Annotated in this window: 117 protein-coding genes and 1 tRNA gene (2 of these 118 cut by a window edge); 65 read left to right on the top strand and 53 right to left on the bottom strand. The window is 55.5% G+C overall.

What is annotated here, in order from left to right; all coding sequences use genetic code 11:
- A protein-coding gene (locus VIN96_RS13485) for a hypothetical protein (protein ID WP_331896773.1) crosses the window boundary here: on the top strand, positions 1–36 show its end. It extends 174 nt beyond the left edge of the window; 36 of the gene's 210 nt are visible here — the last part of the coding sequence; the start codon falls outside the window, past its left edge; its stop codon occupies positions 34–36.
- A gap of 15 nt (positions 37–51) precedes the next feature.
- Here the strand turns inward: VIN96_RS13485 and VIN96_RS13480 are convergent, their stop codons facing one another.
- On the bottom strand, positions 52–723 hold the full coding sequence (locus VIN96_RS13480) for an RlmE family RNA methyltransferase (RefSeq protein WP_331896982.1): 672 nt from the start codon (positions 721–723) through the stop codon (positions 52–54).
- Positions 724–782: 59 nt separating this feature from the next.
- Positions 783–1,826, bottom strand: coding sequence for a Ppx/GppA phosphatase family protein (locus VIN96_RS13475; protein WP_331896772.1), 1,044 nt, complete (start codon positions 1,824–1,826; stop codon positions 783–785).
- A gap of 215 nt (positions 1,827–2,041) precedes the next feature.
- Between VIN96_RS13475 and VIN96_RS13470 the strand changes: the two genes are divergently transcribed.
- Both VIN96_RS13470 and VIN96_RS13465 read left to right on the top strand, forming a co-directional pair.
- Positions 2,042–2,115, top strand: a tRNA-Gln gene (locus tag VIN96_RS13470).
- A gap of 110 nt (positions 2,116–2,225) precedes the next feature.
- Positions 2,226–2,696, top strand: coding sequence for an NUDIX domain-containing protein (locus VIN96_RS13465; RefSeq protein ID WP_331896771.1), 471 nt, complete (start codon positions 2,226–2,228; stop codon positions 2,694–2,696).
- Positions 2,697–2,701: 5 nt separating this feature from the next.
- On the opposite strand, the gene VIN96_RS13460 is transcribed toward VIN96_RS13465, so the two are convergent.
- The 5 genes from VIN96_RS13460 to VIN96_RS13440 all read right to left on the bottom strand — a co-directional run bounded on the left by VIN96_RS13460 (position 2,702) and on the right by VIN96_RS13440 (position 8,289).
- Positions 2,702–4,156, bottom strand: a complete 1,455-nt coding sequence (locus VIN96_RS13460; RefSeq protein WP_331896770.1) for a sulfatase-like hydrolase/transferase — start codon at positions 4,154–4,156, stop codon at positions 2,702–2,704.
- Positions 4,153–5,442 (bottom strand): SGNH/GDSL hydrolase family protein, encoded by a 1,290-nt coding sequence (locus VIN96_RS13455; RefSeq protein ID WP_331896769.1) that lies wholly within the window; start codon positions 5,440–5,442, stop codon positions 4,153–4,155. Before VIN96_RS13455 ends, VIN96_RS13460 begins: the two co-directional genes overlap by 4 nt.
- Positions 5,443–5,481: 39 nt before the next feature.
- The gene (locus VIN96_RS13450; RefSeq protein WP_331896767.1) at positions 5,482–6,552 is read right to left on the bottom strand and encodes an alpha-ketoacid dehydrogenase subunit beta; all 1,071 of its coding nucleotides are present in this window, start codon (positions 6,550–6,552) and stop codon (positions 5,482–5,484) included.
- 10 nt (positions 6,553–6,562) lie between these two features.
- Positions 6,563–7,531 (bottom strand): thiamine pyrophosphate-dependent dehydrogenase E1 component subunit alpha, encoded by a 969-nt coding sequence (locus tag VIN96_RS13445; RefSeq protein ID WP_331896765.1) that lies wholly within the window; start codon positions 7,529–7,531, stop codon positions 6,563–6,565.
- A 155-nt stretch (positions 7,532–7,686) separates the two neighbouring features.
- Complete coding sequence (locus tag VIN96_RS13440) at positions 7,687–8,289, bottom strand: dTDP-4-dehydrorhamnose 3,5-epimerase family protein (protein ID WP_331896763.1); 603 nt, start codon at positions 8,287–8,289, stop codon at positions 7,687–7,689.
- A gap of 129 nt (positions 8,290–8,418) precedes the next feature.
- Here VIN96_RS13440 and VIN96_RS13435 point away from each other — a divergent pair, with 129 nt between their 5' ends.
- The 4 genes from VIN96_RS13435 to VIN96_RS13420 all read left to right on the top strand — a co-directional run bounded on the left by VIN96_RS13435 (position 8,419) and on the right by VIN96_RS13420 (position 11,857).
- Complete coding sequence (locus VIN96_RS13435) at positions 8,419–9,279, top strand: NUDIX hydrolase (RefSeq protein WP_331896761.1); 861 nt, start codon at positions 8,419–8,421, stop codon at positions 9,277–9,279.
- Positions 9,280–9,406: 127 nt separating this feature from the next.
- The gene (locus VIN96_RS13430) at positions 9,407–9,841 is read left to right on the top strand and encodes an SxtJ family membrane protein (protein ID WP_331896759.1); all 435 of its coding nucleotides are present in this window, start codon (positions 9,407–9,409) and stop codon (positions 9,839–9,841) included.
- Between the two features lie 9 nt (positions 9,842–9,850).
- Positions 9,851–10,000, top strand: a complete 150-nt coding sequence (locus VIN96_RS13425) for a DUF5989 family protein (protein ID WP_331896757.1) — start codon at positions 9,851–9,853, stop codon at positions 9,998–10,000.
- A gap of 12 nt (positions 10,001–10,012) precedes the next feature.
- A complete protein-coding gene (locus VIN96_RS13420; protein ID WP_331896756.1) occupies positions 10,013–11,857 on the top strand; it encodes a carbamoyltransferase in 1,845 nt (614 codons plus the stop codon).
- 41 nt (positions 11,858–11,898) lie between these two features.
- Here VIN96_RS13420 and VIN96_RS13415 read toward each other — a convergent pair whose 3' ends face one another.
- The 5 genes from VIN96_RS13415 to VIN96_RS13395 all read right to left on the bottom strand — a co-directional run bounded on the left by VIN96_RS13415 (position 11,899) and on the right by VIN96_RS13395 (position 17,301).
- Complete coding sequence (locus VIN96_RS13415; RefSeq protein ID WP_331896755.1) at positions 11,899–13,017, bottom strand: SGNH/GDSL hydrolase family protein; 1,119 nt, start codon at positions 13,015–13,017, stop codon at positions 11,899–11,901.
- A 9-nt stretch (positions 13,018–13,026) separates the two neighbouring features.
- On the bottom strand, positions 13,027–14,154 hold the full coding sequence (locus VIN96_RS13410; RefSeq protein ID WP_331896754.1) for a hypothetical protein: 1,128 nt from the start codon (positions 14,152–14,154) through the stop codon (positions 13,027–13,029).
- Between the two features lie 90 nt (positions 14,155–14,244).
- Positions 14,245–15,393 (bottom strand): radical SAM protein, encoded by a 1,149-nt coding sequence (locus VIN96_RS13405; RefSeq protein ID WP_331896752.1) that lies wholly within the window; start codon positions 15,391–15,393, stop codon positions 14,245–14,247.
- 70 nt (positions 15,394–15,463) lie between these two features.
- Positions 15,464–16,744, bottom strand: a complete 1,281-nt coding sequence (locus VIN96_RS13400; RefSeq protein ID WP_331896750.1) for an SGNH/GDSL hydrolase family protein — start codon at positions 16,742–16,744, stop codon at positions 15,464–15,466.
- Between the two features lie 116 nt (positions 16,745–16,860).
- Positions 16,861–17,301, bottom strand: a complete 441-nt coding sequence (locus VIN96_RS13395; protein ID WP_331896749.1) for a hypothetical protein — start codon at positions 17,299–17,301, stop codon at positions 16,861–16,863.
- Between the two features lie 426 nt (positions 17,302–17,727).
- Here VIN96_RS13395 and VIN96_RS13390 point away from each other — a divergent pair, with 426 nt between their 5' ends.
- From VIN96_RS13390 to VIN96_RS13305, 18 genes are all read left to right on the top strand, one after another.
- On the top strand, positions 17,728–19,017 hold the full coding sequence (locus tag VIN96_RS13390) for a sulfotransferase domain-containing protein (RefSeq protein ID WP_331896747.1): 1,290 nt from the start codon (positions 17,728–17,730) through the stop codon (positions 19,015–19,017).
- 343 nt (positions 19,018–19,360) lie between these two features.
- Positions 19,361–20,068, top strand: a complete 708-nt coding sequence (locus VIN96_RS13385; RefSeq protein WP_331896980.1) for a transaldolase — start codon at positions 19,361–19,363, stop codon at positions 20,066–20,068.
- Between the two features lie 72 nt (positions 20,069–20,140).
- Positions 20,141–21,142 (top strand): SDR family oxidoreductase, encoded by a 1,002-nt coding sequence (locus tag VIN96_RS13380; RefSeq protein ID WP_331896745.1) that lies wholly within the window; start codon positions 20,141–20,143, stop codon positions 21,140–21,142.
- Positions 21,139–22,149 (top strand): NAD-dependent epimerase/dehydratase family protein, encoded by a 1,011-nt coding sequence (locus tag VIN96_RS13375; RefSeq protein WP_331896744.1) that lies wholly within the window; start codon positions 21,139–21,141, stop codon positions 22,147–22,149. Before VIN96_RS13380 ends, VIN96_RS13375 begins: the two co-directional genes overlap by 4 nt.
- A 10-nt stretch (positions 22,150–22,159) precedes the next feature.
- Positions 22,160–23,731 carry a PfkB family carbohydrate kinase gene (locus tag VIN96_RS13370; protein ID WP_331896743.1) on the top strand — a complete coding sequence of 524 codons (1,572 nt, stop codon included), beginning with the start codon at positions 22,160–22,162 and terminating at the stop codon, positions 23,729–23,731.
- 38 nt (positions 23,732–23,769) lie between these two features.
- The gene (locus tag VIN96_RS13365) at positions 23,770–24,684 is read left to right on the top strand and encodes a Gfo/Idh/MocA family oxidoreductase (RefSeq protein WP_331896742.1); all 915 of its coding nucleotides are present in this window, start codon (positions 23,770–23,772) and stop codon (positions 24,682–24,684) included.
- Positions 24,681–25,955, top strand: coding sequence for a nucleotide sugar dehydrogenase (locus tag VIN96_RS13360; protein ID WP_331896741.1), 1,275 nt, complete (start codon positions 24,681–24,683; stop codon positions 25,953–25,955). The genes VIN96_RS13365 and VIN96_RS13360 overlap by 4 nt, the downstream gene beginning before the upstream one ends.
- A gap of 23 nt (positions 25,956–25,978) precedes the next feature.
- Entirely contained in the window at positions 25,979–26,866 is an 888-nt protein-coding gene (locus VIN96_RS13355) for an NAD-dependent epimerase/dehydratase family protein (protein ID WP_331896740.1), read from the top strand.
- The gene (locus VIN96_RS13350) at positions 26,859–27,539 is read left to right on the top strand and encodes a class I SAM-dependent methyltransferase (protein WP_331896739.1); all 681 of its coding nucleotides are present in this window, start codon (positions 26,859–26,861) and stop codon (positions 27,537–27,539) included. Before VIN96_RS13355 ends, VIN96_RS13350 begins: the two co-directional genes overlap by 8 nt.
- Positions 27,540–27,565: 26 nt before the next feature.
- A complete protein-coding gene (locus tag VIN96_RS13345) occupies positions 27,566–28,561 on the top strand; it encodes an NAD-dependent epimerase/dehydratase family protein (protein ID WP_331896738.1) in 996 nt (331 codons plus the stop codon).
- Positions 28,562–28,827: 266 nt separating this feature from the next.
- Complete coding sequence (locus VIN96_RS13340) at positions 28,828–29,616, top strand: ABC transporter permease (protein WP_331896737.1); 789 nt, start codon at positions 28,828–28,830, stop codon at positions 29,614–29,616.
- Positions 29,617–29,689: 73 nt separating this feature from the next.
- A complete protein-coding gene (locus tag VIN96_RS13335) occupies positions 29,690–32,674 on the top strand; it encodes an ATP-binding cassette domain-containing protein (RefSeq protein WP_331896736.1) in 2,985 nt (994 codons plus the stop codon).
- A gap of 55 nt (positions 32,675–32,729) precedes the next feature.
- Positions 32,730–33,986, top strand: a complete 1,257-nt coding sequence (locus VIN96_RS13330; RefSeq protein ID WP_331896735.1) for a TIGR00180 family glycosyltransferase — start codon at positions 32,730–32,732, stop codon at positions 33,984–33,986.
- 19 nt (positions 33,987–34,005) lie between these two features.
- Complete coding sequence (locus VIN96_RS13325; protein WP_331896734.1) at positions 34,006–35,256, top strand: SGNH/GDSL hydrolase family protein; 1,251 nt, start codon at positions 34,006–34,008, stop codon at positions 35,254–35,256.
- Between the two features lie 30 nt (positions 35,257–35,286).
- Positions 35,287–36,537: an SGNH/GDSL hydrolase family protein gene (locus tag VIN96_RS13320; protein ID WP_331896733.1), complete on the top strand. Its 1,251-nt coding sequence runs from the start codon at positions 35,287–35,289 to the stop codon at positions 36,535–36,537.
- Between the two features lie 26 nt (positions 36,538–36,563).
- On the top strand, positions 36,564–37,202 hold the full coding sequence (locus VIN96_RS13315) for a hypothetical protein (RefSeq protein WP_331896732.1): 639 nt from the start codon (positions 36,564–36,566) through the stop codon (positions 37,200–37,202).
- Between the two features lie 64 nt (positions 37,203–37,266).
- On the top strand, positions 37,267–38,151 hold the full coding sequence (locus VIN96_RS13310) for an NAD(P)-dependent oxidoreductase (protein ID WP_331896731.1): 885 nt from the start codon (positions 37,267–37,269) through the stop codon (positions 38,149–38,151).
- 7 nt (positions 38,152–38,158) lie between these two features.
- Complete coding sequence (locus tag VIN96_RS13305; RefSeq protein WP_331896730.1) at positions 38,159–39,007, top strand: DMT family transporter; 849 nt, start codon at positions 38,159–38,161, stop codon at positions 39,005–39,007.
- A gap of 37 nt (positions 39,008–39,044) precedes the next feature.
- On the opposite strand, the gene VIN96_RS13300 is transcribed toward VIN96_RS13305, so the two are convergent.
- From VIN96_RS13300 to VIN96_RS13280, 5 genes are all read right to left on the bottom strand, one after another.
- The gene (locus VIN96_RS13300; RefSeq protein WP_331896729.1) at positions 39,045–40,007 is read right to left on the bottom strand and encodes a glycosyltransferase family 2 protein; all 963 of its coding nucleotides are present in this window, start codon (positions 40,005–40,007) and stop codon (positions 39,045–39,047) included.
- A gap of 20 nt (positions 40,008–40,027) precedes the next feature.
- Positions 40,028–41,335 (bottom strand): hypothetical protein, encoded by a 1,308-nt coding sequence (locus VIN96_RS13295; protein ID WP_331896728.1) that lies wholly within the window; start codon positions 41,333–41,335, stop codon positions 40,028–40,030.
- A 9-nt stretch (positions 41,336–41,344) separates the two neighbouring features.
- Positions 41,345–42,283, bottom strand: a complete 939-nt coding sequence (locus VIN96_RS13290) for a hypothetical protein (protein ID WP_331896727.1) — start codon at positions 42,281–42,283, stop codon at positions 41,345–41,347.
- A gap of 355 nt (positions 42,284–42,638) precedes the next feature.
- Positions 42,639–43,190, bottom strand: coding sequence for an HAD-IIIA family hydrolase (locus VIN96_RS13285; protein ID WP_331896726.1), 552 nt, complete (start codon positions 43,188–43,190; stop codon positions 42,639–42,641).
- 3 nt (positions 43,191–43,193) lie between these two features.
- Positions 43,194–43,793, bottom strand: coding sequence for an SIS domain-containing protein (locus VIN96_RS13280; RefSeq protein WP_331896725.1), 600 nt, complete (start codon positions 43,791–43,793; stop codon positions 43,194–43,196).
- Between the two features lie 294 nt (positions 43,794–44,087).
- Between VIN96_RS13280 and VIN96_RS13275 the strand changes: the two genes are divergently transcribed.
- The 14 genes from VIN96_RS13275 (at position 44,088) to rfbD (ending at position 59,079) form a co-directional block, all read left to right on the top strand.
- Complete coding sequence (locus VIN96_RS13275) at positions 44,088–45,071, top strand: glycosyltransferase family 2 protein (RefSeq protein ID WP_331896724.1); 984 nt, start codon at positions 44,088–44,090, stop codon at positions 45,069–45,071.
- 41 nt (positions 45,072–45,112) lie between these two features.
- A complete protein-coding gene (locus VIN96_RS13270; protein ID WP_331896723.1) occupies positions 45,113–45,913 on the top strand; it encodes a VanZ family protein in 801 nt (266 codons plus the stop codon).
- Entirely contained in the window at positions 45,882–47,534 is a 1,653-nt protein-coding gene (locus VIN96_RS13265) for a sulfatase-like hydrolase/transferase (protein ID WP_331896721.1), read from the top strand. Before VIN96_RS13270 ends, VIN96_RS13265 begins: the two co-directional genes overlap by 32 nt.
- 142 nt (positions 47,535–47,676) lie before the next feature.
- Positions 47,677–47,898 (top strand): hypothetical protein, encoded by a 222-nt coding sequence (locus VIN96_RS13260; protein WP_331896719.1) that lies wholly within the window; start codon positions 47,677–47,679, stop codon positions 47,896–47,898.
- Between the two features lie 218 nt (positions 47,899–48,116).
- The gene (locus VIN96_RS13255; RefSeq protein ID WP_331896717.1) at positions 48,117–49,238 is read left to right on the top strand and encodes an autotransporter outer membrane beta-barrel domain-containing protein; all 1,122 of its coding nucleotides are present in this window, start codon (positions 48,117–48,119) and stop codon (positions 49,236–49,238) included.
- A gap of 244 nt (positions 49,239–49,482) precedes the next feature.
- A complete protein-coding gene (locus tag VIN96_RS13250) occupies positions 49,483–50,127 on the top strand; it encodes an alpha/beta hydrolase (protein ID WP_331896715.1) in 645 nt (214 codons plus the stop codon).
- 132 nt (positions 50,128–50,259) lie between these two features.
- Positions 50,260–52,308: a hypothetical protein gene (locus VIN96_RS13245; protein WP_331896713.1), complete on the top strand. Its 2,049-nt coding sequence runs from the start codon at positions 50,260–50,262 to the stop codon at positions 52,306–52,308.
- The gene (locus VIN96_RS13240; RefSeq protein WP_331896711.1) at positions 52,308–53,225 is read left to right on the top strand and encodes a glycosyltransferase family 2 protein; all 918 of its coding nucleotides are present in this window, start codon (positions 52,308–52,310) and stop codon (positions 53,223–53,225) included. Before VIN96_RS13245 ends, VIN96_RS13240 begins: the two co-directional genes overlap by 1 nt.
- Before the next feature lie 136 nt (positions 53,226–53,361).
- A complete protein-coding gene (locus VIN96_RS13235) occupies positions 53,362–54,531 on the top strand; it encodes a hypothetical protein (RefSeq protein WP_331896709.1) in 1,170 nt (389 codons plus the stop codon).
- Positions 54,528–55,400, top strand: coding sequence for a glucose-1-phosphate thymidylyltransferase RfbA (gene rfbA, locus VIN96_RS13230; protein ID WP_331896707.1), 873 nt, complete (start codon positions 54,528–54,530; stop codon positions 55,398–55,400). The genes VIN96_RS13235 and rfbA overlap by 4 nt, the downstream gene beginning before the upstream one ends.
- A gap of 34 nt (positions 55,401–55,434) precedes the next feature.
- Complete coding sequence (locus VIN96_RS13225; protein WP_331896705.1) at positions 55,435–56,415, top strand: glycosyltransferase family 2 protein; 981 nt, start codon at positions 55,435–55,437, stop codon at positions 56,413–56,415.
- Between the two features lie 88 nt (positions 56,416–56,503).
- Complete coding sequence (gene rfbC / locus VIN96_RS13220; protein ID WP_414675610.1) at positions 56,504–57,100, top strand: dTDP-4-dehydrorhamnose 3,5-epimerase; 597 nt, start codon at positions 56,504–56,506, stop codon at positions 57,098–57,100.
- Positions 57,097–58,149, top strand: a complete 1,053-nt coding sequence (gene rfbB / locus VIN96_RS13215; protein WP_331896703.1) for a dTDP-glucose 4,6-dehydratase — start codon at positions 57,097–57,099, stop codon at positions 58,147–58,149. Before rfbC ends, rfbB begins: the two co-directional genes overlap by 4 nt.
- A 30-nt stretch (positions 58,150–58,179) precedes the next feature.
- On the top strand, positions 58,180–59,079 hold the full coding sequence (rfbD, locus tag VIN96_RS13210; RefSeq protein ID WP_331896702.1) for a dTDP-4-dehydrorhamnose reductase: 900 nt from the start codon (positions 58,180–58,182) through the stop codon (positions 59,077–59,079).
- A 14-nt stretch (positions 59,080–59,093) separates the two neighbouring features.
- Here rfbD and VIN96_RS13205 read toward each other — a convergent pair whose 3' ends face one another.
- From VIN96_RS13205 to VIN96_RS13195, 3 genes are all read right to left on the bottom strand, one after another.
- On the bottom strand, positions 59,094–59,381 hold the full coding sequence (locus tag VIN96_RS13205; RefSeq protein WP_331896701.1) for a hypothetical protein: 288 nt from the start codon (positions 59,379–59,381) through the stop codon (positions 59,094–59,096).
- A 56-nt stretch (positions 59,382–59,437) separates the two neighbouring features.
- Positions 59,438–60,394, bottom strand: coding sequence for a UDP-glucuronic acid decarboxylase family protein (locus tag VIN96_RS13200; protein WP_331896700.1), 957 nt, complete (start codon positions 60,392–60,394; stop codon positions 59,438–59,440).
- A gap of 112 nt (positions 60,395–60,506) precedes the next feature.
- Positions 60,507–61,082, bottom strand: a complete 576-nt coding sequence (locus tag VIN96_RS13195) for an SIS domain-containing protein (RefSeq protein WP_331896699.1) — start codon at positions 61,080–61,082, stop codon at positions 60,507–60,509.
- Between the two features lie 345 nt (positions 61,083–61,427).
- Between VIN96_RS13195 and VIN96_RS13190 the strand changes: the two genes are divergently transcribed.
- The 12 genes from VIN96_RS13190 to VIN96_RS13135 all read left to right on the top strand — a co-directional run bounded on the left by VIN96_RS13190 (position 61,428) and on the right by VIN96_RS13135 (position 68,023).
- The gene (locus VIN96_RS13190) at positions 61,428–62,282 is read left to right on the top strand and encodes an OmpA family protein (protein ID WP_331896698.1); all 855 of its coding nucleotides are present in this window, start codon (positions 61,428–61,430) and stop codon (positions 62,280–62,282) included.
- A 158-nt stretch (positions 62,283–62,440) separates the two neighbouring features.
- On the top strand, positions 62,441–62,767 hold the full coding sequence (locus tag VIN96_RS13185) for a RebB family R body protein (RefSeq protein WP_331896696.1): 327 nt from the start codon (positions 62,441–62,443) through the stop codon (positions 62,765–62,767).
- Between the two features lie 193 nt (positions 62,768–62,960).
- On the top strand, positions 62,961–63,287 hold the full coding sequence (locus tag VIN96_RS13180) for a RebB family R body protein (RefSeq protein WP_331896695.1): 327 nt from the start codon (positions 62,961–62,963) through the stop codon (positions 63,285–63,287).
- Between the two features lie 197 nt (positions 63,288–63,484).
- Entirely contained in the window at positions 63,485–63,808 is a 324-nt protein-coding gene (locus tag VIN96_RS13175; protein ID WP_331896694.1) for a RebB family R body protein, read from the top strand.
- A 199-nt stretch (positions 63,809–64,007) separates the two neighbouring features.
- Entirely contained in the window at positions 64,008–64,340 is a 333-nt protein-coding gene (locus VIN96_RS13170) for a RebB family R body protein (RefSeq protein ID WP_331896693.1), read from the top strand.
- Between the two features lie 222 nt (positions 64,341–64,562).
- Entirely contained in the window at positions 64,563–64,895 is a 333-nt protein-coding gene (locus VIN96_RS13165; RefSeq protein WP_331896692.1) for a RebB family R body protein, read from the top strand.
- 224 nt (positions 64,896–65,119) lie between these two features.
- Positions 65,120–65,857: a RebB family R body protein gene (locus tag VIN96_RS13160; RefSeq protein ID WP_331896691.1), complete on the top strand. Its 738-nt coding sequence runs from the start codon at positions 65,120–65,122 to the stop codon at positions 65,855–65,857.
- Between the two features lie 31 nt (positions 65,858–65,888).
- On the top strand, positions 65,889–66,395 hold the full coding sequence (locus VIN96_RS13155) for a hypothetical protein (RefSeq protein ID WP_331896690.1): 507 nt from the start codon (positions 65,889–65,891) through the stop codon (positions 66,393–66,395).
- A gap of 43 nt (positions 66,396–66,438) precedes the next feature.
- A complete protein-coding gene (locus VIN96_RS13150) occupies positions 66,439–66,666 on the top strand; it encodes a RebB family R body protein (protein WP_331896689.1) in 228 nt (75 codons plus the stop codon).
- Between the two features lie 112 nt (positions 66,667–66,778).
- Positions 66,779–67,102: a RebB family R body protein gene (locus VIN96_RS13145; protein ID WP_331896688.1), complete on the top strand. Its 324-nt coding sequence runs from the start codon at positions 66,779–66,781 to the stop codon at positions 67,100–67,102.
- A 71-nt stretch (positions 67,103–67,173) separates the two neighbouring features.
- A complete protein-coding gene (locus VIN96_RS13140) occupies positions 67,174–67,416 on the top strand; it encodes a RebB family R body protein (protein WP_331896687.1) in 243 nt (80 codons plus the stop codon).
- Positions 67,417–67,576: 160 nt separating this feature from the next.
- A complete protein-coding gene (locus VIN96_RS13135; protein WP_331896686.1) occupies positions 67,577–68,023 on the top strand; it encodes a hypothetical protein in 447 nt (148 codons plus the stop codon).
- 230 nt (positions 68,024–68,253) lie between these two features.
- Here VIN96_RS13135 and VIN96_RS13130 read toward each other — a convergent pair whose 3' ends face one another.
- The 6 genes from VIN96_RS13130 to VIN96_RS13105 all read right to left on the bottom strand — a co-directional run bounded on the left by VIN96_RS13130 (position 68,254) and on the right by VIN96_RS13105 (position 73,387).
- Positions 68,254–68,742 carry an RNA polymerase sigma factor gene (locus VIN96_RS13130; protein ID WP_331896685.1) on the bottom strand — a complete coding sequence of 163 codons (489 nt, stop codon included), beginning with the start codon at positions 68,740–68,742 and terminating at the stop codon, positions 68,254–68,256.
- An 862-nt stretch (positions 68,743–69,604) separates the two neighbouring features.
- Positions 69,605–70,369 carry a hypothetical protein gene (locus VIN96_RS13125; protein WP_331896684.1) on the bottom strand — a complete coding sequence of 255 codons (765 nt, stop codon included), beginning with the start codon at positions 70,367–70,369 and terminating at the stop codon, positions 69,605–69,607.
- Positions 70,370–70,388: 19 nt separating this feature from the next.
- Positions 70,389–70,670 (bottom strand): hypothetical protein, encoded by a 282-nt coding sequence (locus VIN96_RS13120; protein ID WP_331896683.1) that lies wholly within the window; start codon positions 70,668–70,670, stop codon positions 70,389–70,391.
- A 3-nt stretch (positions 70,671–70,673) separates the two neighbouring features.
- Positions 70,674–71,036, bottom strand: coding sequence for a hypothetical protein (locus tag VIN96_RS13115; protein ID WP_331896682.1), 363 nt, complete (start codon positions 71,034–71,036; stop codon positions 70,674–70,676).
- 142 nt (positions 71,037–71,178) lie between these two features.
- Complete coding sequence (locus tag VIN96_RS13110; protein WP_331896681.1) at positions 71,179–72,342, bottom strand: glycosyltransferase family 4 protein; 1,164 nt, start codon at positions 72,340–72,342, stop codon at positions 71,179–71,181.
- A 37-nt stretch (positions 72,343–72,379) separates the two neighbouring features.
- Complete coding sequence (locus VIN96_RS13105; RefSeq protein ID WP_331896680.1) at positions 72,380–73,387, bottom strand: NAD-dependent epimerase; 1,008 nt, start codon at positions 73,385–73,387, stop codon at positions 72,380–72,382.
- A gap of 264 nt (positions 73,388–73,651) precedes the next feature.
- On the opposite strand from VIN96_RS13105, the gene VIN96_RS13100 reads away from it, so the two are divergent.
- Positions 73,652–74,953 (top strand): O-acetylhomoserine aminocarboxypropyltransferase/cysteine synthase family protein, encoded by a 1,302-nt coding sequence (locus VIN96_RS13100; RefSeq protein ID WP_331896679.1) that lies wholly within the window; start codon positions 73,652–73,654, stop codon positions 74,951–74,953.
- A gap of 63 nt (positions 74,954–75,016) precedes the next feature.
- Here the strand turns inward: VIN96_RS13100 and VIN96_RS13095 are convergent, their stop codons facing one another.
- From VIN96_RS13095 to VIN96_RS13075, 5 genes are all read right to left on the bottom strand, one after another.
- Positions 75,017–75,727 carry a hypothetical protein gene (locus VIN96_RS13095; RefSeq protein WP_331896678.1) on the bottom strand — a complete coding sequence of 237 codons (711 nt, stop codon included), beginning with the start codon at positions 75,725–75,727 and terminating at the stop codon, positions 75,017–75,019.
- A 65-nt stretch (positions 75,728–75,792) separates the two neighbouring features.
- A complete protein-coding gene (locus VIN96_RS13090; protein WP_331896677.1) occupies positions 75,793–77,898 on the bottom strand; it encodes a putative bifunctional diguanylate cyclase/phosphodiesterase in 2,106 nt (701 codons plus the stop codon).
- Between the two features lie 36 nt (positions 77,899–77,934).
- Positions 77,935–78,306 carry a response regulator gene (locus VIN96_RS13085; RefSeq protein WP_331896676.1) on the bottom strand — a complete coding sequence of 124 codons (372 nt, stop codon included), beginning with the start codon at positions 78,304–78,306 and terminating at the stop codon, positions 77,935–77,937.
- 45 nt (positions 78,307–78,351) lie between these two features.
- Positions 78,352–80,322, bottom strand: coding sequence for a sensor histidine kinase (locus VIN96_RS13080; RefSeq protein ID WP_331896675.1), 1,971 nt, complete (start codon positions 80,320–80,322; stop codon positions 78,352–78,354).
- Positions 80,323–80,485: 163 nt separating this feature from the next.
- A complete protein-coding gene (locus VIN96_RS13075; RefSeq protein WP_331896674.1) occupies positions 80,486–80,905 on the bottom strand; it encodes an HIT family protein in 420 nt (139 codons plus the stop codon).
- A 72-nt stretch (positions 80,906–80,977) separates the two neighbouring features.
- Between VIN96_RS13075 and VIN96_RS13070 the strand changes: the two genes are divergently transcribed.
- Positions 80,978–81,328 (top strand): DUF1491 family protein, encoded by a 351-nt coding sequence (locus VIN96_RS13070; protein ID WP_331896673.1) that lies wholly within the window; start codon positions 80,978–80,980, stop codon positions 81,326–81,328.
- On the opposite strand, the gene VIN96_RS13065 is transcribed toward VIN96_RS13070, so the two are convergent.
- The gene (locus tag VIN96_RS13065) at positions 81,325–81,759 is read right to left on the bottom strand and encodes a VOC family protein (RefSeq protein WP_331896672.1); all 435 of its coding nucleotides are present in this window, start codon (positions 81,757–81,759) and stop codon (positions 81,325–81,327) included. The genes VIN96_RS13070 and VIN96_RS13065 overlap by 4 nt on opposite strands.
- 59 nt (positions 81,760–81,818) lie before the next feature.
- On the opposite strand from VIN96_RS13065, the gene VIN96_RS13060 reads away from it, so the two are divergent.
- The 4 genes from VIN96_RS13060 (at position 81,819) to VIN96_RS13045 (ending at position 87,462) form a co-directional block, all read left to right on the top strand.
- Positions 81,819–82,385: a hypothetical protein gene (locus tag VIN96_RS13060; protein WP_331896671.1), complete on the top strand. Its 567-nt coding sequence runs from the start codon at positions 81,819–81,821 to the stop codon at positions 82,383–82,385.
- 86 nt (positions 82,386–82,471) lie between these two features.
- Positions 82,472–83,080 carry a PadR family transcriptional regulator gene (locus VIN96_RS13055; protein WP_331896670.1) on the top strand — a complete coding sequence of 203 codons (609 nt, stop codon included), beginning with the start codon at positions 82,472–82,474 and terminating at the stop codon, positions 83,078–83,080.
- Complete coding sequence (locus VIN96_RS13050; RefSeq protein WP_331896669.1) at positions 83,077–84,303, top strand: efflux RND transporter periplasmic adaptor subunit; 1,227 nt, start codon at positions 83,077–83,079, stop codon at positions 84,301–84,303. Before VIN96_RS13055 ends, VIN96_RS13050 begins: the two co-directional genes overlap by 4 nt.
- A gap of 3 nt (positions 84,304–84,306) precedes the next feature.
- Positions 84,307–87,462 carry an efflux RND transporter permease subunit gene (locus VIN96_RS13045; protein ID WP_331896668.1) on the top strand — a complete coding sequence of 1,052 codons (3,156 nt, stop codon included), beginning with the start codon at positions 84,307–84,309 and terminating at the stop codon, positions 87,460–87,462.
- A gap of 5 nt (positions 87,463–87,467) precedes the next feature.
- On the opposite strand, the gene VIN96_RS13040 is transcribed toward VIN96_RS13045, so the two are convergent.
- Positions 87,468–89,024 (bottom strand): PAS domain S-box protein, encoded by a 1,557-nt coding sequence (locus tag VIN96_RS13040; protein WP_331896667.1) that lies wholly within the window; start codon positions 89,022–89,024, stop codon positions 87,468–87,470.
- A 242-nt stretch (positions 89,025–89,266) separates the two neighbouring features.
- On the opposite strand from VIN96_RS13040, the gene VIN96_RS13035 reads away from it, so the two are divergent.
- Positions 89,267–90,406, top strand: coding sequence for a DUF2336 domain-containing protein (locus VIN96_RS13035; protein ID WP_331896666.1), 1,140 nt, complete (start codon positions 89,267–89,269; stop codon positions 90,404–90,406).
- 7 nt (positions 90,407–90,413) lie between these two features.
- On the opposite strand, the gene pssA is transcribed toward VIN96_RS13035, so the two are convergent.
- From pssA to VIN96_RS13010, 5 genes are all read right to left on the bottom strand, one after another.
- On the bottom strand, positions 90,414–91,262 hold the full coding sequence (gene pssA / locus VIN96_RS13030) for a CDP-diacylglycerol--serine O-phosphatidyltransferase (RefSeq protein WP_331896665.1): 849 nt from the start codon (positions 91,260–91,262) through the stop codon (positions 90,414–90,416).
- Complete coding sequence (locus tag VIN96_RS13025) at positions 91,262–92,002, bottom strand: phosphatidylserine decarboxylase (protein WP_331896664.1); 741 nt, start codon at positions 92,000–92,002, stop codon at positions 91,262–91,264. Before VIN96_RS13025 ends, pssA begins: the two co-directional genes overlap by 1 nt.
- An 80-nt stretch (positions 92,003–92,082) precedes the next feature.
- Positions 92,083–93,021 (bottom strand): LysM peptidoglycan-binding domain-containing protein, encoded by a 939-nt coding sequence (locus VIN96_RS13020; protein ID WP_331896663.1) that lies wholly within the window; start codon positions 93,019–93,021, stop codon positions 92,083–92,085.
- Positions 93,022–93,145: 124 nt separating this feature from the next.
- Complete coding sequence (locus VIN96_RS13015) at positions 93,146–94,066, bottom strand: c-type cytochrome (RefSeq protein ID WP_331896662.1); 921 nt, start codon at positions 94,064–94,066, stop codon at positions 93,146–93,148.
- A 6-nt stretch (positions 94,067–94,072) separates the two neighbouring features.
- A complete protein-coding gene (locus VIN96_RS13010) occupies positions 94,073–94,528 on the bottom strand; it encodes a cytochrome c (RefSeq protein ID WP_331896661.1) in 456 nt (151 codons plus the stop codon).
- A gap of 192 nt (positions 94,529–94,720) precedes the next feature.
- On the opposite strand from VIN96_RS13010, the gene VIN96_RS13005 reads away from it, so the two are divergent.
- The 4 genes from VIN96_RS13005 (at position 94,721) to rpmB (ending at position 98,057) form a co-directional block, all read left to right on the top strand.
- Positions 94,721–95,305 carry a TIGR00730 family Rossman fold protein gene (locus tag VIN96_RS13005; RefSeq protein WP_331896660.1) on the top strand — a complete coding sequence of 195 codons (585 nt, stop codon included), beginning with the start codon at positions 94,721–94,723 and terminating at the stop codon, positions 95,303–95,305.
- Between the two features lie 207 nt (positions 95,306–95,512).
- Positions 95,513–96,733, top strand: a complete 1,221-nt coding sequence (locus VIN96_RS13000) for an NADP-dependent isocitrate dehydrogenase (RefSeq protein ID WP_331896659.1) — start codon at positions 95,513–95,515, stop codon at positions 96,731–96,733.
- Between the two features lie 120 nt (positions 96,734–96,853).
- Positions 96,854–97,630, top strand: a complete 777-nt coding sequence (locus tag VIN96_RS12995) for an Hpt domain-containing protein (protein ID WP_331896658.1) — start codon at positions 96,854–96,856, stop codon at positions 97,628–97,630.
- Between the two features lie 127 nt (positions 97,631–97,757).
- Complete coding sequence (rpmB, locus tag VIN96_RS12990) at positions 97,758–98,057, top strand: 50S ribosomal protein L28 (protein ID WP_331896657.1); 300 nt, start codon at positions 97,758–97,760, stop codon at positions 98,055–98,057.
- Between the two features lie 79 nt (positions 98,058–98,136).
- On the opposite strand, the gene VIN96_RS12985 is transcribed toward rpmB, so the two are convergent.
- Genes VIN96_RS12985 through VIN96_RS12960 form a run of 6 tightly spaced genes read right to left on the bottom strand, consistent with a single transcriptional unit; the run spans position 98,137 to position 102,436 of the window.
- Positions 98,137–98,925, bottom strand: coding sequence for a DUF3050 domain-containing protein (locus VIN96_RS12985; RefSeq protein WP_331896656.1), 789 nt, complete (start codon positions 98,923–98,925; stop codon positions 98,137–98,139).
- A gap of 49 nt (positions 98,926–98,974) precedes the next feature.
- Complete coding sequence (locus VIN96_RS12980; RefSeq protein ID WP_331896655.1) at positions 98,975–99,838, bottom strand: NHL repeat-containing protein; 864 nt, start codon at positions 99,836–99,838, stop codon at positions 98,975–98,977.
- Between the two features lie 54 nt (positions 99,839–99,892).
- Positions 99,893–100,498: a TetR/AcrR family transcriptional regulator gene (locus tag VIN96_RS12975; protein WP_331896654.1), complete on the bottom strand. Its 606-nt coding sequence runs from the start codon at positions 100,496–100,498 to the stop codon at positions 99,893–99,895.
- 48 nt (positions 100,499–100,546) lie between these two features.
- Positions 100,547–101,575: an NAD-dependent epimerase/dehydratase family protein gene (locus tag VIN96_RS12970; RefSeq protein ID WP_331896653.1), complete on the bottom strand. Its 1,029-nt coding sequence runs from the start codon at positions 101,573–101,575 to the stop codon at positions 100,547–100,549.
- Positions 101,576–101,580: 5 nt separating this feature from the next.
- Positions 101,581–101,808 carry a sulfurtransferase TusA family protein gene (locus VIN96_RS12965; RefSeq protein WP_331896652.1) on the bottom strand — a complete coding sequence of 76 codons (228 nt, stop codon included), beginning with the start codon at positions 101,806–101,808 and terminating at the stop codon, positions 101,581–101,583.
- Between the two features lie 16 nt (positions 101,809–101,824).
- A complete protein-coding gene (locus VIN96_RS12960) occupies positions 101,825–102,436 on the bottom strand; it encodes a DsrE/DsrF/DrsH-like family protein (RefSeq protein ID WP_331896651.1) in 612 nt (203 codons plus the stop codon).
- 192 nt (positions 102,437–102,628) lie between these two features.
- Here VIN96_RS12960 and htpX point away from each other — a divergent pair, with 192 nt between their 5' ends.
- A complete protein-coding gene (htpX, locus tag VIN96_RS12955) occupies positions 102,629–103,582 on the top strand; it encodes a zinc metalloprotease HtpX (RefSeq protein ID WP_331896650.1) in 954 nt (317 codons plus the stop codon).
- A gap of 24 nt (positions 103,583–103,606) precedes the next feature.
- Here the strand turns inward: htpX and VIN96_RS12950 are convergent, their stop codons facing one another.
- From VIN96_RS12950 to VIN96_RS12925, 6 genes are all read right to left on the bottom strand, one after another.
- Positions 103,607–103,819: a hypothetical protein gene (locus VIN96_RS12950; protein ID WP_331896977.1), complete on the bottom strand. Its 213-nt coding sequence runs from the start codon at positions 103,817–103,819 to the stop codon at positions 103,607–103,609.
- A 96-nt stretch (positions 103,820–103,915) separates the two neighbouring features.
- Positions 103,916–104,434, bottom strand: a complete 519-nt coding sequence (locus tag VIN96_RS12945) for a copper chaperone PCu(A)C (protein ID WP_331896649.1) — start codon at positions 104,432–104,434, stop codon at positions 103,916–103,918.
- A gap of 174 nt (positions 104,435–104,608) precedes the next feature.
- Positions 104,609–105,061, bottom strand: coding sequence for a DUF2946 family protein (locus tag VIN96_RS12940; protein WP_331896648.1), 453 nt, complete (start codon positions 105,059–105,061; stop codon positions 104,609–104,611).
- Positions 105,062–105,176: 115 nt separating this feature from the next.
- Positions 105,177–107,048 (bottom strand): cobaltochelatase subunit CobT, encoded by a 1,872-nt coding sequence (gene cobT, locus VIN96_RS12935; protein ID WP_331896647.1) that lies wholly within the window; start codon positions 107,046–107,048, stop codon positions 105,177–105,179.
- Between the two features lie 9 nt (positions 107,049–107,057).
- Positions 107,058–108,074 (bottom strand): cobaltochelatase subunit CobS, encoded by a 1,017-nt coding sequence (gene cobS / locus VIN96_RS12930; protein ID WP_331896646.1) that lies wholly within the window; start codon positions 108,072–108,074, stop codon positions 107,058–107,060.
- Positions 108,075–108,145: 71 nt separating this feature from the next.
- Positions 108,146–108,790 (bottom strand): J domain-containing protein, encoded by a 645-nt coding sequence (locus VIN96_RS12925; protein WP_331896645.1) that lies wholly within the window; start codon positions 108,788–108,790, stop codon positions 108,146–108,148.
- 146 nt (positions 108,791–108,936) lie between these two features.
- Here VIN96_RS12925 and VIN96_RS12920 point away from each other — a divergent pair, with 146 nt between their 5' ends.
- Positions 108,937–109,212 carry a BolA family protein gene (locus VIN96_RS12920; RefSeq protein WP_331896644.1) on the top strand — a complete coding sequence of 92 codons (276 nt, stop codon included), beginning with the start codon at positions 108,937–108,939 and terminating at the stop codon, positions 109,210–109,212.
- A gap of 231 nt (positions 109,213–109,443) precedes the next feature.
- Complete coding sequence (locus VIN96_RS12915) at positions 109,444–109,761, top strand: ribbon-helix-helix domain-containing protein (protein ID WP_331896643.1); 318 nt, start codon at positions 109,444–109,446, stop codon at positions 109,759–109,761.
- A 30-nt stretch (positions 109,762–109,791) separates the two neighbouring features.
- On the opposite strand, the gene VIN96_RS12910 is transcribed toward VIN96_RS12915, so the two are convergent.
- The 3 genes from VIN96_RS12910 to aroB form a co-directional block, all read right to left on the bottom strand.
- The gene (locus VIN96_RS12910) at positions 109,792–110,232 is read right to left on the bottom strand and encodes a cyclic nucleotide-binding/CBS domain-containing protein (RefSeq protein WP_331896642.1); all 441 of its coding nucleotides are present in this window, start codon (positions 110,230–110,232) and stop codon (positions 109,792–109,794) included.
- Between the two features lie 83 nt (positions 110,233–110,315).
- Positions 110,316–111,599 (bottom strand): HlyC/CorC family transporter, encoded by a 1,284-nt coding sequence (locus VIN96_RS12905; protein ID WP_331896641.1) that lies wholly within the window; start codon positions 111,597–111,599, stop codon positions 110,316–110,318.
- 15 nt (positions 111,600–111,614) lie between these two features.
- Positions 111,615–112,635, bottom strand: the 3' portion of a protein-coding gene (aroB, locus tag VIN96_RS12900) for a 3-dehydroquinate synthase (protein WP_331896640.1). 131 nt of this gene lie beyond the right edge of the window; 1,021 of the gene's 1,152 nt are visible here — the last part of the coding sequence; the start codon falls outside the window, past its right edge; it ends in the stop codon at positions 111,615–111,617.

The raw sequence follows: 112,635 nt of genomic DNA, 5'->3' as shown, positions 1-112,635 counted from the left end.
AAGCCGAAGAAAAAGACCGATGAGGCGGAGGATTGATCCTCCGCCTTTTTCTTAGTCCTGTTTGCGGCCTTTGAAGCCAATCGCCACCACGTACATTTCGGCGGAATCCGCCCGCGAGGCCGGTGGCTTGGCGTGTTTGACGGTTTTGAAGTGCTTTTTCATGGTGGCGAGCATTTCGCCTTCAGTGCCGCCCTGGAGAACTTTGGCGAGGAACAAGCCGCCGGGGCTCAACACCTCGATGGCGAAGTGCAGCGCCAGATCGCACAGCCCCATGATGCGCAGGTGATCGGTTGCGGTGTGTCCGGTGGCGTGCGCGGCCATATCGCTCATCACCACATCGGCTTCGCCGCCCAAGGCGTCTTTCAGCAGATCGGGTGCTTCGGGTGCGGTGAAATCTTGATGGAGCAGCGTGACCTCGGGCAGATCTTCCATTTCCTGGATGTCCAGGCCCACCACCTTGCCAAGGTGGCCGTTTTTGCCTTTGAGAACGATGCTGGCGGCCACTTGGCACCAGCCGCCGGGGGCCGCGCCCAAGTCGACCACCCGCGCGCCGGATTTTAGGAAGTGGAACTTTTCATCCAGTTCGATCAGCTTAAACGCGGCGCGTGAGCGATAGCCCTGGCGCTTGGCGTCGATCACGTAGGGGTCGTTCAGTTGGCGTTGCAGCCACAGTTTCGACGAATATTTGCGTCCCCGTGCGGTTTTGACCTTCTCGTGCTTCATACGCAAGGTGCCGGCGCCGGATTTACGTGAACTGGGCTTGTAGCCTCTGGGCGGTTTGGTCATCGGTGCGCACCCCGGGTGCAGGTGATTTCGTGACCGTCTTCCTGCATCAGATTCAGCAAGATGCCTTCGCGGATGCCGCGGTCGGCGACCACCAGGCTGCCCACCGGCCAACGACGGCAGACAGCGTCCAAAACCGCGCAACCCGCCATAATCAGGTCGCCGCGGCGCGGTCCGATGCACGGGTGCTGTAAACGTTGGTCGTGATCCATGGTGCCGAGATAGCTGACCACGTCGCAGATGTCGTCGAAACGCAGCGACAGGCCGTCGACACGCGAGCGGTCATAACGGCGCAATTGCAAGTGCATCGCGCCCAGCGTCGTTACGGTGCCCGATGTGCCGAGCATCTGCACCTCGCCTGAGGAAACGGCCTTGCTGATGCCGTTACGGGTGTCGAATTCACCCAGGCTGCGGTCGATCAGGTCGACGATTTCTTCGTAAGATTCACCGGCATTGGTGTGGCCTTCGAAATCTTCAGTCAGCGTCACCACGCCGTGGGGCAGGGAAATGACATCGCGCGCCTTGGGCCCGCCCGGGTGGCTGGCGTCGATCCACACCACTTCGGTGCTGCCGCCGCCGATGTCGAACACCAATGCGTTGGGGCGGCGCAAATCCAACAGCGGCGCGCAGCCGGTCAACGTCAATTCGGCCTCCTCCTGGGGGCTGATGGCTTCCAGGTCCAAGCAGGCTTCTTCCTTGACGCGAGCTACGAATTCTTCACCGTTTTCCGCCCTGCGGCAGGCTTCGGTTGCGACCGAGCGGATGCGCTGCACGCCACACGCCTTCATCTTGGCGTGGCAGACTTTGAGCGCGCTGACGGTGCGTTTGATGGCGTTTTCAGACAAACGTCCCTCGGCGGCGACACCTTCGCCCAGACGCACGATGCGCGAAAAACTATCGACGACGCGAAAGCTCTCCTTGAACGGCCGCGCGACCAGCATGCGACAGTTGTTGGTGCCCAGGTCGATGGCGGCGTAAGCCGGTGCAGGCCTTGTAAACAGGTCGCTTTTTACGTCTTCACGATTTGCCTGGGGGGTCGTCATGTCTATAGTCATAACTCTCGTAGGGGTTTGCTGTAGCGCACAATAGCGCAGGCTTCGCGTTCGTGCAAAGTTTCCGACACCAGACCGGGACGTGTTTTCCATACGGTGGCGGCATAAAGGGCCGAAATCTGCCCTTGCCTTTGCGGGCCGAGACGAATATATGTGCATCGTCTTCATGAGGCTCACCGCTTACAGGGCTTCGAGGGCATCCCTGGTGGGGAATCGTTCAATGGTAGGACAGCGGTCTCTGACACCGTCAATCCTGGTTCGAGTCCAGGTTCCCCAGCCACTTAAAACCCAAGAATCGCAAGGTTCTTGGGTTTTTGTTTGCAGATTGCGACGCGATATTTCTCGAAACTCAGGAACGCCCTCGGTTGCGATGGTAATTGGAAGTACAGCATGAACTCAGAACCGTTTCCCTATACAGGCGTGCTTGCACCAGCCAATGCGGCGGCCGTGATCTTGGTGTCGGAAGATGGACGCTATCTCATGCAGCGACGTGACGATATCCGTGGCATTTTTTACCCGGGCCATTTGGGCGTTTTCGGCGGCGCGTGCGATGGCGACGAAACCTACGAACAGGCCGCAGTGCGGGAACTGGAAGAAGAGCTGTCGTTGTCCTTGGCGGGACGTTTGAAGTATTTCACCCGAATGTCGTTCAGTTTCGAGCCGTTCGGTTTCGGCACCGTCGAACGGGTATACTATACGGCCACGCTAACAGATCAGGAAATCGCCGCCATCAGACTTGGCGAAGGGCAGGGCCTGGAATTGATTGAAGCTGCACACATGCTGCGTAACGAGCGAGTTGCTCCATATGATTCCTTCGTCTTGTGGCAGCACTGCAATGTCCACAATTCAAAGGTGCGATAGATTCTCTAGCGGGTATTTCCATTCCGGCTGATTTGCGCTTCATCCCACAGGCGCGAACCCTGAAACTCATCCTGCAAGGTTTGCCATAGGTGTTCGCGTACCGGTGCGACGGATGGGTCGTCGAACCGGTCGTGCTGTTCATAGGGATCGTCGAGCAGGTTGTAGAGGAATGTCCTGCCGGCTTTGGCGTACCACGCCAGTTTCCAACGATCCGTCCGTACGCCAAGGCAGAAAAATGGATCGAGTTTGTATTCGTACGTAAAATGCGCACGCGGCGGTGTTCCCGATTGCGTTTCTCTCCCGCCTTCGAACGCTTGAAGCGCGACCCCTTCCATTTCGGGTGGCTGGTGGATACCACAGGCGGTCAAAATCGTCGGCGCCACGTCTATGTTGAGCACTGGGTGACTGCGAATTCCTTGTGCACAGCGGTCGCCACTCTCGGAATTGCGTGGGTATTTGACGATCATCGGGATGCGGATGGATTCCTCGAACATCAGCCATTTTCCGGTAAGGCCGTGTTCTCCCAACAAAAAGCCATTATCGGACAGAAACACGATCAAGGTGTTGTCAAGGTCGCCGCGTTGCTCAAGCGCGTCGAGAATCCGCCCGATTGCTCGGTCCATGCCCGTGATGAGGCGATAATAGCCTTTGGTGAAGCGTTGGTTCTTTTCCGCGTCGGTATGGCGACGTTCGAACATCGTGCGCGACCATTGCTCATCCATGAACGGAGGCAGGCCATCGGCAAAAATCGAGGAGTAATGCGGCGGCACAGGAATGTCCATGTTGCTGTAGACGTGCGCCAATTCGGCGTCGAACGGCATTTCATCCGCAGCCTGATTGCTTTGTGCGTGCGGCGCCCAAAAGCTGACGGTCAAGCAATATGGTGTCGGCTCTGCGCTTTCCTTGAGAAAACGGATCGCGGAATCCGCATGATAATCAGTCAGGTGCTGATCGCGCTTTTCCGCCGGGTAATAGTGGCCGAGGTTTTGAAAGCCATCGAAATAATCGAAACGAGCCTGCCCGGGGACATCGCCAACCCCCCACTTGCCGATGAAGCCGGTTCGGTATCCCTCCGACTTGAGGCGCTGGTGATAGGTTCGCGCCATCTGCGATGCGGTGAACGGTGTGTTGAAACCCCAGATGCCATGTGTGCTGGCTTTTTGACCCAGCATGATGCTGGCGCGACTGGTGGGACACACGGATGTCGTCACAAAGGCGTTGTTGTATAGTGTGCCGTTGACTGTCGCCAAGCGGTCGAGGTTCGGCGTTTGAATAATGCGATGACCTGCGACGCCCATCAAATCCCAACGCATGTCGTCGGCGATCAGCACAATGACGTTGGGGCGGGCGGCCGGTTTTTCTTTGCCAGCGTGGGGTCCAGGCATGACCGCACGGGTTGCTGCGGCACCAATGGCGATGCCCCCCAAACCCATCAGAAGATCGCGCCGGGTTACGGTCATTTCAAGTGATCCTTAGGCTTGAGGGGGCTTTGGGGAAATTGTGAAAAGTCAAAATATTTCATAAGCGTTTCGGCGATGACCGTGGACGCGATCTGGGAACCGGTTCCGGTCAGATGGATGGCGTCGAAGAGGTTTTCTGTATTCGGCGCAATCTCGGCCTGAAGATCGATCAGTGGTACGTTGAGATCGCGTGCGGTCTCGCGGATAACGTCGTTGAGGCGGACATACCCTGCGCGGAATTCGCCATAATCGATCCCGGTAATGGCTTTGCGCGCCATGAAGTCGCGGATCGAGGCTGGGGTATGTTCATCCAAGCGTTCGGGCCAGCGGTGCGGTTGGGTCATCAACACAGGTTCGATCTGCCAAGAACGCGCCGCACTGACGAAGGTCGTTAAAGCGCTGCGGAAATCGTGTTCGATCTGCACCATATCCAATGCTTTAGCGACGCCCCAGCGTCGCCGTTGTGCATCTTCACCGAAAACGGTAGATTGTGCAGAGCCGCCCATCAGGTTTGCAGAGACCAGATTGAGCCGCGCGGTGAGATTGGGAATCAAACTCACCATCGCCGTATCCAGAAGTTGCCGTGCGGCTTGCGAAACGGAAAGAGAAGACGGCAAAAAAGTTCCGCTATGTGGCAATTCGTAAACGAGAGAGCGTTCTGGGTGATCGTTCCAATAGGATTTTTCGTGATAGAGCACGGCGTAGTCGTTGATGTTGTGCATCAAGATTGCCACATCGGGATGGTGTTCAAGCACGGCGTTTAAAAAGATGTTCACCGAGTGCAAGGTGACGTTGCCGCTGCGTGCGGCGTTGATGGCGTTGACCGTGTGCCCTGTGCGCTGTTCGAGCAGCTGAGCCGTTCCGTAGTGAAAGCGTTGCGCGGGCTTCATGAAGAAATTTTCGGTGGTCGAGCCACCTAAAAAGGCCAGCGTCAGGTCGGCGTTTAGATGTTCCAAGCCGGGACGGATAAAGCCGAAGCCGTCCGTATCCATGACGTATTCGCCAGCCGCAAGGCTATCGGATCGATTTTTGAGGTAATCTTCGTTGGGACTGTAGACACGATGTTCAAGCGGCGGCTGCATGCGCAAGCGGATCGCGCGTTGCTTCAGGTCTTGGGCAGACGATGCATCGCCAAGCTGCGTCGTTTGGACCGGTCGCTGGCCAGGTATCCAATCACGATCCAGCGCGAACTCAACGGCCGCGATGACGCTCACGCAGCTCACCAAGGTCAGACTGGCGTTGATAAGACGATCACGCCATTTCACGCCAGCATGTTTGGTCAGCACTTAATCTCCTCAATGCAAAATTCGTCGCGGCCCTGAAGATCAGAACGGTCCCTTGAATGATGGATCGGGGATGTCGAGGAACTGATCTGGCGTAATCGTATCAAAAGGATCGCCGCTCTCAATGCCTTGGGTCCGCAATGCGGCATTCACGATGTGGTTCACCGTCGGATAGTAATAGTTCGACAATGCCCGGGTGGTCGGGGTCGGGCAATCGGGCAAGGTGATGCGGATCGGTGGAGATTTCAGATCCCCAAATGCCTTTTCCGTCACTCGGGCCATGATTTCCGCTGCGAACCCAGTCGTCATGGAACCTTGGTCGCAGACAACCAAGTGCCCCGTTTTTTTGACGGACTCAAGGATGGGCGCATCGTCGAGTGGGGTGAGTGTGCGCAAATCGATGATTTCTGCAGAGATGTTTTGCGCCTGCAAAGCCTCGCGCGCCTTGATGCACTCGATCACATTGTAGGAAGACGCGACCAACGTGACATCATCGCCCTTGCTGACGACGTTAGGTTTACCCAGCGGGATGCTGTAGTAGCCCTCGGGCACAGCGCCGACAACGTTGTGCAGCCAGCGGTGTTCGATAAAGACGACGGGATTGTCGTCTTCAATGCTGGCGATCAAAAGACCTTTTGCGTCATAGGGAGTCGACGGCATCACGACCTTGAGGCCCGGCGTGTGGGTGAACCAGGCATGCAGACTTTGTGAGTGCTGCGGCCCTTGCCCCCAGCCGCGACCGACGATCATGCGAATGGTCATGGGGATGCGCGACTGGCCGCCGAACATGTAGTGCCATTTGGCAGCCTGATTGCAAATCTGATCCATAGCGGGCATAGCGAACTCGACGCGCATGTGGCTCATCACGGGGCGCATGCCGGCAATCGCCGAGCCCAGCGCGATGCCGGTCATCGCATTTTCGGCGATAGGCATATCTTGGACGCGTTTGGGGCCATACTTATTGACCAGATCCTTGGTGGTGCCAAAGACCCCGATGGGGTCGGGCACGCCCAGGCCGATCAGATAGACTTTTGGATCTTTTTCGAGACAGACATCCTGCGCTTCATTGATCGCTTGGGCATACGTAATGTGACGTGCGGTATCGTTAGACATATCTATCCCCTCAGGATGCGTAAATATTGGCCATCAGTTGAGAACGGTCCGGGAAGGGACTGTTTTTTGCAAAATCGAAAGCAGTGTCGATTTCCGCATCGATCTCGGCTTGCATGGCGTCGATTTCTTCCTTGGTGATATGTCCTTCATTCAGCATTTTTTCTTGGTACAGCTTAACCGGGCAGCGCGATACCCAGTGGTCGAATTCGCCCTCGGGGCGGTAGTCGAGGTGAAGGTCTTGTCGCGGTCCGCAATGTTCAAGCCAGCGGTAGGTCGCCAATTCCAGTAGCACAGGGCCTTGACCCGATCGCACATGGTCGATCAATTCGCCCGCGACAGCGTATACTTTTTCAACCTCTTGGCCGTCTTCGGCCACGGCCTTGAGGCCGTGGGTTTCGGCAAGCTGGGCAATGGTGCGCTCTTGAGGTTGGCGCATTTCCAAAGGCGTGTTGACGGAATAGAGGTTGTTTTCACAGACGAAGACGACGGGCAGCTTGTGCACCGAAGCAAAGTTGAGACTCTCGTGAAACACCCCGGTTTCCGTGGCGCCGTCACCGAAGAAAACGGCTGTCAAAGCAGATTCGTCCTGAATGTAACGGCCGAACGACGCACCGACACCGATCGGAATGGTGCTGCCGACGATGGGGACGCAGCCGATGAAGTTCACGGAAAAATCAACCAGGTGCATAGATCCACCCTTGCCACCCGCGCAACCCGTTTCCTTGCCGTAAAGTTCGGCCATCATTTTGGGAAGGCTGCCGCCTTTGCACAGATAGTGGGCGTGGGAACGGTGTGCACTGATGGTGTAATCCTCTGGCCGCAGATGAGCGCAAACCCCCACAGCAGCGGCTTCCTGGCCGATGCTGAAGTGCGTGGGGCACCGCATTTCGTTCTCGCCATACTTGTCGATGATGCGATTTTCAATCGCGCGTACACGTAATAACGATCTGAATAAATCTTTGCGGAGTTCATTGTTCATCGTGTGTCGGACTCAAATTGTTGGTAGGTGGCTAACTGTGTCTCAGCGCAGTCGAGGGGCGGAGAGTAAGGCATTTCTCGTGAATCGGGTAAACTATTACATATCAATCGTCCCAAAACCAAGAAGCATTATTCTCAGGCGGGAGCCCGGATATATTAGGGATGAAGGGCCGTAACGTCATGAAATGAAGGTCGGTCAAGATCTCTTTCCAGGACAATTGCTTCGTCTTGTGAAATGGGCCAGTCGATGCCGAGTGCCGGGTCGTTCCAAGCAAGCCCCACGGCATGTTCAGGCGCGAACCCGGCGCCGAGCTTAAAGACGACATCGGTATTTTCTTCAAGCGTGCAGTAGCAGTGTGCATAGTGGCCGGGCACGAAGATTTGATCCCATTCCCCGGCTACCAGCTCGATTGCAATATGCTGACCGAACGTTGGCGAGCTTTTGCGTACGTCGACATTGACGTCAAGCATACGTCCGCGCACAACACGGATGAGCTTGGCTTGTGAATGTGGAGGCAACTGATAATGAAATCCGCGCACCGTTGCCGTGTGCGGAGACACGCAATGGTTTTCGTGAAGCACATCGAATTTGATGCCGAGGCTATCGAAGAATTCTTTATTGTAGGTCGGTGCGACGGAGCCACGAATGTCAGACCTTACCGGAGAGCGGAATGTCAGGATGTCTGGAAAGTCATGGTGACGAACCTCCAATCCCTCGACTACAGTTCCGGGTTTGGACGTGGCCGCGATCGTATTCATTGCGTAACTATCTTTCAGACCTAGCGTTTGCGTGCAAAAACGGCGAAAGCTTATGCTTAATAAGGCTTGTGCCGCAATAGTATGAATATATGGTTTTAGAGTTTGTGATTTACAGGTGAAAGTATACCCGTGACCTTATTGGATAGAGTTTTAGATTGTAACAATGCAACGCTCAATGATTTCATCCCTTTGTGCGTACGCGGTCAGACGGTGGGGTGGGTCAGCGAAGAGTTTTCGCACCGATTGCTGCAAGAGGCACCACTCATCATCCGGGAAAACGGCAGCATCGTGATTCAGGGAGGAGACCGGGATTACGACGCGCTGTCGAGCGCTGTCGACGAGGCCTTATTTCGGATTTATTCTCGCGATAACCATGGATTTGGAAAATGGTGCGGAGAGCGAACCCCGGTTGTCGCCGCGATGGGGCAGCAGCCCTTGTTCGAAGTCGAACGCGCCGCCTTGCCGACTTTGGGGATCATTTCCAACGGCGTGCATCTGAATGGGTTTGTGGGTGAAGGGGCCGATTTGTCCATGTGGGTGTCGCGTCGGGGCGCGCATTTGGCGTCACAGCCCAACTTGCTGGACCAGATCGTTGCGGGCTTTTTGCCGGTTGGGGGCTCGACGATGGACAAGCTATGTGAAGAGGCTGACGAAGAAGCCGGGATTCCTCAAGAATTGATGAGAATGGCCCAACCGACCGGGGGAGTGACGTTTTTGCAGTTGACCGATGTCGGCGTGCGCAAGGGGTTCGTTTTCACATACGATCTACGGCTGCCCTCTGATTTCGTGCCTCACAACAAAGACGGAGAAGTTGGCGAGTTCTTGTTGCTGAAGCCACGGGAGGTGTTGGACATGCTTGCCTCCGGGCCTTGTTTCAAGTTCGACAGCGCATTGGTTGCGATTGACTTTATGATGCGCAGAGGCTTTGTGCCGCCCGAGCACAATGAGTACGCCACCATCGTTACGGGGTTGCGTGGCGTGGGGGTCTAAGAGGGTTTGGGAAATACACGGTTAAGCCGTATTGTTGTTGCGGTGCATTCAGAAATCAGTATAAATCCACTAGATCATTATCAAGAGTGATCTAAAGCACAATATTCCAAGGCTTTCAGGGGTTCCTTTGTCTCACGATTCTCATAGTTTTGAAAATTTTCATAGAGATGATGATGTTAAGGTCGGATCAGAACGCAGCTTTGGTTTTGTCTTCACGGTCTTGTTTCTTATCATCGGCTTATGGCCTCTTTTCCATGATGGCGTAATCCGCTTTTGGGCCATTGGCATCGCTGGGGGCTTTGCCCTTGTCTCCTTGGCGACCCCAGCGCTGTTAAAGCCGTTGAATGTGATTTGGTTCAAGTTCGGCTTGTTGCTTCACAAAATCGTTAATCCGATAGTGATGGGGTTGATGTTTTTCCTTGTGATGACGCCGATCGCCTTGCTCATGAAGATTCTTGGGAAAGTGACCTTCTATCGCCATTTCGACGCGGATGCGCAGACATATTGGATTGAACGCGCTCCTCCCGGACCAGAACCACAATCTATGAAAAATCAATTCTAAGGATATGTAATGTCTTTCCTTGCAGAACTCTGGGCTTTTATGAGGGCTCGTAAGAAATTTTGGTTGATGCCGATCATCATTATGTTCGTCGTGTTCGGTGGTCTGCTGATTTTTGCAAAGGGCTCTGCGGTCGCTCCCTTTATTTACACCGTTTTCTAAGGAGGGGTGTAAATGCGCATTCTAGGGATCTCCGCGTTCTATCACGACAGTGCTGCGGCGCTGATCGAGGATGGGCAAATCGTTGCCGCCGCTCAAGAAGAGCGGTTTACACGCAAAAAGCACGATGCAGAGTTCCCGGAAAATGCCGTCGCGTATTGCTTGGAGGAAGCCGGCATCACGCTTGAAGACGTCGATTTTGTTGCTTTTTATGACAAGCCGTTCCTGAAATTCGAGCGTTTGCTGGAAACTTATCTGTCCTTTGCGCCTAAGGGTTTTAAGTCCTTTCAAATGGCAATGCCGGTATGGCTGAAGGAAAAGCTGTTTCAAAAGGACATGCTGCGTAAGAAGTTCCAGGCGTTTGACGCGAATTTCGACTGGATGAACAAGCTGTTGTTTGCGGAACATCATCAGTCGCATGCGGCCAGCGCCTTTTATCCGTCGCCGTTCGACGAGGCCGTGGTGTTGACCATGGATGGTGTCGGCGAATGGACCACCACCTCGGTCGCCATCGGTTCGGGCAATAAGCTCGAAATGACCAAGGAAATTCATTTCCCGCACTCGCTGGGGCTGCTTTACTCGGCGTTTACCTATTACACCGGCTTTCGGGTCAACTCCGGTGAGTATAAGGTTATGGGGTTGGCGCCTTATGGCGAACCAAAGTATGCGCAAACCATTCTCGATCACATTATCGATGTGAAGGAAGATGGTTCGTTCCGTCTCGACCAGGACTATTTCGATTACTGCACGGGCCTGACGATGACCAACGGCAAGTTTGCCGATCTCTTTGGTGGACCTGCGCGCAAAGCCGAAGAGCAATTGACACAGCGCCATATGGACCTTGCGGCTTCGGTCCAGGCCGTAACGGAAGAAATCGTCTTGCGCATGACGCGTTCTCTCGCCAAGGAAACGGGTGCGAAGAATTTGTGTTTGGCGGGCGGCGTTGCACTCAATTGCGTCGCCAATGGCAAAATTCTGCGTGACGGTGCGTTTGAAAACGTTTGGGTTCAGCCCGCAGCCGGCGACGCCGGTGGTGCGTTGGGCGCGGCGTTGGCAGCATATTACGGTTATCAAGGTCAACCGCGCACGCTCTCGACTGAAGCGGCGCCTCGCGACGCGATGAAGGGCTCCTATGTTGGGCCCTCTTTCGAGCAAGCGGATATTGAACGACGCTTAAAAGACGTCGGCGCAGTGTTCGAGGTTCTCGATGAACCGGCTATGATCGATACCGTCGCTCAAGGCCTGGCCGATGAGAAGGCCGTCGGCTGGTTCCAGGGCCGTATGGAGTTTGGCCCGCGGGCGCTGGGTGGGCGTTCCATCCTGGGCGATCCGCGTTCACCGAGCATGCAAAAGACCTTGAACCTGAAGGTGAAATATCGCGAAAGTTTTCGTCCCTTCGCGCCGTCGATCCTGCGCGAAGACGTCGGTACGTGGTTCGAACACACCACCGACAGTCCGTACATGCTGATGGTCGCGCCGGTTCTGGAAAAACACCGTCTGGCCATGACGGCGGAACAAGAAGCCTTGTTCGGCATTGAGAAGCTAAATGTGCCGCGTTCGTCCATCCCGGCCATCACGCACGTCGATTACTCGGCACGCATTCAGACGGTGCATGCGGATACCAATCCGCGCTATCACGCCTTGATTTCCAAGTTCAAGGATTTGACCGGTTGTCCCGTGGTGGTCAATACCAGTTTCAACGTCCGCGGCGAGCCGATTGTATGCACGCCCGAAGATGCCTTCCGGTGTTTCATGGGAACGGAATTGGACATGTTGGCCGTAGGCAACTGCGTGTTGCGCAAAGAAGACCAGGATGCCGGTTTGAAGCTCGATTATAAAAACGCGTTCGATCTGGATTAATGGACGCTACTGACGGACTGTAGGCGCATTGTGCACCCAGATTAGTGTGCAGAATTTTCCGCGTTAAGCAGTATGCGGATTCTCGGCCACAGCTTATTTGCCGTTGCGCGGGCGAAAATATCATGGCCTTGCCTGTTGAAATGACCGTCGTGTTGCCAGTACATGTCGGACGGGCGTAGGTCGTATTCTGATAATAAATTTTGGATTTCAGGCCTGACATCCAAGAGGGCAACCCGGGCGTCGGCAGCCGGTTGGCGCGCAACGTTGAAACTTTCAGGCAAAGGCGGCGTTTCTTGCCTGGGCGGCACGGGAATGACCACGAACTCCGCCCCCACTTTTTTTACGACCTCGTGCATTTGTGCGAACAACTTATCAATCCCGATGGGGATATCTTTAGCCACGACGGGCTTGGCCCACTCCACATTAATATTGGGTGCGAAGTGGAGATAAAAATTTAGGGCCTGAACCGTATACAGAGAGCGATAGATCTGGGTGAGAAACGTCGAAGGATATTTCTGGTCGATCGTTTCTTTGAGGCCCGCCACTTGATGATCGAATTGAAAGCCCAACACAAAGTCCTTATAGCAAGAATAGTGTATGGTCTTCCGCCAATTATCTCCGACGTCATTGAAGAAGAACGCCAACACCACCAGATCGGGTTTTAGCTTGTGTACCCATTCCTTCATCAGCTTGAGGTGGATGTCCGTGCCGGTCCCGCCAAGTCCCAAATTTATGACTTCAATAGAACGCGTTGCGGCATGCGGCATGCGCCTTGCCATAAGTTCGCGTTCCAATTTTTGGGTCCAGCCATCTTCAACGGGGACTTCAACGCCGGCGGTGAAGGAATCTCCAAATGCTAGGATGCGTATGGGGCGGGGGTAAGCATCCGTTGTTTCGAGCACCGCTTTTCGATCAAGATCGTGAAATCCGATATCGTTGATCTTGACGACGTTGTTGATTTCATGGAAACGCACGGTGCGACCGATGGCGCCAGCTTTGAAGCGATAACCCAATTGATCGTCATAGGCAAAAATGCATGGCTGGTATTGATATCCCGTGAGGGGGACCGGCTCCACCACCCTGAGCATACCTTCAAGGAATGCCAATGCTGTGAGGATATTCAGCAAGATGATCAAGGGGAGATTGAGGTGCCGCATCATACCTTGTCGTTAATCGCACCATCCAAAATGGCCGCCGACGTCACTTTTGACAATGGTTTCGGCTTTCCGCAGCTGTTGCGGAGAAAAGGCCGTTTTCCATTCGTCCGTCAGTCCGCGGCGAAAATGTTGTCCACCGTCCTTGCTGGGAATTTTGCTCCAATCGAACGCGCTCTGATCGATTTGAAAGTGCGCAAGCAGGGCTTCGATAAAGGTGTTCGGGTCAGAGACAAAATTTTCGAATGTCGTCATGAGAATATTCAGGCCATAGCTATTGCTTTGCGAGGCCTTGAGCCAACCGTCGGTCCATTCGATCAATTGTGGCAGGTGGGTCTCAATCTGGTAGTCGAGCTTGCGCGAAAAATCCCATGTGAAATAGTCGTCTGGCAATGCGGGATTGACGGATTCCAAACCCAGAACGCAATCGGGCTGGCTGTCGCGGAGGCCGTAGAACTTGTCCAGGTGATGAGTCCACGACAATGTCGCTTGACGCGGGTCGCGTACATGCACGGCCATATGAGATAATCGGTTGGCGATGAAACGTAGATTGATGTCCTTGGCAGGAACGTGTTGCTGACAAACGGCATTGCCCTTGGCCAAGACGTCCAGCTTGCTGCGGATGATCAGGTCGTCAGGGAACAGGCAGACCGCGATTTTCATTTCTGGAATCGTCAAGCCCATGCCCAGCCAACGGGAAATGTAGATGCTGCCGGATTTGGGCATGGTGTTAAGGAAGATGCCGGGCAAATGGGCTGCGCGCGGGCGCTCGCTTTGCGAGACGAGATTTAGGACGCAGGCGGCTTCCAACGTTGAACGTGTGGTCGATTGGCGGGTCAGTCTATGTGCGTCGGCAACGGCGTAAATTTCCACGTGTCCATCGTCGTATTCAAGAACATAGACACCGTCGCTGCGCAACGTGGCGATACCCCGATACGCGTGTTCATACGTGTTGCCCGTGAAATCGCGGTACACGGACGTCGCCGTGACGTGACCATTGGACGTGATGACGAACCCGCCGCCGGTTAGCAAGCGGCTGTCCGCATCGGGTAAGCTTTCGCCCTGGTCTGGATTTTGAACAACCCACGTGCCTGCTATTTCTAACGATGGAGCGGCGGAGGGCGGCGCGTCATTTGAGGGCATTGCAAGGCTCGTCGACTAAATGGATTGAAGTGCTGGATGACCGGTCTGGGGTGGCGGTCAGAACGATATCAATCGAATGTATTTTCCAGTTTACCGAAAACTCAATTTTTTCACCCAGTTTCTGAGCGTGGACACCTTTGGTTCCGCGACCGTGCTTGCTGGCTGGAGGGCGGGAGCGGGTTGGGGCGGAATGTCGGGCGTTAGAATGGGCTTGTTGTGGGCGCTGCGCCAAGCGTTTCGTACCCGCGTGCCGATCTCCTCAAAACGCGGATCCATGTGGCCGTACAACACCGGCAAGCTGGCCTTCAAACACGGTCCACATAGGTCGTGATTGTGTTTCATCTCCTGGATGTCTGCGAACGAATGTTCGAGATAGTTGCAAAGGATATTGCTGTCCTTTCCCGAGGCCGCACAACACAGCATGACGTTGCCTTTTACGTCCATCGTCATCATTTCGTCTTGTAAGGAACAAGAAGAGAGATTGTGCGATGACGACACCGATACGGCTTCTCTGGTTTCCAACGCGAGGCGGTCGAAAATACCCAGGTCGGCATCGTTAAGGGTTGTGCCGGTGAATTTCGGATCGATGTAGGCCAGCACCTTTTCGACAGGCATCATGTAGGCCCATGCAGACACGAATCTGAAGCCGAGGATTTCGGAAAACCGCTTCATCATTTCTTCGTCTTCTTGGTTGTCGACGTATTTGTGGAAGAACACTTCGATATCCGTCGTCGCACCGCACCGATCGCGGCTTTCGGCAAGCAAGACCATGTTCTGCTTAACGTCTTCGATGTCGCCACCGACATGGGCTTTGACATAGGTGTCTTGATCAAAACCGGACACGGAAACGCGCAACCAATCCGGCTTGGCGGCGAACAGTTCATCGGGTTCACGCAGGACATTCAGATTGGTGCTCAAAGCGCACCACTGATCGTAACTTTTTACGACACGGATCAAATCAGGCAGGTGCGGATTGAGGAACGGTTCGGTCCAGTTGTATAGGCCGACGCTGGTCAGCTTCATCTCCGCCAGCGCTTTTTCCAAAATGGTCGCGAGCAATTCCGGAGTCAACAAGCCTTTGGTCGAGGTGTTGTTGCCTTCGATGTTGCCGACCGCGCAAGACGGGCAGCGCAGATTACAGTGACTGAACGAGTCGATGTAAAGATTGATGCTGGGCCTGGAGCCTTCTGGCTGGAGCCAGGGAGATTGTTCAATGCGTTCTTTGAGTTCGGGTTGCACTCAAAAATCCTCTAAATAGGGTTGCCTCGAATAGGCCGCATGGGGCCTTGCGCGCAAAGACACAGTGTATTCAATTTCCATCACTTGTGCGAACGTATCCATTGCGAATAAGCACATTGGCCACGACATCGGCATAAAATTCCATTCCTGCAAGCGATGGATGGTGATCTGATGGGAAGCTGCCAGAATACCGTTCCGGATTTTTAACCGGGCGCTGTTCGACGTAATCGAGCGTATCATAGGTCCGCCCGTCGTTCAAAGCACGCAGGCTTTGTAAAAGCGCCTTGTCTTGGTCGGAGGCAATAAATTCGGCGTCGGCTTTCAATTCGGGATATATGGCAAAATGCACGGCAATCCAAGGGATGCCCAGTTGCTTCATGGTGTCGACACTTTGCTTCAACCGTTCGTCTTGGCGAAAGTCACGCATCTTGTGGCGCGGGTTTTGGGACGGTTGCGCTTGGGCAAAGTTCGTGTGGAACGCGTTGCCATGTACAAGGCGGTCAAACAGGAAAGACTGGTTCATACTGAACAAATCCGCACGCAACGAAGATCGCTCACGGCTCTCGACATAAAGCTCTTCGAGCTCCCTTACGATCGGGTCGTTGGTAGCTTTATCCGCCATTCTCGCCTGACACCATTCCTTGGTCGCCTTGGGATGCATGATGGCCGTATCCGTCGCCATCGTATAATCGGGATTGGGGTCGGCGATCATCGTCGTCATGATCCGGTCTTTGCCGTTGAGAACCGTTTTTGTACGCCAAAAGCGGTCGCGGGTTAGGTCGTCGGTGATGAAGGCGAACACCACTATGTCGGGCTTCCATTCGGCGACTTTAGCTTTGGCTTGGTCGAACATGTGCAACAGACCGGTGCCATCGCGGCCAAAATTTACGACGTGCACGGATGTGCCGAGCTGTTTTTCAAGCTTGTCTTGGAGATAGTTCGGCCACGCGACGACGGTGCCGTCTTGTTGTTTGCGCTGTTGCGCCGTCCAGGAATCGCCGAAAACAAGCACCTTCAATTTGGCGCTGTCGTAATCGCCTTTGATGCGTCCAATGTTTCCACGCTCGTTGGTGGTCCAATCCCAGCAACTGACGACACGCCCATCCGTAATGTTGCCGCCATCGAAAACGCCAGGAGGGTATGAATAGCCAAATTCGCGATCGAACAGCCAGGGGCTATCGTTGAAATACCAAACCGAAGGATGCTCACCCTTTTGCACCGGTTGGATAAATTTTTCAGGCTGCGTGGCATTGAGATAAAAGCGATAGCCAAACTCAGAAACAACAGTGCTGAAAATCAAGCTGAAGACGATCAGCAAGGTGTTTGCGATCTTGGAATCGGAATTGTTCAATGCAGTGCCTCTGTGCGCTTGGGGTGATGGTGGATGGGCGGCCACCGACAAGGGAGGCGATCCTTCCCGTTTAATGCCTATGCGACAAGTGCACCCTTAATAAGACATATGTACCGTCAATAGAAGGTACCTTTGATCACAGCGTTGCCTTGGTATTGACCATCGGCGGAATAGAAATGCATGCCGTCGACTTTAACGTTCGAGGTGCCAATGTTTTCACCGCTGGGACCGAAATAGTGGCGTCCAATGAATTTTTTGACGGTCAAATTGCCAAGATAGTTGCCTTGGTCGCCGTAAAATTCCATCCCGCCGTCTTTGAGCATCACGGATCCGGCATAATTGCGATTGTTTTTTGCATCGACGCTCATGAGGTGGATTTCTTTTTCGCGTGTGTCGCTGGATTCCAGTACCAACGTACCCTTGTCGTCGAAAACCTTCATAATAAAGTATTCGATGATGCTGTTGCCAAGATATTTGCCGTTGCCGCTATAATAGCTGGCATCGTTGACGCTTAAGGCAATGTCGAGTGCAACTTTTACAGGTAAGAAATGATCCATGGGGCGATCCTGTCATTTAAATCAAAATTTGGCGTGTATTCACCCGTATTATGGACGAATGCGTTCTTATAGCATCAGCCCACGTGTAAGATCCATATGACAAAGGGGCTAAGCGGTTGATTACACCCTTTTAGGGGGGGGCTCAAAAGTGTATCCAGGTGTTGCGGATCCGGGGAGTGGAGCAATATTTCCACCCAATGCCTATGTATGTGTTGGAAAAATGTAATACATATAAATTGACTTAAATTTTATCAATGTTGGTTGTGGTATTTTAAAAGTAAGAACAAAAAATATTAACCTAAAACACACGTATAAAGGTTATTTAAAATACACCCTATACTTCTTGATCTGCACATTCTTCATGTCATAAGGTGTTTGGGCCATTGGGTGTTTAAGTCGGCCTGAATATATTGGAAAGGTGACACGTTGAACAACGAAGATGCCATGCACATTCCCAAAGTGGTTAGGCGCTTATTTCCCAAACTCTCTGCTGATTGCGATGCGCTCGTGGCCCGTGAACAGACCTTAAACGAAAGGCTGGCGGGATTATCACAGCAATTGCAGGCACTGGATGCCCAAAACCAAACTCTGGATGCTCAAAGGCTCGCTCTGGAAGAGAAAAGCGATTCCTTAGAGGGCGAACTTGCCGCGTTGCGTGAGATCGAGCAAAAAGTACAGCAAATAGATACGCAAAATGCCGCCCTTCAAGAAAGTGTCGAGGCGGCTGACAGGATCATTTCCGAGCAACACGCCTTGAGAACAGATCTAGAGGCCAGATACGAAGCGCTTCGCGCAGAGGCTGACGCCGCGATCGAGGAACGTGACGCCGCATATCAGAAACTCGAAGAGGACTTTAAAAAGCTCCAGACTGTTTCCGGTGAGTTGGAGGCCGCGACCAAATCACTTGCGGATGTCACTCAAGAACGTGACGCCATGATCCATGCAGTTCAGATCAGCGACGCCAAATACGATGCGTTGGTGGCCCGCTGGGATGCGTACCGATTGCCGTCGGTCGTGATCACGACGATGCCGAAATCGGGGACTTATTATATATCCAACTACCTGAGCAAGGGGCTGCATTGCGAGACCCGTGTTATTTCGAACCAATATTTCCCCTACGACACCATTCGCTATTCAGAAATAAAAGAAGCCTCCCTTGGTAGTTATATTACGCAAGATCATTTTCCGGCGACGCCGCCAAACACGCATTTTATTTCTCAGTTTTTTGATCGCGTCGTTTGTCACCTGCGTGATCCGCGCCAAGCTATGTTGTCGTACGTCCACTATTTGGATCGGTTCAAGGGGGGGGATGATACGTTCAGTTTGATCTACCCGCGTCTATCGGATGATTTTTTTGAGTGGCCTATAGAGAAGCGGCTTGATTGGGGCATCGATCAATGGCTGCCGCTTTTGGTGGAATGGACAGAGCAATGGGTTGCGTTCGCCGACGGACAGAAGGATGTGAACGTCAAGTTCACGAGGTTTGAAGATCTTGTCAGCGATGAAGAGGCGTTTACTCAGGAGATTCTCGATTTTTACGGAATTCCCGCACAACGTTTCATTCCCCCAGTACTGAAAAAGGATAGCGACGTACATTTCCGCGCCGGGCTTATCGACGAGTGGCGCACGGCGTTGACCCCTGAGCAACAAGAGCGCGCAACGGCACAGATTTCACCACAAATCGCCAAGCGATTTGACTGGAGCCTGGAACTCTAGAGCTGAATTTCAACGTATTTACTCTTTGGCGCAAATGTTCTGTTACAGCAGCTTTGGCAGCGCCATGAATGGAGTTGCCCTATAGGCCACTTGCTGGTGATGGGACGTCCACCCGTTGTTGGAAAATTGGGGGAGTCCTCCGGTTTTGAGGGTGTGTCGTGCTGGGGGAGTGCGTTGCGCCATATAATCGCAAAAGGTTTGCGTCACCCACGGAGATGTTATAGACATGATGCTGTGGATGGGTCTCTAATATTACAATTAGGGAGCCGTAACCTGTTGTGAATTATACTGGGGTGCGATCAGGGTGTTAGAGGTAAGTAAAAAGGCGTTGTCGGATTTGAAGGTGAAGCTTTTTGCCGACGGAGCCGATATGGCGGGCATTCAAGAAATGTACGCAAATCCTATGATTCGCGGCTTTACCACCAATCCGACGTTGATGAATAAGGTGGGAATCACAGATTACGAGGCCTTTGGCCGTCAAGTACTTGCAGCGGTACCCGACCGACCAGTATCGTTGGAGGTGTTTGCTGATGATTTTGATGAGATGAAGGCGCAAGCTACCGAAATCGCAACCTGGGGCGATAACGTCAACATCAAGATACCTGTGACCAACACCAAGGGCGAATTTTCTGGCCCACTGATCAAGAGCTTGTCCGAAGCTGGGGTGAGCCTGAATTTGACGGCGATCATGACCTTAGATCAGGTGCGTGCCGTGACGGAAAACTTATCTGAGGATACGCCTGCGATCATTTCCGTTTTTGCGGGACGCATCGCGGATACGGGTATCGACCCAATGCCCTTTATGAGCGAATGTCTAAAAATCATCTCTGCGCGTCCCAAGGCGGAACTGCTTTGGGCCAGCCCCCGGGAATTGTTGAACATTTTCCAGGCTGACGACATCGGTTGCCACATCATCACCGCGACCAACGATGTGCTCAAGAAGCTTTCGTTGGTTGGTAAGGGGCTGTCTGAATATTCATTGGAAACCGTTCAGATGTTCTACGACGATGCCGTGGCGGCAGGTTACAAAATCAACACGAAGAAGGCATAAGCGACTAGGTCTTCAAAATCCTGAGGCCCGGCGGCCTCATTGGCACCAACTTCAGTACGAGAGACTAAATTCTTGAAAAATGTAATTGTTATTGGCGGCGCGGGATATTGCGGAAGCGTTCTCGTCCCCCAGCTTCTTGACGAAGGCTATAAAGTCACCGTTTTTGACATCATGTGGTATGGCAACGACTTTCTGCCGTTGGACAACCCCAACCTGACTGTTATTCAAGGCGATGTCCGCGATACGCCGAAGGTGGCCGAGGCTCTGAAGGGCCAAGACATCGTTTTGCACTTGGCATGCATCTCCAACGATGCCAGCTTCGATCTCGATGAAGCGTTGTCGACGACGGTCAATCTGGACTCGTTCGAGCCGATCGTTATTGCTGCAAAAGCCGCGGGCGTGAAGCGTTTCGTGTTTGCGTCTTCAAGCTCCGTTTACGGTGTATCCGATCAGCCCGACGTGACTGAGGATCATCCCTTGTTGCCGGTCTCACTGTACAACAAATTCAAGGGTATGTGCGAACCGCTGCTGTTCAAACACACTGACGACAATTTTGTCGGCGTGGTGTTCCGCCCGGCAACGGTTTGCGGTTATGGCCCGCGCCAGCGTCTTGATGTGTCGGTGAACATCCTTACCAACCATGCTATTAATAAGGGTAAGATTACGGTGTTCGGTGGGGAGCAAATGCGTCCCAACCTGCACATCCAAGATTACTGCGACGCCTGCAAACTTCTGATGACGGCTCCTGACGAAAAAGTTGCCAACGAGCGCTTCAACGTCGGCTTCCAGAACATGTCCATCATGGAAATCGCCCAGACGGTCAAGGCGGTTGTGGAAGAAATGTACCCCGATAAGGGGGAGATTCCCATCGAGGTTACGGAAAGCAACGACAAGCGTTCCTACCACATCAATTCGGATAAAATTAAAAACCAGTTGGGCTTCAAGCCTCAGCACACCGTTGAAGATGCGGTGCGGGATTTGTGCCAGGCATTCGAAGCGGGCAAGCTTCCGGATAGCTTTGAAGACAACAAATACTACAATATCCGCACCATGCAGGCGATTGGTGCAAAATGACCGATTTGCCGATTGCCGTTGTGACTGGCGGCGCGGGATTCATTGGGGGGCATATGGTCGACCTTCTGGTCGAGCGGGGCTTCCAGGTCCGGGTTATCGATTCCTTGATTGGTGGGCGGGAGCTTAATCTCGCTCACCACCAAGGTAACCCGAACGTTACTTTGGATACGCGCGATATTCGACAGATTGAACCAAACGACAGCCTGTTTGCGGGCGCGAAGTATGTGTTTCATTTCGCGGGAATCGGCGACATCGTTCCCTCGATCGAGCAGCCGATGGAATATATGTCGGCCAACGTTCTCGGCACGGTTCATGTGTTGGAAGCATCGCGCAATGCGGGCGTGGAAAAGGTCGTCTACGCGGCTTCGTCCTCGTGTTATGGCTTGGCGGATACGCCGACCCGCGAAGATCATCCGATCACACCGAAATATCCATACGCCTTGAGTAAGTACCAAGGGGAGCAGGCTTTGTTCCATTGGCACGAAGTGTATGGTCTGCCGGTGAACTCGATCCGCATTTTCAATGCTTACGGCACACGCTCTCGCACATCCGGTGCCTATGGTGCCGTATTCGGCGTGTTTTTGCGTCAAAAGCTGGCGAACAAGCCCTATACGGTCGTAGGTGACGGCGAGCAATCACGTGACTTCCTTTATGTGACCGACGTCGCCGAAGCGTTTTGGAGTGCGGCGGATACTGCCGTGACCGGCGAAGTGTTCAATCTTGGTGCCGGCAAACCACAGACCGTGAACCGTTTGGTGGAACTGTTGGGTGGGGAAAAGACCCATATCCCAAAGCGCCCGGGCGAACCGGATTGCACGTGGGCTGACATTTCGAAAATAACATCGTTATTGGACTGGAAGCCTCAGGTCTCTTTCGAGGACGGCGTTCAGCGTATTCTCGACAATATCGATTATTGGCAAGAGGCTCCCTTGTGGGATCCCGATTCAATCGCTACGGCGACCAAGACTTGGTTCCAATATATGACGCCGCATCAAGACGCAAAGTAAAGTGACGACTATGGCTTCCTCTCTGAACGACCTCTACAAACATAAAATTAAGACTGCGGAAGAACTACGGGAAATTCTGGGGCCATACCCTCGCGAGAAGAAAGTCATCATGTGTCACGGCGTTTTTGACGTCGTTCATCCAGGTCATGTCCGTCACTTTATCTATGCAAAAAGCAAGGCCGACATCCTCGTCGCCAGTCTCACCGCCGACAAGCACATCACCAAGGGCAAGTTTCGCCCCCACGTGCCAGAAGACCTGCGTGCCCTGAACTTAGCGGCGTTTGAACTGATCGATTACGTCCTCGTTGATCATGAGGATAAGCCGCTGAAAAACATGGCTTATTTGCAGCCGGATTTCTTCGCCAAAGGCTATGAGTACGTTTCGGGCGGTTTGCCGCAAAAAACCCAGGAAGAGGCAGACATTCTCAGCGAGTACGGCGGCGAAATGATTTTCACGCCGGGCGACATTGTTTACTCCTCGTCGTCTCTGATCAATTTGGCGCCTCCGTCGATTAAGACGGAAAAGCTGATGACGTTGATGGAAAAGAACGAGCTCACTTTCGACGGCTTGCGCGATGCGTTGAAGAAAATGGCCGGGCTGAAGGTTCATGTGGTCGGCGATACGATCGTGGACAGTTACACCCAGACGGCAATGATCGGCGGCCAAACGAAAACCCCGACCATGAGCGTTCATTACGAAGGGCGCACGGATTATATCGGCGGCGCCGGTGTCGTGGCCAAACACCTGCGTGCCGCAGGGGCAGACGTGACGTTCACGACGGTTTTGGGTGACGATCAATTCAAAAATTTTGTGATTGACGGTCTGACGGAATTTGGCGTCGAGTGCCACGCCGTGATCGACCGCACGCGACCGACCACCAACAAAAATGCCATCGTCGCGGGCGGTTACCGCCTGTTGAAGATCGATACTTTGGACAACAATTCCATCAATGATGAGATTTTGACCGAAATCACCGATCGCGTCGCCAAAACATCCTGCGATGCGCTTGTTTACAGTGATTTCCGCCACGGTATTTTCAACAAGCGCACAATTCCCGCGTTCTTGAAGGCCGTGCCCGAAAACGTCTTTAAAGTTGCTGATAGCCAAGTCGCGAGCCGTTGGGGCAACATCACCGAGTTTAAGGGTTTTGATCTCATTACCCCGAACGAGCGTGAGGCGCGGTTTGCGTTGGCGGATCAGGATTCGGGCATCCGCCCCCTGGCCTCGTCTTTATACGATGCGAGCCAGTGTAAAACGCTGATCTTGAAACTTGGCGACCGTGGCGTTTTGACATGCACCAACAACGAGCATGAAGATAGCGAATCGTTCTTTGTCGTCGACAGCTTTGTCGATCGGGTGGTCGATGCTGTCGGCTCCGGGGATGCCTTGCTGTCCTATGCGACGTTGTCGATGATCGCTACCGGTTCGTCCGTGATTGCGACGATTTTGGGCTCGATGGCGGCCGCCGCTGAGTGCGAAGTGGATGGCAATTTCCCAATCACACCGGAAGATGTGCTCAAGCAAATCGACCGAGCCCAGCGTTTTGTGGATTTTGATCATTCGGGGCATGGCCAAGACTAATGACAAACTCAGGAAAATTCCGGGTCGTCGTTATTGGTATGGGCGTTCAGGGCCCGAAGCGGAAAAAAGCGGCTGGTGAAGATTTCGTTGCCTCTGTCGACCCAGTCAAAGAGGGCGCGGATTATCGTTCCATCGAAGACGTGCCGTTAGATGATTATGATGCGGCGATCGCGTGCATTCCGGACGAGCCCAAAGTCGATTTGCTCAATTACCTGTTGTTGAACGGTAAACATGTCCTCGTTGAAAAGCCTTTGTGGGCGGAAAACGATGCGGACATCATGAAGCTCGATGCTATCGCGCGGGAAAATGGCGTCTACTGCATGACGGCCTACAATCACCGCTTTGAACCGCATTATGTGCGGATGCGCGATCTGATCGCATCGGGTGAATTGGGTGAAATCTATCGCTGTCGTATGTTTTACGGTAACGGGACCGCGCGCTTGGTGCGGGAATCTGAATGGCGTGATCAGGGGGATGGCGTCCTGCCTGACCTTGGCTCGCATCTGCTCGACACGGCAAAATTCTGGTTCGGCGATTTGGGGGACAATTTCCGTGCCATTTCGGCGAGTTGTTTTGAGAACAAAGCCCCCGATCACGTGGTGATCGGGTCCGATAGCTCGAAACCTAAAATCGAGCTGGAAATGACCCTGCTGCAATGGCGCAATCATTTCACCTGCGATATTTTGGCGGAAAAAGGAACCGCGCACATCCGTTCCTTGTGTAAATGGGGACCGAGCAGTTTAACCGTGCGCAAACGTATTTTGCCCTCGGGCCGCCCGCCTGAGGAAACCGTCACCCTGGTCCAGGACGATCCGACCTGGGATGCTGAGTATCAATACTTCCGGGCCCAGTGTTTGGAGGGAACGCAAACTGACCTGTCCAATGATTTGTGGCTGCAGAAAACGCTTCGCCAACTTGGTCAGGAAGCACTGAAAGAGGCCGCCAAATCATGAGCACGCCAACGATCGCCTTTTGTGGAATGACGCATCTGGGCCTCAATTCCGCTATCGCGGTTGCCGATATGGGATTTCCCGTTGTCTGTTTCGATCCCAATGCCGATTTGATCGCCACGCTGAATGATCGTGTGATGCCGGTTCAAGAGCCGGGCCTCGACGATATGCTTGCCAAGAATGCTGACCATATCCGCTTTACGGCAGATCTGGGAGATCTGGCGGGTTGCGATGTCGCTTACATTGCACCAGATGTGCCCACCGACGACAAAGGGCAAAGCGATTTGACGCCAATCCGTGCGATCATTGATCTGGTGTCGGCGAATTTGAACGATACGGCCATCTTAGTGGTGCTGTGCCAAGTGCCCCCTGGCTTCACCCGCGACTTAGCGTTCCCGAAGGACCGTCTGTATTATCAGGTCGAAACCTTGGTGTTTGGCTGCGCGATCGAACGTGCCCGTCATCCAGAGCGTTACATCGTCGGCTGTGCGCAACCTGAAACACCTTTGCCCGCGGCCTTTGCCGCAGTACTTGGCGCTGCCGACTGCCCGATTTTGCCGATGCGCTACGAAAGTGCCGAGTTGGCCAAAATTTCTATCAACATGTGTTTGGTGGCATCGGTTAGCGTCGCCAACACAATGGCTGAGCTGTGCGAAAACATCGGCGCCGATTGGTCCGAAATCGTGCCGGCATTGAAGCTCGATCGGCGCATCGGTCAATACAGCTATCTCAAGCCAGGTCTCGGTATCGCTGGCGGAAACCTTGAACGCGACTTGACCAGCGTTTGCAACATGGCCGCCGAACACGGCTCCGACGCAGGCGTGGTGCATGCGTGGATCGCCAACAGCAAGCACCGCAAAGACTGGGCGTTGCGGACCTTGCATGCGCACCTGTTTCAGGACAATCCCGATGCCGAACTCGGCGTGTTGGGGCTGACCTATAAGGAAGACACGCACTCCATTAAGAATTCACCGTCGCTGGCGATGTTGGCCAACATCGGACCTTATGCGGTAAAAGCATATGACCCGGCCATTGATTTCGACCCGGCGTGGCATCCGAACGGACAAAATGCCGAAACACCATTGGATGCATGCCGGGATGTCGACGCGATTGCGATCATGACGCCTTGGGGGGTATTCAAGGATCTTGATCCTGCTGATATTAAGAGCGCCATGCGGGGCGACTTGGTTATCGATCCCTATGCGGTTTTGGATGCAAATACGTGTGCCGCCGCTGGATTGCGACGCATCACTCTCGGCAAGCCGGCTCAGTAGAGCCGCCAACGGACGTTGGAACAATGTTGCAACACACTCACCCGCAGCCTGTAGCCCCCCAACGCGTGGTGGTGATTGGTGCGCGCGGGTTTTATGGCTCAAATTTAGTGCGGCATTTGCGGACCTTGGACATTTCCGTCCTGGCTTTGACGTCGGCAGATCTTGACCTCACGGATGCAGACGCTCATGAGAAGTTGGCGGGTATGTTGAAGCCGACGGACACGGTCGTCATGCTAGCAGCGTTGACGCCTGATAAAGGTCGCGGCATGGCTACGTTCATGGCCAACATGGCGATGTCGCGGACCGTTTGCGATGCGCTGGAACTCCAACCGGTACAGCACGTCGTCTATATCAGTTCCGACGCAGTCTACCCCATGAGCCAGAGCCGCATTACCGAGCAGACTTGCGCCCAACCCGACGATTTGTACGGCACCATGCATCGCGCTCGCGAGGTGATGTTCGAGAGTGTGGCAAATAACTTGGCCGTGCTGCGCGTGACAATGCTTTATGGCGTGGGAGATACGCACAATTCCTACGGCGCCAACCGCTTTCGGCGCATGGCGCAAAGCGGCGGTCCGATTACATTGTTCGGCGGTGGTGAGGAAAAGCGAGATCATCTCTTCATCGACGACGCCGTGGAGTTGTTGACCTTGGTGATCCGTCACGGCTCGAACGGGGTGTTGAACATTGCTACTGGAACGGCGGTGACCTTTGATGCCTTGGCGCGTCAAGTCGCGTCACTGTTCACGCCGCAGTCGGACGTGCTCCATCAAGAGCGAAACAACCCCGTCACTTATCGTCATTTCGACGTTACAGCATTGCGCAAAGCGTTCCCGCATTACCGCTTCACGCCAATGCCAGACGCTTTGCGCCAAATCCACGATCAAGAGGGAACGCACAACGATGGCTGAAATCAACCTCTTAAACCAGTACCCCAAAGCTCGGCGCAATCTTGTTGAACGCAAGAAAAGCCAAGAGGAAAATCGTGCGGCAGCTTTGCGTTTCGGTCGTGAATATTTCGACGGCACGCGGGAACAGGGCTATGGTGGTTATACGTACGATGGTCGGTGGCAGCCGATCGCGAAGGAAATCATCAGCCATTACAACCTGAAGCCAGGTGACCGGGTGCTCGATATCGGTTGCGCCAAAGGCTATCTGGTCAAAGACTTAACCGAAGCCTGTCCGGGGCTTGAGGTCATTGGCATGGACATTTCGCAATACGCCTTGGACCATGCGCCGGAAGAAACCAAGGCCCAGTTGATGCTGGGAACCGCCGATGAACTGCCGTTCGAGGATGATTCCTTTGATGCTGTGTTGTGCATCAACGTCTTGCATAACCTGGAACGTGATCGTTGCATCAAGGCGATCCAGGAAATTGAGCGCGTTGCGCCGGGACGGTCGTACATTCAGGTTGATGCGTATCGCAACGATTCCGAACGGGACTTGTTTCTCGACTGGGTCCTTACGGCGGTGACGTTTGGAAATCTTGATTTTTGGCGCGAAATGTTCGCTGAAGCCGGTTACACCGGCGATTATTATTGGACAATCATTGAAGCCGACCCCGATTGGGTCGTTACACAATAAATGAAGTGTTTTGGAGGAGTGCAGGGATGAAAAAGAAGTATGTCGTTCTTGGCGGTGGCGGGTCGTTTGGTCTGCACACGTCGAAATATCTGTTGGACCACGCTGATCCTGAAAAAGTGATCAGCATTGGCCGTAATACACCGAAGCTGGAATGTTTCACGTTGGGTGTTGGTGATGGCGACAGCCGTTATTCGTACCATGCATATCACGTCAATTATGAACTCGATCTGCTTATGGAGCTGCTCGACAAAGAGCGTCCCGACGTCATCATCAACTTCGCCGCTCAAGGTGAGGGGGCTGCGTCGTGGAAGAACTCGTGGCGCTTCTTTGAAACCAACTGCGTTGCCTTGGTAAAACTGAGCGAAGAGCTGATGAAGCGCGATTACTTGGAGCGTTTCATCCACATCGGTACGTCCGAAATGTACGGCTCTGTCGATCACGCGACCAACGAAGACGAGCCGATCAAGCCGAGCAGCCCTTACGCGGCTTCCAAGGTGGCGTTCGACATGTATCTCATGTCGGTTCACGAACATCTGAAGTTCCCGATGAACGTGATCCGTCCGTCCAACGCTTATGGTCCGGGCCAGCAATTGCACCGCGTCATCCCGAAATCGATCATCTGCGGTCTTACGGGCGAGAAACTTCCGCTTCATGGTGGTGGCCGCGCCGAAAAGTCGTTTATTCACAACCGCGACTTGGCGCGTGCCATCCTCATGGTTGCCGACAAAGCCCCGCTGGGTAAAATTTACAACGTCGGCCCCAAAGAGCCGACGTCGATCCGTCGCGTTGTTGAGATGTGCGCGGATGCCTTGGGCATGCCGTTCGAGGATCTGTGTGAAGTGACGGGAGACCGCCTGGGACAGGATGCCCGCTATTGGCTCGATAGTTCTGCCGTTAAGGCCGACATCGGCTGGGAGCCTGAAATCACCTGGGAAGAAGGTCTGGAAGAGATGGTTGAGTGGGGCAAAAAGTACATTGATGTGCTGCGCGGTCTGTCAAAAGACTTCGTGATGCGCGCCTAAGTCCCGGCCGAAACGCAGCCCGTACAATCGGAGTTTTCTTGTGAGGATTCTCTATTGTACGGGCTATGCGTTTCACGCATAGCCTTCAAACTGGATAAAGCTGTATAACACATATGGCTTTTCTGCATATGTGAAGGCTTATTCACCAGATTGGATGAAATGGGCGGTCTAGTATAATCGAGGTGACGACGCCCGAGCCCCCTTGAAACTTAAACTGGCGATGACGAAGTGCTGCAATTCCTTAGGTTATGGCTGTGAAAGTTTTTATGAGCGACATTAAATATTTTTATAATGACCTCGTAGAGGCTATTCGATCGCCTGGAATCTGGTGGCGTTTCGCATGGCTGGATATTCGACTTCAATACCGACGTACATTTCTCGGGCCTTTTTGGCTGACGCTGAGTTTCCTTTTATCAGGCATTGCACTCAGCATTGTGTATTCCCAGCTTCTGGGAATTGATGACGAAGTGTTTTTTGCGTACCTGCTGGGCGGTCTATCTATCTGGGCTTTCCTTTCCGCGATTGTAATGGAAGGCTGCACCACATTCTTCGCCAATGCCGGGATGATTTTAGAGCGGCGTCTGCCTCTGACCATTTATGCGTTACGGCTGGTGTCGCGAAATTTCATCACGTTTTGCCACAACCTGATCGCGGTTGTTCTCGTTTTTATATATTTCCATGTGGCCTTGACCCCATGGACCTTGATGGTCATCCCGGCGTTTGTTGTGTTGCAGCTCAATGCGATCTGGTTTTCCATTCTTTTTGGCATTATCTCGACGCGTTATCGTGATCTTCAGCAATTGGTCACTGTCCTGATGACTTTGACCTTCTTTGTCACGCCCATTTTTTGGCGCAAGGAAATGTTGGGCACGCGCGGTATCATTGCGGATGTCAATCCGTTCTATCATATGATCGAAATCGTCCGCTCTCCCATGTTGGGGCATGCACCGCCTTTGACGTCATGGGTAGTCGTGGCAGCGATCACTGTCGTCGGCATGCTGGTGACCTTTTTCGTCGGTTCAAAATATTTGCGGCGATTGGCGTATTGGTTATGAAGCGGAACATTTTGCACATGCGTTCGGTCGTAAACGCCAAGGCATTCGATCTTAGTCAGTTCGGGAAAGTGATATGAGCAAGGGTGTCATCAAGCTCGAACTCGACGGAGTTGATGTCGAATATCCCGTCTTGACGGCGGATGCAAAATCACTGCGTTCTCAGTTGGTGCGTTACAGTAGCGGCGGCAAGCTGCGCCAGGACGCAGGTTCCAAGGTGATCGTGAGGGCGCTGCACGATATTTCGCTCAAAATCGAAGCCGGCGACCGTATCGGGTTGATCGGGCGCAATGGTGCGGGTAAGTCGACCATGCTGCGGTTGATGGCGGGCATTTATTCCGCGACCAAAGGCTCCGTGAAGACATCGGGCACCGTGTCGGTGGTCTTGGGCGGCGGCATCGGATTGAGTGACGACGTCACGGGATTCGAGGCTATCGATTACGGCTGTCGTTTGATGGGGCTACGCGGGGCTGAAATCGAAGAGGCGCGCGAGCAGATTGTGGAGTTTTGCGAGCTGGGCGAATATCTGTCGATGCCCCTGCGCACATACTCAAGCGGTATGAAGGTGCGCTTAAGCTTTGGCATTGCGACCAGTGTACGCCAAGATATTCTGCTTTTGGATGAAGTGATCGGCGCAGGCGATGCGCACTTTATCGAAAAAGCCAAGATGCGTGCCATTGAGTTTATGGATAATTCGAGCATCGTCGTCCTGGCATCACATTCGGATGACATTATCCGCACGATCTGTACCCGTGCGGTGCTTCTTGATAGTGGCGAGATCATCGTATCCGGCGCAGTTGAGGAAGTGCTCAACATCTATCACCAAGGCCTTCTCGACAACCCTACGCAGCCCGCCCCGCCTAAGGGTGGTTCACCGTTGGCATCTGGGCAAGCGGATGGGTTCGGCTGCGAAAATGCGTTTAGTGGCGGAATCCGAACGAAGTGGATGTCTAAGGAAACGGGGCAAGCCGTGAAGGGCAAGGCTGCTATCGGTTACGACTTCGGCGAAGATCAAGAGGTTGCCGTACGCCAATTCACGTTACGTCAATGGTGCGGCGGGGAAGAGAACAATTTGGTGACCGCTGTGCAGGTTCAGTGCAGCAACGATGGCTTTCAAGACGACATTCAAACGGTGACCGAAATTCCGGTCGCGGCCGTCATTGGACGAAACAGTTACGAATTTACCTCTTCTCACAAGGCACGCTATTGGCGTCTGCTTGCCGCTTCTGGAACGGACGGCGGGCGCTGGGGGGTTGCCGAACTTGCCTTCAACCAGAACATTGAACACCTCGAGGTCGAAGACAGCCATCCGAAATGGCGCCCGATTTGCAGCGGTTATTCCGCACCCAATCGTTCCGCGCGGGCGTTTGACGGCAAGAACGATACGTTCTGGGTGTCCGCCAATGTGAACACCAACAAGGTTGGTGACTCGTGGATCGGATACGACTTCGGTCATGGCAACGAGATCCATGTGCGTCGCTTCGGTATACAGCAATGGGATTATGGGCAAAGGCCGAACACCGTTGGACGTGTGAAGGTCGAATCCAGCAACGATGGTTTCGTGCGAAACATCAATTTGGTCGATACCGTCACATTGGACCGGACCATGGACTTTCAAGCCTATGACATCGCGGCTTCTCAGCCTGCGCGCTATTGGCGGATTCGAGACGATATGGAAACCGGTGGCGGCAAGTGGGGTATTACAGCGCTGGAATTCAGCGATCATCCTGAGCCGGTTTTGCCACGCGGCGCGATCAACCGGTCCCACGCCTTTGAAGGCAGCGCGTCGATCAGTTATCATCATGTCGAGGGGTATCCACCAAGCATGGCGTTTGATGGCGACACTTCATCGCGATGGCTATCGCCGGACTCTGGCCAAGGCGTGGCAGAGGTAGCCTGGATTGGGTATGATTTCGGCGTGGGCCACGCAGTCGAGGTGAACCGCTTTGCGGTCCGTCAATGGGTGGGGGGCTTCCAATCCAATACGGTTCCGGTTGTGGCCCTTCAGTGCAGCGATGACAGCTTTCACGGTGATGTGAAAACCGTTGGTGTGTTCCATCTGTTCCACAACCGCCTCAATAACGAATTTCACGTGGCAGAAACAAGGTCCGCGCGTTATTGGCGCCTGCTCGCCCTCGAAGGCACGGAAGGCGGGCCATGGGGCGTGGTCGATCTGGCGTTTTGGGATGGCAACGTGCTGTTGGCAGGGGCGTTACCTAAAGGGCATAGATCTTTTGGTGATGGTCCTCTGCCGTTGCTGACGCCAGTCGATGATGATGTTGAAAACTCTCACGAGTGGTTGGGCGTCGACGCGGGCGAAACCAGCCTCATGGAAGTGCGCCGCTTTGGTGTGCGTCAATGGCTGGCGGGGGTGCGCACGCGTGGCGAGCTGACCTTAAGATTAGAGACCGCCTCAGATGCCGCGTTTACCGAGGATTTGAAAGAGATCGCAACGGTTCGGACGCTGCGCCAATCGGGATGGCAAACATTCAACGTCGATCAAACTCATTCCGCCAGATTTTGGAGGGTGGTCGATGCCAGTCCCTTGGAAATGGGGAGTTGGGGCGTTGTGGATATCGAGTTTAGCGACGTCGCGGGGCGTGACGATGTGCCCGACGCTATGGCCTTCATGAAGGCCTTTGTTGGTCTGGCTCCGATCAGTTACCACCATGCCGAAAATCATGGCCCCAACCTGTTTTTGGAAGCCAATCCTTTCGTGTATTGGAAATCGCCCGATACGGCGTCCGACGGTTGGGATAGTGCATGGATTGGCTATGATTTCGGCGAAGGCAATGCCGTGGAGGTGCGGGGCTTCATCCTTCGCCAAGTGGAAAATTGCGCCGATATCGCGGGGGTGATGAGAGTTGCCCTTGAATACAGCAATGATGGTTTTCTTGAGGATGTGCAAATGGTTGAATGTATCGATCTTGCGCAAGGGCGGTTGGACCACAGTTACGACGTCAAACCGTCACGTTCGGCGAGGTATTGGCGTATTCGCGCTTTGGAAGGCGTCGAAGGAAAATACTGGGGCGTTTCTCAGTTGGCTTTTTGGGGGGCATGAAACGACGCGACTGCGGTTTCATGAGGTGTTTTGATGATTGAATTTGGAGGGTCGGGTGCCGTCTCATATCAATGATGTCTATACGTTGCTGATTCCAACGTATAACAGACCGAAAAACTTCGAGCGCCTCGTCACGTATTTGTCGCGTCGCAATGTGGGGTTCCAAATTATCGTGCTTGATTCCAGTCGCGATGAAGCCGCGCTGGAAGCAAATGCAGAGGTTCTCAGCGGAACCAATCTGAACGTACGTTACGCCCGCTTCGATCCCGACATGGAGCCGTTTGTGAAGTTCGCGGAAGGTCTCAAGCTCGTCACCACGCCGTATTGTTCGTTTTGCGCGGACGACGACATTCTCTTCACCGATCGAATTCAAGATTGCGTCGATTTTCTTGAAGAAAATCCTTTCTACGTCGGCGCGCACGGATATTACGTGAATTTCATCGAGGAAGATGTCTTTAAACTGACGTACGCGATTCAAACGGGAAGCTCGATCGCCGGTGACAACGCGTTGAAACGCTTGGCGCAGCAGCTTCGTTATTACGACGTCATTTTCTACCCGGTATATCGAACCGAAGTGGCGCAACGAGCGCAGGCGACCGCCGCGCAAATGGGCATTCTCTTGTTCATGGAGTTGGTCGGTTCAAGTATGTCGCTGATCGAAGGTGGGGTCGCGCGGCTCGATAGTTTCTTCCTGGCGCGCAACACCGATCAGTCACTCGCCACCGATGGTTGGCATCCGCACGAGATGTTGCCGAAGGGGCCGGAACGTATGTTCCGGGAATATTTGACGTACCGCAAACCGATACTCGACGCGCTGGCGCGCGACACCCACCTTGCCAGTACCTATGACGAAGAAAAGCGCAAGCGCATCGTCGACCTTATGCATCTGCGTTACCTCGCCCCTATGCTGGATCAGACGATCCTCGATTTCATGATCGACGGATCAATTGCTCATGACGAACCAGCCGAGATCGTCAAGGGCGTGTGGGATCGCTGGGTTTATTCCGGACAAACGGAACGCCCTAAACACCCGCGTCGAGCCTATCCCCCATCAAGGCTGGACAACTTTCTGCGGCGGCTAAAAGTGTGGCTCAGTGAAGAGAAACTTGGGCGCCGCATGTCGGAGGGTAAACCCCCGTCCGACTGGTTGAATCCGCACACGGATCGCTACGTTGATGAAAAAACGGCAAATGGCGATCCGCGGCGTTATTTGGTTTACGATGAGCTGATCTACCAAGCGCTTCCAACCAATCGCCATATATCTCCAGAAGACGTGCGTGCCATGATTTCGCATCTCAACGATTACATTTAACCTATTGAGTGGTTCTGTGATGATGAATATCAAAGACATCTTGTTTAACACTATTCTTATGGTCGTTTCGGTCATCATTAGCTTCGTGGCTGCGGAATCTGGCTATCGTTATTATCTTTATCTGAGCAATCCTGAAAAATTTAATTACGCGTTGAACCGGGGCTTGCCGACGTTTGGTCTCTACAATTTTTCGCATTGGGAATTCGACAAAGAGTTGGGGTATGTATATCCGCCTAACCGCGAAATTCATCAGACCTTCATCAGTGCCGGTGTGGTGCGTGGCTGCACAAGTTTCAACACGATCAATGAGCGGGGCAACATCGGCCCCATTCGCGGAGACTATGCGTCCGCCGATGTCAAAATCGCTGTCTTTGGCGACTCGTTTCCGGCTTTCATCGTTGATGGCATGACATTTCCTGCAAAGCTGCAGGAAACCTTGTCTGAACGTTTGAATAAGTCGGTACACGTTGTGAATTTTGGCAGAGACGGCACCGGGGTTCTGCAAGTTTTCGACACGGCCGTGGCCAAGTTGCCAGAGTGGAAGCCCGATCTGGCGATCATCACGTTTACGACGGATGACCTGGATCGCGTTCGGATCTGGCGGACGGTGACATCGGTGAATGGGGAAAAGCGAGTCTTAACGACGATCGATCCCGAGCCAAACCCAAGCATTGATCGGTCCCAGGATACGTTTGTCATCGAAGAACGCGCAACGCCGGAGTGGTGCCAATCAGTGCTGGGAAAAGAGGATGCGCACCTTAAGGATGCGTTGTTGCAAGATTTGTTTTATCGCTATCGCCGCATGGCGCGCGAGGCGGGATACTGGTTCCCTGATCCATGGTCTTTGGAACACTCCTTCCTCTATAATCGCCTGGTCCACGGTGATCCTTTCTATAGCAGTGATCGCGAGCAATTTACGATCCCTCGGGTTCCTTTTGAAGATTACGCGCAAGACGAACAATTCGTTCAAAAGCTCGATGCACTGGAAAAAATGGGCATACCATATGTGATTGTGCATTTGCCCGTCTCTCCCGAGGTGGCTATGGGAAAGGAAGCTGACTTGTTCCCCAAAAGAGCCGCTTTGTGGAATAGTCTGGAAAGTGTCACGGGTAAAAAAATTCTTGGCGTGACCGATTACATCCCGATGCCCCTGGAAAAACCCAGCCGTATGGATGCCTCACCGGATAATTTACACCCCGGTCCCTTCGGCATGAAAATATATGCAGATGCGATCACCAAAATGGTTATCGACAATAACCTTATCAAGTAGGGCTAATAGCCACGTAGGTTGGAACAATTGATGAAAAACATTGTGAACGTTGCTCTGGTGATCTTGTCCACATTGGTTAGCTTCGTGACTGTTGAAATCGGTTATCGGTTCTATTTGAACTTTGATAACCATGAAAAATTTTTTGCGGCGCGCAATCGAGAGCATCCGACTTTTGGCTTATACGACAAGTCCCACTGGGAATACGACAAGGATTTTGGATTCGTATACCCACCGGGCCGCGAAATCACCTATACCGGTATCCGCGACGGCAAAGTGTCTCAGTGTAATCTCATTCAGACAATCAATGAACGCGGTAACATTGGTCCCATCCGCGGCTCGTATGAGAAAGCCGATTTAAAAGTCTTGGTGTTTGGTGATTCCTTTCCGGCCTTTTATGTCGCGGGCCAAACGTTTCCCATGCGCATGCAGGATATTTTGTCGGAGCGCTTGAACCTTGATGTTCATGTGGTCAATTTTGGCCGAGATGGATACGGCATTCTGCAAATGTTTGATTTGGCTGCGGCCAAAATTTCCGAGTGGAAACCCGACCTCGTGGTGTTCACGTTCATCACCGATGATCTGACGCGAATTCGAATTTGGCGAACGGTTACGGAAATCAACGGTGAGTCTCGCGTTTTGACGACGGGTGAGCCTAATCCGAATCCAAGCATCGACAGGGCTAACGATACGTTCGTCCTTAACGCGAAAGCGAATTGGGATTGGTGCCAAGAGAACCTGAAAACCCAAACGGAGAATCCGTTGATCCGCGACCTTGAATTCCAATATAGGCGTATGGCCCGTGAAGCCGGTTACGCCTTCCCTGATCCTTATTCTCTAAAGTATTCGTTCTTGTTGGCACGTGTCCTGACCGGAGATGCATACGATATGGGTGAGAAGGAAGTCTTTCGGATTCCCAAAATCGATTACAACGATTATCAAACCGATCAGCAATTCATGAAAAAGGTCCAAATTGTCAAAGACACGGGTGTGCCAATGGCAATAATTCACCTGCCGATTTATCCCGAGGTGATTGAAAACAAAGAAATGATTCCTGGCCAACATGATGAAGAACTGTGGGCCAGCCTTGAACGGGTAACCGGGCAAAATGTTTTGCCTTTGACCCAATACATGCCGATGCCCCTTAAAGATGCGGAAAAAATGAACGCATCGCCGACGAACTTTCATCCGTCGCCGTGGGGGATGGATTTATACGCCAATGCCATTGCAGATGCTTTGATGAAAAACGGTTATCTTTCGCAAGCGTCGGCCGGCCGGCCATAACGGAATTTCATGGAGCACGAAACGATATGAAAAAGATCAAATTGTTTTTCGGCGTCGCGTTGAGTGTCGCTGTTTTGCTGATGCTGGCCTTGATGCTTCAGGCTGAACAGACCAGCGAGATGAATACGCCCTGGGATTTGCAGGAAAAGTGTCCGACCAAGGTGGTGGTCAACGGCGCTGAAGTGCCCGTCGGCGAGGAAGGGGTTGCAAAATGGACTGCATTCATCAGCAACCTCAACAAAACCGCCCCGAACATTGTGCTCGATACCTCGAGTTGGACGCGCCCCGAAGGAGTGGATGCCCCTTCGTGCACCATGGAAATCACCAAGCTTCCGGGAACGCCATTGGAAGGCGTCGACTGGCGCATCGGCTTCTCTCTTCCCAATGCCGCGATCGTACGCGGCAAGACGGTGAAGGTTTCCATGAAAGTGAAAGCGGACACACCGATCAAGTTCGGTGCGGCGGCCTATTATTCAAATGACGGCAAACTGGTTCCGTATTTCGCCCTCACCGACTTAAACGAAGATTGGCGAGAATTGACCTGGGATCATAAAGTTGGAGACGACGCCGATGTGTTTGAGGTTTGGTTGCGCTTGACCATTCACGGCACCATCAGCACGACCGGAACGGTCTACCTGTCGGATGTCCGCTTGGTCGCAAACTAAGCGTGGCTGTGACGTGATCGTTTGCCATTCTGTATTGAAGCTTTGATCTTGGAGAGACGAGAGAATGTTGAAGCATAATTTCTCTACACCTAAGGCGCCTGAACGTGCCGTCATACTTGGTGGCGGTGGCTTCGTCGGCGGCGCCACAGCGCAAAAACTTCAAGCGGCGGGTGTCGATGTTCTCTCCTTGACGCGTCAAGATTTGGACCTTGAAGCGCCAAATGCTTCCGAAAAATTGGTGGACTTGTTGAGGCCGCAGGACGTGCTGATTTTCGTGTCCGCTAAGGCGCCGGTGAAGGACGTGTCCATGCTTACCGCCAACATGCGCATGCTGGAAAATGTATGCATTGCGTTGGAACAAAAGCCGGTCGCGCAAGTGATCTACGTCAGTTCCGATGCGGTGTTTAGCGATTCAGCGGATCCCTTGACCGAAGTCAGCCGGGCTCAGCCTGATTCGTTACACGGCGTTATGCATTTGGCGCGGGAAGTTGCCTTGCGCAACACCGTCAAGGGGCCGCTTGCGATCATTCGCCCGACCTTGATTTATGGCGCGAACGATCCGCATAACGGTTATGGTCCCAACCGCTTTCGCCGCTTGGTCGCTGACGGCCAGGACATTGTCTTGTTCGGTGAGGGCGAAGAACGCCGGGACCACGTTCTCGTCGACGACGTCGCCGAGTTGATCAACCTGATGGTGCTGCATCGTAGTGAGGGTGATCTCAACGCAGCGACGGGGCGGGTGGCTTCATTCCGTGAAATTGCCGAAATGGTGGTTGGCAACGCTGCGTCTCCGGTGAGCATCAAGGGTTCGCCGCGCTCCGGTCCGATGCCGCACAATGGCTATCGGCCTTTTGATCCGCGCGCGACCAAGGATGCCTTTCCTGATTTTAGCTACACCCCCTTGGAACAGGGCCTGAAGATGGTGCAGGATGCTTCCGGCGATGACTGAGTCCTAAATGGACATCACCATTGTTCTCGCCTTGATCGGCGCCGCCCTGTTCCATGCGTCGTGGCATGCGATCATCAAGGGGCGCCCCGATAAGCTATCCGGCCTTGCCGGCATGAATGTCGTCAGTACTGCAGTGGCGGCGCTGGCGTTGGCTTGGGTGCCTTTGCCCATTCCCGAAGTGTGGCCCATTATCGCCGCGTCGGTCGTGCTTCACAACGCCTACAAAATCAGTCTTGCTCGCGCCTATTTGGTTGGCGATCTTGGTCAAGCCTTCCCCGTGGCGCGCGGAACCGCGCCGATTTTCGCCACCGCAATCGCGTTTGCAGTGATTGGCGAACAGCCCGCACTCTACGAATTCTTGGCCATTGTTTTGATCTCTAGCGGGCTGTTGTTTTTTGCGTTTGAAGGCCAAGGGCCAGGGGCCAACGTAAAAATGATGGTGGGCGGGGCGCTCACCGGCTTGATGGTCGGGTTGTATTCCGTTTTGGATGGTTATGGCATTCGGATCAGTGGTCACGGTCTCAGCTTTGCCGCCTGGTTGGTTACGCTAGACGGCTTGGCATTTGTGATCGTGGTGTGGTTTTGGCGAGGGCACGGTTTGTGGACCACGTTGCGCAATGACTTTGCCATCACGCTGATGAGCGGAGTACTGGGTTTGTTCGCATTCGGCGTATTTTTATGGGCCTTGAATCAGGGTGCGATTGGCTCGGTGACGGCGTTAAGGGAAATGAGCATCTTGTTCGCCTCTTTGATCGGGGTAGTGTTTTTAGGCGAAAAAATGACGCGCGGTCGTCTGGCTGGGGCAATCATTATCATGGCGGGTGTGATGGCATATATCGCCGGCGGAAGCCTGTGACGTATCGTTACTTAGCGACCCCCTACAGCTTTGCGGGTTAGGTGATTTTCAAGGCCCGTTTGACGAAATTTTTAAACGTGGTGCCCCAAGTCAGGCCATGGCCGCGCTTGTATTCTTTGGTTTTCCAAATGAAGTACGGGATGAACAGGTCCCAGTCCAGAGGACGAGTTGCGAGGATCTTGAGCATTAAGACCCCGAACGGCGACAGGTTCGACGGGCATGCGCGGAAATAGCTGCGCGGGATGGCGAACTCCTTACGGCGCAAGATGGCCAGCATGGAAAGCAGCACCTTCTTTTGTGCTTCGCCGTCGCGCATATTGTCTGAATAACTGTCCGGGTTCGAACGAATGAGAGCCAGGGTTTCCGGTACGATACAGCAGCCGTGAATCATCGACAGCGCATAAACCATAAACCAATCCGAATGCCATTCCAGCGCTTTGGGGAAACCGCCCAGCGCGCGCAGAAACTCGACGTTGATGACCGAGCTGTTGCTGGCAATCGGCAGGTACGCGCTTTGCATGCGTTTGCGCAATGCGTCTCCTGATAAAAACTCAGGCAGGTCGGATAGATTGAAGATCCATTTTACGCTGGGATTGATGGCGAAACGGTCAATTTCCTCTGTATCGCCAAGCAGGACCGACGTTTCGGAAAATGCCAGACCCGCTTCGGGGTGACGCTCTAGCACCGCCATGCTGCGTTCCAGGAAATTGGGCAACAAGCGATCATCGGACGCAGCCCAAACTAAATAATCCGTTTCAACCAAACCCAATGTGCGGGTGATGGTTTCCTGCAGACCAAGGTTTTCGCCGTTTTCGATGACCTTGATGTGCGGGAATTGTTTTTTGAATTCGTAGATGACGTCCAGGCTATTGTCGTGCGAGCCGTCGTCCACGATGATAATCTCATCGGCCGGCCGGGTTTGATTGCAAATGTGCCATAACGAATCGGGCAAGTATTTTTCGTGATTATAGTTCGAAAGAAGAATTGTAACTGAGGCCATGTTGCTTGCCTTGAGCTCGCTCACTGTGGTTTTTGGGAGGCGTGCGGCTTCGCGCTACGAGTCGACGGCTTTGCGGTCTGTACGGCTTTCGCGGCAATGAAGTCGTCAAAGGGCAGAGGTGCAGATTCGTTCGGCAAGTGGATGGCGCTCAGAATTCTATCCAATTGGAATTTCAACGCCGGCGAGCTGGGCATGATGTCGGGCATGTAACAACGAGGCGATATTTCCTCAAACTGCACGTTGTCTGACCCTTCCGTTTCGTAGCGGTCCTGTTCAAGGGGGAGATAGACGCCGGGAACGCGAACTTGATAAGCCATCAGGCCAAAGCTATCCAAAACGCCCAGGTACATATCTGTATTTTGCGCGGCTGCAATGGACTGCATTAAGGTAAAGCCATGGCTGCGCAAGGGGCGGACAAATTCGGGCCAGACGATTTTCTCCCAGCCATCGATTCTATTGAGCAAGACGAAGACTACGTGAGGGTGGTCTTCTTTCATGCTGCGAAATAGCTTCAGCCAGGGGGCGACTTCATTAAGCGCAATGGTTCCGTCCTGACCTTCTTTAAGGCTGACGCCGATAATGACGCTGCCAGGCACCGCGCTTTTGATGTAGTCGTTGTAATGTTTACGGGTGTCCAAGGGCTTTTCGATGAGAGGCGGGGAGGCTTGCACGTCGAACGAAACTTGCGGTCTCTGACCACGGGTGTTCAGGGCAAAGGCATTGCGATGTGCTGCCCACCTGTGGCGCTCGTTGACTGACATGCTCAGAGGCAGCTGTACATCGGCAGCGGCATCGTCCCAATGAATTTCCAAATTGTTCCCGTTTTTGCAGAGCAAATACAACGAGGCCAAGTCCGTCAGGTGTGCGGTATCTCGCGCTGCATCGGCGGCGATGCGGATACTCACGTTGACCGGTTGATGGGGCGGAAGCTCAGGATTGGTGGCGAAGATATGGGTCATGAAAGAGAAGAAATTCAGGGTCGTATCCTGGTCAACGCTTCCTTCCAATTTGGCCACGTGCATGAGTTTATCCGTGCACTGTAATTCGCGATATTTCAGAATGCTGGACCCGGCCAGATTGAAAAACCTATGGCGCAAGCCAAAACGATTGGTGCCCATATTCAACAAAAATACGGCAAACCGGTGGACCTCGGAATCCATCCAGTCAATCGGTTGATAGCGTGTCAGACGGCGTTTGGCCGTTCGTGCAAGCAGCAAGAAGATATGCTTGCTCAGCAGGCCGGCTTCCATAGACATTGCGATGGCATTGTTGAAGAAGCCGCTGCCATTAAGGGCTCGGAGGTATAGTCGGGTTAAGGCGCCGCTCATGATCCCCTCCTATACATCTGCAGGCATGGCGGTCTGACCGCATTGACGAGACCGTCCGGAGTCGAGCGTTTCGTAAATTTCTTCGAACAGTTCGACCAGGCTTTCATAGGTTTCGCTTTCCCACGTCAGGATTTGATTGGCTTTCCCGAAGGGGTAATGACGATCGCCAACCGACAACCCAACCCAGTCTGCAAACATGTGCTCGATGTTGAGAATACCATAAGGGATATCCGTAAACGTGGCATAGGTTGCAAAACCGCTGGATGTGCCGATGAACATATCCGCTTTGTGCAGAAGCGCCAGCTCGTGAGCGAGGTTTTGCCCGTTGCAGCGGGGAATGAAGACGTTTTTGCACAGCAACAGCCGTTGGTCTTGTTCGGCGTATCCGCCTACAGGAACGAACATGACGTCGGGGTGTTTGATCGACATGGTGCCGAGGAATTTGATCCATGTATCGAGCTCGGCGTCGCGATAGGTCACCGTTGGGACGCTCGCCAGGGCACTTTGTCGGGGATTGATGACGACGATCTTTTTTCCGGCGAAATGCTGCTCAACAAAGCGTTCAGCCCATGTTTCATAGCCCCTGGGTGCCGCAAGCTTAGGGATGGTGCCGTGTTTTTCGTAGTACGCGTTGATATCGTGATGCCCGAGAGGATACTCCTGGTGCATCTTCAATTCGTTTTTCAAGCTGGGCCAGTAAGGAACTTTGCTGGCCACGCGCGAGGCGTACAAATAACTATAACTAAGTCGGTCACGCACCAGTCGGAGGGAACGCAAATTTGGCATACACAAAAATGCAGGAAACAGATTGTCGAGATAGGACCTGTGGTTCAGTGGAGTGATAAATCCTTGCAACTGACTAGCCGGTTTTCCGGGGTCGAGGCCAATCACGACATCCACATTATGGCATTGAGCCTCAGCCGCGCGAACGGCGGACTGAACTTCCATAGTCAGGAGGTCACCCAACGCATAGTGTTGATATCCGAAATGGTAAAAAAACGTAAAAGAATCTGGATCATGGATTTTAAGGGCACTAACAAATGCCCTATATCCTGCTAACAAACCCATCACGACCCCTATGACCGCTTATTGCAGTGCGGTCTTTCCCTCAAATTAGCACGCGCCCCAAAACGATTGCGGGGCGACCATTGTCGGTTGTTTACAGTATTTATAAAGCTATAAAAACTTGAGATGTTACTCTCTTTGCCCGTGGCGCAGAAAATAAATACTACCAAACGTAAAGTCAAACTCTAACGCGCCGGGTACAGGTCAATATTGGCCTATAAAATGGAATGTGGAGATCTTATCCATTTGTCGCATGAGCCAAGATGATTCGTGCGGCTTCCAGCAGTGAGGATGCTGTCGCATCCGGTGCTTCAGGGGGTTGTTCGCTGTACCCGCAATCTATAAATATGGAATAGCATCCGGCATTTTTGCCAGCGCCAATATCACGCCACCTATCCCCGACCATATAGCTTTTAGTCACGTCGAGGTTGTGGTCGTGTGCGGCGTCCAAAATCATACCCGGTTTGGGCTTGTAGCAGCGTGACTGAGGACTTTCCTTTTCATAGCAAACCCGGAAATCGTCGATGCCGAGCTCATTCGCCAAGGCGGCGTTCACGGTTTCAACCGTCTCGCGCGAGAGTGAGCCGTCGACGACGTCAGGCTGATTTGTGACGACGACGAGGAAAAAACCCGCAGCTTTGAGCTGCGCCGCCGCATCGTGGACGCCGGGTAGGATCTCCATATCAGACGCAGACGTAATCGCGTAAGGTCGTCCGTCGCGGATATCGCTTCTGATCAGGACGCCGTCACGGTCAAGAAATACGGCCTTACGCGCTGAAGTGTTGGGCATCGCTCAGACGGAGCTTTCCCACTTCGTTTCGTTCATCTGCAAAATGGGATTGCAGACGAGACAGTGCCATACGACAGCCTGGAACGCTTCGCTGTGCGGGGTGATGCGGCGGTTGTCCACGATTGGAACCACGACCACTGTGTCGCCCTTCTGCGCGGTGTAGCCGGTATCCTTGCCGACAATGCCGAAAACTTTCATGTTGCGCTGCTTTGCAAGGTCTATGGCGCGCACGATGTTGGGGCTAATGTTTCTTTCAGCATCGCCGCCGCCGACGGAAAAGATCAAAATCGCATCTTTTTCGTTGGCATGGCTGGTGTTCAGCCAAGCTGCAAAGACGGTGTCCCAACCTTCATCATTGGTTCGTGCCGTCAGTTCGGAAACATTGTCGACAGGGGCGTATGCCTCGATTGAGCACAGCTTGCGAAAATCATTGACCGCGTGGCTGCAGTTGCCAGCGCTACCGCCGACTCCAAGGATAAACAGGCGTCCGGCCGCTTCGCGGAGCTTTACGAGTTCTTCAGCCAGCTCATCCACAACCTTATAATCGATCGTTTTGGCAATTTCTGCCGTTTGGCTAAAGAAGTCTTGAGCGTGACTGGACATCGGTGCGTTTCCTTGTAGTTTTCGACGGATAACTTCTGATAACCCAATGCGTGCGCCCTGCAAAGCGTTTGTTTGCGTCTACTCTGTTTGGCGTAGGATCGATAAATCGTCGCTCAGCGCGAGGGGACGATACGAAGGCGGGCCGATTTGATGCCTTGAACCGTGCGGTGCAAGCGGCTTAACATCACGGCAGAATCAGCCAAATTTTCTGCTGCAATCCGTCCTTGCATGTCTGCCAATTTCTATGATGGCCCCGATGGTCTCGCAGAACAGTCGAAACAAGAGCAACTCATAATGAGCACCAATACGGACGAGGATGTCACATTATCGGTTGTCGTGTTCTTTCGAAACGAGCAAGCGGTCATTGAGACGTGCATATCGTCTGTCATGGATCAAAAAGACGCGATTGATCAGCTGATCGTTATTGATGACGGATCCAATGACGATAGCTTACAGGTCGTCCAACAATACTTGGATGCAAGCCTGCCCACGCACGTTATTCGCCACGAGCAAAGCCAGGGAATCAACCAATGCCTGAACGAGGGATTGGCGGCGGCCGAAGGCCATTGGGTGCATTTTTTGGCGGGGGACGATTTTGTCCTGCCGGGATTTTATGGCCGATCGCGTGACATGCTGGAACGCAATCCCACCTGCGGTGTGTGTTCCGCGTACGTTCAAGACGTCGATGCGGATGGCGCGCCCCAGGGCGGCATTCGCACGCCTGCTGGGTCCAGCACTGCTGGGTATATCTCTCCCGATGATGTGGTCGCACGCCTCTATAAGGTGGGTAGCTGGTTTGAAGGGGTCTCGTGCATTTTTAAGCGTGCTTCGCTTGTGCGGATCGGCGGTTTCGACCCTCAATTGCAGGGATTTGCCGATGCGTTGTGCTGTTGGACGATTGCTGCAGGTGAAGGAGCGTGTTTTATCCCTGAAATTCTCGCATCCAAACGCGATGTGTGGAAAGGGCACGGCTTTGAGTTGTACGGCGATCACGCCGCAGCAAAGCGGATTTGGTCGCGGGCGGAAGACGTCCTGCGTAGACAGCAACCTCAACGGTTTACGGATAAGGTCATCGCAAGGTTCAAGAAACGGTGGGATTTTGAACAGAAACACAACGCGATCATGAAAGCATATTTTAAAGACCGTGGTCGAAATGGGTTCATCGCAGAATTTAAGAAAACACTTTTGACAAAAATATATGAAATATATTTCAAGCCTTTCGATGTTCTTACGTCCGTGAAAACCAAAATGAGTAAGTCATTCGGGGGGCGTCCGTGACACACACGACCGAAAAGTCGGGTGCCACGTGGGGCTGGGTCTTGAAGGCGCTGCTGGCGTGGTATGGCTGTGTGGTTGTGTTTTCTTACGGCTATCTGATCCGCAATGCCTTGCTCGGGTACTTTTCACGTTCGATCGTGGATCAATTGGGCGCAGCGGTGGCTGTGGGCGCTGTCGCTCTCGCCGTGGTGTGGATGGTGCGGTTTCATCGAGTGATGCGGGCCAATCGAGTGGCTTGGGCTTGCTTCGGCCTCGCGGTCGTCGTCGCGCTTGCCGGTCTGGCGAGCGTTGATCCCGAGTTTCCTGCGAAACGTACGCATGTCGCCCAGTATTTTGTGTTGGCTTGGTTGGTGTTTTTGGCTTTTAAGTCTGAGGAGCGTCTCGTCGCGCGAGGACTGGTGGCATTGCTCATCACCACCATGCTCGGCGGTCTCGATGAGATGCTGCAAGGCGCGATGGCGGAACGCACTTTTGGCATTGCGGATATCGTCACCAATTTTTGCGGCGCCCTTGCCGGCGTTTCGGTCGCAGTGGGGGGGCAACTTCTGAGGGGGCAGCGATTGTCGTGGCGGTATACCGACACCGCCGATATCGCCGCGCCGGTTGCGGTGGCGGCGGGCTATTTTTTATCCCTGGTGGCGCTATACCCATTTCGCGGCCTGGATTTTCCTCTGTGGCTGCTTTTACCGGTCTTCGGCGGGCTGGCTTTGCTTGCCAACGAAAGCCGGAGCCGCGAACTCGACATCGCTGTAGCCAGGGCGCATCTCGCGTTCGCTGCGATTGCCGCAACCGCGGCGGGAGGAGGGGCCTATGTTCAGGTCATGGGCATCCGCTTTATATAAGGTGTTGGTGGTTGCCACGCTGGTCTTGGTCGCCCTGACGGTGCGTGACGTGATGCGCGAGCGGCCCTTCAACGTCGTCATTTTGACGATCGATAGCCTCAGGTCCTCAGATTTCACGCCGCAGACGGCGCCGACTTTCTATGCTGCCATGCAAGGGGCGTTGAGACCGCATGCGCATCGCACCGTATCGGCATGGACCGCGCCGAATATCATCGCGATTCTCTCGGGCATGTCGCCGTTCGATCAAGGCGTGCATGCACGCGGGCAGTACGTTTTGGGGGATGCGTTGACGCCTTTGGAACAACTGGCTGGCGATGGGTGGCACGTCGGCAATGTCCAGGCTTTCGCTAAAACAGAAGTGTTTCAAAATCTTGGCGTGACGGTGGATACGAGGCCGACGTGGATGCAATGGCTGGCCCATCGCCAACGCGATGGCGATAAATTCGTCTTTTGGCATCATTATCTTGACGTGCACTTGCCCTATAGTCCGGCGTCGGCGCTCGTGCAGGCAAAGCTCCCTTCGCTCACGCCCGCTCAACAGGCCCGCATCGATGTCGTGCGCACCCGCTCGGCCATTCCCATGGGAAGCGTGACCTTTGAAGACCAAGACCAACCCCTAATCCACGACTTATATATATCGGGGGTTCGCCAGTTCGATTTGTGGTTCGCGGATTTTTGGCGCTACTTCACAAAAACCGGTCTCGATCAACACACCATACTCGTGGTCACGGCCGATCATGGCGAAGAGCTGCTTGAACGCGGCCGCATCGGTCACGCATCAACCACCCACGACGCCTCGCTTCACGAGGAAATCGTCAACATCCCGATGTTTATCCTCTTGCCGCCAAGCCACCCCCTGCGACAAAAGGGATTTCAATTCGATGCGGATTTGCAGACGGATCACCTCGACATCATGCCGACGGTGCTCTCTCTGATCGGCGTCTCGCCGGTGCAGGCGTTGCCGGGGCGCAATTTGACCGTGGACCAGCACCCCCGTCCATGGTTCGCGTATTCCAGCAAGGGAGGATATGGCGAGCCGTACCCGGACAACATTTCATCGTTCGTTGCCGCAACCATAACGGATTCGTGCAAGATGATCGTGCGGGCCGTCAAAACCGAAATCACCGAGGAAGGTTTGTACGATCTTCGCACGGACGGTTGGGAGCGCATCAACCTTCTCGGACCTGATGGTCGGCAGAGCCCACAGGAGCGCTGCGAAACGGTTATGGGGGGGGCGGCCAAGGTGCATCTCGCGCAAAAGGTGTTGACGGCGCGTCAGTTCGTTTCTCCGCAAGAGCGCATGATCGCGGGCACGGGCGTTCCGGTGTTGTTGTGGCCCAAAACTGCGGCGCGACTCGGGTACGACGATTTGGCGGGACGTTTTTCCATTGAATGGAGTGGCGACCCATCCGCCAGTTACATTGTCGGTTACGAGCTTGGCGAATCACCGTTCTCGTTGTCGGGCGAAATGCGGGTCGTTGGGACACGCAAGGATTTTGGCGATGTCGATCGGCATTACTGGGACACTTGGGTGGTGCCCTACAAAAAAGCGCGCATTAAAATACGTGCCGAGGGCACGGAGGAGTGGAGCGCATGGGAAACGGTTTATTTCCAGCAATGAGCAAGCGGGCGAGATCGTGACAATCCTTAAATCAGAGCGGACGAACAAGGTCTGGGCCTGGTCCGTATACATTCTATCACTCTTAGTATTTGGCGTGGGCGTATGGCACAGCGGCATCCTGTCTGGGGCACAGCGCGCGGGCATGGCCCTGACTGCGGATTATGCGGCGCAATCCAAGGCTCAGATCGAATCCTTCGATAAAGAGCTGTGCGATTCCGCCCGCAAGTACTGGGAAACCTATCCAGACGTTGCTGAAAATGCCTTTTTTGGCCGTCAGGGCGGCGGCGGCTGTAAGGGCGCATACGAGCATTGGACTAGGCACGGCCGTCAGGAAGGGCGGATTTGGCCCGGAAATGCGTCTTAATGTTGCATGAATGCCACACCCCGGAACGGTTGTGTGTTTGGGCCATATTTCTATTGTTTACATACGTCTGGAAGTGATTTAGGAAAGTAAGCAATTGGATTTTAGTAATCTTTGTCTGTGGTGGGCTTTTTGGGGCATGCAGATAGGATTTAACCCATGGACGGTTGCGCTTTTCGTGCGTAATATGTCCGCCAGGTTAGTATTTAAGAGGGATGACCATGCGTATTAAATTTTTAGCTCTGACGGCTGCGTCGGTACTGGTTGCAGGCAACGCGTTTGCCGCGAGTGCCGTGTCTGATAGCCCGGCTTTGGCAAACCAGCTTGTGTCCGTGTCGGTGACGCCGGTGGCGTCGACCCAGACGGCGGGCATTATCGCCGGTTCGATCGGCGGTGCGTTGGGCGGTGGGATCACAGTGATTCCGCCGGCTTCACCGGGTCTGGCTCCGATTGGTGGTGGTGGTGGCACTATCGCTCCTGCTGGTGGCGTCGGTCCGCAGAGTACTCTGAGCGGCAACAAGACGGTCGCATTCTTCAACAGCCGCGCGCAGAGCGGTGTCGCCGCCGGTGGCAAGTTGAAGAAAGCAGGCGCCTGGGTCATGGGCGGTTACACGACCGTCGATGGCAAAGACGTTGGCGGTGAATTCGACGGCGACGTCAGCAACTTGGTCGCCGGCTTCGACTTCATGCCGAAAGACAACGCGGTCCTGGGTGTGTCCATCGCATACGAAAACGTCGATGTGACCACGACCTTCAACACCGGTACCTTCAAGGGTAAGGGCTACACGCTGGCTCCTTACGGCGGCATCGTTCTCAAGAACGGCGTTGCAATCGACGGTATGATCGGTGTGTCCAAAATCAACTACGACACCACCCGCACCAACCGCACCATCACCGGTTCGTTCGACGCCACCCGCTACATGGGTTCTGTGAACGTCTCCAAAGCGATCAAAACCTCCAAGCTGACCTTGACGCCGAAAGCTGGCATCATGCAGGTTCGCGAAAAGCAGGACGGTTACACCGATAGCTCCGGTGTGGCTTCCGCCAGCTCCACGATCAACCTGGGTCGCGCCAGCCTCGGCGGTACGGTTGCGGTCAATGCCGGCAAGTTCAGCCCGTATGTCCGTGCCATGGCAGAATACGACTACAAGAAAGGCAAAGCTGCCGATCTTGGTAATGGTCGCACCTCCAGCAACGACAAGTTCGGCATCAACGCCGCCGTCGGTGTGAACGCCGCGATCAACGACAAACTGTCGATCAACGTCGAAGGTTCCAGCTCCGCGAACATGCGCGACAACCTCGATGTCTACGGTGTAACGGGTCGCATCCGTTATAACTTCTGATCGAAGACTAAAATTGGTTACCCTCGGGAAAAGGGCGGATTTTATATCCGCCCTTTTTTCTTTTGCCTCCATCGCACTGGTATTGTTCCTCACCGGTTGTACGTCGCATTTTCTCGATGACCGGGAAGGGGCGGCAAATCAGCTTGCGACATCGCGCGGCTGGGTCGCGGCGAACATTCCCACGAAATCCTTTACCTTGCGAACCTATCGCCCCGTTACGGCGCCCCGCATCCCAGGCAGTACCTTGACGGTCTATATCGAAGGCGATGGCTTCGCGTGGAAAACACGGTATCAACCGTCGATGGACCCGACCCCCGACGACGCGATGTCATTAAAATTGGCTCTTTCTGACGTCACCGGCAACGCGGCGTATTTGGCCCGTCCCTGCCAATTCACCATGGAAATGGACCGTCGGCGTTGCCACACCGCGTATTGGACCACGGCGCGGTATTCCAAACCGGTCATCGATTCCATGGACGAGGCGGTGTCGGCGCTGAAACGCGCCTCGAACGCTCAATCCATCCGGCTGGTCGGATATTCCGGCGGTGGTGTCGTTGCGGCGCTGTTGGCGGCGCGCCGCCCGGATGTCGTGCAACTGGTAACCCTCGCGGCGAACCTGGATACGGCTTATTGGACCAGATTGCACGGGGTCACGCCGTTGTACGACTCGTTAAACCCCGCGACGCTTCCGTCGCTCAAAACCGTGCCGCAAATGCATTTTGTTGGCGCCGACGATCAGATCGTTCCGCAATCCGTGCTTGTTTCCTATCTGCACGCGATTGGGCGCGACCCGAAAACATCGTTGCGCAGCCTTTCCGGCGTTGACCATACCTGCTGCTGGTCCGACATGTGGCCAAAGCTGCAGCAACAATTGATTAATTCACGTTAAATCCATAATGTTCTGATCAGTTCAGTGGCGGGCGTCATGGGCGACGTCGTGTACGTTGTGGTTGTGCGTTCATGCATCCAGATGCGATCTTGGTTAGGTGGCGTTGCCCTCCTCCTTTGATTGGTTAAGCCGATGACGGATATGGCCGTATTGTTGAAGCGAATCTCTTCCGTAACCGCGGCAATCGCGGTCGTGGCGGGGATCTTGAGCCCGCTTGGCGCCTTTCCCGTTTTTCAAACCGGGTACTGGAACCTTGTCGATTCGTCTTTCGTGGTGATTTTGATGTCCGGGATCTTGGCCATTGCTTCACTGGCGATGCGCGGGCTTGTCGATCCATGGTGGCGGGATGGTATCCCGATGAGTGCGATCTTTTTGGCGGTGATCGCAGGGCTGGGGGGGCTGACGGCACTTTGGGCGGATATGCCCTGGGTGGCGCTGATCGGTACTTATCAATCGGCCTATGGTCCGGTGTGGCATCTTTTGGCGGCGTCTATGCTGGTGGTTGTTTGGACACTCAAGGATAATGCTGCGGCCATTTCGATTTTCAGTGCAGTCGCGACCGTGACCGCGTTGACCGTGTCGGGGGTTCTTTTATATAGCCAGATTACGGCAACAACCGTCTTTATACCCGGTGGCGACAGTTACGGGCTAATTGGGTTTTTGTTGCTGTTTTTTCCCGATGACGGTCGCGGCAAGGGACGCATCGCGGCACTTCAATTCTATAGCCTTCGCGCCAGCGCCGTGTTGCTGATTGTTCTGTCATCAAATTTGTCCTTGGTAGCGATTGTGTGCGCTGGGGCGCTGCTGGCAGGCGCATTCTGGGCCGTTTCCCGCCGCCGCCCCGAACTGAGCACGATGCTGGAAAGAATCCCAGCTTGGCTGGTGGCTGCGCTGGTGATTGTGTCGGCTGGTGCGGTGTTAGCCCTGATCGTTGGTGATGCGGTAGACGTCAAATCGATGCGGATGCGTGCGATCATCGCGAACATCATGGGCGGTGCCCTTCAGGATTCGAGCTTGCTGGAATGGATATTCGGGCATGGATGGGGACATACACAGGCAGCGTTTTTCCAGTATCTGCATTGGGGAAACATGGTTCTGTACACGAAGGAGTGGGATTTTCTATGGCGAGAAATGTTTCACAGCCACAACTTCCTGATTGAAACGCAATACAGCATCGGCGCGGTTGGTGTGTTCGGTATGTTGGCGTTGATCACGTCGATCTATGTCGGGGCGCCGCAACACAGGCGAACCGTCGCTTTGGCCTTTGTCGTGGGGTACGTTCTATACAGCTCCGTTTGGTTCGAGTTGTCGTTTCATATGCCTTTTTTTGCGCTGGCGTTGGCTTCGTTTGCGCCATCACGGGCACGGTCTGGGCCGCGAGAAGGCAAGGGGCAGGGGCAAGCCCCATCCTTCACGACCGGAACCGTCTGGGCGACGGGGATGAGCGTTGGCGCGATTGCCGTGCTCGGCATGCTCGCAGCGTCCTATTATTCATTTTCGATCAACGTCTATCCCTTGAAAGCGGACAAGGGGAGTATTGAAAATGAACGGTTTATGGCGAAGTACGTGCCGCCTGATCCGCGTCGCACCGATCTCGTGCGCAGAATGCTTTACGTCGAAGCCATGGGTTACATAGAAATCCACAAAGAGTTGCAAAACGCTCAAGGCTTGGCGGTTTTGAAGGACGTGCTTGAAGACGTGAACCAACGTATGGCTACGACCCAGGAGCCCGGGCTGGTTATGGTCGGCCTGAACTTGTTTGGTGATATTGCGTTGCTTCCCGAATGGGCCTGGACTGCATCCGTTGTTGATGGAAAGGCGCAATTGTGGGAAAAACTCGCTGAACGCAGTCTGGACTTGGCGCCGTATCGCAGTGACATTCTCATTTCTTACCTTACCCATCTGCTTGCCGAGAAACGCTACGATTCCCTTGAAACGGTTGTGAGCCGTATATTGTCAAAGAAACCGGACGATCCGGTCGCAATGTACTATCTTGGCGCGATGCTCACTCAGGCTCAGGATATGGACGAAAAGCGAACGGGCTTGTCATGGATCGCAAATGCTATGGACTGCGGTGTCGATCGGTTTATGGAAATTCCAGAATGGCTTGCCAACACGGTTCAGCCTTATCGCAATCTTCAGACTGGCTGCAAAAGTGCGATGAAAGTCGGTAAGAACTGATGTCACCTAAAGCAAAACGCCAAGTCTCCACCGTTATTGTCAATTACAACAGCGGTCCCTTTTTAAAAGAGGCCGTTTTGAGTGCTTTTGCCGAAGGTGGCGCCAAGACCGAGGTGATCGTCGTCGACAACGCCTCGACCGACGATAGCATCAGCCTCTTGGATGATCTCGATCTGAAACCTCAAATTATCCGCAATGATAAAAATCTCGGTTTCGCAAAAGGATGCAATATTGGCGCGGCGCAAGCGAAGGGAAATTACGTTCTGTTTCTCAATCCCGACTGCACATTGCATAAGGGTTGCATCAAAAAGCTGGTTGGCGTGTTGGAGAAAACCACCGGTGCCGCAATAGCCGGCCCGATGCTTCTGAATCCCGACGGCAGCGAACAACCCGGCGGCCGGCGCGATATTCCATCGCCGTGGAAAACCTTCTGCATGCTGCTGCATCTTGACGCGTTGATGCCGGACCATCCGCGTTTTAAGAATTTCAACCATGCCGGACGTCCTACGCCTAAGCGTGAAATCGCTGTCGATGCTGTATCCGGGGCATGTATGCTTGTGCGGAGCTCGGCGCTGGCGCGACACGGCGGCTTCGACGAGCAATATTTTCTACACTTCGAAGATTTGGAGCTTTGCATGCGCATGGGCCGCAGCAAGCAATTGGTTATGTTCGTGCCCGGCGCTAAGTGCACACATACTAAAGGACAGTGTAGCGTTTCACGGCCGATATTTGTCGAATACCATAAGCATAACTCATTCGTAAAATTCATGAATCGTGGGTTTTTAAACTATTACCCCACAATCTTTCTATTCCTTGTATCCGTGTTGGTTTACCTGCATTTTATTGGAATAAGCGTGAAGTACCTGTTTTCGAACCGTAAAAAAATTCAAATCTCGGAATTGTGGAACAGGATCTGAAATTAAAAGCTTTTTTGCGTCGCTCAGGGTATTGTTTGGGCTCGTTCGTTTCAGGTGACACGGTTATGCTAGGCATATGTGCCGCGCATGAACCGTTTATGTTACCTCTGAGTGAAGATGCAGACATTTGTGAGTTATGCTGAATATGGAAAGTATTTATCGGGTCATTATTTCAGCATGTATTTATAACGCTCGCTTCCACCTCACCCGCTTCATCCTTTCGCGTTTCGAGGCACCGCTCATCGCTTTGGCGCTGTATTCGGTGCAGGTCAATCTGCTGGGTGAATTTGCATTTGAACGATTTTTGCTGTCATGGCTTGGCGTCGTGATTTTGATGTGGACCATGAAGACCATCCTCAGGGTTAATGAAGCCTTGATTATACATGGGAAAATTTATGGTGTACTCGACTCCGCGGGGCTTCGTTCCGCGCTGGGAGGGGCGGGTATTCTGTTTGTCGACTTTCTCGTCGATATGGTGATCATCGTTGCCGTCATGGCAGTCGTTCGCGACTATGTGGATATTGCCACGATGCTGGGGTATTCGGTGCTGGTCGTGCTAACGCAGGGGACGGTGAATTTCTCGGTGAGTATCTTTCACCTAGCCGTTTCGCGATGGTTTAACGTCAAAAACATCATGGTCGTGGCGTTTGTGATTTTTGCCATCATGTCGCCGGTGCTGTTCATGTTCCATGATCTCAATCAGTTTGGGAACAAGTACTTCACTTCCATCAACCCGGCATCGCATTTCTTGGCGGCTTACTACAATATTTTTTGGTTCCAACAACCTGTCAGCATAGAGGTTCTACCGTTCTTCTTCGTTCTCGCGATTGGGTTTATTGTCGCGTATTGCGTTATCATTGAGCCCCGCGATCGCGCCAAGCGAACAGAAAGGTTCGCGCGGACGGGGGGAATCCGAAATCTGTCACTGGGGCGGTTTGAGGAGCGGAGCGCGATAACCGGATTGGAACTGTTTTTCAATTTTTACGCCTTAGGGCCGCATGCGATGAGTAACCTACGAAGTCGGGTGGAAAAACTCGCCGCGATGGAAGAATTTCAAGATCAGTTTTATCGCAGTCTCAGCACCTACAGCCGCTTGAACGACCTGCATATGGACTTGATCTTGGCGGCGTGTCTTGCAGGGCCTGAAGAGACGCACGTTTCCTTGCCCGATGATGATGTGCATCATGTTTCGGATACGGACCTGCGCATGGTCTTGGGACAGATCAATGACATCATGGGCACCAATCTGTCTCTCTCGCTAGAGGCCCTGCCTATATCGTCAAACGATGAGGGGGAGCAAGCATGAAGGGGATCATTCTGGCAGGCGGTCATGGCACCCGACTGCATCCGATAACGCGAGCCGTTTCCAAACAACTGCTGCCCGTTTACGACAAACCGATGATTTATTATCCACTGTCGACTTTGATGCTGGCGGGTATCAGGGATATCCTGGTGATATCAACCCCCCGCGACCTGTCCGGTTTTGTCGAACTGCTGGGCGATGGCACCCAGTGGGGGCTCAATATTTCTTATGGAGAACAGTCTCAACCCAAGGGAATAGCCGAGGCTTTCGTCGTTGGTCGTGATTTTATCGGTGACGATTCGGTGTGCCTGGTGTTGGGGGACAATATTTTCTTCGGACACGGCCTAACAGAAAAATTGGCGCGGGCGGCGCACACCACCGATGGGGCGACGGTTTTTGCCTATTGGGTGGATGAGCCCCAACGTTACGGCGTGCTTGAACTCGATGATAAAAATGAGATCGTTTCCATCATAGAAAAACCGTCTGTTCCTCCTTCGTCATGGGCGGTTACGGGACTTTATTTTTACGACAACCGGGTTGTTGATATTGTGGCCGGTCTTAGGCCATCAGCCCGGGGCGAATACGAAATCACCGACGTCAACAATGCTTATATTGAAGCCGGTGAGCTTTCAGCCGAATATTTGGGACGCGGCTTTGCGTGGCTGGATGCGGGAACGCATGATTCCTTGCTTGATGCCGGAAATTTCGTGCGCACCATCGAAGAGCGCCAAGGTCTGAAAATCGCCTGTGTCGAGGAAATCGCCTTTTACAAAAAATTTATCGACACTCGTCAGTTGGAACGCTTGATAGATGAGATGGGCCACAGCGAATACAGAAATTATCTAGAGAATTTTCTGAGCCGACAGCTCTGACGGTTCGGGAGGCAAGACCATGCGAAGCCCCTGGGTGAGGATCGTCATCGTCAATTACAACAGCGGTCCATGGTTGCAGAAAGTGATCGATGGTCTTGCGCTTCAGACTTTTGAGGATTTTGAAGTTGTGATCGTCGATAACGATTCGAGCGATGACAGCTTTGCGTCCTTAAGTTTGCCCGATGCGCGTTTTCACCTCGTGGCCTTGCCGAACAACACAGGTTTCGCTTTCGCCAACAACCGGGGGTTCGAGGGATCAAGCAGCGAATGGTTCTGTACGCTCAATCCCGACTGTATTCCTGAATCTGATTGGTTGACGCGCATGAGTGAGGCCAGCCGACGCTTTCCCGATATCGACATGTTCGGTTCGACCCAATTGATGGCCGATATGCCAGACCAAGTCGATGGGTATGGCGACTTCTTGTCCATTTACGGCATTCCCTGGCGGGCCTTACACGGCCATCATGTGTCAGAGTTGCCCGATGACGATATCTTCGCCTTCTCCCCATGCGCAGCGGCGGCATTCTACCGGCGCACCGCTTATGAAAAGGTAGGGGGCTTTGAGGAGGCGTTCTTCTGCTACCTCGAAGACATCGATCTGGGCTGGCGCCTGCAGCGTCAGGGTGCGCAATGCGTCCAGGTGAGACGTGCCGTCGTGCACCACAAAGGCAGCCTGATCACGATCCGAAATAGTCCGTTCAGCCTTTATCACAGTCAACGCAACCGGGTGTGGATGGTGCGTCGGAATATGCCGCCGCTGCTCGCGGGTCTTTCTCTTTTGATGGGTGCCCTTCTGTACATTCCGATACTGTTGTTTAAGTATGATGGCGCTGGCCGCAAGGCTGCGTTGCGTGGGGCTCTTGATGGGGTGCGGACGCCGACGCCTGTTGCAGGGGTGGAGCGGGCCTCGTTATGGGGAGATATGTGGGCGTTGCTGCGCAATCGTCTGATCACGATCAATCCGTATGTATTGAGCCGCAAGATGGTACCCTTGGTGCGCAAGGCTGGAAAGTAAGGTTCAACGCGCTATGCTAGGATCAGATGGCATGGAACGCTTAAGTAGATGGTGTTGAAGTGTTTCGCATGTGGAAGAGAGAGTGAGCGTGACGGACATTGGAATTGAGCAATTGTCGCTTCCGGGGCTGATGCTGTTTGAAACGCCCAGGTTCGCCGATGGTCGCGGTGCATTTTCTGAAACTTTCAATGCCAACCGCTTGAAGCAATCCGGAATTGAGGTGTCGTTCGTTCAGGACAATTTCGCCTCTTCGGATCGAGCCGGTACATTGCGGGGGCTTCATTTTCAGCGTCCCCCGCATGCTCAAGCGAAGTTGGTGCGTGTGATCCGCGGCCGCATTTGGGATGTGGCGGTGGATTTGCGACAAGGTTCTCCGACGTTCGGGAAATGGCAAGGAGTTGAGCTCAGCGCACAAAACTGGAACCAATTATATGTGCCGGTGGGGTTTGCACACGGTTATGTGACGTTGGAAGATATGACGGAGGTGTTCTACAAGGTGAGCGATTTCTATGCCCCTGAATGCGAAGGCGGTGTGGTGTGGAACGATCCGAACTTGGGGATCGCATGGCCTTTGTCTGACAGTGTGCCCTGCTTATCTGAAAAGGATGAAAGACTTCCTCAGTTAGAAGATATTCGCCCGCCTTTTGTGTATGGCGCAGCTGATGCGGCGGAGAAACGTTCATGAAAGTTTTGGTTACGGGGGGGGCTGGCTTCATCGGTTCTGCTGTGTGCCGCAACTTGGTGCTGCAAAAACATTGCACGGTTGTGAACGTCGATAAGTTGACGTATGCGGCCAACCTAGCTTCCGTGGAGATGCTGGAAGGGCGGGATGAATATACCTTCATCAAGGCCGATATTTGTGACCGCGATACAATCCGCGCAATCTTTTCTGAACATCGCCCGAATGCGGTGCTTCATCTAGCGGCGGAATCTCATGTCGACCGCTCCATCGATTCACCTGATACCTTTATACAATCGAACATCGTCGGCACATACGAGCTGTTGCAGGCGGCTTATATATACTGGCGCGACCTCACTGCCGACATGCAACGTAAGTTTCGGTTTCTTCACGTTTCCACTGACGAAGTATATGGTTCATTAGGTGAGGACGGCGCATTTAACGAGCTCTCGCCTTACCGCCCCAATTCACCTTATTCGGCTAGCAAGGCAGCTTCTGACCACCTGGCGCACGCTTGGTTCGAGACTTATGGTCTGCCCGTTATGGTCAGCACGTGCACCAACAATTACGGCCCCTATCAGTTCCCCGAAAAGCTGATTCCGCGCATGATTATAAACGCTCTAGAGGGACGCACATTGCCGGTGTACGGCCAGGGTCTCAATCGCCGTGATTGGCTGCATGTTGAAGATCACGCAGAAGCGTTATACGCCATCTTGACACAAGGGCGTGCGGGGGAAACTTATGCCATCGGCGCCAATAACGATTGCAGCAACATCGCACTGGTCAAAAAACTGTGCGTCTTGATGGATGAGTTGGCGGATGAATTGCCTGTTCAACCGACGTCGCAGTTGATCTCATTTGTCACCGATCGTCCCGGTCATGACTTCCGTTATGCCATAGATGCTCAAAAAATCACGGCCGAATTGGGGTGGATGCCGCGTCACACTTTAGACGATGGACTGCGCCAAGTCGTGCAATGGTATCTGGATAATCGCAGCTGGTGGGGTGCAATCAGCGAGCAAGTGTATGATGGCGAAAGGCTAGGCGTCCTATGACGCTGTTGGCTTGAGCGGCGAGGGGGCGGAATGCGTGTACTGGTGTTCGGTCGAAGTGGTCAGCTGTCTCACGCACTGGGGCGATGCGCTTTGCCCGCAGGTTGGGTGATGGAACGTGTCGGGCGGGAGCGGGTCGATATTGCCGATGCTGAGCAGGTCAACGCGGAAGTGATGCGTTTCAGCCCTGATGTGATCATCAATGCGGCGGCCTACACCAACGTGGATTTAGCTGAAAGCAATGAACGCCAAGCCTATGCCGTCAATTGCGATGGTGCAGCCAATGTCGCCCGGGCTGCGTCGCAGCGCGACTGCCCGGTAATACACATATCCACGGACTTCGTTTTCTCAGGGGACGCACACGAACCCTACACTGAGGCTGACGCCGTTGGACCTTTGAGCGTCTACGGCGCCAGCAAGGAAGCCGGAGAACGCGCCGTGCGCGATTTTGCGCCAGCACACATCATCGTTAGAACATCATGGCTGTACAGTGCGTCTGACGGGAATTTCGTCACGGCGATTGTCCGCCATCTGTCCAAATCCTCATCCATTTCGGTTGTCGATGACCAGACCGGATCGCCAACCTATGCATCAGACTTGGCAAGCACCTTGATCGAAATGGCTGCTCAGCTTGATCGCCGAAATGATGAGCAGTACGGGACATTTCATGTGGCGGATACAGGAAGCATATCGCGCTACGTATTCGCTCGTGAAATTCAGGCTGCCATGACACGGCGGTTGGGGCGAGAGTGGTCTGGGGCCTCCTGTGAAATTGTGCCGATTGCGTCAGCGCTACGCAAGGATCCCGCAGCACGTCCGACCTTTTCGAGTTTGAGCTGCGCCAAGCTTCAAACGGTATATGGGCTCACGTTGCCAGAGTGGCGAGAGAGTCTTGAGGTTTGCTTGGTAGAGCTTGCGGACCGCATGTCATAGCGTCCGTCATAGGTCTATTGTGGCCACTTACGATTTTCGTGCTGTCCGAAAACCTGAAAATGGCGGCGTGCGCCATATACACCGAGCGCACCAGATACCCCAAACTTACTGGAAGCGGCTACATCGGGATACATCGACCAGTATTGTTCCGCCAAACGCTGCTCAACTAGGGTGTCGGGATATGTGGCTTTCAAATCATCGACCACCCAGCTGTTTGTATAGTTGAGAATCGGTTTGATGCTTGCGAACGCCAAGGCGATGCATATTGCGAGTAAGATGAGAATTATATAACTGCGGCGCACGTGCATCACTCCATGGAAACATGAGGTTGTGAGAGGTCCTAACCGGTGCGTCCGACCTAGCAGACGATCTCGGCAAAGTAGGCGATGGTTTTGCGCAGCCCGTCCTCCAAAGATGTGCTCGGCTCCCACGCCAATTCTGTTTTGGCTTTGGTGATGTCCGGGCAGCGCTGCATCGGATCATCCATGGGCAAGGGGTGAATTTCCAAAGCGGATTTCGAGCCGGTCATTTCGATCACGACCTCCGCCAGCCCCCTGATGGTCAGTTCGGCGGGGTTGCCCATATTGATCGGTCCGGTGATGCCGCTGGGAGCATCCATCATCCGAACGAAAGCCTCGATCAAATCGTCGCAGTAACAGAACGACCGGGTCTGGCTACCGTCCCCGTAGATGGTGATGGGCTCACCCTTGAGGGCTTGAACGATGAAATTGCTTACCACGCGGCCATCGTTGGGATGCATGCGTGGTCCGTAAGTGTTGAAGATTCGCGCCACCCGGATGTCGAGGTTGTATTGACGGTTATAGTCGAAAAACAAGGTCTCTGCGCAACGCTTGCCTTCGTCATAACAGGCCCTGGGGCCGATGGGATTTACCGATCCGGTGTAGTTTTCTGTTTGCGGGTGCACTTCGGGGTCACCGTAAACTTCCGAGGTCGAGGCCTGGAAAATCTTTGCTCCCACCCGCTTGGCCAAGCCCAACATATTGATCGCGCCATGCACGGACGTCTTGGTGGTCTGGACGGGGTCGTGCTGATAGTGAAACGGACTCGCGGGGCAAGCCAGATTGTATATTTCCTCAACCTCGACGTAGAGTGGGAAGGTGATGTCGTGGCGCATCACCTCGAAATTGGGATTGTCCATCAAATGGAGGATGTTGTCTTTGGTGCCGGTGAAGAAATTATCGACGCAGATGACATCGTGACCATCGTTCAGGAGGCGTTCGCACAGGTGCGAGCCGAGAAAACCTGCGCCACCCGTTACCAGAATGCGTTTGCGGTCGAATATGCTTAATGACATCAAAGACCCTTTGTGAAAATGAAGGTATCGTGCGGTGGCGTCTTAAACTCTTTGTTCATCGCTCGGTCACGCCACACCAGTTATCTCATTTTCGAAACTCTATTCGAATAGATTATGCCTGCGCACGGATGCGTTGTTCGATCTCTGCGCAAAGATAATGATAGATACACAGGTGGACTTGCTGGATTTGCGGTGTAGAAGTCGAGGGTGCGCTCAACACGATGTCGCTGACTTCTGCCAGTTTTCCACCACCCTCGCCGGTTAATGCGATCGTGACCATATTCATCTCCCGCGCAGTCCTCAGGGCATTGACCACGCTTGGCGAATTGCCAGATGTGCTAATGCCCAAGATTACGCCGCCAGCCTTGCCGTAAGCTTCAACTTGGCGTGAAAAGACGGTGTCATAGCCGTAATCGTTGGTCCAGGCTGTCAGGGTGCCGGGGTTGGACGACAAGCAGATACAGTTCAAGGCCTTGCGTTCAATCAAAAAACGACCAACCAACTCGGCGGTGATGTGTATCGCATCCGCGGCGGACCCACCATTCCCGCACACCAACAAGGGGTTGCCGACAGAAAGAGCCGCGGTCATGGCCTCGAGAGCCTGTTCCACCCGCTCATTCGACAAAACTTCAGTCGTTTTATTGATGACCTCAGCAGATTCGCGGAGATACTCTCCAATACTTTTCATTTAGCCCTCTGGGGTCAGCTGAATTTCGAGGATCATACATGCCGCGCGTGCGATGTTGCAATTGCCTTAATCGAATATCTCGTTACTGATCATTGTGCTGTGACGTAAGGCACAAGTTGAAATTTTCGCGGTGACACATGTGGAATGGGCGGGGAATGATACGGGGAAAGATAACGGTGTGCTGCTCAGGCATGTTCCATCAAATAGAGGCTCCTAATTCAATTGTGTCATTGAATTCAATAGCGATCCTTCACATGTTTGTCCTAGACGCGTAAACTTATCGTAAAATGGGCATAATAAAAAAGTCGCGACCCTTTGTGTTTGTCGTTTCAGGAGGAGGCCCCGATGAAAACTATATTCAAAGCCAGCGCCATGCTCGGCGCCGTGGCGATGCTGTCGGCATGCGCCGCGAACTACGACGTCGCCGGTGTTTCGGCGATGGGAGATCAAGGCGACGCTTTTGCCAGCGCGCTGCACAAACGCTACATCGAACGCGCGGAATTTGAGATCAAGGAAGGCGATTGGCGTTCCGTCAGCTTCTTTAACACCCGCGCCGAAATGGCTGCCATGGGCAATGCGCCGGCGGTGCAGATGCCCAGCGATCGCAAGATTAAAGCCGATGGCGACGCCATCAACAGCGCCTACAATGCTTTGAGCGCGGCGTTGAAAACCAACGCGCCGAAAGTCGCGCCGGACGCCTGTGCATTGGCGCAAACCTGGTTCGAACATTGGATGGAACAGGCGGAAGAAGGCCATCAGACGGACCACATCGCAATGATGCGCGCGGGCTATGAGAAAGCCATTCCCGATTGCGCCGGTGATATGGCGATGCCCGCACCGATGCCCAAGGCGATGCCCGCGGCTCTACCCGAACCGTTCATCGTCTACTTCACCCACGATAGCGCGGATTTGAGCAGCGCCAACGTTGATCTCATCAAGCGTGCGGCCGAAGCGGCGAAAGCGGCCAAAGTCGCCCGTGTGGTGCTGATCGGTCACGCCGACCGTTCCGGCTCGAATGCCTACAATGAAGCCCTGTCTCGCAAGCGCGTGGAAGCGGTTAGCAAAGCGCTGATGGATGAGGGTGTCATGGGTTCCATGATGACGACCTCGTTCGCGGGCGAAACCAGCCCGCAGGTTGCGACCGAAGACGGTATGCGCGAACGTATGAACCGCCGCGTTGAGGTGGTGTTCGAGCGCTAACTTCGATCGGCAAGAAACTGAGGAAGGAGAGGGCTTCGGCCCTCTCTTTTTTTGGCCGGATCAAAAATCGCGAACAATTTCATCACATAATCGATTGCCTGGCGTCAAACAGCTGTAGGGGAGAGAAACCACTCAAACCAAGGAAATGGAGACAGCTTATGGCCATGCCGACTCCCGTGAATGGAATGATCACGGACGCCGTTACTCAGGCAAACGTTAAAGTTCTGGGCGATGCCCCCGCGATGGCAATGGGTGCGATTTACCAGTCGCTCTCGCACTCGACGGGCATCTTGTATGAAAACGCGGTTAGCTCGCAGCAAATGTTGAACATTGCCGCTCAGGCTTCCACCAACCAGGGTGTGATTCAGATCTATTCCGTACCGCCGATGTCGGCTGCGGTTGCGACTTCGAAGATCGCCAATTCCGACGTTCCGGACAATATGCTGTCGCTGTTGACGGCGCTTCGGGCGAGCACGGCGGCTTAAGTCCGCTTGTGATAAGAAAACACTGACCCGATGTCGGGGACGGGTCAGGTTTTCTTTTTTTCCCAATCCACATCTCACACAACGACAAACCCAATCGCACTTGTCGGCATCGAACATCACCAACGTGAGAGGGATGCACCGCTAGGCCGAAGGCTGAGGTGTTAAGCGATCCAACCCCATTAAGGAAAATATTATGGCATTACCGACTCCGATGAACGGCCAAATTACGGACGCCGTTACCCAATCCAACGTCCAGGTTTTGGGAAGTGCGCCCGCGATGGCCATGGGGGCGATTTTTCAGTCGCTCTCACATTCGACGGGAATTTTGTACGAGAACGCTGTGAGTTCGCAACAGCAGCTCGCAATCGCGTCTCAAGCCGCAACCAACCAAGGCGTTCTGCAGATCTATAGTGTCGACACCATGGCCGGTGCCGCCGCAACGTCGAAGATCGCCAATTCGGATGTTCCCAACAACATGCTGTCGCTGATGTCGGCGTTGCGCGCATCCACTGCGGCTTAAGTCCTATCTTCGAAAGACCGGCCCGATGTCGGGGACGGGTCAGTTTTTCGCATTCATTGGATCGCTTCTAAAAATTCTGACTTTGCAGATCACAACCGCAAGCGATTGGCGTCAAGAACCTGAGAGAGAGAAACGCACCGCACGACCCCGCAGGTTCTGAGGTGCCAAGCAGTGAAACCTAAAGTAGGAGATAGAAGATGGCTATGCCCACTCCCATGAACGGTCAGATCACGGATGCTGTCACCCAGGCCAATGTTAAAGTTCTCGGTGACGCCCCGGCGATGGCCATGGGTGCAATGTACCAATCCCTTTCGCACTCGACCGGCATTCTGTACGAAAACGCCGTCAGCTCGCAGCAGCAGTTGGGCATCGCCGCACAGGCCGCGACCAACCAGGGTGTGATCCAAATCTATAGCATCGACACCATGGCCGGTGCGGTGGCGACGTCGAAAATCGCCGGTTCCGATGTTCCGGACAACATGCTGGCGTTGCTGTCGGCGCTTCGGGCTGTCGTGGTCTAAGTCTCGCATTGGAAATTTCTGGCCCGAAGTCGGGGACGGGTCGGGCATTTCCGGCAATTTTCAAAGACCTTGAAAAAAACACACATTGATCAATCACAACTGTCCCTATCGAACGTCATTAGCGTGAGAGAGATGCACCGCAAAGCCAAACAGTATGGCCGTGGTGCCTGGCAGTCCTATACGATGAAGGAGATCGAACATGGCTCTACCCACTCCGGTTAACGGCCAGATCACGGATGCCGTCACCCAGACCAACGTGAAGGTTCTTGGTGACGCTCCTGCAATGGCGATGGGTGCGATGTACCAATCGCTTTCACACTCGACCGGCATTCTTTATGAGAACGCCGTCAGCTCGCAGCAGCAGCTGGCGATCGCGTCTCAGGCCGCGACCAACCAAGGTGTGATCCAAATCTACAGCGTCGACACCATGTCTGGTGCCGCCGCGACGTCCAAAATCGCCCAATCCGATGTGCCCAACAACATGTTGGCGCTTCTGAGCGCTTTGCGCGCATCGACCAGCGGTGTGAGCTAACCCTCAAGTCTCGCCCATGCAGCGAACCCGCCTCGGCCAATTTGGTCGGGCGGGTTCGGTGTGTCTTGATATAACTAATTGAAAATAAATAATAAAAAAAGACTTTGTGTGGGTCACAAAAGCCATCTCGAGCCGTCATTTAACTGAAAGCACGATGCAACCCCATGACGAACGGGCCCTGCATTCATCCCAAGTTATCAGGTCTACAACAGGAGAATTCAAATGGCTTTACCCACCCCCGTAAACGGTCAGATTACCGACGCCGTCACCCAGGCCAACGTCAAAGTGTTGGGCGATGCGCCCGCAATGGCAATGGGCGCGCTGTATCAGTCCATGTCCCACTCGACCGGTATCTTGTTTGAGAACGCGGTCAGCTCGCAGCAGCAGTTGGCGATCGCATCTCAGGCCGCGACCAACCAGGGTGTAATCCAGATCTACAGCGTCGATACGATGGCCGGCGCCGTGGCGACCTCCAAGATCGGCAACTCCGACGTTCCGGACAACATGCTCGCCCTGATGTCCGCCCTGCGCGCCTCCACCTCCGGCGTTAGCTAAGACCAGACTTATGCGGACTTGATGGCTTGTAAGGGCCTGAGGTCGCCGCAATCGACGAGATATCGCTCCCGATTGCGGCGGCCTGGTCCCGCATAAAAAATGAAAAAAGGCGTTTTGTGTTTCACGGAACCGATCCGGGAACGTCTAGCAGGGAGAAGAGACCGATTGGCGATCGGCGCTCATCTCATGGAAGTGTCACCTTCGCAAGGGGTAGGAGACGATTGATGGCGAACACAAAAAGTAGCACCAAGGCCGGCAGTGGAGCCAGCAAAGGGAGCGGCATCGAAGACGGCGCCGAGACCACTGCAGGACGCCCCGCCGCAAGCCGTACCGGGGCCACACCCCCGAAGCAGACGTCGAGCCCGGCGCCCACATCGACGGCCGCCAGCACCGTTCCTGACGAACCCGATGATTACGACGATTTTGACGAATTCAGCGAACTGGAAGCACTTCAGGCGAAAGCCGAAGCTGCCGCCCAGGAGGCCGAGGCTGCGGCCCAGGATGCGGAAGATGCAGCCCAGGAGGCCGAGGCCGCCGCCGAAGCGGTTATGGCGGCGCAAGCGGCTTTGTCGATGCGCCGCAGAGCCGCTCAAGCGGCGAACAATCCGCAAACCGATAGCGGTGCGAATACCCGCCCGCGACGTCGCGCGCCCAACCCCTCGACGTTTGGCAACAACGACAGTTATCTCGGCATGATGTCCAGCCTACTTGGCGATATGAGCAGCAACGACTGGGATGCGGAAAAATACGACGAGATGAGCCAGGGCGTAGGCCTGGTCCTGGGTTCCGGTCCGGCGTTTGCGACGCTGGGAACCATGCTGGCCAATTCGACGGCACAAAGCTCGGTGTTGATGAACGCGACGCAGATGCAGCGCCAGCTCGACCTCGTCGGGCTGAGCTGCACCAGCGCCTGCGTGCAACAACTGTTGAACCTAAACAACGGCACTCAAGATTCGGATTGACCAATTCGGATTGCGAATGGGGAGGTTGATCATGGCAATGAGGACAGAACGAAAGCTGATGAACGCCAATGCGAACCTGCTGGGAAGCGGCGTCGGGCTTGCGACCTTGGAGGCCATGTTCAGTTTGGTCAACACCCAGTCCCAGCTGGCGGCAAGTATGGTGCGCGATCACGAAATGTCTCATCCGATCCAGATGCAGGCGTTGGCGGGGGCATTGGCGCAAATTTTGGAAGCGAGTGAATATGCGCGTCATCATGCCCATCGCAACAACCGCAATGTCGCGATCGACATTCCCGCGCCCGCGCCCGCGTCTCAGCCGAGCCCGACAACGGGCGGCGAGGGAGACACCGAATTCGGTGCCGTCGGCGGCATCGATGCGTTGAAAAATTTGCTCAACAAAACCAACACCAGCACCAACACCACCAGCACTACGACCAACTGTCCAAATACCGATACGTTCGAGAAGGTGCTGACGGAATTGATGTTGCTGCTTCATGAGATGACTGAGAATTCCAAGCAAACCCTGGCTGTTACGTGACGGCAACTCCATAGAGAACGATTTGATGAGAAAGGTTTAAATCATGGCGGAACTTGTTCATTCGCAGATCACCGACGCCGTGACCCAGACCAATGTGAAGGTTTTGGGCGAAAGCCCGGCGGGTGCCTTGGGGGTGTCGTCGCAGGCGATGTCACACGCCATGGGCTTGGCGATGGAAAACGCCACCCAGACCCAAGGTGGCATGCAACAGATTGGAAACTCCGCCGCCGCCGCGTTAATGGCGATGATCACCAAGGCCGGCGCGTCTTAAATATGAATCGATGCGCGCGCGGTTCACAAGTTCGATCCGCTTGCGTCAAGGATAGAGAACGTTCACCCGGATGCGACCATGCGCCCGGTGGGGAGAGGAAGGAAGTACGTAAATGGCGATGCCAACACCAGTGAATGGGATGATTACCGACGCGGTTACGCAAAGTAATGTTGCCGTGCTCGGCGTCGCACCGGCCCAGGCTATGGCCAGTGTCTATCAGACCGCAGCGCATTCGCTGAGCATCATGTTCGAAAACAACACCCAGATGCAGCAGCACGGCCAGATCGCCGCTCAAGCGGCAACCAACATGGGTGTGATGCATTTGTACGGATCGGCCACGATGGCCGGAGCCACCGCCACGGCCAAGGTTGCCAGCAGCGACACACCGGATTTTATGATGGCGCTGCTGATCGCCCTGGCGGCGAGTAAAAAGTAATCGGGGAGTTAGGGGTGGTCGGAAGAAACTCGATCACTGATGTATGAACGCACAGTTTATAGGTTCCAGATATGTCTGATACCAGTGTCAATTCACAAATTACTGACGCCGTCACGCAGACGAACGTTAAGGTGGTCGCCGAAGCCCCTGCCCAGAGTATGGCCATGGTCTACCAGACCATGGCGCACTCGATTTCCTTGGCGATGGAAAACGCCATGCAAGCCCAGGGTGGGTTGCAACAGATCGGCAACGCCGTAACGTCCAGCGGCGTGCGGATGATCTTCGATGCCGCAAACGGTGGCGGTAACAAGTAACAGTCCATGCCGCCGTCGTCATCGACCTATCGCCCCTTGGTCGATGAGCTGCAAGATTGTGTAAACGGGGCAAACGCGCTTCGCATCCCAGGCGCAACACGAAACCGTAAATTGACTTTCTTAGGGGAGAGAGGGCCAAGTCAGGTCCGGAGGTGAAGAGATGACCGATAGCACTGAAAATACCGAAAACACATCGGATGCCGACGAGCCCACGCAAGACGCCGCCACGCCGACCAGCAGCACCGCGCTGACTGCGACGAGCGGCGGCGTCAATGCGCAGATCATCGATGCGGTCAATCAGACCAACGCGGCCGTGATGAGCAACGCCGCCAATCAAGGCGCGGCAACCGCATATCAGAAGGTGGCCCAGGCTGCGGCTTTTTCGGTGCAGGACGCTACGGATTATTCACGTAATATCGAAAATATCGCAATGACCGCTCAAGGTGTCATCGTGACCAAAATGCTTGAGAATGAAGCCAATATTCCGATCTACACTCCGGTGCTGGCTACCCTGCAGGAAATGGTCATTGCGGCAAGCACCAACCTGGCCACGGTCGGTGCGACGGCGACCACGATCGCGACCGAATTTCCGGCGACCAAAACCTAAACACCCCTTTCAAAAGCGCCTTCAACTTCAGGCCGCCACCTCGGCGGTCTTTTTTTGTTCGCCACCTCCCAGACGGAACAGTGTACGGCTTCTTCGTTGAAATGAGGGGGGGAGGTCAAAAAGGCTGTGTCCAGGGGAGCGTGGGCCCCTTTAGGACGCACATGAAAGAGGCGGATCCGGTATGGTTGGGACCGCCTGCAATGTGGATCGAGGTGGTGGTTTCAGGGGGCTTAGACGAACTTCGCTTCACGTAGGCGGTCGCGCGCCAGCTGGATGCGCTTGCGCACGGCACAGTTCGACAGTCCCATGCGTCCGGCGATCTCATCGTAGGATTTTTCCTCGATCACGCGCAGCAGCAGCGGCTCCAGCAACGTCACGGGTAGATCCATCAATTGGCGCTCAAGATGATCGAAGGTCTGCTGCATGTGCAGGGCCTCGTCCGGTGTGCGCACGGGTCGGGGGGTGACGTTGGGGGCTTGATCAGGGTCGTCGCCGTCGATCTCGTCGCTCAGACGCGCTTGGCGCTTGCGCGATCGGTGCTGGTCCATGCAGGCATTGTGTACAAGGCGCGTCAACCAGGCGCGTTCGTTACGAATGGCTTCGCCATCGAAGTGCTGCGAGCCTTTGAGCATTGCTTGGCTGAGCGCGTCTTCGGCGTCGGCCATGTTGCCGGCCATGAATCGCAGGCTCTGCTTGAACAGATAGTCGTGATGTTCCATCCACACGTCCCAGAAGTCCTCAAACGGCCCCAGGCCGACGTTTTGCCCCCTGCCGGTGCGTGGGCCTTGCGGCGGCGGAGTTTGACGTGGCAGGGGAAAAGGATGCGGGGCCGCCGGTGGCGGTGGCGCCGAGGGGCGCAGCTTTTGGGGATGGGGGGCAGGAGCGCCGAATGCACTTTCCAACGATCGCGCGATGATTTCCGCCGGCGATAGGTTTTGGGCGTCCGGCGCCAGGGACCTTGCAATCACCGCCGCCGGGGAGAGGCGTTTCCTACTGCGGGACTTGCGCGTGGTCCCTGGCCCCGGAACCTCGGTAATGGCGTCGTTTAAAGAGTCTGGATTTGTGCTGTGGCCGTCGCCTGTGTACGGCCGGGTGGCGCGAAAACCCGGATGTCCGGAGAATTTAAAAACTCCCATAGTCTCATTACGCGCCAGCACTTAGGCAGGTCCTGTGGACCATGTGTTTAAAGGTGCATGCGAAAACTATAATGCAACATACAAACACAGGTTGCTGTCTTGGCTGCGCGAACCTCCCTTTTTGATGCACCATAGATAGTAATTTTGTCGCATTTCGTGCCGAGGCCATCTTTGCGCCCTTGCATGCTAATGACGTATAAACACAGCACATTGTGATTAAAAAAAACGCGGAAAGCAGCAATTTATATATACACGTTAAGTTGCATGGCCCAAGTTCTGAATGCAAATCAAGATTGTATCTTGGGTTATTTTCGTTTCATGACTATGAAATAAAATACACTAATAACGAGTGTTTGGGGTGCTGCGGATCGGAATTTAATAAAAAAGCCCCGAAAACCGGGGCTTGGGCAATCCGGTCACGGGGCGTGATTGGTGCGGCTGTCGGTTAATTCGTGGAGGCGCGCATCAGGACTTCGAGTTGTTTTTTGGCCTCGGCGGCGATCATGGCGCGGACTGAGCGGATGATTTCAATCCACACCACGCTGTTCAAGATCGACGGATTTGCGTTCATGGCGCCGATGGCGTTGATCAGGGCGACGGTGCCGGGGTCGAGATCCTGAATGGCGGAGGCCAGTTCGGCCATGGTTTCGGGCGTCATCGTGCTTGCCCCACCACCGCCGATGCCTGCTTTGTTCAGGGCATCCTTATAGGGTTGTTGCATGGCGTCGCGTTGATCGCTGACGGCGGTCTTGAGCTTTTCTCGCTGATCGCTGAAGCCGTCCATAACCTTTTTTTTGTCGAACACGGCGGCTTCTACGTAGTTGCTTGGCCCGGCCGGTGCCGCGGGCTGCGCATCTTGTGACGCCTGAGTTTGTGTCAAATCGACGCCTTGGGCTTTTGCCTGGGCTTCAAGCTGGGCGCAAGCCGCGCCCAGAACCTCCGGCGAGATGCCCTCCGTGGTGCCGGTTTGCTCGACTTGGGCAATGGCCGTGTTGATGGCTTCTTGGGTGATGCCGGGGGGCAGCGGCGGCATTTCGACGCGCACCGTTTGCGGCGGTTGCGGTGGTTGAGAGGCGTGTTCCGCTTGCGGGATGGAGGGATTGGGAATGTTGGCTTGGGACGTGCCCATGTGCGGAATGTCGGTATGCGGTATCGTCGTGTGCGGGCCGCTTTGAACCGGGGGTAAGGGGGTTGGTTGTTGCGTGGTCATGGTTCGACTCTCCGAACAATTATGAGCCGGAATCCGAGGAGGAGTCATCCTTCGGACCCAGAGCATGGATTGCGGCGATGGTTTTTTCGATGATCGCTTTTTGGAGTTTGAGGTTTTCTTGCGCGAGCTCGGGACTGCTGACGTTGTTTTTGATCAGCTCGTCCGTGACCGTGCTGGCCGTATCCAGGGTGCTGACCTGAAGCTTCCCCACCGCGTCTTCGACGGCACTCGTCATCTTGATCGAGTCGACGACAGAATTGACCAATTCATCCAATCCGGCTTTTGCTGAACTGTCGTCCATCGATCAATTCCCGGATTTTTGCGGCTTGGGTTTAGCCGTAGGCGCGGCTGGGGTAGACGGCTTTACCGATGTGGGCGCGGGTGGGACGTTCCCGCTTGGCTGCGGGCCTGCGTTTTGAAAGTCGGAAATGATTTTCTGCCAGTTTGCGACGTCTTGTTCGTATATGGCGATGGACTCCTGCCACGCTTGCTGCCAGGTATCTTGATAATTGCGGACGTAATCTTCAAAAGACCGGCTCAAGGCTTCGATGCATGTGGCTTCGTTGACTTCGCTGGCGGACTCGACGGTGGAGACTTCAAGCGCCTCTTGGCTCACCTCGTTCGATTGCAACGACGTGACGAGACCGTCATTGGTTTCATCGCTCATATCCGTATCTCCCCTGTTTCATAACCTCATGATGAGACACAAAGGCACACCGACGAGGCACGACGCCAAGCCTGTTTCAGCCTTTCATTCCTGAGAGGAAGACGCCGCAGTTGGGAGATTGTGAACAGATTAAAGAGAACAGTCAGCCGGGACGCAGAGAAGACAGAATGTCGCAAATTCGGCTGCGAATGGCGTCGGCGCTGTATGTGCGTTCGATATCCAGGCGCGCCTGATGACCCAAACGGCGGCGCAAATCCGCGTCGTCGGTCAACTTGTGCAAGGCATCGGCAAGGGCTTCACTGTCTTGAAACGGAACCAAAAAACCATTTTTGCCATCGCGCACCAAGTCGCGACAGCCCACCGCGTCAAACGCCACCAATGGCCGGCCGATGGCGGCGGCTTCCAACAGGCTGCGCGGCATGCCCTCGCGATACGATGGCAATACCGCGATATGGCTTTGTTTGAGTATCTCGGCGACGTCGTTTCGTCGCCCCCACCATTCGATCAGTCCCTCGTCCACCCAGGCCTTCAATTGCGGCTCGGGAATGGATGCGGGGTTGGCGGGGTCGGGATTGCCGACCAAAACGATGCGCAGCTTGATGCCGCGCGCTTTGAGGTGCCGGGCGGCTTCGACCAGTTCGCCGATGCCTTTGTCCCACAGCATGCGCGCGACCAGCATGGCCATGGGGGTGTCCGTGTCGGTTTCAGGCGTTTCGGGGAAGTTTTCCAAATCCAGGCCCGACCCGGGCACCAGGTCGGTGCGTTCGGCGGTGCCGATGCCCAATCCATTGAGCATGGCGCGGTCGTCAGCATTTTGCACCTGCAGGCGCACGTTTGACGGTCTCATGGCCCAGCGCAACAGTGGGGTTGCCAGGGCGCGGATGAAACGGAACCAAAGCGAGTTTGAAATGAACACCACCCCCAAGCCCGAAAACAGGTTCACGCTGGCGCCCACACCGCAAAGCCGCGCGGCGATGGCGCCGTACATGATGGATTTCAGGGCGACGTGATAGGTAACGTCGGGGCGTTCGGCCTTGTAGATGCGGATCAGGTCGAGCAGTGCCGAGAGTTCGAAAAATGGATTTTGACTTTCCCGGCGGATGGCCCATTCGACGGTGCGAAAGCCCAAGGCTTCGATTTGTTCGCGGTGATCGCGCATCCGCGCCGTCACCACCACGTCGTATCCCGCATCGCGGGCGGCGAGGGCGGTGGGTAGGCGGTGGGAACAAAACGCCCAATCTTCCGTCACGGTAAACAGAAGCTTTGGCCGGGCCGTGCCGGGTGCGGGTTTACGTTCACCGCTCATGCATCGCCCTCATATCCGTTCCGTTCGCGTTGCGAATTTAGACGCCGTAGTAATCTTTATACCACTCGACGAATTTTTTGACGCCTTCTTCGACCGTGGTGGTGGGCTCGTATCCCACCGTTGTTTTGAGATCGTTGACATCGGCCCACGTTGCGGCGACATCGCCGGGTTGCATCGGCAGCATGTTCTTGACGGCCTTGATACCGAGGTTGTCTTCCAACACCTCGATGTAGCGCATCAGGCTGACCGCCTCGTCGGAACCGATGTTGAACACGCGAAACGGCGCGGTTTTGCTATTGGAAGGATCTTCCTCGTCGCCAATCGCGGTGGTCCCGGTTGGCGGCGTGTCGAGCACCCGGATGACCCCTTCGACGATGTCGTCGATGTAGGTGAAGGAACGCTTCATCTGACCGTTGTTGAACACGTCGATCGGTTCGCCGGCCAAGATCGCCTTGGTGAACAGGAACAACGCCATGTCCGGGCGGCCCCACGGGCCGTAGACGGTGAAAAAGCGCAGCCCCGTGGACGGGAACCCGAACAGATGCGAATAGGTGTGCGCCATCAGTTCGTTGGCGCGCTTGGATGCAGCGTACAAACTGATGGGGTGGTCGACTTTGTCATGCACGGTAAACGGCATTTGGGCATTGGTGCCGTAGACCGAGCTGGACGATGCGTAGACCAAATGCTCGACTTCGACTGCGCGGCAGCCTTCAAGAATGTTCACAAACCCAACCAGATTGGTGTCGACATAATCGTGGGGGGCGATCAGCGAATGGCGCACGCCCGCCTGGGCGGCCAAGTTGATGACCCGATCAGGACGCTGTTCTTCGAACAGTTTCGCCACGGCGGCGCGGTCAGCCATGTCAAAGCGCGCTTCGGTATAATTCGGGTGGTCGATCACCTGCGCCAGACGGGCTTTTTTCAGCTCGACGTCATAGTAGGGCGAGAGATTGTCGATGCCGACCACCTCATCGCCGCGCGCGAGCAGACGTTGGGAAACACGGTTGCCGATAAAGCCGGCGCTGCCGGTGATGAGAACTTTCATAGATGCTGCTTCTTTGCCGAATCTGTGGAGAATCAGAGGTTTTTGGATGCTTGGAAGGTAGCCCATTTGTCCAATGTAGAAAACAGCTATCTCTAATGTGCGCTTTGACGCGGAGCGGGACTTGCGGGGACATGCGATTGTGGGCTTAATAAGCGCCTGTGGTGGGGACCACATGGGGAAATTCACCGTCGCTATAGCCCGAAAACGTCTGAAACAGGCGATGGGACGATGACGAAAGATGCACTCGAAAGGGAGAAAGTCTTAATGACCGACAGCAAAAATCCGGAAACCTTGGTCTTGCATGCAGGCTGGCGCGCAGATCCGACCACGGGCTCGGTCGCGGTGCCGATTCACCAGACCACGTCTTATCAGTTCAACAGCACCGAACACGCGTCCAACCTGTTCGCGCTGTCAGAGCTGGGCAACATCTATACCCGCATCATGAACCCGACCAACGATGTGTTGGAAAAACGCGTTGCGGCGTTGGAAGGCGGCGTCGCGTCGTTGGCGGTTGCGTCCGGTCAGTCGGCCTCGGCGTTCGCGATCCAGAACTTGGCCAAGGCGGGCGACAACGTGGTGAGTTCCACCGACCTGTATGGCGGCACCTGGAACTTGTTCGCCAACACGCTCAAGGATCAAGGCATCGAAGTGCGCTTCGTCGATCCTGCCGACCCCGAAGCGTTCCGCAAGGCAACCGACGATCGCACCCGCGCCTATTACGCCGAAACCCTGCCCAACCCGAAACTGCGCGTCTTTCCGATCAAGGAAGTCGCCGACATCGGGCGTGAAATGGGCATCCCGCTGATCATGGACAACACCGCCGCCCCGACGTTGTGCCGTCCGTTCGAGCACGGCGCGGCGGTGATCGTGTATTCCGGCACCAAATACATCGGCGGCCACGGCACCTCGATCGGCGGTATCTTGGTCGACAGCGGCACGTTCGATTGGGAAGCGGCGGGGGCGGAGCGTCAACCGGCGCTTAACACCCCCGATCCCAGCTATCACGGCGCGGTGTGGGTTGAGGCCGTCAAGCCCATCGGCCCGGTGGCCTACATCATCAAGGCGCGCACCACGTTGCTGCGCGATCTGGGCAGCGCCATGAGCCCGTTCAACGCCTTCCAGATCATCCAGGGCATGGAAACCTTACCGCTGCGCATGCGCGCGCATTGCGAAAACGCGGCCAAGGTTGCGGACTATCTGTCCAAGCATCCGGATGTTACCAAGGTGATTTATCCGAGCCTGCAAAGCGGTGAGGAAAAGCGCCGCGCGGATGCGTACCTCAAAGGCGGCTACAGCGGCCTGATGGGTTTTGAGCTGAAAGGTGGCAAAGCGGCGGGCTGTGCGTTCATCGAAGCGTTGAAGATGTTCTACCACGTCGCCAACATCGGCGATGCGCGCTCGCTGGCGATCCACCCGGCCAGCACCACGCACTCGCAGCTCAGCGTCGAAGAGCGCGCCGCCAGCGGCGTCACCGAAGGTTACGTGCGTCTGTCCATCGGTATCGAGCATATCGACGACATCATCGCGGATCTGGATCAAGCGTTGAAGGCTGCCGCCTCGGCGTAAGGTGCTTGTCCCAACAACAAAGGCCGCGTTCCTACATGGGGCGCGGCCTTTTTTCTGGGGTGGTTAGACCTCGTGTGCAGCGAAAATGTCCATCACTTTTCGGTCCAGCGCGTTCAATAGTTTTTCTTGGGCGAACGTCAGAGGTTGACCTGCAGTCTGGTTCAACAAAGCGTCGATGTCGGAAAAAAGCCGGTCGAGTTGTTGGATGCTTTGCGCCGAAAGGCCGGCGAACGGATCTTCGGGGCCGAGGTCGTTTTGCACAATGCTTTGGATTTGGCGATCGAGGTCTTCGATTTGAATTTGTTGCTCTAGCGTCAGCGGAGCGTCGCCAGCGGCTTCGAAGATTTGATCGGCTTGGGCAAACAGTGCGTCGACCTTTTGCCCGCCCTCTTCCGATAGCAAGGTGAACAGGTCGGCGGCGATCTGTTCGCCGCCAAGAATGGACTCGATTTTGCGTTCCAGGGCGTCGAGCTGTTTTTCCTGCGCGGAACTTAAAGGCTGGTCGCCTGCCGTTTCGAAAATCGCGTCGATTTGCGCAAAAACGGCGTCTAGCTTTTTGATCTCTGAATTCGACAGGCCGAAAAACGGATCGTTCTCGATTGCCGCCAACGCTTGTGGCGACATGAGGATCGAGTCATCTGTGGTGCTCCGCGTCTTTAACGGGACATCTTGGGGAATATCGTTGGTCGGCGTGTGGCGCGGGCGATGAGAGATGTCGCCGGGGCGGACGTCCGCGCCAGTTGCGAAATCCCATTTGTTCAACGGTTCGACCATATGACCTACCCAAGTTCAATCGTCTTGAGTGTGCCATAATTATCGTTGGACGGGAATTGTCGATCTTACGGATGAGCCGGGCGGGTCAACAAGGCGGCGAAGTCGTCGCCGCTGATCGGCCGCCAGAAATGATAGCCTTGGCCGTACTCGGCCTTGAGAACCTTGAGCAGGGCCTCTTGATCGATGGTCTCGATACCTTCGGCAACCACTTCGATACCGAGGCTTTGCGCCATCAGCAAGGTGCTCTGCACGATGGCTTGCGCCGCGATGTCGCTGGATACGTCGCCGATGAACGAGCGGTCGATTTTCAGGTGCGTGATCGGTAGGCGTTTGAGATACGACAGCGACGAATAGCCGGTGCCGTAATCGTCGATGGCGATGCCGATGCCTTCGTCGTTGAGCGCCGACAAAATGCCTTTGATACGGTCCATGTCTTCCATGAAGATGGATTCCGTGATCTCGATCTTCAGACGGCGGGGATCCATGCCGGTTTTGTTCAAGATATCCATCACCCGGTCTTCGACCCCGTCACGCTGCATTTGCAGCAACGAGAAATTGACCGATAGATCGACCTTGTCGGCGCGTCCATCGGACCATTTCTGATGTTGGGTGCAGGCCTCTTCCAAGACCCAGTCGCCGATTAGGTCGATCAGTCCGGTTTCTTCGGCCAGGGGAATGAATTCAGCGGGCGGGATGTTGCCGCGTTCTGGGTGACGCCAGCGCGCCAAGGCTTCGCAACCGGCGATTTCGCCGCTGTCGAGCTTGACGATCGGTTGGTAATGCAACGCCAATTGGCCGTCGGCCACCGCGCGGCGCAAATCGGTTTCCATTTTCAGCCGGGCGATGGCGCGCTGCTGCATATGTTTGTCGAACAGCTCGTAGTTGCCAGGGCCCTTGCGCCGCGCCCGGCTCAACGCCGATGCCGCATGGGCGATGACCTCGGTCGCGTCCAGGCCTTCTTCCATCGCGCCGGCGACGATGCCCATGGACGCGGTGAGAACAAGGTTTTCACCTGCGACTTCCATCGGCTTGGTTATTGCTTGGCGCAGCCGTTCGGCGATTTTGGGTGCGGTGGATTCGTCACGGCAACCTTCGGCCAGTACCGCGAAGTCGGCTTCGTCATGGCGGCTGACGGTGGTGGCTTCGGCTTCGAACAGGCGCGACACGCTATCTTCGACGCGCAAGCTGTCGATCAGGCGATAGGCGGCGTTGATGATGATCTCTTCCCCCGCGACCGGACCCAAGGTCTGGCGCAATTCATCAAGGCGGTCGATGTGAATCAACAACACCGCATAGCGTCCGCGGCGTTTGCGGCGTTCTTTGTCGAGCAGCCATTCCAGGCGGTCCATAAACAGGAATTTGTTGGGGATCGAGGTGATCGGGTCATATGCCTTGGTGCGGGTCACGTCCGTCTGCGAGCCGGAAAGACGCACCGCTTGACCGTCCGCCCCGCGTGAGGCGACGCCACGGGTCAGCAGCCAACGAAATGTGCCGTCTTTGTGCAGGGCGCGGTATTCATGCTCCAACGCGTCGGATTGGCCAAGCAGATGATTTTCCACCGCCAGCTTCAGGCGCTCGACCTCTTCGGGATGAACCAGATTGAACCAATCGTCGGGCTGATTGCCAAATTCCTCCTGCCCATAGCCGAGCATATCTTTCCAGCGCTGGGAAAAATACACTCGACCATTTTGGATGTCCCAATCCCACAAACCGTCATTGGCGCCGCGAAAGGCCAGGGCGTAGCGTTCTTCGCTTTCCTTGAGTTTCTTGTGTGTTTGCAAAACGTCCAATTGGGTGCGAATGCGCGCTTGTGCTACCGGAAAATCAACGGGTTTGGTGATGTAATCGTTGGCGCCCTTGTTGATGGCTTCGGCGATGCTGTCGCTGGCGTCGCGCGCGCTTACCATGATGATGGGAAGTTCTGACTGGTCTTTGGTTTCGCGCACTTGGCTCAGCACTGAAATGCCGTCCAGGTCCGGCATATTGATGTCGAGCAAAACCAAGTCGTAGGAATTTTTTGCAACTTTTTCCAAAGCCTCAAGACCGCCGCTGGCGGTGTCCATGGCGAAGCCTTGGCGCGCAAGGCGACGTACCAGAAGGTCGCGGTTCATGGCGTTGTCATCGACGACCAGAATACGCGGAGCTTGATTGTCGGTAGTGCGCTCGTCCATGGTTCTGTGTGTTCATAACTCTCTTGAGGGCGTGGCTCAGGGATTGCGGTGGAGCAACGCCTCGATCATATGAACTAGCGCAGGAAAGTCTACAGGCTTGGTGGCGTAATCGTCGAAACCAACTTCGTCAGCTTTCTCGCGGTCCGACATCATGGCGTGGGCGGTCAAGGCGATGACCGGAATTGCGCTGGTTTCAGGCGCACTTTTCAGTAGGTGCACGGCCTCCCACCCATCCAGGACCGGCATATTGATATCCATCAAAATCAAGTCGGGGGCCAATGCGCGGGTCATTTCGACACCTTCTTGTCCGTTCACGGCCAGCAGCACCTCGTAGCCCATTTTTTCCAGACGTCTGGACAGCATGTCGCGATTGAGGTCGTTATCTTCGACGAGGAGCAAGGTGGTCATCAACGTAATCCAGGGCAACTATATGAATCTATGAATGAATTTAATTTAGATATGATACTGAATTGTGTCCGCAGCCTCAGCCTCAGTGATGGAGGTGGGGAGGCGGACGGTGAAGGTTGCGCCTTGGCCCAATGTGCTGTGGGCATCAATTTCGCCGCCAAGCAGTCGAGCAAACTCCCGATTAACCGTCAAGCCCAGACCGGTGCCGCCATATTTTCGGGTAGTTGACGCGTCGGCCTGAATGAACGGATCGAAGACCCGTTTTAGCTGTGCGTCATCCAGGCCGATGCCGGTGTCGGAAACGCTGAAAATAATGCAGTCGACACCGCTATCGGGATTTTGTTGCCGGGTCGCGCTCAGCGTAATGGTGCCGTTGTCCGTGAATTTGGCGGCGTTGGACAAGAAATTGAAAAGAATTTGACGCAATCGGGTGACGTCCGTTTCCATGACGCCGATATCGTCGGCGGTGTTGACAATGAGGGTATTGCTGTTGGCGGCGATCAAGGGTTGGACGGTGTCGACGACGGTATCGAGGATGTCCTGAATCAAGCATTTTTCGATGCTGAGGTCGACGCGTCCAGCTTCGATTTTCGATAGATCGAGAATCTCATTGATGATTCCCAACAGATGTTTGCCGGCTGTGTTGATCTTGTCGAGGTCGGGGGCGATTTCGGCATAACCCAAATCCGCTGCGTCTTCTTGGAGCATTTCGGAATAGCCGATGATGGCGTTCAGCGGGGTGCGCAACTCGTGGCTCATGTTGGCCAGGAACAAGGACTTGGCTTTGTTGGCCGTTTCGGCGTCTTCGCGCGCGCGCAATAATTCGCCTTCGGCGCGGCGGCGTTCTTGCACCTCTTCGGATAAGGCACGGGTTCGTTCGTGGACGCGGTGCTCCAACTCGTCGTGGGCGGTCCGCAGTTCTTCCTGGGTGCGGCGGCGAATGATGGCACCCATTTTAAAGATGCGCAACGCACGCAACATATCGCCGATTTCGTCACGTCGCGGCTTGTCGGGAATTTCTACCGACAAGTCCCCATCGGCCAATCGGGTCATGATGCTGGTGACACGCCGGATCGGGATGGAGATGGAACGTCCCAATAAGATCAGCGCGATCATAAAGGCCAGGGAAAACCCACCCGCGATCAAACCGATGAGGGCGTTGAGGTTCTGTTCCTGCTTGTCGATGGCGACGTTCACTTCGCTGGTGAGACGGGCCAAGATGGTATGAGCGTCGTTGACCGTATTTTCGATTTGTCCACGCAAGCCGTGTTCGAAGTCCAACCCAATTTCGTTGGCAGCGTGCGCCAGTTCGAGAAATGTGCGGCGGTAGGAAAACAAATGGGTGATGAGGTTTAGACGTATTTCCTCATCAGAGACCAAGCGCTTGATGTCGGAAACCATAACCGCATAGTTGCCTTCAAACCGGTCGACGTCCTCGGTTTGTTTGTGCAGTTGAAGGTCTTTGGTGAAGATCTGCAAGATCACCAACTGACGGTGCAGCGCGTGACGGACATTGACCTCGTTGGAGACCTTGTCCAGTTCGGTTTCGATGTTGATGATATCGCGGGCAAGCGCTTTGCGCAGACCTTGGGTTTGGTCCTTGCCGATCTTGGTCTGTAATTCTGCCATGACTTCAAACAGGTACTGGTACTCGCTGGTCAGCACCACCAGTTGTTCCAGCGCATTCATGGGCAGATCTAGCATCCAGAAACGCTCTTTGAGGTCTTCGGTGCTCTCCACGAACCGCTCGAAGATCGTGCTGAATTCTTCGCGGTTGCGCGGGTCGTACAGATTGACGAAATCGTTTTGATTGCGCCGCAAGTTCAGCAGCATCATGTCCATTGACGTAATGGAATTGCGAGTTTCGTTCATCGCACGCAGGGAAGCGTCGCGGTACCAGCTGAGATATAAAATCGTCGCAAGCGAGACCACCACCATCACCGACAACATGGTCAGCTTGGTGCGGATGGGCAGGGTGCGCACGCGACGCAGAAATGGCATATTAGAAACGGTCATGCCTTCGCATTCCAACATCCACGCATGTTGGATGCCCTCCCCAAAGAATTCCGTAAAACCATATGCATCATGATCGATTCAGCGCAGCCTTTGCGCCAAGCCCCCCGGCTGGTTGGTAAGATACGCCAACCAGTCCGATCTGCAAAGTTTTGAAAAAATAGGATTAATGGATGGCGAGGGCGTCGCGGAGTTGGGCTAGAGTTTCAAGGCGGTGCGTATCGTCATAATCCACGGGCGGGTGCGCGCCCCACACTGGCGCGGGCCAAGCGGGATCGCCTTGAAAGCGGGCGATGACGTGGATGTGCAACTGTTCCACCACGTTGCCCAGCGCGGCGACGTTCATTTTATAGGGCTGGAACACGGCCTTCATGGCCTTGCTGACGCGATCGATTTCCGCCATTACCTGGATGCGCTCGCTTGCGTTGAGGTCGTCGAGATCACGCAATTCGTCGATGGCTGGGACCAAAATGACCCATGGATAGGTTTTGTCACGCATCAGCAACACCCGGCAAATGTCCAAACGCGTTACTTCGACCGTGTCTTTGTCCAAGATGGGGTTGAGGGTGAAGGCGGATGTACTCATGGTTAAGGTCTCTTTAGATTGCTGTCGGGTTCGGGCAGTATGAGCCCACGGCGAAGCGAAGGACAATGATCAATGACGGAAATGCGCGTTAAAACGGAGTTTTGGGTCAAGGCCCAACTGCGTTTGTGCGACCAATCGTTCCTGCCTGCCGTGGTGGCGCGGCGCGGCGACCGAGACGCGGGCCAAGTGCTGATCAAACTCAACCGTCTGGGGCGTGGCTGCGAGCTTCTGGGGCGACGGTTTTCGGTCGACGGCAATCGGGTGTGGATGGTCGTTGCCGGCGGTGAGGGCCCGGATGCGGAGGCGGCGTGCGACACCTACATCGCGCGCGAGGTCGATATCGACACGGATCTGTGGGTGATCGAGATCGAAGACCCGGACGGCAGCTACCTGCCTGACGGCCAGCAGCCCGTGCGCCCTTAGTCGGTTGCGAACAATTGCCCCATATCCTTGAAACTCTTGAATTCCAAGGCGTTGCCACTGGGGTCTTGAATGAACAGGGTGGCTTGCTCACCGGCCAAGCCTTGGAAACGGATATAGGGCTCAATCACGAAATCGACCTTCGCAGCGACCAGCTTGTCTTTCAGCGCATGCCAGTCGTCCCAGCCCAACACCACGCCGAAATGCGGTGCGGGGACATGTTTGCCATCGACTTGGTTGGTCAGCGCGGTGGGGCCATCGCCGGAGCTGAGATGGGCGACGACCTGGTGGCCCCAAAAATTGAAATCGATCCAGGTGTCCGAAGAGCGTCCTTCCGCACACCCCAAGAACTCACCGTAAAATTTTCGCGCCTGTTCCAAGTCGTGGACCGGAAAAGCCAAATGAAAAGGCTGGATGGGCGATACCGAAGACATGGGGAAGTCCTTTCAAAATGCGCTATGGTGGAGGCGGAAAACCACAGGGGCGAGACATCATGAGCACGGTTATCGACGAAATTCTAGGCAAAATTCAAGCGCTTGAACAAGACCTGGAACAAGAATACGAAACCCAACGCACGCAGTTTCGCTACCGTCTCGACCAGCACAAGGTTTTGTTCGAGCAGGAAATGACGATCCGCCATCGCGCGCTACGCAAAAGCGTGATGAAGTTTTGGCGGGAATCCGAACTGCTCAATTTCATCACTTCGCCGGTGATCTACGCGCTGGTGGTGCCTCTTGTTTTGCTCGACCTGTCGTTAAGCCTGTTTCAATTGATCTGCTTTCCCATTTACGGCATCAAAAAAGTGCCGCGTTCGGACTTTATCGTCATCGATCGCCATCATTTGGCGTATCTCAATTGGGTCGAAAAGCTCAATTGCGCTTATTGCGGCTATGCCAACGGGGTGATCGCCTATGGCCGCGAAATCGCCAGCCGTACGGAAAAAAGGTGGTGCCCCATCAAGCATGCCCGACGGGTGCGCGGCGTGCATCATCGCTACTACGAGTTCGACGATTACGGTGACGCGGAAAGCTACCGTGAACACATGAACAACCGTAGGTAAACGAGACCTTGCGCCGTATATCACTTAGGCATATATAGATCTGATATATGTTCGGCACATGTGCCGCCGTTCTTGCGGAGTGGAATATGGACGTGAAAACCTTGTGCCTGGGCGTGTTGAGCCTGGGTGATGCCAGCGGGTATGAAATCCGCAAAATGTTCGAAGAAGGACCGTTCGCGCACTTTCACCAAGCGAGCTTCGGTTCCATCTATCCGGCTTTGTCCAAGTTGCTGGAAGCCGAACAGGTCACCTGCACGGTCGAGGCCCAGGATGGCCGACCCGACAAAAAAGTCTATTCCATTACCGAAGCAGGCTTGAGCGCTTTTCGCGCTGCTTTACGCAAAAAGCCGGACATGGATCGGGTGCGTTCCGAAACGCTGTTCATGCTTTTTTTCGCCGATCATTTGGACGACGCACATTTAACCGAGGTCTATGACGGCTATATGGCGGACTATCGTTTTTACGTTGAAAAGATGGCGCAGTTGGACAACACCGGTCTGTCGCGGGGACGCCGGTTCGTGCGTGGTTTCGGCATGGCATTTTACCAAGGCGTGTTGAAATACATGGAAGACAATCGCGATGCATTTTTCGCCGCTGCCAAAGACGACGGTTGGCGCGATCTGGAATCGATCCGCGAATGTATGGACTGTGTCAGTCCGGCCATCCGTAAGCATAAAGTGGGAGAGGACGCATGAGCCCCAAGGACAATTTCGAGCCCTCTTTGGATCAAGGGGAACACGCTTCGGGTCAGTCGTCTTCGAGAAAGCCCCTGTTGCAAACTTCGCACAAGATGGCCATCGCCATCGCGGTGCTGGCGGTAATGTGGATGGTCTCGGGGCGGTTCACCAATCCCGAGCCCGCCGCCGTGAACGGCGTAACGCCAGTCGACGCAGTCGATGGTCCCGCCTCTGCGCAGGCCGAGGACAACCCACAAACGCGCGTGCGCGTAAGCACCGTCACCAGTGAAGAACACGTGCGCAAGATCGCCATCTTGGGCCGCATCGAAGCGGACAAAGCGGTGTCCGTGCGCGCCGAAATACCGGGCCGCATCGCCGAGGTGGTGGTGCAACGCGGCGCGCGGGTCGAGGCCGGAGACGTGTTGGTCAAAATGGATCCGGAAAATCTTCCGGCGTTGCTGGCTGAGGCGCGTGCGCGTTTGGAACAACGCAAGATCGCTTATGAGTCCGCGCAAAAACTCAGCAAAGGCGGCTACAGTTCGCAATTGAACGTGGCCCAGGCCAAAGCCGACATGGAAGCCGCCCGCGCACAGGTGTCGGGTATGCAGCGCGATATGGACAACACCACCATCACTGCGCCGCTCGCCGGCGTGGTCGATGATCTGCCGGTGGAAGCAGGCGACTTCATCGACAAGGCCGGCGCAATCGTCGCGCGGGTCATCGATCTGACGCGGATGAACGCGGTCGGTGAAGTGGTGGAACACGACATCGGCTACATCGATTTGGGCGGCGAGGCGCAGGTGCGTCTGCCCGACGAGCGCATGGTCAGCGGTCGTGTCAGCTTTATCGCCAAATCATCCACGGCATTGACCCGCACTTTTCGCGTCGAGGTGACGATGGATGTGCCCGACGGCTCGGTGCCCGAAGGCGTGACCGCCGAGTTGCACCTGCCGCTGGAACGCGTGGTGGCGCACAAAATTTCTCCGGCATTGCTGACGCTCAACGATGAGGGCGCGGTGGGCGTTAAAACCGTCAACGATCAAGGGGTGGTCGAATTCCATCCCGTCGAGATGGTGTCCGACGCCACAGACGGGATCTGGCTGACCGGGTTGCCGCAGCAAGCGCGGATCATCACCGTGGGCCAGGAATTCGTCGCCGAAGGACAAACCGTGATCCCCGTCGAAGGGGAGTTGAATACGCAAAAGTCCGCCACCGGTTTGGTCAACGGGGAAGGAAACTAACCCATGCGCGGGCTCATCGACATCGCCTTTGTCCATGCCAGGACCACGCTTTCGACGCTGTTGTTGCTGTTGATGGCGGGTACCGTGGCTTACGTGGAAATTCCTAAGGAAGCCGAACCCGACATCAACATCCCGTTGGTGATCGTGCGTGTCGTGCATGATGGCATTTCCCCCGAGGACAGCGAAAGCCTGATCATTCGACCGTTGGAACTGGAGCTGCGTTCCGTCGAAGGGCTCAAGGAAATGCGCGCCAAAGGCTACGAAGGCGGCGCCAACATCGTGTTGGAGTTCGAAGCCGGTTTCGACGCCAAGCAGGCGCTCACCGATGTGCGTGAAAAAGTCGACAACGCCAAACCCGATTTGCCCGAAGACAGCGAAGACCCGGTCATCGAAGAGATCAATTTTTCCGAATTTCCGGTTGTGGTGGTCAGTCTGTCCGGCATTGTGCCGGAACGTGCGTTGCTGCAGCTGGGGCGTGATCTGAAAGACGAGCTGGAAGGTTTGAGCCCGGTCTTGAAAGCGGAACTCACCGGCACCCGCGACGAGATGGTGGAAATCCTCATCGATCCGGTCAAGGTGGAAAGCTACGGCCTCAGCCCTTCTGAGGCCATCGCCAACGTCAAAAGTTCCAACAAACTGGTCGCGGCTGGCGCACAAGACACCGGGCGCGGCAGCTTCACCCTCAAGGTGCCGGGATTGCTGACCGATGTCGGCGAGATCATGGCGCTGCCGATCACCGTCGATGGCGACGCGGTGGTGCGCTTGGGCGACATCGGCGAGGTGCGTCGCGCCTTTAAGGACCCCAAGAGTTTCGCCCGCATCAACGGCGAACGCGCGGTGACGTTGGAGGTCTCAAAACGGTCCGGCGAAAATTTGATCGAAACCGTCGAACTGGTGAAAGCCACGGTCGAGGGCGAGCGTTCGGCGTGGCCGGAATCGTTGCAGAACTCGGTCAACGTGACCTACGCGCAAGACAAGTCGACGGATATTCGCGAACGCCTGTCGACGTTGGAAAATTCCGTCATCAGCGCGGTGCTGCTGGTTATGATCGTGGTGGTTGCCGCACTGGGATTGCGCTCGGCGGGCTTGGTCGGCGTCGCGATTCCGGGCTCGTTTCTGACCGGCGTTTTGGTGCTGCATTCCATGGGCCTGACCATGAACATGGTGGTGCTGTTCGGTCTGGTGCTGGCGGTCGGCATGTTGGTCGATGGTGCCATCGTGGTGACCGAATTCGCAGATCGCAAAATGACCGAAGGCTTGCACCGCAAAAAGGCGTATGCCCTGGCCGCCAAGCGCATGGCGCCACCGATCCTCGCCGCGACTCTGACCACCTTGGCGGCGTTTTTGCCGTTACTGTTTTGGCCCGGCGTGGTCGGCGAGTTCATGAAGTATCTGCCCATTACCTTGCTGGCGACATTGTCGGCGTCGTTGCTGATGGCGTTGGTGTTCATTCCGGCGTTGGGGGCGTACATCGGTCGTCCCGGCACCGCCGATCCGCAAGCGATGCGCGCGCTGAAAGGCGGCGAACAAGGCGGTCTGGATAATGCCAGCGGCATCACGCGGGCCTATCTGGGTATTTTGGAAACGGCCTTGAACCATCCCGCAAAGGTGATGATCGGCGCGGTTTTGATGCTGGTTGGTGTTTTGTTTACGTATGCCAAGTTCGGCAACGGGATCGAATTTTTTCCCGAATCCGAACCCAGCACCGCACAGGTCCAAGTGCGGGCGCGCGGCAACCTGTCGATTTGGGAACGCGATGCGCTGATGCGCGAAATCGAGGCCGAGATTATGCGCGTCAAAGACATCAAGACCGTTTACGCGCGCACCCGTTCCAATCCCACAGGCGAAAGCGCGGAAGACATCATCGGCACGGTGTTTCTCGAATTCGAAGATTGGGACAAACGGCGCAAGGCCGATGTGATATTGGATGAAATCCGCACCCGCACGGCACCGATCGCGGGCGTGATCGTGAACACGCTCAAACGCGAAAGCGGCCCGCCGGTGGGCAAGCCGGTGCAGATCGAAATTTCGTCGCGCTATCCCGAACTTTTGGAGCCGACGGCCCGGCGTATCATCGAAGAGCTGAACAAAAACGAGAATTTTGTCGATATCGAAGACAGCTTGCCGTTGCCGGGGATCGATTGGGTTTTCGAGGTCGATCGCGCCCAGGCGGCCAAGTTCGGCGCCAATGTTTCGTCGATCGGCAGCACCGTTCGTCTGGCTACGGCGGGGATCAAGTTGGGTGGTTATCGTCCTCGCGACACCGATGACGAGTTGGACATTCGTGCGCGCTTTCCCAGCGAATATCGCACCTTGGAACAGTTGCGTCACATGCGGATCAAAACACCGGCGGGCCAAGTGCCGATGAGCAACTTCGTCACCATGGAACCGCGTGCCAAGACCGGCACCATCAGCCGCACCGACGTCAAGCGCGTGGTTACGGTCAAGGCCGACGTGGCCGAAGGCGTGCTGGCCGACGTCATGGTCAAAGGTGTTCAGGCGTGGATTGCGTCAGCGGATTTGGATCCGCGCATCTCAATCCGCTTCAAGGGCGAAGATGAAGAGCAAGACAAAGCCAAGGCGTTCTTGGGCAAGGCGTTCGGCGTGGCGCTGTTTTTGATCGCGATCATCTTGGTGACGCAATTCAACAGTTTCTATTCCAGCTTGCTGATTTTGTCGGCTGTGGTGATGTCGACCATTGGGGTATTCATCGGCTTGCTGATCACCGGTCAGCCGTTCGGCATCGTCATGGGCGGCATCGGCGTGATCTCGTTGGCGGGGATCGTGGTCAACAACAACATCGTGCTGATCGACACCTTTGACCGCCTTAAACAGAGCACCTCGGATGTGCGCGAAGCGGTCATGCTGACCGGCGCGCAACGTTTGCGTCCGGTGTTGCTGACCACCGTGACGACGATTTTGGGCCTGATGCCCATGGCCATGAACATCGGTATCGATTTCATTGGCCGCACCGTGGTGTTCGATGCGCCGGCCAATCAGATGTGGGTGCAGTTGTCCCTGTCGATCGTGTTCGGCTTGAGTTTCGCCACGATCTTGACGCTGATCGTCACGCCTGCATTGTTGATGTTGCGGGCCAATGTCGCGGCTTGGCGTCAACGCCGCCGCGATCGCCACGGCGCGCCCCGCATGGCTTCATAGATAGCTTAGTCGATCAGTGGCGGGGCGATGCAGTTCGGCGGCAAATGCACCTTAACGGTGGTTCCGGCGCCTTTTTGGCTGATGATTTCCAGGCTGCCGCCATGCAATTCGACCAGTCCTTGGGTCAAAGGCAGACCCAGGCCGGTGCCGTGATACTTACGGGTGTGGTCGCTTTCGACCTGACCGAATTGCATCATCGCCTTGGTGATATCGGCTTCGTCCATGCCGATGCCGGTGTCTGAAACGACAATGGCGAGGCCGCCATCGTCTTTTTTCTCGAACGAGATGCTGACACTTCCCCCCGAGGTGGTGAATTTCACCGCATTGGAAAGTAAGTTCAAAAACACCTGCTTGATGCGGCGTTCATCGGCGATGATAAAGGTGTCTTGGTCGATGCAGTCGCACGTGATGGTGATACCGACCTGCTCGGCACGCGGTGCCACCAACCGCAATGACGATTGCAGGACGTCGGCAAGACGGAATGTGGTGGTGTAAAGACTTACCTGCGAGGCTTCCAGCGAGGCGACGTCGAGAATATCATTGATCAATGCCAGCAGATGCTCACCGGATTCCTTGATGATGTTGACGTAATCGAGATAAGCCGGATTATCGAGTGGGCCGAAAGTTTCGTTTTGGATGGAACTGGAAAAGCCGATGATCGCGTTTAACGGAGTGCGCAATTCGTGACTGGTATTGGCGAGAATTTCGGACTTTGCCCGGCTGGCAATTTCCGCCTGCTCTTTTGCGGCGGTGAGTTTTTCCTCTGCCAGTTTACGCTCGGAAATGTCTTCGTGAACGGCGACGAAGTGATTGATGGTTTCAGAGTAAAGCGCCACCGGGCTGATGGTCAGGTTGGCCCAAAACACGGTGCCGTCTTTGCGCTTGTTTTGAATTTCGCCTTGCCATTTCTTACCGGCAAGAATGGTGGCCCATAGATCTTGATAAGTTTCTCGTGTCGTTAGGCCCGATTGCAACAGGCGCGGATTTTGTCCGATGACCTCTTCGCTGCTAAAGCCGGTCATTTTCTTGAACATGGTGTTGACGTACTGGATCGTGCCGTCGAGATCGGTGACGAAAACCATCGACGGATTTTGTTCGATAATTTCAGAAAGCATGCGCAGTTGTTTTTCCGCATCGAGCTTTTCGGTGATGTCCTCGGCGGTGCCGTAAACGCCTTTGAGATCCCAGGTGACCTTGTCGAAGTGCGGCAGGCCGCTGATCAACAGTGAGCGGTTGACGCCGTCGGGGCGCTCGATTCTAAACAGGCGGTCGCGAAACGGTTTGTCCCAATCAGGCTCGGCTTGCCCCCCTGGAATGGCGGGAAAGCTCCCCAACGAAGAGAGTTTCTGCCCGATCAAGTGTTGCGGCGGTAGGCCGAAGACTTCGAACGCGCGCTCGGATACGAAGGTTAGGGTGCCGCTTTTGTCGATTTCCCAAATGACTTCGGACACCAGACGGGTGATGTCTTCCAGTCGCGCCAATGCATTTGACGCCCGTTCCTCGGCCTTACCGGGAAACGAAGGCCAGTTTCTAGGCTTTCGGCTTTGATACACATGCACCACGCTGACGCCCCCTCGTCTCGAATATCGAGATGATTAACCATAAAACTTTATTGTCATAAAGCTATAAAATCATTCTAAACGGGAAAAAAGCGCGTAAGGAGTCACGTAAAGGTGTAGCTGAAAGGCGTGCATGGTGTAGGGTTATGTGGAAAATGTGCTTGATTATACGAATGGTGTATCTCTTTTTCCGACCGTCTCGGGCTATGATCTAACGACAGTATAGCATTGATGATGAGGTTTCGATGAGTCCTGTGCTGGACGCGGACCGGTTGCTGAGCTTGGCGCGTGAAAATACCGCCAAAAGCAAAACTGAGCTTGCCGCTGTCGTCGACAGCTTGTTCGATGATCGCGGAACGGCGCTGTCCGACCGCGAAAAAAGCCTCATGTTCAACATCATTCAGAAACTTGTGCATGAGGTCGAGGTCTCGGTGCGCAAGAAGCTCAGCGAAAAACTCGCCGAAGATAGCACTGTTCCGCATGAATTGGTGGTGGCGCTGGCATCCGATGAATTGGATGTCGCGTACCCGATTCTGACCAAAAGCAAGGTTCTGCACGACGAAGACCTGATCGAAATCATTCGCTTGCGTACCGAAGAGTATCACCTCGCCATCACATTGCGCGACGACATCAGCGAACAGGTTTCCGACGCGTTGGTCGAGACCAATAACGTCAGCGTCATCACGCATCTTTTGAAGAATGAAAACGCCCGCATTTCTCAGGCTGCGATGGCGTATCTGGTCGAACAGTCCAAACGCGTCGACACCTTCCAAGATCCGCTTTTGCGGCGCACCGACCTGCCCGAAGCGTTGGCGCAAAAGATGTTCATGTGGGTGTCTTCGGCATTGCGTCAACACATTATCGAACGCTACCACATCGATGCCGAGACCACGGATCGCCTGTTGCGGCAAGCGGCACGGGAGGGGTATGAAGCAACCCTGACGGAAAAGTCGGACCCGTCATCGGAATTGATCAAGAGCCTGCGCGAACGCGGCATGGTGACCCCGGAAATGCTGGTGCAAACCTTGTCGGACGGTGAAATTCCCTTGTTTTTCGCGATTTTGGCAGACCTAACCAAACTCAATGACGTGTTGGTACGGCGTATCGTTTTCGAAAAAGGCGGAGAGGGCATCGCCATTGCGTGTAAGGCGATCGGTCTTGCGGAAATCGATTTCATCACCATTTTCCGCAAAAGCCGCCGGGTTGCGCCAGGGCGCGCCGACGCCACCCGTGCCGATGTCAACGCGATCTTGGATCTCTACCGTGGATTTGAACAGGACGACGCATTGAAAGTGGTCGAGATGTGGAACGACGACCGCGAATATCTCAGTGCGATCCGCGATCTGTTGCCGAATACGCCCGAAACGGGATCTGTATTTCACTGAACGCCGGTTAGGGCTTTTTGCCGTTGAGGTCGATGTCCACAGGTTGGTCGTCGTCGTCGTCAATCTCGCACGAACCGGTGCGGATGCAGATGGCGCGGTAGCTGCGCACGGCGAACGGAATGGAGATCATGTACGCCGCCAAAATGCCCGACAACGTCACCCATGGCGCGCTCAGCATGCTGGCGATCACCAAGCCGACGGTGACCATCAAAGGCAATACCAGCTTGGGGCTCAGCTTGACCTTCTTGAATGAATAGGTGGGGATCGAACTAATCATCAACATCGCCACCACGATCATAAAGACCGATACCACTTCGGGGCGGCGCACATATTCTTCGAACAAGTTGAACGAAATGATCATCGGCAACAGCACCAGACCGGCCGCCGCCGGGGCAGGAACGCCGGAAAAGAAGGTCGAGGCCCACGCCGGGGGATCGGGGTCTTCGGCGGCGGTGTTGAAACGCGCCAAACGCAGCGCGCAACTGACAGCGAACAGCACCACCAAGATCCAGCCGAACCGCCCCATCTGCTCCAACGACCAAAAATACAGCATCATTGGCGGGGCGACGCCGAAGCTGAGAATGTCGGCCAGCGAATCCAACTCCGCCCCGAACTTAGAGGTCCCCTTGAGCAGTCGTGCAATTCGCCCGTCCAACGCGTCCAAGATCGCCGCCGCTAAAATCGCCAGTGCGGCGTGTTCCCAGCGCCCTTCGTAGGCAAAGCGGATCGCCGTCAGGCCCGAGCTCAGGGCCATCAGCGTCAGCATGTTGGGAATCATCACGTTCAGTGACAAGCGCTTGCGCTTGGGGCGTCGGATCGACGAGGGGGGGGCGCTGTGGGGGCTGGTATCGGTCATTAGCGAACCTCGCCCTCGCGACGGGTTTCATCGGCGTCCAAATCGGCAACCACCGTTTCGCCGGCGGTGGTCAATTGGCCAACGGCAACCAGCGGCTGGGCGTCTTTCGGTAAATAGACGTCGACGCGCGAACCAAACCGGATTAGGCCGAAACGTTGCCCGGCTTGCAGGTGATCGCCTTCTTTGACCTGGCACACGATCCGTCGTGCAACCAGGCCCGCGATCTGCACGAACGCGATATCGTGGCCCGTGGCGGTGCGCATGGAGAGCGACATGCGTTCGTTGAATTCGCTGGCCTTGTCGAGTTCGGCATTGAGGAATTTACCGGGACGATAGGCAATCTTTGATATCGTGCCGTCCATCGGGGCGCGATTCACATGGACGTTGAAGACGTTCATGAAAATGCACACGCGTGGGCGGGCTTCGTCACCCATTTCCAATTCCGCCGGTGGCACCGCTTCGTCGATCAGGCAGATGCGGCCATCTGCGGGCGCGATGACCAGACCCGGTCGGGTCGGGGTCACGCGGTCGGGGTCGCGGAAGAAATAAACGCACCACAGCGTCAGAACGAAGCCAATCCAACCGAGCGGCTCGGCATAGTAGCCAAGGGCCAGGGCGATGACGGCGAACAGCGCGATGAACGGCCAACCGGCGCTGTTGATAGGGACCAGGATGGTCTTCACGAAATGATCTTCCTTAAACTGTTCACCGGAAAAGTTCCGGTTTCGATCCGCGCGCATTGTAGATGCGCGAAGGCGTTACGTTAAGCCTTGTATTTTACGTTAAAAAATGGCTGCAAAGCACCGTTTATTGTTTTGTCCTATTGTCCAGGCAGGCGGAACACTTGGCCGGGATAGATCAAATTGGGGTCACGGATCAGCTTTTGATTTGCCTCGTAAATCATATGGAAACGCAATCCTTCGCCATAGGTGCGCTGCGCCAGCCGCCACAGGCTGTTGCCGGGTTGCACGACGACGAAGCTGCCGGGGGCGAGATCTTTGGTGTCCGCAGGCTCGGCACGTTGGAACGGCAGTTCGCGCCGCGCCAACACCTGGGCGCGGTCGTCGATCATGTCGGCACGTAGGGTATAGGTGCCGGGTGCGATATCGGTTTGCGGGGTGACGTGCCAGCGTCCCGCCGCATCGGTGATGGTGCGGCCGATGAAATGGTTGTCGATGTAAAGCTGCACCGCGTGTCCCGGCGATGCGTGGCCGCTGATGGTCAGGTTGCCGCCGCCGTAATCGACGGAATCGACGCCGAAAACGTCTTGCGGGCCGGGTTTTTGCAGAACTTCACTGGGGCCGGTGCCGTCGCGACGTACTTTCAGCGCCAGCGCACCGTCGGTGTTGGCACCGCGTTCGGGGACCACCAAAATCACCACATGGTCGGACAGAACGGGATCGTGCCCGTCAACGTGCATGCGCAGGCCGAGGCGGCGTTCACCGGGTTCCAATAGGGATTCGGGTACATACACCCATTCTCCATGAGCATCCGCAGCGACGGACCCGAACACATTGTCGCCGTCAAGGATTTCGACGCGGCTGCCGGGATGGGCGCGGCCCGCCATCACGGCGTTGCCTTCGGGGTTGACCCGCACGACGTCGAACGACGGCGGGACGACGGTTTCAGCTTGGGTTTTGGTCGCGCGATCTTGTTCAGTGGTTTGGGCAGGCGGCGGCGGGGGGGTATCCACGTCGCCCAGAATGATGCTGAGCCCGACGGCGACGGCGATGATGACCACGCCGAGCACACCTATCATGACGGATTTATGCAACGTCCCCCAACTCCTGATCCCGTGAGGCCCCAACATTATTATGTTTAACACTAAATGTGGGGCGATGGGACTGCAATCACCCTAAAGTGCGAATGGCGTAAAAAAAATGTCAATTCCAATCGCCCCCCCCGGAAACCTTGGCTTTTGGGGCTTTGACCGGATTGTGGACCGGGGGCAGGGATTGCAGATGGCGGATCAACGCTTGGCGGTCCTGAGCGGTCATTTTGCTGGTGGAGTGGCTGATCGATTCGCTCATCACCCCGCCGACGAAATCGCCGTCGGGCAACATGCCGGTGGTAAACAGCATCTTTAAATCGCCCTCGGACCACTTGCCGATGCCGGTATCAGGGTCGGGCGTGATGTTCGGCACGGTGATGCCTTCGGGGTTGCTTATGGTGCCGGCGAACGCTTTGTCGTTTTGATAGCCGCCAAGAAGATTGCGCGGCGTGTGGCATTCATGGCAATGCGACAGGGCTTCGGTGACATAACGGCCGCGGTCCCAATCGGACTTGGGGCCGGGATCGAGGTAGAGCGCATTCCAAAACACCATCAACCAGCGCCAGCCGAACGGCGCTTTGAGGTCGTGTGCCGTGTTCACGTGGTTGGTGGCAGGCTGGGCTTGCATATAGGCCCACAGTGCGGCGATGTCGTCGTCCGTCATGTGGGTGTAGGAGGTATAGGGAAATGCCGGAAAATAGTGACTGCCATCGGGGGCGATGCCTTCGCGCAGGGCGCGTTTGAAATCGTCAAAGGTCCACTTGCCGATGCCCGTGTTCGGGTCGGGTGTGATGTTGGGGCTGAAAAACGTGCCATAGTCGGTCTTGAACGCCCGCCCGCCGGCCAATCGGGGGCCGTTGTTTTTTTTGTCGGTATGGCAGCCTTCGCATCCGGCCAGATTGAAGATGTATTCGCCTTTCGCCAACGAATCTTGGCCAAAGGCTGGCGCATGTGTAGACAGCAGCGCCGCCCCAGCCACAACGGTGGCGAGGGCGGCGCTATAGATTGCCTGTAGGGGCAGAGCCGTCGGCACGTTATCTTACTTCTTTTTCTCGCGGAAATTCTCGTGGCAGTTCTTGCACGATTTGCCCAATTCGCCGAACGCGGCGCCTGCGGCGGCCATGTCGCCGGACATGGCGGCGGCGTTCATATTTGCGGCGGCGCTTTCGAACATTTTTACGGCCTTGGCGAAGTCGTCAGGCTTTTCCCAAATGACGGGCAGCGCGCCGGTTTCACCGAAATCGGAGCCCTTAGGGAAGACTGAGCCGGTAATTGTCGCCAGTGCGGCCATGCCCTGGGTGTGCACGGCGAGGTTGGTCTGATTGCCGGTTTCCGCTTTGAAGATACCCGCGATCGAGCCCATGTGGCCGCCGATCGATTTCATAACGGATTTGCGGTATTTGATTTCACCGGCGTCGTCAGCCATCGCGGGGGCCGTGAACGAAATCGCGGCCAAGGCTGCGCAGGCGAAAAGGGTTGTGCGTTTCATCATCATGGCTCAGTCATCTCCTTCGTGCGCTCGCCCATCGCGGGCGCTGTGTGGGACCAATCGCAGCATAGTTTCCGTGAAAAGCAATCCATTGCCAAGGGCCAGTTTGTAACGGTTCGTAACAAGGACCGGACAATTGAGGCTTTCGACACGGCACGCCGCACGCTACAAAGATGGGAAGTAAGAAAGGGAACTTCGATGAGCAATTTGACATCACTGTGCGTTTTTTGCGGATCGCGTCCGGGCACCGACCCGGCCCATGCCCGCGAGGGTGAAAAACTCGGCCGCTTGTTGGCCGAGCGCGGCGTGCGTTTGGTCTATGGCGGCGGCGGCATCGGTCTGATGGCGGTGGTGGCGAACGCAACGATTTCGGCGGGTGGCGCGGTCACGGGGATCATTCCCGAGTTTCTCCGCGCTTACGAGGTCGGCGTGGTCGACGGCGCGGACGAAATCGTGGTCGAGGGGATGCACGAGCGCAAAGCCAAGATGTTCGAAATTTCGGATGCCTTCGTGGTTCTGCCGGGCGGGCTCGGCACCTTGGACGAAAGCATCGAAATCACCACCTGGAAGCAGCTTCAGCAACACAACAAACCGATCGTGTTCGTCAACACCAATGGCTATTGGGATCCGTATTTCGCCTTGATCGACCGGGTGGTCGACGGCGGTTTCGGTCATCACAAGGTTAAAGAGCTGTTTCAGGTGGTCGAAAACGTCGAGCAAATTTTCGATGCCATCGCCGCCGCCCCCGAAGCCGATGAGATCGTACTGACCAGCCATCTGTAAGAAAGTGGGGTTTCCGTCTTCAGTTTATGGATGCGTCACGTGATATGCGCGCCGCTTGTCAAAGAAGGCGGGGAGTCATATGTTGCAGGTGCACACATACACAGCTTGGATAAACTCTGTAAAACGAGACCCCGCAATTTTGCGCGCTTTTCGGGTGGATACCTGAAGGCCGACAAACATTTTCGGGGTATATAAGGAGAATCGCGGATGTCGAAAATCAAGGTCGCCAACCCTATCGTCGAGCTCGATGGCGATGAAATGACCCGCATCATTTGGGATTTTATCAAGACCAAACTGATCCTGCCGTACCTGGACGTGGATCTGAAATATTACGATCTCAGCGTTGAAAAGCGCGATGAAACCGACGATCAGATCACCATCGACGCCGCCGAAGCGATCAAAAAGCACCGCGTCGGAGTCAAGTGCGCGACGATCACGCCGGACGAAGATCGCGTCAAAGAGTTCAATCTCAAAGCCATGTGGAAAAGCCCCAACGGCACCATCCGCAACATCATCGGCGGCACCGTGTTCCGTCAGCCGATCTTGTGCTCCAACGTACCGCGTCTGGTGCCCGGTTGGACCCAGCCGATCGTGATCGGCCGTCATGCCTTTGGCGATCAATACCGTGCCACCGATTTCGTAGTGCCCGGCGCCGGCAAGCTGACGATGAAGTTCGTGCCGGAAGACGGTGGCGAGGTGATCGAACGCGAAGTGTTTAATTTCCCCAGCGGTGGCGTGGCGATGTCCATGTACAACCTGGATGACAGCATCCGCGGTTTCGCTCGTTCTTGCTTCAATTACGGTCTCGATCTGGGCTGGCCGGTGTATCTGTCGACCAAAAACACCATTCTCAAGGCTTACGACGGGCGCTTTAAGGACCTCTTCCAAGAGGTCTTCGACACCGAATTCAAAGCCAAGTTCGATGCTGCCAACATCACCTACGAACACCGTCTGATTGACGACATGGTCGCGTGCGCCATGAAGTGGTCCGGCGGTTTCGTGTGGGCGTGCAAAAATTACGACGGCGACGTGCAGTCCGACACCGTGGCGCAGGGTTTTGGTTCATTGGGTTTGATGACTTCGGTGTTGATGACGCCGGACGGCCAGACGGTGGAAGCCGAAGCGGCCCACGGCACCGTGACGCGTCACTATCGTCAGCATCAGCAGGGCAAGGAAACCTCGACCAACCCGATCGCGTCGATTTTCGCCTGGACCCGCGGATTGGCGTATCGCGGCAAGTTCGACGACACCCCCGACGTGGTCAAGTTCGCCGAAACCTTGGAAAAAGTCTGTGTCGAGACCGTCGAAGCGGGCTTCATGACCAAGGACCTGGCGCTGCTGATCGGCCCCGATCAGGCGTGGATGACCACCAACCAGTTCCTGGAAAAGCTTGACGAAAACCTGCAAGCCGAAATGGCCAGCTGGTAAACGGTTGGCCGACAGGCGACAATGCGAAACCCCACCGGCCCATCCGGTGGGGTTTTTGCTTGCCCGCCCTTGTGCGGGGCTTAATATGGGGACTGCTGTAACCGTTCGAGAGGTTGGGATATGAGGCCGTCGACCGATCCGGATCTGGAGATGATCTTGGCCGATATGCGCCAGGATTTTATCGATGGCGCACGTGATAAGCTCGATGCCGTGGACGACGAGATCGAGGCCCTGCGCAGTGGCGAGGACGGCGCGGAAAACCATATCCTCGAAATCAAACGCATCATCCATTCCATCAAAGGCTCTGGCGGTTCGTTCGGCTTTCCGACCATTTCCAGGGTGGCGCACGGCCTTGAGGACTATCTTGAAACCAGCGGTGACATTTCCACGGTCACCGCAGAAGATCTGCGGGTGTTCGTCAACACCCTAACCGACATTTTGGTCGCGGGCGAAGAGCCCGACGAGCAATTGGCCCATATGATGTTGCGCAGCTTGCCCACGGGGCGTCGTCAAAGCGGCGTTCGGGCGCTGGACAAGGGGTCCGCCGTGATGATCATGCCGCGCGGCGTGCAGCGTAAGATCATCTCCCAGGAATTGGCGCAGTTGGGCTACAAAGTCTCGATTCTCGACAAAGCGATCGAGGCCTTGGACATGGCTCTCACGCTCAAACCCGATTTCGTCATCACCACCCATGCCCTCGAGCGCATGACCGGCATCGAATTGGCCTGGGCGCTGCAGATGTTTCAGGCCACCCGCAACGTTCAGACCGCGGTGGTGACGGCGGACGAGATCAGCAATGAAATGCTGGAATCCCTGCCGCCACGGACCACCCTGATCAAAAAAGGTCCGCGGTTCTCGCTCGAATTGATGGCATTTATCCGCAAGAGTGAGAAATAGAACGCGATTTCCGGTGGTAAATACGCGATTTCTTCCTTGACGTACCCCTTTAAATTCCGTAAAAACCGCGCACTCGGGGCTGCATCTGTGTGGCCCTGCATCCGTTTTTGACTTGAGGAGCCGAACAATGGCCCGTAAATGCGCCCTGACCGGCCGTGGCGTGATGACCGGTAACAACGTGTCCCACGCTCACAACAAAACCCGTCGCCGTTACCTGCCCAACCTGCAGGACATTTCGTTGATGAGCGATGCCCTGGGGCATCCGGTGAGCATGCGTATCTGCGCCAGCACCATCCGCTCGATCGAACACAACGGCGGTCTCGACGCCTACCTGCTGGGTACGTCGAACCTGAAGCTGACCGAAGAAGCCCAACGGCTGAAGCGCCGCGTTCGTCGCGCGTTGGCGAAAGCTGCCAAGGCCGCTTAAGTCAGCGCCGAACAGGCACCATTAAAAAGGCCCGCTCATAGAGCGGGCCTTTTTTCATGTTATCAACGCCGCGATGATGTTATTCGGCGGCGGCTTCTTGGTTGCCGGGCAGGGCGTCGAACACGCCATCCCAAAAGCGGGTGCGTGCATCGATGGCCAAAAGGGCGGCCTCTTCGGCTTCGCGGGCTTTTTTCGCATCGCCGTCAATGAACGCATTCAGCATGCGCAACGACAAGGGCGCGTGAAAATCTTCATCCAGGTGGATGTGGCGTTCCAGATAATAGTGAAATGCCGGTGCATCAGCCTTGGTGACGGCCATATCCTTCAAAAATGAGCGGAACATGGCGGGGATGATGTGTTCGCGTCCGAGTGCGAACGCAGCGGCGATGACATGGGGTTTATCGGTCTCGATGAACTGGAACGTCTGGGCCGTGAAGGCGCGCGCGGCGGCGGGAATGTCGTGATCGTCGAAAGCCTTGCGAATGCCTTTGTCCGCAGCGGTTTCGACAAACCCATGCACCGTGTCGGCGTCGGCGCCGATTTCGCGCATGGCGGTGCGATACAGTTCATAATGGCTGAGAAATTCGGGTTCGTGTCCGGGCAGGCCCTGGTCTGTTTCTTCTTCGAGCACGATCTCGTTGATGAAGCGGCGTACCATTGGATCGCCCTTGGGCGTCCACGGCACGCGGGTCGGCGCCAGTTCGTTTTGCAAGGTTTTGCACAGGGACATGAAATCCCACACGGAATAAACGTGGTGCTGCATGAACACACGCAGATCGGCCATGGTGCGCACCGATTCGTAAACCGGGTGGCGGGCCAAGCGGTCGCGCGCAGGCGCGATCAGGTCGAGATTGAAATCGTTTTTCATCGGTTTTCCGATTTTTTGATTGGGGCCGGGGTGTATGGTGGGGTGAAATTTACCGCCTTTCCCCCAATCGGTAAAGCAAAACGCGGCCATTTTCGGTGTCCGACACCCAGGCGCGGTCCTTGACCACCAATATGCCTTCCGGCAGTTTGACGTGCGTTTCGGCAAACGTGCCCAGCGGGGCGGCGTCGGGACTGAACACGCGAATTTGGTTGTTGAACGCGTCGGCGACGTACAGGCGACCTTGTTCGTCGTGGCTGATGTATTTGGGCTCCGAAAACGGTGGGTCCCAAGTGGAAATTTCGAATTTCGGGCGCAAATCGCGGTCGAACACCACAAGGCGGTGGTTGCCGGGGTCCGTGGCGATGATGCTCAGCCCGGTGGCGTCTTGGCGGATTTCGATGTCGTGCGGGCGGCTCAAGGCCATGCCCAACGCGCTGTCGGCGACGGTTTCAATCGCGCCATCGTGGATGCGCACGACCCGATCTTCCATGGTGGAGGACGCATAGATCGATCCGTGCGGGCCGACCGCGAGGCCTTCGGGCCCGCCCAGATTTTCGATGATGCCGACAATCTGCGCGGCGGTGTCGTGAAACTCATAAATCACGATGCGATCGTTGCCGCTGTCGGCCACCAGCAAACGGCCCTTGGCGTCGAAAACCACGTCGTGAGGGAAGCTGAGCGTTTGCGCCCCGATGATGCCCTCAAGGGTCAATAGATCCGGGTCCAAGAGCACGACCCGGTCGTTGCCCATGTCGGCCACTACCAGGAAACGGCCGTCGGGGCTCAACGTCAGGTCATGGGGAGCCGCCAAGAGGGGCTCCGACACCCGTTCCAAATTGGCCCACATGGTTTCCGTCCGCGCGGGGAGGGCGGCGCACAACATGCTCAGGGTAAAAATAACGAGACGGATCACGAGATACCTCAACGGTGGTGATGTCGCCTCAGCATATCACCGCCATGGCGGTGATCACAGGGAATCGATCCAGTCGTGAATGTCGGCGATTTCCGCTTCCAGCCAGTTTTCATCCTTGAAGGTCTGGGCAAGGTTGGCGGCGCCTTGCAGACGCGTCAGCATGTGACGGGCATTATGGTCGGCGTCGTCGTGGCTCAATCCCATGCCCGCCAGGCAGTGATGCATGCTCATCAACAACAACGAATACATCGACGTCAAAGCGTTCTGACTGAAAGGGGTGAGCTTGCCGATTTCCGCACTCAGCGTACCCATCGGGCAGCCATATTGCGCCACCTCGTGGCGATCGTTGAACGGCACGTCGGCGATGCGGTGCAGGCGTGCACGCGGATCGGGAATGTCTTTGTGAAGGTCGTCGAGCAAACCTGCCAGACGCTCCGAGCGGTCGCGGATCACCGCGTCGAGCAACTCTTCCTTGGTGCGAAAATAGAAATAAAAATTGCCTTTGGGCACATCGCAATCGTCCGCAATGTCGGCGAACGACGTTGCGGTAAACCCCTTGTGATAAAACAAGGTGTTGGCGGCATCGATGATGCGCTGGCGTTTTTCTTCGCCCTTGCGGCCCATGACGGCTCCAGCTTGAATGCGCGATGATGTCCCCATCTTACGCGCCGGAGCTTAGGTTTCCAGACATAAATGCATATTCATGTACTACACGCCGATTGGTGGCGTCATAGACATGGGTTTGATTTGCCTGCGGGCCATCTCGGCGATTTGCAACCGAACGGCCTGTCGCCAAGGATGTTGCGCCCGATATCCGAGCACCTGTTCGGCGCGTCTATTGGTGACGGCTTTTTCCTCCAAAAAGTGGATGATGGATCGGGTCACCAATGGTTCCCACCACACCAACGGATCGATGGCTTCCATCAAGCCGGCAAAGACGTAGGCGATGGGAAACGGTACTGAAAAGTGCGGCTTGGGATAGCCGAATTCATCATGCAAGAAACCGATGACGTCACGCACGGTCGGGTTTTCGGGGCCGATGACGTTGAACGATTCATAGCCTTTGAGGCCGGGAACCGTCGCGGCCAGCGCCATGGCTTGCCCGATATCGCGACCATCGATGAGCGGCAGATGGGTGGCGCCACCGTTCACCCATGGCACCAGGTGGGTTTTTAGCCTGGGCAGCAACATCGGCAAAATGCCCAGGCCGTAATTCGAGCCGACGAAAAACCCCAAGCGCATGTTGACGAATGTGGTGCCGTGGTCGGCGTGTCGGCGCATATATTCTTCGATCTTTTGGACATTGTGCAGGTGAGGGAAGAACGGCGTAACCTCGCCCACGCAATGCGCGTCGTCGTCCGTGTTGCGATCGGTCAGCGCGGTGCTGCTGACGTGGACGAAGCGCTTCACACCGGCTTGGACCACGTCGTCGATGAAGGCGAGCGCGGGACGCAGGTGATGCGTGTCCGATTGCGACCGGTGTCCCCACGCTGCGGTCCACGCAGCGCAGTGGACGACGGCATCGATGTCTTGCAGCACATGCTTGCGAAACCCGGCATCGCTCAAATCGCCGACCCGGATCTCGCCTTTAAAACGCCCCGACAGCTTGGCCGGGTTGCGACATGTTGCGACGACATTGACGTGGTCGAACCCCGCCAACGCAGCGAGGGTGTGCGAACCGGTGAACCCGGTGGCGCCGGTGACGAGCACCGTCAGGGTCTTTTTACGCGGGTCCATGGGGTTCAATCCTTGCGCACGAAGAAGGTGTGTTCGCGATCGGCACTGGTGGTCGAAAGCAAGGTGTTGCCGGTCTGCTTGCAAAACGATTCGATGTCTTTCAGCGAACCCTGGTCGGTGCTGATCATACGCACCACCTCGCCACTTTCGGCTTGGTTCAGGACCTTGCGAATTTTCAAGATCGGCAGCGGGCAATTGAGGCCGCGTGCATCGAGGTCGTGGGTGAAGTCCATATGTACGTTCCTCCGTTTAAATGAACAGACTGATGTCGGCTTTTTGCGACATCGGCAGATAGCTGGTCGCGCCGATCCAGCCCTCGACTTCGGGGATGTAGTCGTCTTGGGAATGGCCGAACAGATCGACCGTCATCTGACACGCGAACAGCTTCGCGCCGCCTTCGATTGACGCTTCACGCAATTCTTCGACGCTGGCGACACCCTTGGCGCAGGTGGTTTCCTTGAACATGGCGGTGGCCATGGCTTCGAAACCGGGCACGTTGCTCATCACCGCGTTGGGAATGTTCCACTCGATGCCTTTCAGCCATTCGGGGCCGAAGGGCATTTTCATCGGCATTGACGGATTGCCCAGCGGGCTGACCTGCAAGCGCGGTTTTTTCTTCAGCAGTTCCAAGCCGTAAAACGTGAAAAACACCGACACATCCCATTCGAGCGCCGCTGCGGTCGAGGCCAGGATGAACGGCGGATAGGCCATGTCCATGGTGCCTTTGGTGGCGATGATCGCCAGGGACGGGGTTTTGTTGGCCTCGATCTCGGCCAGTTTACGTTCCAACACGGCATCGAGCCGTTTGTCGATCAAGTCGTTGAGATGGGCTTCGTCTGTCGTCGTTTTAATCATATTCATCGGCTATCCCCTCGGTTCGGTTGAGTGCCCCTTTGATGGTGGAGGCCTAAAAATAAGACAATCGTCCAAATCAGTCAATCGTCCAAATTTTTTCGCGTGACGATGGCTGCGGGGGGATTGACGCGATAGGGGGCGCACGCCTATCTCCCGCTCAGGTACAAGACCTTCGATACGAACACGAAAGGATCATCGATGGGGTACATGCGCACAGCCATTTTGATCGCGGGCCTGACGGCTTTGTTCATGGCTGCGGGTTTCATGTTGGGCGGCGAAGGCGGCATGCTGATCGCCTTGATGATCGCGGTCGGCATGAACTTCTGGGCCTATTGGTCATCGGACAAGATGGTGCTCAGGATGTACGGCGCGCGTCAGGTTTCGCGCACGGAGCAACCGGAATTTTACGACATGGTCGCGGCTCTGGCGCAACAGGCCGACCTGCCCATGCCCAAGGTCTACATCATCGACGAGGACCAGCCCAACGCGTTCGCCACCGGTCGCAACCCGCAAAATGCCGCCGTCGCGGCGACCACGGGGCTGCTACGTCTGTTGAATACCAACGAGGTCGCGGGCGTGATGGCGCACGAGTTGGCACACGTGAAAAACCGCGACACCCTGATCATGACCATCACCGCGACCATCGCCGGTGCGCTGAGCATGCTGGCGAACTTCGCGATGTTTTTCGGCGGCAGCGACAACCGCAACAATCCGTTGGGCATCGTCGGGGTGATCTTGGTGATGATCTTGGCGCCGCTGGCGGCGATGATGGTGCAGATGGCGATCTCGCGCACCCGCGAATACGAGGCTGATCGTATCGGTAGCGAAATATGCGGCCAACCATTGTGGTTGGCATCGGCGCTGGGCAAATTGGAACAAGGCGCAAAGCGCATCGACAACGCCCGCGCCGAGGACAACCCGGCGACCGCGCATATGTTCATCGTCAACCCGTTGCACGCCAAATCGGTGGACAACCTGTTCTCGACCCACCCCAATATGAAAAACCGCATCGAACGTCTGCAGGCGCTTGCCGGAACCATGCGTTCCAGTGCCAGCCCCACTCCCAGTCCCAGCAGCGCGACGCGCCCGGTCAAACGCGCACGACGGTCCAGCTCCGTGCCGAACATGCGTGGACGCGGTCGTTCGCGTTAAGGGTCCGCGAACGCCAATCGTCGTCTATGTATCGCTGTCGATGGGAATGATGTGCAGGCGACCGTTCTTGACGCCGGTTTGGGAGGTCAGGTGATTGGACAGATGGCGCACATCTTTCATCGTATCTCTAAGCACCGTGGCCTCGAGGCAGTTTCGCTCGTCGATGTGCAGATGCAAAGTCGCGGCGGGAATGTCGTGGTGATGGTGTTGGGCTTCCATCAGTCGCGATGACAACAGGCGTTCGTGGTTTCCTGACGCAACGGGGCGAGATCAAAAAAAGGCCGGAACGATACCGTTCCGGCCTTTTCGATGTGGTCGGTGGTGTTAAGGGGCTTATTGACCCATGCCCGGCATGTTGCCGTGGTCCATGTTCTGCATGCCACCCATTTTGTGCTTGGCCATATCGCCCATCGCGCCCGGTCCCATGACTTCGACTTTGATGGTCTTTTCGCCGGCATGTTCGAACACCAAGGTGACGGGGAAGGAGCTGCCTTCTTTAAGCGGCTCGTTCAGACCCATGAACATCACGTGGTAGCTGCCGGGTTTGAGTTCTTGGGTGGTGCCGTTTTTCACCGGGATGCCGCCTTCGACTTCACGCATTTTCATCACGCCGCCTTCCATCAGGTGGGTGTGCAGTTCGACCTTTTTCGACACGTCGGCCTTGGCGGCGACCAGGGTGTCGTCCATCCCGGTTTCATTGTAGATGAACATAAAGGCAGCGCCGGCTTTGGCCATGCCGGCAGAGGCACGGGCCCAAGGCTTGGAAATCGTCATGTCGCCGGCCAGGGCAGCACCGGTGAAAGCGACGGTGGCGAGTGCGGTTGCGGCGATGAAAGTCTTAAAGCTGTTCATGGTCTTGGGTCCTTGCAATTGCGGGCACACGCGTGCGCCTCTCTGTACGGGCGGCTCAATCCTGGTTGGGACGAGCAGGTTCAAATCTTGGCTGTTTTGTATAGACACACGCCCGAGCCGGCCGTCCTACTTTCCGGCCCGAGCGTGGTCTTGGTTGGGAAGTGTAACTGTGGGTCAGGCGGCGGGCGGACCGCGGGCCAACCCCGGCGCGGCACTCCAAAGTGCGGTCCGCTTGTCGCTCGCTTCAGGAACGTTGCACCCCCGAGGGAGGTCGAGGGGTACAAACGCCACCTGGGGCGCCTGAGGGACCGGACCTTGGGCGCTGGCCTGCACTTGGCAGACTGGGCAGTCCCAGGGTGTGACGTCAGAAGGAACCTTGTCCAGAGGTCCGTCCAAAACGTCGCCGCGGGTCTGTGCGCCGTAGGCCGTACAAATAACGAGATAGAAACTGGGGAGTGACTGACCCTCGCGGATGCCGTCGTCGTCCGGTAGCGGTACGGCGGCGCTGAGCGGGATCATCGCTTGCAAAAGCATGGCGAACAACGCCGTCTGCGCCGCGCCCCGGTGCGTTACCTTGAGGCGGCTGCAGGTCGAGCGGATCGCACTTTTGACGCGTGTCAGAATCACGGTCATCCCCGTTGCAAACTGCGGATGAGCATGGCGCTCATCTCATTTACACCAATCTTATGCGAAATAGGCCAAGAGGCAAGGTTTAAGTGCCCGCCGACGGACATGAAATGTTCTATGCACGTCGCCGCATGCGGCCTTGTTGGCGGGTGGATTTGGTGTCTTCATCGAACAAATCGGCCAACTCCGACATGATGGTTCCACCCAGATCCTCGGCATCCAGCAGTGTTACGGCGCGTTTGTAATAGCGCGTCACGTCGTGGCCGATGCCGATGGCGATCAGTTCGACCGGCGATTTGGTCTCGATCCATTCGATGGCGTCGCGCAGGTGGCGTTCGAGATAGTTGCCGGGGTTGACGCTCAAGGTGGCGTCGTCCACCGGCGCGCCGTCGGAAATGACCATCAAAATGCGGCGTTGTTCGGGGCGGCCGAGCAGACGGCTGTGCGCCCACAGCAAGGCTTCGCCGTCGATGTTTTCCTTCAAGATGCCTTCTTTGAGCATCAGCCCTAAGTTGCGTCGCACACGCCGCCAGGGGGTGTCGGCACCCTTGTAGATGATGTGGCGCAGATCGTTGAGGCGGCCGGGCTTTTCCGGCTTGCCCTGTTCGACCCATTGCTCGCGGGATTTACCGCCCTTCCACGCGCGGGTGGTGAAGCCGAGAATTTCAACTTTCACCCCACAGCGTTCCAAGGTGCGCGCCATGACATCGGCGCTGGTGGCGGCGATGGAGATGGGCCGGCCGCGCATGGAGCCGGAATTGTCGATCAGCAACGACACCACGGTGTCGCGGAAATCGGCGTCCTTTTCTTCCTTGAACGACAGCGGTGCGTAAGGGTCGATGATCACCCGCGGCAATTTGGCGACATCCAGCATGCCTTCTTCCAGATCGAATTCCCACGATCGCGTCTGTTTGGCCAGCAGGCGGCGCTGTAAACGGTTGGCGAGTTTGGTGACCACGCCTTGCAGCTTATCCAACTGGCGGTCCAACTGTTCGCGCAGGCGCTGCAATTCCATCGGCTCGCACAGTTCTTCGGCGGGCACGACCTGATCGAATTCGGTGGTGTAGGCGCGATAGGGACGGACGGGGTTGGGATCGTTTTGCGGCCACGCGTCGTCGTGTTCGCTGGGGCCTGAGGGTGTCTCGCCGCCCGCGACCATGTCTTCGTCCAACCCGCCTTCGCCGTCGAGGCCGTCGGCGAATTCGGCGCTCATGCCTTCCGAGCCCATCACGCCGGAGGTGTCCTGTTCACCATCGCCTTGCTGGCTGTCGTCAGACTCGCTTTCTGGCTGCTGTTCCTGGCTTTGGGCGTCCTGATCCGACTGCTGATCGGATTCACTTTGACCGGGCAATTCGTTGAGCAGTTCCAGCGCTTGCATCAGCATTCCGGCTTCACGCGCGAATTCCGCCTGATCGGCCAACGTCGTCGCCAGCTTGTTGAGGCGTCCTGGGGCTTTGGCGTCGAGCCACGGCCGCCAGATTTGGGCCAAGTCCTCGGCGTCGGCGGGAATTTTCTCGCCGTTGAAACGTTCGCGCGCCAACAGCGTGATGGCCTGGGCCATGTGCACCGGGTCGCGCTCGCTGACCCCACGGAATTTACCGGCGTTCTGTTCGTGCAGCGCCGCCATGTTTTGCGCCGCGCCGGGAAACACCCGCGCGCCGACAGCCTCGACCCGTGCTTGTTCCAGGGCGCCGAATACCGCGCGCGCATCATCGCCCGGCGGCATCAAGCGGTTGTGCAAGTCCGGGTCGTGATATTGCATGCGCATCGCCAGGGCGTCGGCTTGTCCGCGCAGACGCAAGACGTCGGCGGATTTGAGATGCGGTGCCGGTTCCGGTTCGGGCAGCATGGCGCTTTCGCCCGACAGGGACGGGCCGCTTTGACCGCGCACGAAACCGACCGTCAGTTCGCGCTTTTGGCCCATGGCCTTGAGCGTTGCTGCGGTTGCGCGTTTGAGCGTTTCGTTGAGCGGTTCTGCCTTGGACATGTCCCGGCCTTATCCTTGAGCGCTGGACCCGAGACCGGATTTGATCAGGGATTCGGGCAATTCCTCGCCAAAGCAGCGCTGGTAATATTCGGCGACGATGGGGCGTTCCAACTCATCGCATTTGTTGAGGAAGCTCATGCGGAACGCGGTGCCGACATTGCCGAAAATCTGCGCGTTTTCCGCCCACGTCAGCACCGTGCGCGGGCTCATCACGGTCGAGATGTCGCCGCTGATGAAGCCTTCGCGGGTGAGGTCGGCGACCCGCACCATGGCCGACACGGTTTTACGGCCTTCGTCGCTCTGGTACGCGGCGACCTTGGACAGAATGATGCGCGTTTCGTCATCATGGGGCAGATAATTCAGCGTGGTGACGATGTTCCAGCGGTCCATCTGGCCTTGATTGATCTGCTGGGTGCCGTGATAGAGCCCGGTGGTATCGCCCAGGCCGATGGTGTTGGTGGTCGAAAACAGCCGGAAATAAGGGTGCGGGCGGATCACACGGCTTTGGTCTAGCAACGTCAGGCGTCCTTCGACTTCCAATACGCGTTGGATCACGAACATCACGTCTGGGCGCCCGGCATCGTATTCGTCGAACACGATCGCAACAGGGTGCTGCAACGCCCACGGCAAGATGCCTTCGCGAAACTCCGTCACTTGCTTGCCGTCTTTGAGCACGATGGCGTCCTTGCCCACCAGGTCGATACGCGACACGTGGCTGTCCAGATTGACGCGGATCATCGGCCAGTTGAGGCGCGCGGCGACCTGTTCGATGTGGGTCGACTTGCCGGTGCCGTGATAACCCTGCACCATGACGCGGCGGTTGTGTTTGAAGCCCGCGAGGATGGCCAGCGTGGTGTCGAAATCGAACTGGTAATTTGGATCGATGCTCGGCACATGGGCTTCGCCTTCGGAAAAGGCCGGTACATCCATGTCGATGTCGATGCCAAACGTTTGGCGCACGTCCAGCATGATGTCGGGGGCGTCCAACGGGAAGGCGGCGGTGTTTGCGTCTGAAGAGGTGGTCATCATGATTTCCGGTTTGCAGTGTGCCGGGACGATTGCGGCAGGGTTTTCAGGGGAGCGGATAATGCAGCGAGTTAGGCGTTGAGATATTTCAGGACCGTTTGATAGGCGATGCCGATTTCCTTGAAAGTCTCTTCTGCCTCTTTACACCCGCCGTTGGCGTCCGGGTGATGACGCTTGACGAGTTTTTTGTAGCGCGTTTTGACGTCGTCGATAGTGGCCGACGGATCCAGGTCGAGCACGGCGTAAGCCTTGGCGACCGGGCTGTCGGGTGGAAACGCGCGATTGAACGGACGGCTTTGGCCTGGGTCGGTGGCATCGTTGAAAAAACCAAAATTGTCCTGGATGCGTGCTCCGGCGGCAAAGGCTTTGGCCTTGGCTTTGTCGGCCTTGGACCCGAGTTCCCAAGTCGGACGTTGCCAGACGGTGTCGTTTTTGATCACCGCTTCGACTTCGTCGTCGGTCAGGCCTTCGAAATAATTCCAGCTTTTGTTGTGTTCTCGAATGTGGTCGGCGCAATACCAGACGTGGCTGCCCATTTCGCGCGGCGATTTGTGGGTGCGAAATTCGCCTTCGTCCACGCATCCCTGCCAATCGCACGTGCGCGCATGCCTATGCGCCGCACGTTTGGGGCGGATCGTGAACGGGGTTTCCAAACCGGCCTTTCGGGCTTGGCCGGTTTTTCGTGTGTGCCCGGTTTTTTGAGCGTGGTTGACCATGATCTAACTATGGGGTTTTCGAGGCTTTCTTGCAAGATGCGGACTGATGGTGAGCGGACTTGAACAGGACGCAGCAATTGCCCCTTGATCCTGGGCTCAGATGCCTTACTTGTTCAAAACCAATTTGTACAACGAGGATTTACACCATGCGCGTCCGCAATGCCATTGAAAGCAAGCTTACCGCCGCCCTGAACCCGGTTCACCTGGAGGTGATCGACAATAGCGCCAAGCATGCAGGCCATGCCGGCGCGCGCCCGGAAGGCGAAAGCCACTTTGCCGTGGTTGTTGTGTCTTCGGCGTTTGAAGGGCAAAATAGAGTGCAGCGCCAGCGCCTGGTCTATGCGGCGTTGGCCGAGGAAATGGCAAACAACATTCACGCTTTGGAACTGAAAACGCTCACCCCTGAAGAATCGCGGGCTTGAGTTCGGTGAAAATGGCGCGCCCAGCGTGAGGCGTGGTTGCCGGCAAGAATGAGAATCTTTCTAAAAATACACTTGTATTCAATGGGTTGCTGCATAGTCCGAAAATGCAATTGAAAAGAGCGGTGATCCATACAAATCTGGAATATGTTCTATCGTTACGATGGTACCGAAATGCGGTAAAATGGGATACTTTCCCAGTACGTAAACTATTGAATATAGGGGGTGTGGGCTATGAACAGCCGACTCCAAAGCCGAAATGTCACTGTTGATGGACACCGCACCAGCCTGCGTCTCGAGCAGGATGTGTGGGTCGCACTTGAAGAAATTTGCGTGCGTGAAGACATGAACGTGCACGAAATCTGCACTTTGATCGAACAGCGTCGTAAAGGGTCCAGCCGTACGGCCGCCGTACGCGCCTTCATTTTGCAGTATTTCCGCGAAGCGGCGTCGGACACCGGCCACCTCAAGGCAGGGCACGGTAAACTGTCCACGAACAAACGCGACGACACGAGCAAGGACCGTGGCGGCTTGGCCGCAAACTTAAACTGAACTTTTACTTATGATGCAACCGTCTTAAGTCTATTCGGGCTTAAAGGCTTCGCGGCGCGCATCGTCGATGTTGAGGTTGATCTCTTTTAAAGCCGACTCCAACAAATCCCGCATGGAAATCATGGCAATCACCCGCTGTTGGTCGTCAACGACCGGCAGGTGGCGGATGTTGCGCGTGAGCATCAGTTCGATCGCGTCCAGACAACTGTCGGAACTCTTCAGCGTTTCGGGATGATCGGTCATCACGTCCGAAAGCGGCGTGGCAAGGGGGTTGAGTCCGCACGCCAACACGCGATGGGTCATGTCACGCTCGCTGACGATGCCGATCAACTGGTCATCGCCGTTTGTCACGGCAATCGCTGCAATGTTGTGGGTACTCATCAATTGCACCGCGTCGTGTATGGTGCGGGTCTTGTCGAGTGCGACGATATCCTGTTCGCGCACGACGTCGGGAATGATGCGCCGTTGCATGGATGAGGTTCCTCATGGGGGCTGGTGGTGCAATGCCCCGTCATTACTACGAGATTCTGAGCGCAAAGTCACCCATCGTTCGTTTACTCCTCCGTATCGTCTTCAGCCGGTGGGGTGATGCGAATGGTTTTGATCTGGTGATGATAGCGGCGCAAAATTTCAAAACGAAAACCGAAAAAGCGAAACGATTGCCCGACTTCGGGAATGCGCCGGGATTCGTGCAAGATCAGCCCTGCGATGGTCGAGGCTTCTTCGTCGGGCAGATTCCATTCGAACTGGCGGTTGAGGTCGCGAATTGTTACGTCGCCTTGCACCACTAAGGTGCCGTCAGATTGAACGTGCACGCCGTGCACCATGATGTCGGTTTCGTCCGAGATGTCGCCGACGATTTCTTCCAAGACGTCTTCCAAGGTGACGATGCCGAGCAGACTGCCGTATTCATCGACGACCATGGCGAAGTGCTCGCGGCGCTCCCGGAAAGCCTGGAGTTGATCCAGCAGCGCCGTTGATTCCGGAACGAACCAAGGCTTGGCTGCGATCGACAGAATGTCCAGTTCACCGAGCTTTCGTGGATCGTTCGCGTGTTCGCGGACCTCGCGCAACAGCGCCTTGGCATGAAGCACGCCGACCACGTTGTCGGGTTCGTCGCGCCATAACGGCAGGCGGGAATAAGGGCTTTCGAGCACCTGGGTGATGATGCTTTCCACCGGGTCGTCGGCGTTGATGGCGGTGACGCCCTTTCTATGGGTCATGATTTCGACCACCTGGACGTCGGCCAAATCCAGCACGCTGCGCAGCATTACGCCGGATTCCTTGTGTTCGCCCTCGGCGTTGGTGGTGTGCATTTCGATGGCGCCGCGCAATTCCTGGGTCGATGAATGCAATCCCTCGGAAGCGTGAGAATCGACGCCGAACAAGCGCAGCAACAAGCGCACAATGAAGTTGATGGTGCGCACGAACGGCAGCAGCACGATCACCAGTACGTTGATGGTCGGCACCACCGCCAGCGCCGCGCGGTTGGCGTGGCGAATGGCGTAGGTCTTGGGCAGAATTTCCGAAAAAATCAGCACCAGCAGCGTCATCGCGACGGTGGCAATGGCCACGCCGGCTTCGCCGAACATGGTCATCAACAAGCTGGTGGCGAGCGCACTGGCGAGAATGTTGACCAGATTGTTGCCCAGCAAAATTGCCCCGATCAGGCGTTCGCGGCGGTGGTAGAGCTTGTTGATCAGTTCGGCGCGATGGTTTCCGTCCTTTTCCAACTGATGCATCAGCGGTCGCGAGGCGGCCGTCAGTGCGGTTTCCGAGCCGGAAAAAAAGGCCGAAAGGATCAACAGAACCAAAATGGCTGCGGCGATGTATGTCATGCGCTCAACTTCACCTTATCGAGAATTGCTGGCAAGCCAGTCATCAAGCAGCGCGCGCACGTCGTTCGCCGCGATGTCGCGGGTGATGAACGCGGCGCCAATGCCGCGGGTCAAGACGAACGTCAGCTTTCCGTCTTCGACTTTTTTGTCGCGGCTCATGTGATCCAAAAGTATGTCGGCGGTCCACTTTGCGGTGTCCAGCGCGCGGAGGTCCATCGGCAGGCCGACGGCGCTGAAATGGGCGGTGACGCGGCCGCGATCCTGACCGGAACACAGGCCGAGACGTTGGGACAGATCGAACGCCATTGCCGTGCCGATGGAAACGGCTTCTCCGTGCAGCAATGCGCCGCCGTAACCGGTTTCGGCTTCAAGGGCATGGCCGAACGTGTGGCCCAAATTCAACAGGGCGCGCTTGCCGCTTTCCAGTTCGTCTTCGGCCACCACGCGGGCCTTGGCGGCACAACTGGTGAGGATGGCGCGGCGGCGTTTGTCCATGTCGCCGTCGATCAGCGCTTGGGCGTTCGCTTCCAGCCATTCGAAGAAATCGGGATCATCGATCAGCCCGTACTTCACCACTTCGGCGTAACCGGCCATCAGTTGACGGCGGTCCAAGGAGTTGAGGGCGGCGGTGTCGGCCAAAACCAGTTTGGGCTGGCAGAACGCGCCCACCAGATTTTTGCCGTGGCGGGTGTTGATGCCGGTTTTGCCGCCGACCGAGCTGTCGACTTGGCTGAGCAGTGTCGTCGGCACTTGAACGAACGGCATGCCGCGCAGGATCGAGGCCGCCGCATAGCCGACCAGATCGCCGATGACGCCGCCGCCGAGTGCGATCAGGGTGGTGGAACGTTCGACCCTGAGTTCCAAAACGCTCTCGCACAGGCTTTCGAATTGGGCGAAGCTCTTTGTCTGCTCGCCCGCGGGCAGCGTGATGGCGTCGCACTGCACGTCGGCATCGCGCAGCGAGGCGAGCAGGGGGGGGAGATAAAACGGGGCGACGTTTGCATCGGTGATGACGACGACGCGGGGGCGTTTGAGA

The sequence above is a fragment of the Magnetovibrio sp. genome (assembly GCF_036568125.1).
In the GTDB taxonomy this organism is placed as follows: Bacteria; Pseudomonadota; Alphaproteobacteria; order Rhodospirillales; family Magnetovibrionaceae; genus Magnetovibrio.
This window is presented reverse-complemented; position numbering and strand designations above follow the sequence as displayed.

Excerpts from the sequence above, each read along its gene's own strand:
- VIN96_RS13240 (WP_331896711.1), top strand. The coding sequence starts at position 52,308 with ATGTCACCTAAAGCAAAACGCCAAGTCTCCACCGTTATTGTCAATTAC.
- VIN96_RS13160 (WP_331896691.1), top strand. The coding sequence starts at position 65,120 with ATGGCGAACACAAAAAGTAGCACCAAGGCCGGCAGTGGAGCCAGCAAA.
- VIN96_RS13345 (WP_331896738.1), top strand. The coding sequence starts at position 27,566 with ATGAAAAAGAAGTATGTCGTTCTTGGCGGTGGCGGGTCGTTTGGTCTG.
- VIN96_RS13285 (WP_331896726.1), bottom strand. The coding sequence starts at position 43,190 with ATGCCCAACACTTCAGCGCGTAAGGCCGTATTTCTTGACCGTGACGGC.
- VIN96_RS13135 (WP_331896686.1), top strand. The coding sequence starts at position 67,577 with ATGACCGATAGCACTGAAAATACCGAAAACACATCGGATGCCGACGAG.
- VIN96_RS13050 (WP_331896669.1), top strand. The coding sequence starts at position 83,077 with ATGAGCCCCAAGGACAATTTCGAGCCCTCTTTGGATCAAGGGGAACAC.
- VIN96_RS13425 (WP_331896757.1), top strand. The coding sequence starts at position 9,851 with ATGTCTTTCCTTGCAGAACTCTGGGCTTTTATGAGGGCTCGTAAGAAA.
- VIN96_RS12910 (WP_331896642.1), bottom strand. The coding sequence starts at position 110,232 with ATGCAACGGCGCATCATTCCCGACGTCGTGCGCGAACAGGATATCGTC.
- VIN96_RS13290 (WP_331896727.1), bottom strand. The coding sequence starts at position 42,283 with ATGGAAGTTCAGTCCGCCGTTCGCGCGGCTGAGGCTCAATGCCATAAT.
- VIN96_RS13010 (WP_331896661.1), bottom strand. The coding sequence starts at position 94,528 with ATGATGATGAAACGCACAACCCTTTTCGCCTGCGCAGCCTTGGCCGCG.
- VIN96_RS12995 (WP_331896658.1), top strand. The coding sequence starts at position 96,854 with ATGAGGCCGTCGACCGATCCGGATCTGGAGATGATCTTGGCCGATATG.
- VIN96_RS12945 (WP_331896649.1), bottom strand. The coding sequence starts at position 104,434 with ATGAACAGCTTTAAGACTTTCATCGCCGCAACCGCACTCGCCACCGTC.
- VIN96_RS13445 (WP_331896765.1), bottom strand. The coding sequence starts at position 7,531 with ATGAACAATGAACTCCGCAAAGATTTATTCAGATCGTTATTACGTGTA.
- VIN96_RS13085 (WP_331896676.1), bottom strand. The coding sequence starts at position 78,306 with ATGACCACCTTGCTCCTCGTCGAAGATAACGACCTCAATCGCGACATG.
- VIN96_RS13370 (WP_331896743.1), top strand. The coding sequence starts at position 22,160 with ATGGCTTCCTCTCTGAACGACCTCTACAAACATAAAATTAAGACTGCG.
- VIN96_RS13265 (WP_331896721.1), top strand. The coding sequence starts at position 45,882 with ATGTTCAGGTCATGGGCATCCGCTTTATATAAGGTGTTGGTGGTTGCC.
- htpX (WP_331896650.1), top strand. The coding sequence starts at position 102,629 with ATGGGGTACATGCGCACAGCCATTTTGATCGCGGGCCTGACGGCTTTG.
- VIN96_RS13060 (WP_331896671.1), top strand. The coding sequence starts at position 81,819 with ATGAGCACGGTTATCGACGAAATTCTAGGCAAAATTCAAGCGCTTGAA.
- VIN96_RS13335 (WP_331896736.1), top strand. The coding sequence starts at position 29,690 with ATGAGCAAGGGTGTCATCAAGCTCGAACTCGACGGAGTTGATGTCGAA.
- VIN96_RS13460 (WP_331896770.1), bottom strand. The coding sequence starts at position 4,156 with ATGACCGTAACCCGGCGCGATCTTCTGATGGGTTTGGGGGGCATCGCC.
- VIN96_RS12975 (WP_331896654.1), bottom strand. The coding sequence starts at position 100,498 with ATGGGGACATCATCGCGCATTCAAGCTGGAGCCGTCATGGGCCGCAAG.
- VIN96_RS13325 (WP_331896734.1), top strand. The coding sequence starts at position 34,006 with ATGATGAATATCAAAGACATCTTGTTTAACACTATTCTTATGGTCGTT.
- VIN96_RS13185 (WP_331896696.1), top strand. The coding sequence starts at position 62,441 with ATGGCCATGCCGACTCCCGTGAATGGAATGATCACGGACGCCGTTACT.
- pssA (WP_331896665.1), bottom strand. The coding sequence starts at position 91,262 with ATGACCGATACCAGCCCCCACAGCGCCCCCCCCTCGTCGATCCGACGC.
- VIN96_RS13280 (WP_331896725.1), bottom strand. The coding sequence starts at position 43,793 with ATGTCCAGTCACGCTCAAGACTTCTTTAGCCAAACGGCAGAAATTGCC.
- VIN96_RS13095 (WP_331896678.1), bottom strand. The coding sequence starts at position 75,727 with ATGGTCGAACCGTTGAACAAATGGGATTTCGCAACTGGCGCGGACGTC.
- VIN96_RS13005 (WP_331896660.1), top strand. The coding sequence starts at position 94,721 with ATGAGCAATTTGACATCACTGTGCGTTTTTTGCGGATCGCGTCCGGGC.
- cobS (WP_331896646.1), bottom strand. The coding sequence starts at position 108,074 with ATGACCACCTCTTCAGACGCAAACACCGCCGCCTTCCCGTTGGACGCC.
- VIN96_RS13145 (WP_331896688.1), top strand. The coding sequence starts at position 66,779 with ATGGCGATGCCAACACCAGTGAATGGGATGATTACCGACGCGGTTACG.
- rfbB (WP_331896703.1), top strand. The coding sequence starts at position 57,097 with ATGAAAGTTTTGGTTACGGGGGGGGCTGGCTTCATCGGTTCTGCTGTG.
- VIN96_RS13305 (WP_331896730.1), top strand. The coding sequence starts at position 38,159 with ATGGACATCACCATTGTTCTCGCCTTGATCGGCGCCGCCCTGTTCCAT.
- VIN96_RS13450 (WP_331896767.1), bottom strand. The coding sequence starts at position 6,552 with ATGTCTAACGATACCGCACGTCACATTACGTATGCCCAAGCGATCAAT.
- VIN96_RS12960 (WP_331896651.1), bottom strand. The coding sequence starts at position 102,436 with ATGAATATGATTAAAACGACGACAGACGAAGCCCATCTCAACGACTTG.
- VIN96_RS13275 (WP_331896724.1), top strand. The coding sequence starts at position 44,088 with ATGAGCACCAATACGGACGAGGATGTCACATTATCGGTTGTCGTGTTC.
- VIN96_RS13300 (WP_331896729.1), bottom strand. The coding sequence starts at position 40,007 with ATGGCCTCAGTTACAATTCTTCTTTCGAACTATAATCACGAAAAATAC.
- VIN96_RS13190 (WP_331896698.1), top strand. The coding sequence starts at position 61,428 with ATGAAAACTATATTCAAAGCCAGCGCCATGCTCGGCGCCGTGGCGATG.
- VIN96_RS13255 (WP_331896717.1), top strand. The coding sequence starts at position 48,117 with ATGCGTATTAAATTTTTAGCTCTGACGGCTGCGTCGGTACTGGTTGCA.
- VIN96_RS13465 (WP_331896771.1), top strand. The coding sequence starts at position 2,226 with ATGAACTCAGAACCGTTTCCCTATACAGGCGTGCTTGCACCAGCCAAT.
- VIN96_RS13090 (WP_331896677.1), bottom strand. The coding sequence starts at position 77,898 with ATGGACGAGCGCACTACCGACAATCAAGCTCCGCGTATTCTGGTCGTC.
- VIN96_RS13195 (WP_331896699.1), bottom strand. The coding sequence starts at position 61,082 with ATGAAAAGTATTGGAGAGTATCTCCGCGAATCTGCTGAGGTCATCAAT.
- VIN96_RS13155 (WP_331896690.1), top strand. The coding sequence starts at position 65,889 with ATGGCAATGAGGACAGAACGAAAGCTGATGAACGCCAATGCGAACCTG.
- VIN96_RS13350 (WP_331896739.1), top strand. The coding sequence starts at position 26,859 with ATGGCTGAAATCAACCTCTTAAACCAGTACCCCAAAGCTCGGCGCAAT.
- VIN96_RS13365 (WP_331896742.1), top strand. The coding sequence starts at position 23,770 with ATGGGCGTTCAGGGCCCGAAGCGGAAAAAAGCGGCTGGTGAAGATTTC.
- VIN96_RS13260 (WP_331896719.1), top strand. The coding sequence starts at position 47,677 with ATGGCCCTGACTGCGGATTATGCGGCGCAATCCAAGGCTCAGATCGAA.
- VIN96_RS13175 (WP_331896694.1), top strand. The coding sequence starts at position 63,485 with ATGGCTATGCCCACTCCCATGAACGGTCAGATCACGGATGCTGTCACC.
- VIN96_RS13415 (WP_331896755.1), bottom strand. The coding sequence starts at position 13,017 with ATGATGCGGCACCTCAATCTCCCCTTGATCATCTTGCTGAATATCCTC.
- VIN96_RS13375 (WP_331896744.1), top strand. The coding sequence starts at position 21,139 with ATGACCGATTTGCCGATTGCCGTTGTGACTGGCGGCGCGGGATTCATT.
- rpmB (WP_331896657.1), top strand. The coding sequence starts at position 97,758 with ATGGCCCGTAAATGCGCCCTGACCGGCCGTGGCGTGATGACCGGTAAC.
- VIN96_RS13235 (WP_331896709.1), top strand. The coding sequence starts at position 53,362 with ATGCTGAATATGGAAAGTATTTATCGGGTCATTATTTCAGCATGTATT.
- VIN96_RS13035 (WP_331896666.1), top strand. The coding sequence starts at position 89,267 with ATGAGTCCTGTGCTGGACGCGGACCGGTTGCTGAGCTTGGCGCGTGAA.
- VIN96_RS13065 (WP_331896672.1), bottom strand. The coding sequence starts at position 81,759 with ATGTCTTCGGTATCGCCCATCCAGCCTTTTCATTTGGCTTTTCCGGTC.
- VIN96_RS13200 (WP_331896700.1), bottom strand. The coding sequence starts at position 60,394 with ATGTCATTAAGCATATTCGACCGCAAACGCATTCTGGTAACGGGTGGC.
- VIN96_RS13100 (WP_331896679.1), top strand. The coding sequence starts at position 73,652 with ATGACCGACAGCAAAAATCCGGAAACCTTGGTCTTGCATGCAGGCTGG.
- VIN96_RS13150 (WP_331896689.1), top strand. The coding sequence starts at position 66,439 with ATGGCGGAACTTGTTCATTCGCAGATCACCGACGCCGTGACCCAGACC.
- VIN96_RS12915 (WP_331896643.1), top strand. The coding sequence starts at position 109,444 with ATGAACAGCCGACTCCAAAGCCGAAATGTCACTGTTGATGGACACCGC.
- VIN96_RS12965 (WP_331896652.1), bottom strand. The coding sequence starts at position 101,808 with ATGGACTTCACCCACGACCTCGATGCACGCGGCCTCAATTGCCCGCTG.
- rfbA (WP_331896707.1), top strand. The coding sequence starts at position 54,528 with ATGAAGGGGATCATTCTGGCAGGCGGTCATGGCACCCGACTGCATCCG.
- VIN96_RS13080 (WP_331896675.1), bottom strand. The coding sequence starts at position 80,322 with ATGACCGTTTCTAATATGCCATTTCTGCGTCGCGTGCGCACCCTGCCC.
- VIN96_RS13020 (WP_331896663.1), bottom strand. The coding sequence starts at position 93,021 with ATGATAGGTGTGCTCGGCGTGGTCATCATCGCCGTCGCCGTCGGGCTC.
- VIN96_RS13105 (WP_331896680.1), bottom strand. The coding sequence starts at position 73,387 with ATGAAAGTTCTCATCACCGGCAGCGCCGGCTTTATCGGCAACCGTGTT.
- VIN96_RS13110 (WP_331896681.1), bottom strand. The coding sequence starts at position 72,342 with ATGAGCGGTGAACGTAAACCCGCACCCGGCACGGCCCGGCCAAAGCTT.
- VIN96_RS13115 (WP_331896682.1), bottom strand. The coding sequence starts at position 71,036 with ATGAGCGATGAAACCAATGACGGTCTCGTCACGTCGTTGCAATCGAAC.
- VIN96_RS13170 (WP_331896693.1), top strand. The coding sequence starts at position 64,008 with ATGGCTCTACCCACTCCGGTTAACGGCCAGATCACGGATGCCGTCACC.
- VIN96_RS13395 (WP_331896749.1), bottom strand. The coding sequence starts at position 17,301 with ATGGATCATTTCTTACCTGTAAAAGTTGCACTCGACATTGCCTTAAGC.
- VIN96_RS13410 (WP_331896754.1), bottom strand. The coding sequence starts at position 14,154 with ATGCCCTCAAATGACGCGCCGCCCTCCGCCGCTCCATCGTTAGAAATA.
- VIN96_RS13130 (WP_331896685.1), bottom strand. The coding sequence starts at position 68,742 with ATGGAACATCACGACTATCTGTTCAAGCAGAGCCTGCGATTCATGGCC.
- VIN96_RS13355 (WP_331896740.1), top strand. The coding sequence starts at position 25,979 with ATGTTGCAACACACTCACCCGCAGCCTGTAGCCCCCCAACGCGTGGTG.
- VIN96_RS13070 (WP_331896673.1), top strand. The coding sequence starts at position 80,978 with ATGACGGAAATGCGCGTTAAAACGGAGTTTTGGGTCAAGGCCCAACTG.
- rfbD (WP_331896702.1), top strand. The coding sequence starts at position 58,180 with ATGCGTGTACTGGTGTTCGGTCGAAGTGGTCAGCTGTCTCACGCACTG.
- VIN96_RS12905 (WP_331896641.1), bottom strand. The coding sequence starts at position 111,599 with ATGACATACATCGCCGCAGCCATTTTGGTTCTGTTGATCCTTTCGGCC.
- VIN96_RS13140 (WP_331896687.1), top strand. The coding sequence starts at position 67,174 with ATGTCTGATACCAGTGTCAATTCACAAATTACTGACGCCGTCACGCAG.
- VIN96_RS13480 (WP_331896982.1), bottom strand. The coding sequence starts at position 723 with ATGAAGCACGAGAAGGTCAAAACCGCACGGGGACGCAAATATTCGTCG.
- VIN96_RS13295 (WP_331896728.1), bottom strand. The coding sequence starts at position 41,335 with ATGAGCGGCGCCTTAACCCGACTATACCTCCGAGCCCTTAATGGCAGC.
- VIN96_RS13315 (WP_331896732.1), top strand. The coding sequence starts at position 36,564 with ATGAAAAAGATCAAATTGTTTTTCGGCGTCGCGTTGAGTGTCGCTGTT.
- VIN96_RS13340 (WP_331896737.1), top strand. The coding sequence starts at position 28,828 with ATGAGCGACATTAAATATTTTTATAATGACCTCGTAGAGGCTATTCGA.
- VIN96_RS13055 (WP_331896670.1), top strand. The coding sequence starts at position 82,472 with ATGGACGTGAAAACCTTGTGCCTGGGCGTGTTGAGCCTGGGTGATGCC.
- VIN96_RS13320 (WP_331896733.1), top strand. The coding sequence starts at position 35,287 with ATGAAAAACATTGTGAACGTTGCTCTGGTGATCTTGTCCACATTGGTT.
- VIN96_RS13440 (WP_331896763.1), bottom strand. The coding sequence starts at position 8,289 with ATGAATACGATCGCGGCCACGTCCAAACCCGGAACTGTAGTCGAGGGA.
- VIN96_RS13120 (WP_331896683.1), bottom strand. The coding sequence starts at position 70,670 with ATGGACGACAGTTCAGCAAAAGCCGGATTGGATGAATTGGTCAATTCT.
- VIN96_RS13475 (WP_331896772.1), bottom strand. The coding sequence starts at position 1,826 with ATGACGACCCCCCAGGCAAATCGTGAAGACGTAAAAAGCGACCTGTTT.
- VIN96_RS13360 (WP_331896741.1), top strand. The coding sequence starts at position 24,681 with ATGAGCACGCCAACGATCGCCTTTTGTGGAATGACGCATCTGGGCCTC.
- VIN96_RS13075 (WP_331896674.1), bottom strand. The coding sequence starts at position 80,905 with ATGAGTACATCCGCCTTCACCCTCAACCCCATCTTGGACAAAGACACG.
- VIN96_RS12925 (WP_331896645.1), bottom strand. The coding sequence starts at position 108,790 with ATGGTCAACCACGCTCAAAAAACCGGGCACACACGAAAAACCGGCCAA.
- VIN96_RS13180 (WP_331896695.1), top strand. The coding sequence starts at position 62,961 with ATGGCATTACCGACTCCGATGAACGGCCAAATTACGGACGCCGTTACC.
- VIN96_RS13310 (WP_331896731.1), top strand. The coding sequence starts at position 37,267 with ATGTTGAAGCATAATTTCTCTACACCTAAGGCGCCTGAACGTGCCGTC.
- VIN96_RS12985 (WP_331896656.1), bottom strand. The coding sequence starts at position 98,925 with ATGAAAAACGATTTCAATCTCGACCTGATCGCGCCTGCGCGCGACCGC.
- cobT (WP_331896647.1), bottom strand. The coding sequence starts at position 107,048 with ATGTCCAAGGCAGAACCGCTCAACGAAACGCTCAAACGCGCAACCGCA.
- VIN96_RS12920 (WP_331896644.1), top strand. The coding sequence starts at position 108,937 with ATGCGCGTCCGCAATGCCATTGAAAGCAAGCTTACCGCCGCCCTGAAC.
- VIN96_RS12970 (WP_331896653.1), bottom strand. The coding sequence starts at position 101,575 with ATGGACCCGCGTAAAAAGACCCTGACGGTGCTCGTCACCGGCGCCACC.
- VIN96_RS13025 (WP_331896664.1), bottom strand. The coding sequence starts at position 92,002 with ATGCGCGCGGATCGAAACCGGAACTTTTCCGGTGAACAGTTTAAGGAA.
- VIN96_RS13000 (WP_331896659.1), top strand. The coding sequence starts at position 95,513 with ATGTCGAAAATCAAGGTCGCCAACCCTATCGTCGAGCTCGATGGCGAT.
- VIN96_RS13245 (WP_331896713.1), top strand. The coding sequence starts at position 50,260 with ATGACGGATATGGCCGTATTGTTGAAGCGAATCTCTTCCGTAACCGCG.
- VIN96_RS13045 (WP_331896668.1), top strand. The coding sequence starts at position 84,307 with ATGCGCGGGCTCATCGACATCGCCTTTGTCCATGCCAGGACCACGCTT.
- VIN96_RS13420 (WP_331896756.1), top strand. The coding sequence starts at position 10,013 with ATGCGCATTCTAGGGATCTCCGCGTTCTATCACGACAGTGCTGCGGCG.
- VIN96_RS13125 (WP_331896684.1), bottom strand. The coding sequence starts at position 70,369 with ATGACCACGCAACAACCAACCCCCTTACCCCCGGTTCAAAGCGGCCCG.
- VIN96_RS13165 (WP_331896692.1), top strand. The coding sequence starts at position 64,563 with ATGGCTTTACCCACCCCCGTAAACGGTCAGATTACCGACGCCGTCACC.